Annotated in this window: 107 protein-coding genes, 1 tRNA gene and 1 riboswitch (1 of these 109 running past the window's edge); of the genes, 47 read left to right on the plus strand and 61 right to left on the minus strand. The window is 63.8% G+C overall.

The window, feature by feature from the left end; all coding sequences use genetic code 11:
• Positions 1-297: the 5' portion of a universal stress protein gene (locus tag GC1_RS17935; RefSeq protein WP_019296687.1), read on the minus strand. It extends 111 nt beyond the left edge of the window; 297 of the gene's 408 nt are visible here — the first part of the coding sequence; its start codon is at positions 295-297; its stop codon lies off the left edge, out of view.
• Between the two features lie 170 nt (positions 298-467).
• Here GC1_RS17935 and GC1_RS17940 point away from each other — a divergent pair, with 170 nt between their 5' ends.
• A complete protein-coding gene (locus tag GC1_RS17940; RefSeq protein WP_019296688.1) occupies positions 468-1,010 on the plus strand; it encodes a hypothetical protein in 543 nt (180 codons plus the stop codon).
• A 36-nt stretch (positions 1,011-1,046) separates the two neighbouring features.
• Here the strand turns inward: GC1_RS17940 and GC1_RS17945 are convergent, their stop codons facing one another.
• Entirely contained in the window at positions 1,047-1,370 is a 324-nt protein-coding gene (locus GC1_RS17945) for an antibiotic biosynthesis monooxygenase family protein (RefSeq protein WP_019296689.1), read from the minus strand.
• 153 nt (positions 1,371-1,523) lie between these two features.
• Between GC1_RS17945 and GC1_RS17950 the strand changes: the two genes are divergently transcribed.
• Together GC1_RS17950 and GC1_RS17955 are read left to right on the plus strand one after the other, a co-directional pair.
• A complete protein-coding gene (locus tag GC1_RS17950) occupies positions 1,524-2,183 on the plus strand; it encodes a hypothetical protein (RefSeq protein WP_019296690.1) in 660 nt (219 codons plus the stop codon).
• A gap of 27 nt (positions 2,184-2,210) precedes the next feature.
• On the plus strand, positions 2,211-2,696 hold the full coding sequence (locus GC1_RS17955) for a HugZ family pyridoxamine 5'-phosphate oxidase (protein ID WP_019296691.1): 486 nt from the start codon (positions 2,211-2,213) through the stop codon (positions 2,694-2,696).
• Between the two features lie 2 nt (positions 2,697-2,698).
• Here GC1_RS17955 and GC1_RS17960 read toward each other — a convergent pair whose 3' ends face one another.
• The 3 genes from GC1_RS17960 to GC1_RS17970 all read right to left on the minus strand — a co-directional run bounded on the left by GC1_RS17960 (position 2,699) and on the right by GC1_RS17970 (position 7,304).
• Positions 2,699-4,984 (minus strand): hypothetical protein, encoded by a 2,286-nt coding sequence (locus tag GC1_RS17960; RefSeq protein ID WP_019296692.1) that lies wholly within the window; start codon positions 4,982-4,984, stop codon positions 2,699-2,701.
• Positions 4,985-5,081: 97 nt separating this feature from the next.
• Positions 5,082-5,483 (minus strand): DUF4864 domain-containing protein, encoded by a 402-nt coding sequence (locus tag GC1_RS17965; protein ID WP_019296693.1) that lies wholly within the window; start codon positions 5,481-5,483, stop codon positions 5,082-5,084.
• 177 nt (positions 5,484-5,660) lie between these two features.
• The gene (locus GC1_RS17970) at positions 5,661-7,304 is read right to left on the minus strand and encodes a lysine--tRNA ligase (protein ID WP_019296694.1); all 1,644 of its coding nucleotides are present in this window, start codon (positions 7,302-7,304) and stop codon (positions 5,661-5,663) included.
• Positions 7,305-7,556: 252 nt separating this feature from the next.
• On the opposite strand from GC1_RS17970, the gene GC1_RS17975 reads away from it, so the two are divergent.
• Both GC1_RS17975 and GC1_RS17980 read left to right on the plus strand, forming a co-directional pair.
• Positions 7,557-7,979, plus strand: a complete 423-nt coding sequence (locus tag GC1_RS17975) for a tellurite resistance TerB family protein (RefSeq protein ID WP_029204852.1) — start codon at positions 7,557-7,559, stop codon at positions 7,977-7,979.
• Between the two features lie 122 nt (positions 7,980-8,101).
• On the plus strand, positions 8,102-8,509 hold the full coding sequence (locus tag GC1_RS17980; RefSeq protein WP_082020155.1) for a DUF2513 domain-containing protein: 408 nt from the start codon (positions 8,102-8,104) through the stop codon (positions 8,507-8,509).
• Between the two features lie 54 nt (positions 8,510-8,563).
• Here GC1_RS17980 and GC1_RS17985 read toward each other — a convergent pair whose 3' ends face one another.
• Positions 8,564-9,475, minus strand: coding sequence for a PLP-dependent cysteine synthase family protein (locus tag GC1_RS17985; RefSeq protein WP_019296697.1), 912 nt, complete (start codon positions 9,473-9,475; stop codon positions 8,564-8,566).
• Positions 9,476-9,592: 117 nt separating this feature from the next.
• Between GC1_RS17985 and GC1_RS17990 the strand changes: the two genes are divergently transcribed.
• Positions 9,593-9,967, plus strand: a complete 375-nt coding sequence (locus GC1_RS17990; protein ID WP_019296698.1) for a winged helix-turn-helix transcriptional regulator — start codon at positions 9,593-9,595, stop codon at positions 9,965-9,967.
• Here the strand turns inward: GC1_RS17990 and GC1_RS17995 are convergent.
• Together GC1_RS17995 and dacB are read right to left on the minus strand one after the other, a co-directional pair.
• Complete coding sequence (locus tag GC1_RS17995; protein WP_019296699.1) at positions 9,964-10,683, minus strand: GNAT family N-acetyltransferase; 720 nt, start codon at positions 10,681-10,683, stop codon at positions 9,964-9,966. The genes GC1_RS17990 and GC1_RS17995 overlap by 4 nt on opposite strands.
• Before the next feature lie 109 nt (positions 10,684-10,792).
• Positions 10,793-12,280 (minus strand): D-alanyl-D-alanine carboxypeptidase/D-alanyl-D-alanine endopeptidase, encoded by a 1,488-nt coding sequence (gene dacB, locus GC1_RS18000; protein WP_029204854.1) that lies wholly within the window; start codon positions 12,278-12,280, stop codon positions 10,793-10,795.
• A 132-nt stretch (positions 12,281-12,412) separates the two neighbouring features.
• Between dacB and GC1_RS18005 the strand changes: the two genes are divergently transcribed.
• The gene (locus GC1_RS18005) at positions 12,413-13,219 is read left to right on the plus strand and encodes a DMT family transporter (RefSeq protein WP_193386826.1); all 807 of its coding nucleotides are present in this window, start codon (positions 12,413-12,415) and stop codon (positions 13,217-13,219) included.
• Here the strand turns inward: GC1_RS18005 and GC1_RS18010 are convergent.
• From GC1_RS18010 to GC1_RS18020, 3 genes are all read right to left on the minus strand, one after another.
• Positions 13,199-13,813 carry a nicotinate-nucleotide adenylyltransferase gene (locus GC1_RS18010; protein ID WP_036762151.1) on the minus strand — a complete coding sequence of 205 codons (615 nt, stop codon included), beginning with the start codon at positions 13,811-13,813 and terminating at the stop codon, positions 13,199-13,201. The genes GC1_RS18005 and GC1_RS18010 overlap by 21 nt on opposite strands.
• Positions 13,814-14,019: 206 nt before the next feature.
• Positions 14,020-14,550: a YcnI family copper-binding membrane protein gene (locus tag GC1_RS18015; RefSeq protein ID WP_029204856.1), complete on the minus strand. Its 531-nt coding sequence runs from the start codon at positions 14,548-14,550 to the stop codon at positions 14,020-14,022.
• Positions 14,551-14,605: 55 nt separating this feature from the next.
• Complete coding sequence (locus tag GC1_RS18020; RefSeq protein WP_019296704.1) at positions 14,606-14,944, minus strand: hypothetical protein; 339 nt, start codon at positions 14,942-14,944, stop codon at positions 14,606-14,608.
• Between the two features lie 227 nt (positions 14,945-15,171).
• Here GC1_RS18020 and GC1_RS18025 point away from each other — a divergent pair, with 227 nt between their 5' ends.
• The 6 genes from GC1_RS18025 (at position 15,172) to GC1_RS18045 (ending at position 19,844) form a co-directional block, all read left to right on the plus strand.
• A complete protein-coding gene (locus GC1_RS18025) occupies positions 15,172-15,705 on the plus strand; it encodes a DUF2059 domain-containing protein (protein WP_162183421.1) in 534 nt (177 codons plus the stop codon).
• A gap of 219 nt (positions 15,706-15,924) precedes the next feature.
• Complete coding sequence (ettA, locus tag GC1_RS18030) at positions 15,925-17,580, plus strand: energy-dependent translational throttle protein EttA (protein WP_019296706.1); 1,656 nt, start codon at positions 15,925-15,927, stop codon at positions 17,578-17,580.
• A 370-nt stretch (positions 17,581-17,950) separates the two neighbouring features.
• Positions 17,951-18,442 carry a hypothetical protein gene (locus tag GC1_RS22535; protein ID WP_193748119.1) on the plus strand — a complete coding sequence of 164 codons (492 nt, stop codon included), beginning with the start codon at positions 17,951-17,953 and terminating at the stop codon, positions 18,440-18,442.
• Positions 18,443-18,715: 273 nt separating this feature from the next.
• Positions 18,716-19,090 carry an eCIS core domain-containing protein gene (locus GC1_RS18035; protein WP_019296707.1) on the plus strand — a complete coding sequence of 125 codons (375 nt, stop codon included), beginning with the start codon at positions 18,716-18,718 and terminating at the stop codon, positions 19,088-19,090.
• 136 nt (positions 19,091-19,226) lie between these two features.
• A complete protein-coding gene (locus GC1_RS18040; protein WP_019296708.1) occupies positions 19,227-19,445 on the plus strand; it encodes a hypothetical protein in 219 nt (72 codons plus the stop codon).
• Between the two features lie 156 nt (positions 19,446-19,601).
• Positions 19,602-19,844 (plus strand): hypothetical protein, encoded by a 243-nt coding sequence (locus GC1_RS18045; RefSeq protein WP_019296709.1) that lies wholly within the window; start codon positions 19,602-19,604, stop codon positions 19,842-19,844.
• A gap of 48 nt (positions 19,845-19,892) precedes the next feature.
• Here the strand turns inward: GC1_RS18045 and GC1_RS18050 are convergent, their stop codons facing one another.
• A complete protein-coding gene (locus tag GC1_RS18050) occupies positions 19,893-20,318 on the minus strand; it encodes a thioredoxin domain-containing protein (protein WP_019296710.1) in 426 nt (141 codons plus the stop codon).
• A 164-nt stretch (positions 20,319-20,482) separates the two neighbouring features.
• Here GC1_RS18050 and GC1_RS18055 point away from each other — a divergent pair, with 164 nt between their 5' ends.
• Together GC1_RS18055 and GC1_RS18060 are read left to right on the plus strand one after the other, a co-directional pair.
• Positions 20,483-21,055, plus strand: a complete 573-nt coding sequence (locus GC1_RS18055) for a L,D-transpeptidase (protein WP_019296711.1) — start codon at positions 20,483-20,485, stop codon at positions 21,053-21,055.
• Positions 21,056-21,285: 230 nt separating this feature from the next.
• On the plus strand, positions 21,286-21,495 hold the full coding sequence (locus GC1_RS18060) for a cold-shock protein (protein ID WP_008557431.1): 210 nt from the start codon (positions 21,286-21,288) through the stop codon (positions 21,493-21,495).
• A 52-nt stretch (positions 21,496-21,547) separates the two neighbouring features.
• Here GC1_RS18060 and GC1_RS18065 read toward each other — a convergent pair whose 3' ends face one another.
• Positions 21,548-22,189: an arylesterase gene (locus tag GC1_RS18065; RefSeq protein ID WP_029204857.1), complete on the minus strand. Its 642-nt coding sequence runs from the start codon at positions 22,187-22,189 to the stop codon at positions 21,548-21,550.
• A 48-nt stretch (positions 22,190-22,237) separates the two neighbouring features.
• Between GC1_RS18065 and GC1_RS18070 the strand changes: the two genes are divergently transcribed.
• Together GC1_RS18070 and GC1_RS18075 are read left to right on the plus strand one after the other, a co-directional pair.
• The gene (locus GC1_RS18070; RefSeq protein WP_039137926.1) at positions 22,238-22,945 is read left to right on the plus strand and encodes an ABC transporter ATP-binding protein; all 708 of its coding nucleotides are present in this window, start codon (positions 22,238-22,240) and stop codon (positions 22,943-22,945) included.
• Positions 22,942-25,467: an ABC transporter permease gene (locus tag GC1_RS18075; RefSeq protein ID WP_019297741.1), complete on the plus strand. Its 2,526-nt coding sequence runs from the start codon at positions 22,942-22,944 to the stop codon at positions 25,465-25,467. Before GC1_RS18070 ends, GC1_RS18075 begins: the two co-directional genes overlap by 4 nt.
• Before the next feature lie 24 nt (positions 25,468-25,491).
• Here the strand turns inward: GC1_RS18075 and GC1_RS18080 are convergent, their stop codons facing one another.
• A complete protein-coding gene (locus GC1_RS18080) occupies positions 25,492-25,941 on the minus strand; it encodes an RrF2 family transcriptional regulator (RefSeq protein WP_019297740.1) in 450 nt (149 codons plus the stop codon).
• A gap of 100 nt (positions 25,942-26,041) precedes the next feature.
• On the opposite strand from GC1_RS18080, the gene GC1_RS18085 reads away from it, so the two are divergent.
• Both GC1_RS18085 and GC1_RS18090 read left to right on the plus strand, forming a co-directional pair.
• Complete coding sequence (locus tag GC1_RS18085) at positions 26,042-26,614, plus strand: gamma-glutamylcyclotransferase family protein (RefSeq protein ID WP_029204977.1); 573 nt, start codon at positions 26,042-26,044, stop codon at positions 26,612-26,614.
• Positions 26,611-27,804: a DUF2254 domain-containing protein gene (locus tag GC1_RS18090; protein ID WP_019297738.1), complete on the plus strand. Its 1,194-nt coding sequence runs from the start codon at positions 26,611-26,613 to the stop codon at positions 27,802-27,804. Before GC1_RS18085 ends, GC1_RS18090 begins: the two co-directional genes overlap by 4 nt.
• A gap of 81 nt (positions 27,805-27,885) precedes the next feature.
• Here the strand turns inward: GC1_RS18090 and gltX are convergent, their stop codons facing one another.
• The 4 genes from gltX to GC1_RS18110 form a co-directional block, all read right to left on the minus strand.
• The gene (gene gltX, locus GC1_RS18095) at positions 27,886-29,211 is read right to left on the minus strand and encodes a glutamate--tRNA ligase (protein WP_019297737.1); all 1,326 of its coding nucleotides are present in this window, start codon (positions 29,209-29,211) and stop codon (positions 27,886-27,888) included.
• Between the two features lie 121 nt (positions 29,212-29,332).
• Complete coding sequence (locus GC1_RS18100) at positions 29,333-29,761, minus strand: DUF1801 domain-containing protein (protein ID WP_019297736.1); 429 nt, start codon at positions 29,759-29,761, stop codon at positions 29,333-29,335.
• A 75-nt stretch (positions 29,762-29,836) separates the two neighbouring features.
• Positions 29,837-31,168: an NAD(P)/FAD-dependent oxidoreductase gene (locus tag GC1_RS18105; RefSeq protein ID WP_029204976.1), complete on the minus strand. Its 1,332-nt coding sequence runs from the start codon at positions 31,166-31,168 to the stop codon at positions 29,837-29,839.
• A 179-nt stretch (positions 31,169-31,347) separates the two neighbouring features.
• Positions 31,348-33,006 (minus strand): NAD+ synthase, encoded by a 1,659-nt coding sequence (locus GC1_RS18110; RefSeq protein WP_019297734.1) that lies wholly within the window; start codon positions 33,004-33,006, stop codon positions 31,348-31,350.
• A 182-nt stretch (positions 33,007-33,188) separates the two neighbouring features.
• On the opposite strand from GC1_RS18110, the gene GC1_RS18115 reads away from it, so the two are divergent.
• The gene (locus GC1_RS18115) at positions 33,189-34,625 is read left to right on the plus strand and encodes an MORN repeat-containing protein (RefSeq protein WP_019297733.1); all 1,437 of its coding nucleotides are present in this window, start codon (positions 33,189-33,191) and stop codon (positions 34,623-34,625) included.
• 57 nt (positions 34,626-34,682) lie between these two features.
• Here GC1_RS18115 and GC1_RS18120 read toward each other — a convergent pair whose 3' ends face one another.
• On the minus strand, positions 34,683-35,348 hold the full coding sequence (locus tag GC1_RS18120; RefSeq protein WP_019297732.1) for a pyridoxamine 5'-phosphate oxidase family protein: 666 nt from the start codon (positions 35,346-35,348) through the stop codon (positions 34,683-34,685).
• Positions 35,349-35,443: 95 nt separating this feature from the next.
• On the opposite strand from GC1_RS18120, the gene pdxR reads away from it, so the two are divergent.
• Positions 35,444-36,820, plus strand: coding sequence for a MocR-like pyridoxine biosynthesis transcription factor PdxR (pdxR, locus tag GC1_RS18125; protein WP_019297731.1), 1,377 nt, complete (start codon positions 35,444-35,446; stop codon positions 36,818-36,820).
• Positions 36,821-36,894: 74 nt separating this feature from the next.
• Here pdxR and GC1_RS18130 read toward each other — a convergent pair whose 3' ends face one another.
• Both GC1_RS18130 and GC1_RS18135 read right to left on the minus strand, forming a co-directional pair.
• A complete protein-coding gene (locus GC1_RS18130) occupies positions 36,895-38,439 on the minus strand; it encodes an alanine/glycine:cation symporter family protein (protein WP_019297730.1) in 1,545 nt (514 codons plus the stop codon).
• Between the two features lie 21 nt (positions 38,440-38,460).
• A complete protein-coding gene (locus GC1_RS18135; RefSeq protein ID WP_019297729.1) occupies positions 38,461-38,895 on the minus strand; it encodes a universal stress protein in 435 nt (144 codons plus the stop codon).
• A 502-nt stretch (positions 38,896-39,397) separates the two neighbouring features.
• On the opposite strand from GC1_RS18135, the gene GC1_RS18140 reads away from it, so the two are divergent.
• The gene (locus GC1_RS18140) at positions 39,398-40,984 is read left to right on the plus strand and encodes a 2-isopropylmalate synthase (RefSeq protein ID WP_019297728.1); all 1,587 of its coding nucleotides are present in this window, start codon (positions 39,398-39,400) and stop codon (positions 40,982-40,984) included.
• Between the two features lie 57 nt (positions 40,985-41,041).
• On the opposite strand, the gene GC1_RS18145 is transcribed toward GC1_RS18140, so the two are convergent.
• The 3 genes from GC1_RS18145 to GC1_RS18155 form a co-directional block, all read right to left on the minus strand.
• Positions 41,042-42,784: an adenylate/guanylate cyclase domain-containing protein gene (locus tag GC1_RS18145; RefSeq protein WP_019297727.1), complete on the minus strand. Its 1,743-nt coding sequence runs from the start codon at positions 42,782-42,784 to the stop codon at positions 41,042-41,044.
• 65 nt (positions 42,785-42,849) lie between these two features.
• The gene (locus tag GC1_RS18150; protein WP_019297726.1) at positions 42,850-43,572 is read right to left on the minus strand and encodes an SDR family NAD(P)-dependent oxidoreductase; all 723 of its coding nucleotides are present in this window, start codon (positions 43,570-43,572) and stop codon (positions 42,850-42,852) included.
• A complete protein-coding gene (locus tag GC1_RS18155; RefSeq protein ID WP_019297725.1) occupies positions 43,562-43,885 on the minus strand; it encodes a darcynin family protein in 324 nt (107 codons plus the stop codon). Before GC1_RS18155 ends, GC1_RS18150 begins: the two co-directional genes overlap by 11 nt.
• A gap of 91 nt (positions 43,886-43,976) precedes the next feature.
• On the opposite strand from GC1_RS18155, the gene GC1_RS18160 reads away from it, so the two are divergent.
• Positions 43,977-44,609 carry a TetR/AcrR family transcriptional regulator gene (locus GC1_RS18160; protein ID WP_162183422.1) on the plus strand — a complete coding sequence of 211 codons (633 nt, stop codon included), beginning with the start codon at positions 43,977-43,979 and terminating at the stop codon, positions 44,607-44,609.
• Here the strand turns inward: GC1_RS18160 and GC1_RS18165 are convergent.
• The gene (locus GC1_RS18165) at positions 44,546-45,340 is read right to left on the minus strand and encodes a 23S rRNA (adenine(2030)-N(6))-methyltransferase RlmJ (protein WP_019297723.1); all 795 of its coding nucleotides are present in this window, start codon (positions 45,338-45,340) and stop codon (positions 44,546-44,548) included. The two genes, GC1_RS18160 and GC1_RS18165, sit on opposite strands and share 64 nt — an antisense overlap.
• A 132-nt stretch (positions 45,341-45,472) precedes the next feature.
• Here GC1_RS18165 and GC1_RS18170 point away from each other — a divergent pair, with 132 nt between their 5' ends.
• The 7 genes from GC1_RS18170 (at position 45,473) to GC1_RS18200 (ending at position 53,115) form a co-directional block, all read left to right on the plus strand.
• Positions 45,473-46,258: a hypothetical protein gene (locus tag GC1_RS18170; protein WP_019297722.1), complete on the plus strand. Its 786-nt coding sequence runs from the start codon at positions 45,473-45,475 to the stop codon at positions 46,256-46,258.
• Positions 46,259-46,489: 231 nt separating this feature from the next.
• Complete coding sequence (locus GC1_RS18175; RefSeq protein WP_019297721.1) at positions 46,490-47,536, plus strand: rod shape-determining protein; 1,047 nt, start codon at positions 46,490-46,492, stop codon at positions 47,534-47,536.
• A gap of 64 nt (positions 47,537-47,600) precedes the next feature.
• On the plus strand, positions 47,601-48,542 hold the full coding sequence (gene mreC / locus GC1_RS18180) for a rod shape-determining protein MreC (protein WP_019297720.1): 942 nt from the start codon (positions 47,601-47,603) through the stop codon (positions 48,540-48,542).
• Entirely contained in the window at positions 48,535-49,071 is a 537-nt protein-coding gene (locus tag GC1_RS18185) for a hypothetical protein (RefSeq protein WP_019297719.1), read from the plus strand. Before mreC ends, GC1_RS18185 begins: the two co-directional genes overlap by 8 nt.
• A complete protein-coding gene (mrdA, locus tag GC1_RS18190) occupies positions 49,071-51,017 on the plus strand; it encodes a penicillin-binding protein 2 (protein ID WP_019297718.1) in 1,947 nt (648 codons plus the stop codon). Before GC1_RS18185 ends, mrdA begins: the two co-directional genes overlap by 1 nt.
• Entirely contained in the window at positions 51,014-52,165 is a 1,152-nt protein-coding gene (gene rodA / locus GC1_RS18195) for a rod shape-determining protein RodA (protein WP_019297717.1), read from the plus strand. The genes mrdA and rodA overlap by 4 nt, the downstream gene beginning before the upstream one ends.
• A gap of 17 nt (positions 52,166-52,182) precedes the next feature.
• Positions 52,183-53,115: a 2-hydroxyacid dehydrogenase gene (locus GC1_RS18200; protein WP_039498764.1), complete on the plus strand. Its 933-nt coding sequence runs from the start codon at positions 52,183-52,185 to the stop codon at positions 53,113-53,115.
• 83 nt (positions 53,116-53,198) lie between these two features.
• Here the strand turns inward: GC1_RS18200 and GC1_RS18205 are convergent, their stop codons facing one another.
• The 7 genes from GC1_RS18205 to GC1_RS18235 all read right to left on the minus strand — a co-directional run bounded on the left by GC1_RS18205 (position 53,199) and on the right by GC1_RS18235 (position 60,168).
• Positions 53,199-55,214, minus strand: coding sequence for a M3 family metallopeptidase (locus tag GC1_RS18205; protein WP_019297715.1), 2,016 nt, complete (start codon positions 55,212-55,214; stop codon positions 53,199-53,201).
• 81 nt (positions 55,215-55,295) lie between these two features.
• Positions 55,296-55,646, minus strand: coding sequence for a hypothetical protein (locus GC1_RS18210; RefSeq protein ID WP_019297714.1), 351 nt, complete (start codon positions 55,644-55,646; stop codon positions 55,296-55,298).
• A gap of 9 nt (positions 55,647-55,655) precedes the next feature.
• Positions 55,656-56,705 carry a HesA/MoeB/ThiF family protein gene (locus tag GC1_RS18215; protein WP_019297713.1) on the minus strand — a complete coding sequence of 350 codons (1,050 nt, stop codon included), beginning with the start codon at positions 56,703-56,705 and terminating at the stop codon, positions 55,656-55,658.
• On the minus strand, positions 56,705-57,160 hold the full coding sequence (gene dut / locus GC1_RS18220) for a dUTP diphosphatase (protein ID WP_019297712.1): 456 nt from the start codon (positions 57,158-57,160) through the stop codon (positions 56,705-56,707). The genes GC1_RS18215 and dut overlap by 1 nt, the downstream gene beginning before the upstream one ends.
• A 39-nt stretch (positions 57,161-57,199) precedes the next feature.
• Complete coding sequence (coaBC, locus tag GC1_RS18225) at positions 57,200-58,396, minus strand: bifunctional phosphopantothenoylcysteine decarboxylase/phosphopantothenate--cysteine ligase CoaBC (RefSeq protein ID WP_019297711.1); 1,197 nt, start codon at positions 58,394-58,396, stop codon at positions 57,200-57,202.
• A 60-nt stretch (positions 58,397-58,456) separates the two neighbouring features.
• Complete coding sequence (locus tag GC1_RS18230) at positions 58,457-59,266, minus strand: ChaN family lipoprotein (protein WP_019297710.1); 810 nt, start codon at positions 59,264-59,266, stop codon at positions 58,457-58,459.
• Between the two features lie 23 nt (positions 59,267-59,289).
• Positions 59,290-60,168, minus strand: coding sequence for an RNA polymerase factor sigma-32 (locus GC1_RS18235; protein WP_029204974.1), 879 nt, complete (start codon positions 60,166-60,168; stop codon positions 59,290-59,292).
• Between the two features lie 273 nt (positions 60,169-60,441).
• On the opposite strand from GC1_RS18235, the gene cobU reads away from it, so the two are divergent.
• The 4 genes from cobU (at position 60,442) to GC1_RS18255 (ending at position 63,898) form a co-directional block, all read left to right on the plus strand.
• Positions 60,442-60,960: a bifunctional adenosylcobinamide kinase/adenosylcobinamide-phosphate guanylyltransferase gene (gene cobU, locus GC1_RS18240; protein WP_019297708.1), complete on the plus strand. Its 519-nt coding sequence runs from the start codon at positions 60,442-60,444 to the stop codon at positions 60,958-60,960.
• A complete protein-coding gene (locus GC1_RS18245) occupies positions 60,957-61,538 on the plus strand; it encodes a histidine phosphatase family protein (RefSeq protein WP_019297707.1) in 582 nt (193 codons plus the stop codon). Before cobU ends, GC1_RS18245 begins: the two co-directional genes overlap by 4 nt.
• A 58-nt stretch (positions 61,539-61,596) precedes the next feature.
• Positions 61,597-62,280, plus strand: a complete 684-nt coding sequence (locus GC1_RS18250) for a glutathione S-transferase (protein ID WP_019297706.1) — start codon at positions 61,597-61,599, stop codon at positions 62,278-62,280.
• 115 nt (positions 62,281-62,395) lie between these two features.
• Positions 62,396-63,898, plus strand: a complete 1,503-nt coding sequence (locus GC1_RS18255; RefSeq protein WP_019297705.1) for a YifB family Mg chelatase-like AAA ATPase — start codon at positions 62,396-62,398, stop codon at positions 63,896-63,898.
• Between the two features lie 19 nt (positions 63,899-63,917).
• On the opposite strand, the gene gshB is transcribed toward GC1_RS18255, so the two are convergent.
• The 3 genes from gshB to rsmI all read right to left on the minus strand — a co-directional run bounded on the left by gshB (position 63,918) and on the right by rsmI (position 66,157).
• Complete coding sequence (gene gshB / locus GC1_RS18260; RefSeq protein ID WP_019297704.1) at positions 63,918-64,850, minus strand: glutathione synthase; 933 nt, start codon at positions 64,848-64,850, stop codon at positions 63,918-63,920.
• A 71-nt stretch (positions 64,851-64,921) separates the two neighbouring features.
• Positions 64,922-65,296, minus strand: a complete 375-nt coding sequence (locus GC1_RS18265) for a YraN family protein (protein ID WP_019297703.1) — start codon at positions 65,294-65,296, stop codon at positions 64,922-64,924.
• 3 nt (positions 65,297-65,299) lie between these two features.
• Entirely contained in the window at positions 65,300-66,157 is an 858-nt protein-coding gene (rsmI, locus tag GC1_RS18270) for a 16S rRNA (cytidine(1402)-2'-O)-methyltransferase (RefSeq protein WP_019297702.1), read from the minus strand.
• An 87-nt stretch (positions 66,158-66,244) separates the two neighbouring features.
• On the opposite strand from rsmI, the gene GC1_RS18275 reads away from it, so the two are divergent.
• The 5 genes from GC1_RS18275 to GC1_RS18295 all read left to right on the plus strand — a co-directional run bounded on the left by GC1_RS18275 (position 66,245) and on the right by GC1_RS18295 (position 72,628).
• A complete protein-coding gene (locus tag GC1_RS18275; RefSeq protein WP_019297701.1) occupies positions 66,245-67,411 on the plus strand; it encodes a penicillin-binding protein activator in 1,167 nt (388 codons plus the stop codon).
• A gap of 58 nt (positions 67,412-67,469) precedes the next feature.
• Positions 67,470-70,211 carry a [protein-PII] uridylyltransferase gene (locus GC1_RS18280; protein WP_193386828.1) on the plus strand — a complete coding sequence of 914 codons (2,742 nt, stop codon included), beginning with the start codon at positions 67,470-67,472 and terminating at the stop codon, positions 70,209-70,211.
• A complete protein-coding gene (gene murJ, locus GC1_RS18285) occupies positions 70,208-71,758 on the plus strand; it encodes a murein biosynthesis integral membrane protein MurJ (protein ID WP_019297699.1) in 1,551 nt (516 codons plus the stop codon). The genes GC1_RS18280 and murJ overlap by 4 nt, the downstream gene beginning before the upstream one ends.
• Entirely contained in the window at positions 71,755-72,342 is a 588-nt protein-coding gene (locus GC1_RS18290; protein ID WP_019297698.1) for a Crp/Fnr family transcriptional regulator, read from the plus strand. The genes murJ and GC1_RS18290 overlap by 4 nt, the downstream gene beginning before the upstream one ends.
• An 88-nt stretch (positions 72,343-72,430) precedes the next feature.
• Positions 72,431-72,628, plus strand: coding sequence for a YgaP family membrane protein (locus tag GC1_RS18295; protein ID WP_019297697.1), 198 nt, complete (start codon positions 72,431-72,433; stop codon positions 72,626-72,628).
• Between the two features lie 117 nt (positions 72,629-72,745).
• On the opposite strand, the gene GC1_RS18300 is transcribed toward GC1_RS18295, so the two are convergent.
• Complete coding sequence (locus tag GC1_RS18300) at positions 72,746-73,432, minus strand: rhomboid family intramembrane serine protease (RefSeq protein WP_019297696.1); 687 nt, start codon at positions 73,430-73,432, stop codon at positions 72,746-72,748.
• 99 nt (positions 73,433-73,531) lie between these two features.
• Between GC1_RS18300 and trpS the strand changes: the two genes are divergently transcribed.
• Positions 73,532-74,560 (plus strand): tryptophan--tRNA ligase, encoded by a 1,029-nt coding sequence (trpS, locus tag GC1_RS18305; RefSeq protein WP_019297695.1) that lies wholly within the window; start codon positions 73,532-73,534, stop codon positions 74,558-74,560.
• A 151-nt stretch (positions 74,561-74,711) separates the two neighbouring features.
• Entirely contained in the window at positions 74,712-76,793 is a 2,082-nt protein-coding gene (locus tag GC1_RS18310; RefSeq protein ID WP_019297694.1) for an OmpA family protein, read from the plus strand.
• A gap of 70 nt (positions 76,794-76,863) precedes the next feature.
• On the opposite strand, the gene GC1_RS18315 is transcribed toward GC1_RS18310, so the two are convergent.
• From GC1_RS18315 to paaG, 5 genes are all read right to left on the minus strand, one after another.
• Positions 76,864-77,073 (minus strand): hypothetical protein, encoded by a 210-nt coding sequence (locus GC1_RS18315; protein WP_019297693.1) that lies wholly within the window; start codon positions 77,071-77,073, stop codon positions 76,864-76,866.
• 62 nt (positions 77,074-77,135) lie between these two features.
• The gene (locus GC1_RS18320) at positions 77,136-77,732 is read right to left on the minus strand and encodes a TetR/AcrR family transcriptional regulator (RefSeq protein WP_019297692.1); all 597 of its coding nucleotides are present in this window, start codon (positions 77,730-77,732) and stop codon (positions 77,136-77,138) included.
• Between the two features lie 16 nt (positions 77,733-77,748).
• Positions 77,749-79,059, minus strand: coding sequence for a phenylacetate--CoA ligase PaaK (gene paaK / locus GC1_RS18325; protein WP_019297691.1), 1,311 nt, complete (start codon positions 79,057-79,059; stop codon positions 77,749-77,751).
• Positions 79,060-79,074: 15 nt separating this feature from the next.
• Positions 79,075-79,500, minus strand: a complete 426-nt coding sequence (gene paaI, locus GC1_RS18330; RefSeq protein ID WP_019297690.1) for a hydroxyphenylacetyl-CoA thioesterase PaaI — start codon at positions 79,498-79,500, stop codon at positions 79,075-79,077.
• 2 nt (positions 79,501-79,502) lie between these two features.
• Entirely contained in the window at positions 79,503-80,288 is a 786-nt protein-coding gene (gene paaG, locus GC1_RS18335) for a 2-(1,2-epoxy-1,2-dihydrophenyl)acetyl-CoA isomerase PaaG (RefSeq protein ID WP_019297689.1), read from the minus strand.
• Positions 80,289-80,415: 127 nt separating this feature from the next.
• Here paaG and paaZ point away from each other — a divergent pair, with 127 nt between their 5' ends.
• From paaZ to GC1_RS18350, 3 genes are all read left to right on the plus strand, one after another.
• The gene (paaZ, locus tag GC1_RS18340; protein ID WP_029204972.1) at positions 80,416-82,446 is read left to right on the plus strand and encodes a phenylacetic acid degradation bifunctional protein PaaZ; all 2,031 of its coding nucleotides are present in this window, start codon (positions 80,416-80,418) and stop codon (positions 82,444-82,446) included.
• Between the two features lie 84 nt (positions 82,447-82,530).
• A complete protein-coding gene (locus GC1_RS18345; RefSeq protein ID WP_036762498.1) occupies positions 82,531-83,331 on the plus strand; it encodes a PaaX family transcriptional regulator C-terminal domain-containing protein in 801 nt (266 codons plus the stop codon).
• Positions 83,332-83,523: 192 nt separating this feature from the next.
• Positions 83,524-83,600, plus strand: a tRNA-Met gene (locus GC1_RS18350).
• A gap of 194 nt (positions 83,601-83,794) precedes the next feature.
• Here GC1_RS18350 and rtcR read toward each other — a convergent pair.
• On the minus strand, positions 83,795-85,375 hold the full coding sequence (gene rtcR, locus GC1_RS18355; protein WP_019297686.1) for an RNA repair transcriptional activator RtcR: 1,581 nt from the start codon (positions 85,373-85,375) through the stop codon (positions 83,795-83,797).
• 175 nt (positions 85,376-85,550) lie between these two features.
• On the opposite strand from rtcR, the gene GC1_RS18360 reads away from it, so the two are divergent.
• Positions 85,551-87,107: an RNA-binding protein gene (locus GC1_RS18360; protein ID WP_019297685.1), complete on the plus strand. Its 1,557-nt coding sequence runs from the start codon at positions 85,551-85,553 to the stop codon at positions 87,105-87,107.
• A 532-nt stretch (positions 87,108-87,639) separates the two neighbouring features.
• The gene (locus tag GC1_RS18370; protein ID WP_019297684.1) at positions 87,640-89,055 is read left to right on the plus strand and encodes an RtcB family protein; all 1,416 of its coding nucleotides are present in this window, start codon (positions 87,640-87,642) and stop codon (positions 89,053-89,055) included.
• A gap of 50 nt (positions 89,056-89,105) precedes the next feature.
• On the opposite strand, the gene GC1_RS18375 is transcribed toward GC1_RS18370, so the two are convergent.
• From GC1_RS18375 to GC1_RS18385, 3 genes are all read right to left on the minus strand, one after another.
• Positions 89,106-90,089 (minus strand): GlxA family transcriptional regulator, encoded by a 984-nt coding sequence (locus GC1_RS18375; protein WP_019297683.1) that lies wholly within the window; start codon positions 90,087-90,089, stop codon positions 89,106-89,108.
• A 22-nt stretch (positions 90,090-90,111) separates the two neighbouring features.
• A complete protein-coding gene (locus tag GC1_RS18380) occupies positions 90,112-92,586 on the minus strand; it encodes a GcvT family protein (RefSeq protein WP_019297682.1) in 2,475 nt (824 codons plus the stop codon).
• Between the two features lie 154 nt (positions 92,587-92,740).
• On the minus strand, positions 92,741-94,261 hold the full coding sequence (locus GC1_RS18385; RefSeq protein WP_019297681.1) for a trimethylamine methyltransferase family protein: 1,521 nt from the start codon (positions 94,259-94,261) through the stop codon (positions 92,741-92,743).
• A 93-nt stretch (positions 94,262-94,354) separates the two neighbouring features.
• Here GC1_RS18385 and GC1_RS18390 point away from each other — a divergent pair, with 93 nt between their 5' ends.
• Positions 94,355-95,269, plus strand: a complete 915-nt coding sequence (locus GC1_RS18390; protein ID WP_019297680.1) for a LysR substrate-binding domain-containing protein — start codon at positions 94,355-94,357, stop codon at positions 95,267-95,269.
• 1 nt (position 95,270) lies between these two features.
• On the opposite strand, the gene GC1_RS18395 is transcribed toward GC1_RS18390, so the two are convergent.
• The 16 genes from GC1_RS18395 to GC1_RS18470 all read right to left on the minus strand — a co-directional run bounded on the left by GC1_RS18395 (position 95,271) and on the right by GC1_RS18470 (position 112,169).
• Positions 95,271-96,131, minus strand: a complete 861-nt coding sequence (locus tag GC1_RS18395) for a metal ABC transporter permease (RefSeq protein ID WP_029204970.1) — start codon at positions 96,129-96,131, stop codon at positions 95,271-95,273.
• Positions 96,131-97,009, minus strand: coding sequence for a metal ABC transporter permease (locus tag GC1_RS18400; protein WP_019297678.1), 879 nt, complete (start codon positions 97,007-97,009; stop codon positions 96,131-96,133). The genes GC1_RS18395 and GC1_RS18400 overlap by 1 nt, the downstream gene beginning before the upstream one ends.
• Entirely contained in the window at positions 97,009-97,926 is a 918-nt protein-coding gene (locus GC1_RS18405) for a manganese/iron ABC transporter ATP-binding protein (protein WP_019297677.1), read from the minus strand. The genes GC1_RS18400 and GC1_RS18405 overlap by 1 nt, the downstream gene beginning before the upstream one ends.
• 95 nt (positions 97,927-98,021) lie before the next feature.
• On the minus strand, positions 98,022-98,924 hold the full coding sequence (locus GC1_RS18410) for a metal ABC transporter substrate-binding protein (RefSeq protein WP_019297676.1): 903 nt from the start codon (positions 98,922-98,924) through the stop codon (positions 98,022-98,024).
• 109 nt (positions 98,925-99,033) lie between these two features.
• Positions 99,034-100,584, minus strand: a complete 1,551-nt coding sequence (locus tag GC1_RS18415) for an alkaline phosphatase family protein (RefSeq protein WP_019297675.1) — start codon at positions 100,582-100,584, stop codon at positions 99,034-99,036.
• A 143-nt stretch (positions 100,585-100,727) separates the two neighbouring features.
• Positions 100,728-101,483, minus strand: a complete 756-nt coding sequence (locus tag GC1_RS18420; RefSeq protein ID WP_019297674.1) for a maleate cis-trans isomerase family protein — start codon at positions 101,481-101,483, stop codon at positions 100,728-100,730.
• A 13-nt stretch (positions 101,484-101,496) separates the two neighbouring features.
• Complete coding sequence (locus GC1_RS18425) at positions 101,497-102,663, minus strand: M24 family metallopeptidase (RefSeq protein WP_029204969.1); 1,167 nt, start codon at positions 102,661-102,663, stop codon at positions 101,497-101,499.
• A 133-nt stretch (positions 102,664-102,796) separates the two neighbouring features.
• On the minus strand, positions 102,797-103,942 hold the full coding sequence (locus GC1_RS18430; RefSeq protein ID WP_029204968.1) for an amidohydrolase: 1,146 nt from the start codon (positions 103,940-103,942) through the stop codon (positions 102,797-102,799).
• A gap of 167 nt (positions 103,943-104,109) precedes the next feature.
• Positions 104,110-104,643 (minus strand): hypothetical protein, encoded by a 534-nt coding sequence (locus tag GC1_RS18435; protein WP_019297671.1) that lies wholly within the window; start codon positions 104,641-104,643, stop codon positions 104,110-104,112.
• A 97-nt stretch (positions 104,644-104,740) separates the two neighbouring features.
• Positions 104,741-105,364, minus strand: coding sequence for a (d)CMP kinase (locus GC1_RS18440; RefSeq protein ID WP_019297670.1), 624 nt, complete (start codon positions 105,362-105,364; stop codon positions 104,741-104,743).
• Positions 105,361-106,707 carry a 3-phosphoshikimate 1-carboxyvinyltransferase gene (gene aroA / locus GC1_RS18445; RefSeq protein ID WP_019297669.1) on the minus strand — a complete coding sequence of 449 codons (1,347 nt, stop codon included), beginning with the start codon at positions 106,705-106,707 and terminating at the stop codon, positions 105,361-105,363. Before aroA ends, GC1_RS18440 begins: the two co-directional genes overlap by 4 nt.
• An 86-nt stretch (positions 106,708-106,793) precedes the next feature.
• Positions 106,794-107,570, minus strand: a complete 777-nt coding sequence (gene trmB, locus GC1_RS18450; RefSeq protein ID WP_019297668.1) for a tRNA (guanine(46)-N(7))-methyltransferase TrmB — start codon at positions 107,568-107,570, stop codon at positions 106,794-106,796.
• Between the two features lie 79 nt (positions 107,571-107,649).
• Positions 107,650-108,306, minus strand: a complete 657-nt coding sequence (locus GC1_RS18455) for a hypothetical protein (RefSeq protein ID WP_019297667.1) — start codon at positions 108,304-108,306, stop codon at positions 107,650-107,652.
• Between the two features lie 169 nt (positions 108,307-108,475).
• Positions 108,476-109,657 carry a methionine adenosyltransferase gene (gene metK, locus GC1_RS18460; protein WP_019297666.1) on the minus strand — a complete coding sequence of 394 codons (1,182 nt, stop codon included), beginning with the start codon at positions 109,655-109,657 and terminating at the stop codon, positions 108,476-108,478.
• A gap of 6 nt (positions 109,658-109,663) precedes the next feature.
• A riboswitch (SAM-SAH riboswitch) is annotated at positions 109,664-109,712 on the minus strand.
• Positions 109,713-109,773: 61 nt separating this feature from the next.
• The gene (gene lnt / locus GC1_RS18465; RefSeq protein WP_019297665.1) at positions 109,774-111,273 is read right to left on the minus strand and encodes an apolipoprotein N-acyltransferase; all 1,500 of its coding nucleotides are present in this window, start codon (positions 111,271-111,273) and stop codon (positions 109,774-109,776) included.
• A complete protein-coding gene (locus GC1_RS18470) occupies positions 111,270-112,169 on the minus strand; it encodes a hemolysin family protein (RefSeq protein ID WP_019297664.1) in 900 nt (299 codons plus the stop codon). Before GC1_RS18470 ends, lnt begins: the two co-directional genes overlap by 4 nt.
• Positions 112,170-112,186 lie beyond the last annotated feature (17 nt).

The following is a 112,186-nucleotide window of genomic DNA, read 5'->3' on the forward strand; positions in this document are numbered from 1 at the left end:
AGGCTGGTTCTGCTCTGCATAGTCCAGGATGGTGCGGCCGGAGTGGCCCTCCACCAGCACGCCTTCGGCATCGGGCAGGGTCTTGGCCAGCCCGTCCAGTTCCGCCTGCAGCGCGGTGCGGGTGTCCTCCATGAAATCCGCCGGGATGTAGGAAATCGCATAGGCCGGCACCTGTTCGATCACGTGCAGCAGCGTCACCTTGGCCCCCGGCGCCGACAGCAGCCGCGCCACCTTGAGCGGCCCGGTCACGTCGCGCTCCGGGTCAAATGAGATCGGCACCAGAATATTGTGATACATGTCTGTTCTCCCTTCTTTGCCAGTCTACACCCTTTTTCCGCCCGGCGCGTTGACCATGATCATCCGCGGCGTGCAGAGCGCAGGCTTGTCCGCAACGCCCCAGACCGCATAAGGTTCCAGTCATGGGCCCGCCCGGCGGTGCGCTGAGATAGTCTTTGAAAGGGACCCTGATGATCTTGAAATCCCTCTCCACCGGTTGTCTGGCCGTGGCCCTGGCCCTGCCCGCAGGCGCCAGCCCGTCAGTACCGCAGGGCAGCTACACCATCGCGATGTCGGACAGCGTCACCGCCAAGGCGGTCAAGGTGCTGACCAGCGGCAACGGCACCTGCCGCCAGTTGCCCTCCGCCTATCAGATCGACTGCTACCGGCAGTTCTACCGCCGCGCCGCAGCGGAGCTGAGCCGCTACCCGGACTACAAGGACGGACGCAAGGCGCTGAAGATGGTGGAGAGCACCCTGAACGCGGCGCTGAAGCAGTACCGGGACAGATCGGCGGCGCCTTTGCGCAGCGGCGGCCAGACGTTCAAGGCGATCAAGCCGGAGGGTTTGAGCCCGGCGGCCGAAGCCTTCCGGCGCGCCCGGGCTGATGCGGTGACCATCCTGCTGCGTTCCCAGGGGCCGATCAAGGTGCACTACGAGCGCATCGCCGCGGTGGTGGATTCGGCCAAGGTCATCATCCGCTCCGGGCTGATGACCCTGCGCCGGTTTATCTAGGGTCAGGCAGCCCGCCGCCTGACCCGGGCCGGGGCCTCAGGCCCCGAACACTTCGGCGACGTCATACATCACCGGCTCGAAGCTGCGGCACAGCTCGTTGATCTTGCGGTTGCGCTCGCGCATCTCCGGGCTGCGCAGCATCGCCATGAAATCCTCGCGGCGGCGCCATTGCGAGTAGTTGGCGATCCGGGTCTGCGCATCGTTCACATGCAGGCCGGCCGCAATGAAGCCCGGCTGCTTGGAAATGAAGTCGGCATAGGCGTCCTCAAGCGCCTCCAGCAGGTCCTGGCATGTCCCCGGCGTCATCTCGAATGTGGTGATAACGGTCTGGATGTCCGCGGTTTTTGCTATTTTCGGCATTGGCTCCTCCGTTGACTTGGGTCCAGCCTACGCCCGATCACGCGGAAAGCGCACGACATTTTTTACGGAACACCCCAGGGCGGCGACCATTGCGGTTAATACAACCTTAACCATAACACCAAACCCTTGAGGAACTCGTGATGAGGCCCAGGGATGAGAACTGCCTATGCCGCCTGTCTTGCCGTGCTGCTGGCCCCGCCGGCGGCTGGCGGCGCTTGGCTGGAGGTGCCGGGCAAAGGGTTCGCTTCGGCCAGTGCCACTTACCGCGAGACCAGCCGCGGCGCGCAGCAGGAACTGAGCTATTACGGCGCCTACGGGATCACGCCGAAGCTGACGCTGGGGGTGGACCTGAACCAGACCGGCGATCTGTCCGGCCACGCGCTGGTCTTTGCCCGGCTGCCGCTGCGCGAGGGGGAGCGCTACCGCTTGGCGGCAGAGGCGGCCTTTGGCGGCAACCATTATCGCGGCCAGTGGCAAATGATGCAGAAGACCACCCTGTCTTACGGGCGCGGGTTCCAAACCGGCAAAACCAGCGGCTGGCTGGCCGTTGATGCCGCCTATGAGCTGCGCAACAGCGGATTGGATGCAATCTGGAAGCTGGACGCCACCCTGGGCCTGAACCGCCCTGGCAAACCTGCACCGATGCTGCAGATTGAGACCTACAAGCCGGAAGGCGCCCAGTTTTCCTATACGCTGACGCCATCGCTGCGCTATCCGCTGCCTGCCGGGCGCGAGCTGATCCTGGGGTTGGAGCACCGCAGCGCGGGCGGCGGCAGTCTTGGCCTGAAGCTGGGGCTGTGGCAGAAATTCTGAACCCTTTCCCAGGACAGAAAGCGCGATATGGCCGATGTGATCCGCCCCACCGATAATGAAGCCCGCGCACTGGCGCGCGGCCTGATGGAAACCGCCCGCTTTGCTGCGCTTGGCGTGCTGCTGGAGGGTGGCCAGCCGCTGGTGACGCGGGTGGCCTTCGGGCTGGACCCGGACGGATGCCCGGTCAGCCTGGTCTCGGACCTGGCGCAGCACACAGGGGCGCTGCGCCAGCACCCGGCCTGTTCGCTGCTGGTGGGGGAGCCGGGCGCCAAGGGGGATGCGCTGACCCATCCGCGCCTCAGCCTGCTGGCAGAGGCGGCGTTTGTGCCGCGCAGCGATCCCGCGCATGAGGTGCTGGCGGAAGCCTATCTGCACCATCAGCCCAAGGCCAAGCTTTACCTGCAGTTTGCCGATTTCAGCTTTGTCCGCTTTCGTGTCACGGCGGCGCATCTGAACGGCGGCTTCGGCAAGGCCTTCCGCCTTGCCGCTGCTGATCTGCTGCCCGGCCGCTGACATCAGCTGTCCATCCGCATCAGCACCTGCACCTCGCCCTTGACCGCCTCCTGCCAGCGCAGGCGGATTTCGTCGTTGTTCGATCCCTGCAGCACGTCGGCATAGGGCGCGAGGTAACGGATGCTGTTGCCGCTGGTGCGCAGCGCCCCCTGCGCCACCACGCTGTCGACAAAGCGCGCATAGCCCCGGAACGGCAGCTCCCCGTCTGAATCCACGGTCCAAGAGGAGGACGCCGAGGACTGGTCATGCAGCACCCGCAGCGGATTGGCGGAATGAGCGGTGACATTGTGGTACATGTTGCCGGTGACCACCACGTTCTTGGACCGGCTGAAGTCGAGATCGGCAAAGCTGGTGTCGACCCGTTCCGCCCGGTCGATGCTGCCATTGGTGGAACGGAACTTGTTGCCGGTGATCGAGACGCCGTTGAGGAAGTTGCCGCTGCCGTAGGGTTTCACCACGATGTAGCTGAACCAGGGCGCGACATCGCCGGACAGGAACACATTGGCGTTGATCGACAGCGCGCTGAAGGAGAAGCCGCCGGTGTAGTCCGGGGTTGGGTCGCGTTCGTTGGTCCATTCGATGAAGCAGTTGTCGACATAGTTGTCGGACACGGTGGAGGTGCAGTTGTTGGAGGTCAGCACCAGCCCCGCGGTGCGCACCCCGTTCGGCACGCTATCGCCCTGAAAGAAATGGTTGCCGGTCACCGTGTTGTTGCTGCCGCCCAGGATCGCGAAGTGGCGGAAGCGGGTGGCACGGTTGCTGCGCAGCTTGGCGTCGTTGTTGTTGACGTTGAGCCCGATACTGACCCGCTGCGACACATCCAACGGGTCCTCGTCCGACAGGAACTGGCAGTTGTCGACCAGGATGCCCTGGCAGCCGGTGCCGATGGAAGTGATGCCGCGGTCCTTGGGGCGGGAGATGAAGCAGCTGTCGATCGAGGTGACGGATCCGGCGGGCGACAGCCGCAGGGCGCTGCAGCGGCCGTTGCACTGGAACTCGATATCCTGCAGCCCGAACTTGCTGAGCGAGCTGAAGCCGCTGAAATCCACCAGGTACTTGAAGTCGCGGAAGGTGAAATTCTGGGTCCCCTCAGCATCATAAAGCGCCCCGCTGAGGGTCAGCTCGCCGGCCCCGGTGTTCTTGGATTTCACATAGATCTCGCGGCCCACACCCGCGCCCTCAACCAGCGATCCGACGGCGATGTTGGCGATATTGGACACATTGGTCAGCTTCTTGGAATCCGACGCGCTGTAGGTCGCCTGCGAGGTCACAACATCCGTGTCCCAGGCGGAACTGCTGGCGGCCTCCAGCTGGCCGTTGCGGATGACGCGGCGGGTTGCATAGGAGGATTTGTTCGGCACCGCCGCCGCCATGTCGATGGGGCCGGTGACGGTGATCTTGCGGCCCATCAGGTCGAGCGATTCATGGTCGGAGTTGTTGATTAGAGCCTGAAATGCCTTCTTGAAGCCCAGCTCCTCATCCCCGAAGGCGGCGGCATAGGCCGGGAAGTTGTAGTTCTTGGTCAGCAGAAGCATGGCACTGGCCGGCATCTCAACCGTGCCTTCGAACACCGCTTGGTGGTTCAGCGACACCGTGCTGCCAAGGTAGTATTCGCCCGCAGGCACCAGGATACGGCGGCCGTCTGCGGCGGCATCTGCGGCCTCGAACGCAGCCGCGCAGTCAAAGCTGCCGTTGCCGATGGCGCCGTAATCGGTCACGTCCACCACGTTCAGCATATCGCGCAGGAAGGCGCTGGTGATGTCGGTGATCTCGATATCATCAATCCGCACCACGCCGCCGTTGGCGCCGGTGAGGTCGAGGCCGAAGTGCCCGTAAGCCGCATTGCGGCCCCACGGCATATCCACGCCGCCGCGGCTGCCGCTGCCGACGATGCCGGTCACCTCCACCACCTCGCCATAAGTGCTGAGCGCGACCTGCGGAGCGGTTTCTGAAACGCCGCTGATGTGGCTGCCATTGCTTTGCGCCGCCCAGCCGGCCACGCGGACCGAGGGCAGCGCGCCGCTGACGGCTTTGATTCTCACTTTGATCTGCAGATAGCAGCCCGGCTCCAGAGGTGTCTGGCCCATGAAGCGCAGCTTCTGGGTGTTTTCGGTCTTCTGCATTTCCAGGCAGCCGCCGAAATCGCCGTCCGCCGCCACAAAAACCGCATTGGCGGCGCCGTCATAGGTGTCAGAGCCGGGGGTGCCGTCGCCGCTGGACCAGACATTCAGACCTTCCGCAAAGGCGGGGGGCATCAGCTGCAGACCTTCGGTGATTGCCTTGTTCATGGAAGCTTCCTTTCCTGCTGCGCATGTCGCGTTCGGGGAAAAGGAAGTACAGAAAGGGCGTTAAATTCCGCCAAGCGGTGCGTACGCTGCCCTGGGTTCAGACGCTGTCAGCCTGCCCTTTCAGCAGGTGTACCGCATTGATTTTCCATCCGCTTTCCAGATTAACCATTTGGTAATCCAAGAGGTGCACGGCGCCGCTTTGATCGGTGATCATCACCCGCTGCCACAGGCTGCCGGCCACCTCGCGCAGATCCAGATAGCGCACCTCAGCCGGGCGCCAGACCATCGGATAGCCCTGCTGCACCATCTCGCCAAACCGCTCTGGCGTGCCGAAAATCCGCCGGATATTCGGGGAGGCGTAGGTGAACGCCGTCTCTGCATCATTGTTCAGGAAGGCCGCAAACTGAGAGCCGATCACCGATGTGACCGGCTCTTTCTGAGCTATTGCCGGAAAGGACAGAAGAAAAAAACTTACCCCCGCAAACAGAACACTGCGCATCTGTCCCTCCCGGTCCGTTCCCTTAAGTTAGACCAGAGTGACGCAGCGTCAAAACATTTTTTGCGATTTGGTAATTTTCTTGCGCAGGGGAAGGCCGCAGGCGCGCTGTGCGCCGCATCGCTGAAACGAAAAGGGCGCGGAAAACCGCGCCCTGTCTCATTGTCCCTGAATGCAGGCTCAGGCCAGTTCGCCTGCCAGCGCCTTTTCGATCAGGGCGATGGTATCCTCGACGCCGTAAAGCGCGATGAAACCGCCGAAACGCGGGCCCTGGGACGCACCCAGCAGCACCTCGTAGATCGCCGAGAACCAGGCGCGCAGCGGTTCGAACCCGTGGATCTTGCCGATGGCAAAGACCACCGATTGCAGGAATTCCTCATCCGCGAAGTTGGCCTCGGGCAGCGGGTCGTCGTTGCCTGCGATCTCGTTCTTCTTGGCAATCGCAGCCAGTGCGGCCTCCGGTGATTTCAGCGCGTCTGCCAGATCGCTGAGTGCTGCGCGCTCCTGATCGGTGGGCAGGCGGAATTCCTTCGCGGGTTTCACGAAGTCATTGAAATAGGCGACCGCAAAGCCCGCCGCCTGATCCATGCCCGGATGGGTGTCCGGGGTGGCGTTGGGGGCGTATTTGTTGATGAAGCCCCACATGGTTTCCTTGTCCTCGGCGCTGGAGGCGGAGGCCAGGTTCAGCAGCATCGAGAACGGCACCACCATGTCGGACTGCGGAACGTCGCCGCCGTGGATATGCCACACCGGGTTGTTCAGCTGCGCCTTCAGGTCCTGTGTGTGGTAGGCGCGCAGCTGCTGGTGGTATTCGTCCACCGCCTTGGGGATCACGTCGAAATGCATCCGCTTGGCGGTCTTGGGCTTCTGGTACATGAAATACGCCAGGCTTTCGGTCGAGGCATAGGTCAGCCATTCGTCGATCGAGATGCCGTTGCCGGAGGATTTGGAGATCTTCTGGCCGTTGGCATCGAGGAACAGCTCATAGGTGAAATGCTCCGGCGCGCGCTGGCCCAGCACCCGGCAGATGCCGTCGTAGATCGGCGTGTTGGTGGAATGGTCCTTGCCGTACATCTCGAAATCGACTTCCAGCGCGGCCCAGCGGGCGCCGAAGTCCGGCTTCCACTGCAGTTTCACGTTGCCGCCAGTCACCGGCAGGGTCCATTCCTTGCCGTCCTCGTCGTCGAAAGTGATGGTGTAGGTCTCGGCGCAGACCTTCTTCATCGGCACGTAAAGAACGCGGCCGGTGTCCGGGTGGATCGGCAGGAAGATCGAATAGGTCTGGCGGCGCTCCTCACGCAGGGACTTCAGCATGATCGCCATGATGTCGTCGTACTTCTCGACGGCGCGCTTCAGGATCTCGTCGAACTGGCCGGAGCCATAGAATTCGGTGGCCGAATAGAACTCATATTCGAACCCGAAGGTATCGAGGAAGCGGCGCAGCATGGCGTTGTTGTGGTGGCCAAAGCTCTCATGCGTGCCGAACGGGTCCGGCACCGAGGTGAGCGGCTTTTGCAGGTGCTCTGCCAGCGCCTCCTGGTTGGGGACGTTGCCCGGCACCTTGCGCATGCCATCGAGGTCATCGGAAAAGCAGATCAGCTTGGCCGGGATATCCGAGATGGTCTCAAACGCCTTCTTGATCATGGTGGTGCGGGCGACCTCGCCGAAGGTGCCGATATGCGGCAGGCCTGACGGGCCATAGCCGGTTTCGAACAGCACATAGCCCTTTTCCGGCGCGCCCTTGGCATAACGTTTGAGAACCCGGCGGGCTTCTTCAAACGGCCAGGCTTTGCTCTTCAGAGCTTCTTCGCGCACATCAGACATTTGTGTTCTCCATCGGCGGCAGTTCTGTCAGCTATCGGGGTGCCGCGTGATCATCCCGGATGCCCCATGCATCCGGCCCTTCCCTCTATTGTGCCTGTGCAGCATGAGTCAATAATGGCAGCCCTGCCGGTGCGGGGATTTGCGGGCCGCAGCCGCGCAAAAATTGCCGCAGCGCGCGGTCTGCCGTTGAACCCGGCTGCGGGCATACCTATCCTGATTGCATCGCAATATTTCCAGACAAGGAATTCGTCCATGACAGAGCAAACCCCGCACCCGATGTCCCCGCAGGACTGCCTGGTGGCGCTGATGGTGGCGGTATCTGCCTCGGACGAGAACATCCGCACCGCCGAACTGGTCAAGATCCAGTCGGCAGTGAACATGCTGCCGGTGTTTGCCGACTATGACATCGACCGGGTGGCCCGCATTTCCCGCACCGTGTTCGACCTGTTTGAGCAGGAGGACGGGCTGGAGGCGCTGTTCGGCCTGATCCGCGGCGACCTGCCGGAGCGGCTGTTTGAAACGGCTTACGCGCTGTCCTGCGATGTGGCGGCAGCCGACGGGGTGCTGGGCGAGACCGAATTGGAGTTCCTGGCAGAGGTCCGCTACGAGCTGAACATCGACCGGCTGCACGCCGCCGCAATCGAGCGCGGCGCACGGGCGCGGCACATGGTCTGACGCCAGAAGTTGACGCAGCTTCCCTTGCTGCCCGCGCATGGCGGGGTTGCACAACGCAGACTTGCAGAAAATTTGACCGACTCCCATTTCGCGCTAGTTCGACGCGTGTTGGGAATCGGTTCATGGTCAGGTGGCAAAGAGACATAGGTGAAATCCGCAGGCTTCTGCTTGAGATTGAGGGCGGCAGAGAGGCGTTCTGCGCCCTGCCGCGCTCTTCTGCCGAAGCAATGATGCTGCCCGCGGAGGAGTGCCTGCCCGACGCCGAGGCCCGCAAGCTGTCCTATCACCTGAGCCTCTTGGAAAGCGCCGGGCTGGCGCAGTTCAGCCGGCTGTCGAACGGCAACTGGCATGTGCGCGGCCTGACCTGGAGCGGCCATGAACTGCTGGACAATATCCGCCGCGAGGACATCTGGACCGCGGTCCAGGCGCTCCACCGGCAGATGGGCGGCTTCAGCATGGAGATCCTCAGCGATCTGGCCAGGGACATGATGCGCCGTGAGGCCGGCGTGCTGGAAACTTCCGGCACCTGAGCAGTGCTTCCGGGGACCCGGCCGGCGCTCACCCCGCGCCGGCCGTACTTTTTTTCACCGGTACAGAGCAGAGTTCAGGTAGCGCAGGCCGGTGTCGATCACCACGGTGACCACCCGCTTGCCTGGCCCCAGTTCGCGCGCCCGCTGCAGCGCCGCCCAGATATTGGCGCCGGAGGTGATACCGCCCAGCAAGCCTTCCTGCTGCGCCAGCATGCGAGCCGCGGCAAAGGCGTCCTCGTCCCGGACCGGCACCACGTCGTCGATCAGGTCGCGGCGCAGGATCTTGGGCTGGAAGGACAGCCCGATCCCCTCCAGCTGATGGGTGCCGCTGGTGTCGCCGCCCGACAGGTTGCGCACGTAGTACGGCTCGATGGCGATGATGCGGGTTTCGGGGTTCACCTCCTTCAGCACCTCGGCATTGCCGGAGATGCAGCCGCCGCCGCCGGTTGCCATCACGAATTCATCCACCGCCCCGTCCAGCTGCGACAGGATCTCCCGCGCCATACCGTGATAGCCGCGCTTGTTGTCCATGTTGTTGACCTGATCGGTCCAGAAGACGCCGGGTTCCGCCGCCAGTTCCCTGGCCCGTGCGATGGTGCGGTCGATCACGCCGGCGGTCAGGATGCCGCCCTCGGCGTGGATGATCTCCACCTTGGCGCCATAGGCGCGCATGGTCTGCAGCTTTTCCTCCGAGAACGCATTGGAAGAGACGAAATGCGCCTGGTAGCCGCGGGTGGCGCAGACCATCGCCAGCGAGCTGCCGGTGCTGCCGCCGGTGTATTCCACCACCCTGCCGCCGGGTTCCAGATCGCCGCGCCGCTCCGCCCCTTCGATCATCGACAGCGCCATCCGGTCCTTCATGCTGCCGGTCGGGTTGGCGCCCTCCCATTTCACCCAGACCTCGGCCATGTCCGGGGTGGTCAGATGCTTCAATTGAACAAGCGGCGTGTTTCCGATGGCGTTCATGCGGCGGGTCTCCCTTGCTGCGCGACTCACTTTCAAAATTAAAGTGACTATGTGCCAGTGGCTTTCATTTTTAAAGTCTCTTAGTGTGAGAGGGCTAATACCCTCAGGAGACGCGCCGTGACCCAACCGCAGACCAAGTACCGCTCGCGCTGTTCGATTGCCCGCACGCTGGATGTGCTGGGGGACAAGTGGACGCTCTTGGTGGTGCGCGACCTGATGTGGCACGGCAAGCATACGTTTCAGGAGCTCCAGGCAAGCGAGGAGCATATCGCCGCCAACCTGCTGTCAGAGCGGCTGAAGCGGCTGATGGCGCTGGGGCTGGTGGCGCGGGAGGCCTATCAGGACCGGCCGGTGCGCTACCGCTATGCGCTGACGGAGGAGGGCCGTAGCCTGGAGGCGCTGCTGCTGCAGATCATGGGCTGGGGCCACGCGCATCTGGGCGGCGGATTGTATGACCCGCAAACCGGGCGGACAGTGGCGGAAGCGGATTAACCCCTGTGGGCCTCAATCAGCCTTTTTAGGCTCTGTTTCTGCTGCCCCTCAGCGTCGAAATTGCCAGGGTCGAGCCATTCAGCATAGGCCGCCTCCAGCCGCGGCCATTCGCTGTCCAGCACCGCATACCAGGCGGTGTCGCGGTTGCGGCCCTTGTAGACGACGGCCTGGCGGAACAGCCCCTCGTAAGTAAAGCCCAGCCGTTCCGCTGCCCGGCAGGAGGCAGCGTTCAGGGCGTCGCATTTCCATTCATAGCGGCGGTAGCCCAGGTCATTGAACACCCGCGCCATCATCAGGAACATCGCCTCCGTCGCGGCGGGGGTGCGCTGCAAGGCGGGCGCATAGGTGATGCCGCCAACCTCAATCACGCCATGCTCGGGCTTGATCCGCATGTAGCTGGCCACACCTTCAGCCCGGCCGCTGGCGGTGTTGACGATGGCGAAATAGGGCTGCGCGTCGACGCCGCTGGCACCCTGGATCCAGGCGCGCAGTTCGGTTTCGGTGCCAAACGGCCCCCAGGGGATATAGGTCCAGATCGCGCCGCTGGGGTCCTGGCTGAAGGCGGCAAACAGATCCGCTGTGTGGCGCGCGGCGTCCAGCGGCTCCACCCGGCAATAGCGGCCTGCCATACCGTCGTGGCCGGGCAGGCGCGCGCCCTGCCAGTCCGGCAGCGCAGCACCGATGGGCTGTCCGTGGTCATTGATACGCTCGGTCATGGTCTGGTCCTTTGCACTCCGGGCAGGCAGATGCCGCCCGCCGGTCTGCCCGCAAACTGGCCCAGCGCAAACGTCCAGAAAGTGAAAACTTTCCCAGACCAGTCAGGCCCTAACTGCCGTAAACCGCGCCCCAGCGTTCGATCAGCTGCTGCTGCAGCTGCTTGGCGCGGCGGTTCCAGCTGCGCCCGCCCTGGGGGCGTTCGCGCTGCGCCCGCGTCAGGCGGTTGCGGGTGTTCTGATCCGCGGTAAAGATGGCAAAGGCCAGCACGGTGCCGTCCGCCGCGGTCATGAAGCCGCCGAGGCCGGAGACAAAGTTCAGGGTGCCGGTCTTGGCGGCAACCTTGATCGGGTGGCCCTTGATGGTGCGGCCCTTGGCGTCGCGCATCTGGAACGGTTTCAGCAGCGGTTTCAGCTGGCCCGCCCTGTAGGCGGCCACCAGCGCGCCGGTCAGATCCGCCGGTGTCATCCGCGAGTCCCCGCCCAGGCCGGAGTGATCCACCAGCCGGCTGCCGGACATGCCGTATTTGCCCGCGGCCCAGCGGCTCATCTCTGCAGCCGACGCCTTGAGCGAGGCCGGGCGGCCCGCGCGGGCGGCGGTGGCGGACATGCCGATCATCTCTGCCATCAGGTTGTTGGAGTATTTCAGCATTGCCTTCAGCAGCACATCCAGCGGCGGGCTGTGGTGCTGGGCCAGCAGGGTGGCAGACGGCAGCGCGCGGGTCTCCTTGGGCTTGGAGAGTTTTATGCCGTTGGCGCGTGCCAGGGTGCGGAACACGTCCCCCGCATAAGCCGCCGGGTTGCGTACCGGCAGCCAGCGGGAGCCGCCCTTGCCCAGCGCCTTGGAGGCGACGGTCCAGTGGTCCACCCCGCCCTTCTCCGCATAGGTATAAACCGGCACCGCGCGGGACTGGATCGCCATCCGGGCAGTGGCCACCTCGGGGCGGTATTTCTCAGTACGGGCGTCCATGGTGATCGCCCAGCTGCCGCCCGCGGCGCGTTTCCACTCGAAATGCACCCGGTTGAAGTTCAGCGAGATACCGGACACCGCAGGGGAATAGCCGACATGATCGGGCTGGTCCGGGTCGATGGTTTTGACCGACGGCAGCGCGCCGTCCCAGACCAGGAACTTGCCGCGCACCTCGCGCACGCCGGCGGTCTTCAGCGATTTTGCCAGCAGCGCCAGATGGTCGGTGTTCAAGAGCGGGTCGCCGCCGCCCGCCAGGATCAAATCGCCCTTTACCACGCCGCCGGACACGCCGCCGGTGGCGAGGATGCGGGTCTCAAACCGGTGGTCCGCGCCCAGCACATCCAGCGCATAAAGCGCGGTCAGCGCCTTGGCGACGCTGGCGGGCGGCAGGGCCTGAGAGCCGCCGGAGGATTCCAGCAGCTTGCCGGTCTTCACATCCGCCACTGCACAGACCGCCTCGCCGCGCAGCCCCGCGCGTTCGATCAGCGCCTTGAGGCCATCGGCACCCGCGGCCAGAGAGCTCACCTTGCGGGCAACAGGCCGCAAGGAAACCGCCGGCGCATTGGCCAGCGCAGAGGAGCCCGCCAATGCGGCAAGCCCGGAAAGGAGGAATGTCCGGCGTGAAGTCATCTTGTTCATTTTTAGGGTCAGGAGCGGCTCTACTTCAATCCCCGATCCGCAGCTTTGCGCCGCAAGGTCCGGGCTTTTTCACACGGGCAAGTCCTGCTACCGCTGGCAGCCATGTTTCAGGCAGTACTCCTCATGTTCGCGGCCATGTCAATGATCCCCGCAGGCGACCTGTGCGGGAAACTGCTGACCGGCGCCGGGCTGGCGACGCCCGCCTTTGTCGCCTGGTCCCGCTTTGCCATCGGCACCGCGCTGATCCTGCCCTTTGTGCCGCGCCGGGCGTTCTCCCTGCTGGGCGACTGGCGGCTGTGGCTGCGGGCCGGGCTGCTGACCGGCGGTATCTTCTCCATCCAGCTGGCGCTGCAGACGGAACCGCTGGCCAATGTCTTTGCCGCCTTCTTCATCGGGCCGGTGGTCAGCTATGTGCTGTCGGTGCTGCTGCTGCGCGAGCAGGCAACCGGCCTGCGCAGCCTGCTGATGGCGCTGGGGTTCCTGGGCGTGCTGATGGTGGTGCGGCCGGGGTTCGGCGGCTCCGTCAATCTGCTCTGGGCGGTGCTGGCGGGCTGTTTCTACGGCGGCTTCCTGACCAGCTCGCGCTGGCTGGCGCATGTCGGCACACCGCTGGAGCTGAGCCTGACGCAGCTGTTGCTGTCGGCCCTGCTGATGCTGCCGCTGGGCCTCGCCAGCCTGCCGGAGTTCACCCCGTCCACCGCCGCGCTGACGGTGGGGAGTGCGGCGTTCTCGATGCTGGGCAACCTCCTGCTGCTGTTTGCCTATGGCCGGGTGCAGGCGGTAAAACTGGCGCCGATGGTCTATTTCCAGCTGGCCGCCGCGGTCGGCCTTGGCTGGGCGGTGTTCAGCCAGCTGCCGGACGCCTGGACCTGGGCAGGGCTGACGGTGGTGCTGTCGGCCGGGCTGGCCTCAGCCGCCCTCCGTCGCTGACCAGCCGCCGCGGGCGCGGATTTCGGTCGAGCTGGCCTCCACCATCGGCAGGTTCACGAAACACCAGGCCGGGCTGTCGGCCTGCGCCAGCAGGCGGCTTTCGCTGCCTTTCAGCATCGCGTGGCGGTAGATCCGCGCGGCGGGTGAAAACCGGGCTGAGATCCGGTCGCCGGGCCGCGCCAGCACCCCCACCGGCACCGTGTCGAGGATCTGCTGCCAGTCTTTCCAGCGGTGGAAATGGGTCAGGTTGTCGGCCCCCATCAGCCAGACAAAGCGCACGCCGGGATGGCGGCGGCGCAGGTGGCGCAGGGTCTGGGCGGTGTAGCGGGTGCCAAGGTCCGCCTCGATGCCGCTGATATGGATGCGGGGATGCTGCACCAGCGCCTCTGCCGCTGCGATCCGCCGCTGCAGGGGCGCAGGCTGGCGGGTCTTCAGCGGGTTGCCGGGCGACACCAGCCAGAACAGGTGGTCGAGCCCGAAGCGTTTCAGCGCCGCATGGGAAATCGCCGCATGGCCGCGGTGCGGCGGGTCAAAGGACCCCCCCAAGAGCCCGACGCTTTGGCCCGGGCGGATATGCGGCAGCTTGCAAACCATGAAGGCCTTGATGCGCATAGTTTTTGGGAGAGATCAATTGCCGCCTGTGGGCGGCAGTGCAGAACAGCGGAAGTACGGCAGCACCTGTCCGCCCTGCAGATGGTGCAGCCGCCATGAGACGGGGCAGCTGCACCGCGAAACGCCAAGGGGCCAGAGCCGCCAGCCCCTGCCGGTGTTCCGCAAACCGGTGTTCCGGCGGGGCCGCGTCAGTGGGTATGCGCGGCGGGCGCGGTCAGATGCAGACCCGGTGCCGGATGCGCCAGGTCATGCGGGTCCTGGCCTGCCGCCGGGATTTCGCTCCAGCTGTTTTCGCCGCTGGCGCATTCCTGCACAGTGGGGAAGAACAGCATCTTCTCCGGCTCCAGCGACCCGTCCAGCTTGGCGCGGAAGGTGAACTCATCGTAGAAGTCATCCTGCAGCTCGCCGGTCCAGATGATTTCCTTGACGCCGGAGGTGAGCGTCTTGCCGTAGTAGTCGTAACTGTTTGCGTAATCGCCAGTCACAGTCTCCAGCGTCCAGCCCGCCTTGGGCATCGGCTTCACCGAAATCACACCCTCTGGGATGGTTATCCGCAATTTCAGGGTGGCCTCGCCGCTGCAGCCGTGGCCAATCCGCATCACGCCCTTGTAGAAGCTGCCGGTTGCGGCCTCCTGCTGTTCCAGGGTGGCATGGGCCTGAGCCGCGGTTCCAAAGGCAGCCGCCAGCAGCGCCGCCGAAGCGATTTTCATGAGTGTCATCAGTCTTGTCCGTTTGTTCACATGTCAGACGTGCCGGGGGTCCCGGCGGTGGCTGTCATGTGAAGGCTGGCGGCGCCCGGGCCTGGTAAATGGACACAACGCCCAGTGCCGCGATCCAGCCGCCGCGCGCGGCAGTTGCCGTGCGGCGGTATAGGCAGGAATGCACAGGTGCCTTGGCCTGGGGCAGCACCGCCCCCGCCGCCAGGGTGCAATTCGGGCAGCCTTGGCGGTCTTCGCCGCCGCCAAAGCCGCAGATATCCGAGGCGGCAAAACCAAAGGCCGCAAACCCCGGATCCGCCGCAACCGGCCGCGCCGCATGCACCCCCGCCAGCAGCGCAAAACAGAGCGCCGCCGCCAGCGCCAGCCCCGTCCTGTATCTGTGCCACTGCGTCATGGGGACCTGCCCTTCGGGTGCCTTGTTCCTGGCCCCTGTCTAGGGCACGGGCGCGGGACATTTGTTGCGCTTGATCAATGTGCTGGAGAGATATTCAGCACCACCAGCCCGCAACAAACGATGGCATCTCACCCCATCAAAAAAGTGCCTGCTCGCTTGTTGACCTCGCCTTCAGGTGTTGCTGTAACACGGAATATACCGCCTCGCTTTTTTATTGGAGACCTCCATTGCTCAAACTTCGAAACATTGCCGCGTCCATTGTTTTCAGCACTCTCTTTACCGGTTCCGCCATGGCAGGTGTGAACGAAGATCTGGAGTTTATTGTCACTGAAACGGTGACGGCTGAACTGTTCGAAGCTGCCTTGCAATCCCAAAGGCAACTCATTCTGAGTGCCATGAACAACGACCTTCAAGAAAAAGGAATCCGGGTCAGCGATCTGGATTCCTTCATGGACATTATCATGGAAGAGTTTGTTGCGAGCTTCACAGAAGAAATGCAGAAGCGCACCAAGGATATCTATCTGGACCTTTTCACTAAGAGCGAAATTCAAGGCATCGCAGCATTTTACCAAACAGCGCCAGGACAGGCTCTCATCCAAAAAACGCCCGCGCTGATGACCCGCGGAGCCGACATGGGCCGGGAGGTCGGCAGATCCTCTGTCTCCAAGCTGATGCCGCGTGTTACGCGCCGGATGGAAGAAGAAGGCATCATCATCGACAGCCCCTCCGTCACCGACAAGCTTCTGAACGCTTTTAACTAGAAGACCTGACGCTGGGCAGCTTTGCGTAGCCAGCGAGCCATTGCCGGCCCGCGCCACCAGCCCGGCGCGGGCCGGGAATGGCACCCCCCGGTGCACAGAGGGTGCACAGCCGGTGCACGCTTGGCACCCCCTCGCGCAGGCCTGCTTCCCGCATTGCCCCGCCGCCGCCCATCCGCTATCACTCCCGCCAGCGAATTTCCCCCTTAACGGAGCGAGCACATGGCCTCCTACCAGTACGTCTACCACATGCAGGGTGTCTCCAAGACCTACCCGGGTGGCAAGAAATGCTTTGAAAACATCCACCTCTCCTTCCTGCCCGGCGTGAAGATCGGTGTGGTCGGCGTCAACGGCGCCGGTAAGTCCACGCTGATGAAGATCATGGCCGGCCTCGACAAGGATTTCACCGGCGAGGCCTGGGCCGCGGAAGGCGCCAAGGTCGGCTACCTGCCGCAGGAGCCGCAGCTGGATGAGAGCCTGAGCGTGCGCGAAAACGTCATGCTGGGCGTGCAGGCCAAGAAGGACATCCTGGACCGCTACAACGAGCTGGCGATGAACTACTCGGACGAGACCGCCGAGGAGATGGCCAAGCTGCAGGATGAGATCGACGCCCAGAACCTGTGGGACCTGGACAGCCAGGTCGACGTATCCATGGAGGCGCTCCGCTGCCCGCCGGATGACGCCAAGATCGCCGACCTGTCGGGCGGTGAGCGCCGCCGCGTCGCGCTGTGCAAGCTGCTCTTGGAAGCGCCTGACATGCTGCTCCTCGACGAACCGACCAACCACCTGGACGCCGAGACCATCGCCTGGCTGCAGCAGCACCTCATTGACTACAAGGGCACCATCCTCTGCGTCACCCACGACCGTTACTTCCTGGATGACATCACCGGCTGGATCCTGGAACTCGACCGCGGCCGCGGCATCCCTTACGAGGGCAACTACTCCGCCTGGCTGGAGCAGAAGGCCAAGCGCCTGGAGCAGGAAGCCCGCGAGGACAAGGCCAAGCAGAAGACGCTGGAGCGCGAGCTGGAATGGATGCGCCAGGGCCAGAAAGCCCGCCAGGCGAAATCCAAGGCCCGTATTGCTGCCTATAACGAGATGGCGTCGCAGTCCGAGCGCGAGAAAGTCGGCCGTGCCCAGATCGTCATTCCGAACGGCCCGCGCCTCGGCTCCAAGGTGATCGAGGTCAATGGCCTCGCCAAGCACTACGGCGACAAGCAGCTGATCGAAGGCCTCGACTTCTCGCTGCCGCCGGGCGGCATCGTCGGCGTGATCGGCCCCAACGGCGCCGGTAAGTCGACCCTGTTCAAGATGCTGACCGGCCAGGAGCAGCCCGATGTGGGCTCGGTGGAATACGGCGACACCGTGAAACTCAGCTATGTCGACCAGTCGCGCGATGACCTGAACGACAACGACACCGTGTGGGAGGCGATCTCCGGCGGTGCCGAGATCATCGAGCTGGGCGACGCGCAGGTAAACTCCCGCGCCTATTGCTCCTCCTTCAACTTCAAGGGCGGCGACCAGCAGAAGAAACTGTCGCTGCTGTCGGGCGGTGAGCGCAACCGCGTGCACATGGCGCGTCTGCTGAAAGAGGGCGGCAACGTGCTGCTGCTCGACGAACCGACCAATGACCTGGACGTGGAGACCCTGCGGGCGCTGGAAGACGCGCTGGTCGATTTCGCCGGCTGCGCGGTGGTGATCTCCCACGACCGTTTCTTCCTCGACCGGATCTGCACGCATATCCTGGCGTTCGAGGGCGACGCCCATGTGGAGTGGTTCGAGGGCAACTTCGAGGACTACGAGGAAGACAAGAAGCGCCGCCTGGGTCCCGACGCGCTGGAGCCCAAGCGGTTGAAGCACAAGAAGTTTGTGCGGTAAGTCATATCGTTAGAACGCGTAGCATTTTAGTTACGCGTTCTAACTCCGGCATAACTTACTATATGCTCTGGATAGGTAGCCCCACAGCCCGCAACTGTTGCGCAGGTTTTCTGAGTGACAGTGGCATTACATCTATCTACGATAGGACTCACCGATTGAAGGTGCACACAAAATGCTCAAGCAAAAAGGCCAAACCTTTTACCGAGTGGTAAAACGTTCAGCCAAGACTGGGAAATTCATAACACAGAAGCAAAGCGGAGCGTCGGGACGCGACGTAGTCACTGTTAGCCGTGACACTTACAAAAAGGGCGTAAGAGCCGCTTCTAAGCTGATCAAAGAAAAAGTATAATTTCAAACTAGGAATTTTCCATTGAACCCAATGTTCAATCTTCTCGCTGGAGAAGACAATGAAAATATAGAAGGACTTGTGGCTTACGCCCTTTACAAACGTCACAAGCGACAGTGGGCAAACAAAATTCGCGCAGAGCAGGACCGCGAGCCTACGCCTGCAGAAGAAGCTGGATTCGCGACAAGTATTTCCACTGATGACCAGTGCGAACGTTACCGAAAAGACGCGCAGGATATTTTGATTGGATTTGCCAACTCTTTCGTAGAAGATCAAAGACCGTTCATTGCGAAAGAGGCTGTTGCTGGAGAATTGATCGAAGCAGCTCAAACAGTCAAAAACTCAGGATCATTCTGGAGTCTGCTAAAAGTTGGTGTTGTATCAACAATTGTAACCTCAGCGCTTTTGGCACTCTTGGCCTTCGGCACACAATTTTTTGGTATCGATCTAGTAGACGCTTTGAAGGGTGGATCTACAGGGAGCACTCCACCAGAACTCCCGACTAAAACAGACTAACACAAGGCCCGCGCCTGACCGGGAAAAGGTCAGGCGCGGGCCGTAACACTGTGGGACACGTCCCAAATGAGCTCCGCCCGTCCACGCCTCACGGCTCCGCCGGTTCGAACCTGAAATGATCCCCCAGAACATTTCCAAGACGGTTCTCACTCCCCCGGACTGTTTGCCCCTGCGGGAACCGGCGTGAGCTTCGCCTTTCCCCCGCTCTGCGCTACCCTCACCTCAGGCGCCCGGCGCGCCCTGTATTGGTTGAAGCGTTGAAAAGGATCCCCCATGCCCCTGAAACCGGAAGACGTGAAGGCACAGGTCGAGGCGCTGGGTGGCAAGAAGGCCAAGCGCAAAAAGCTGAAGACGGAGCCGGAAGGCACCAAGGGCAAGAAGCTGCCCGGCGATGTGCGCAAAGCTCTGGAGGCGCATTTCTCCAAGGCGAAGCTTGCCAAGGTGCAGGTGCACGTGGGCGGCAACGCCAAGGATGTCTGCAAGGAGCTGAAGGCCAAGGCCTTCACCTATGGCAACGACATTTACTTCATGAAGCCGGGCGACGCCAAGAACCCGCAACTGCTGGTGCATGAGCTGGCGCATGTGCTGGAGCAGGGCAAGGGCCGGATGCCCAAGGCCAAGGACGGGGTGGCGCTGACCTCGAAATGACGCGCGGGCCGGTTATTTGCACAGGAATGCTGCTGCCGCCGCAATCTTAACCTTTTTACAACACAGTTGGCCGGATGATAGGGAGAGAAGCAGCGGGGCGCTCGGGTCCGCGCTGCGCGGTTTTGTTGGAGACGTCATGGCCTGGGCAGGTGTCATTCTGGGTATGGTTGCGGGCCTGTGTGCCGCGGTTGCGGGTTATGCCGCTGCCGGGCTGCCGCTGTGGGTCTGCATTGTGATCTATCCGGCAGCGGGCTCTGCAACTGCGCTGCTGGCAACCGCCCTGATGTACTGGCGCAGCACAGCGGGCGGGCCTGGCGGCAGGCTGCCCCCATCCGGCCATCTGGCCGCCGCCTGAGGCAGGCGGCAGGGCGCCGGACTGAGGTTCGGACAACACCACCTTTGACATAGCCGGTTCCGCAGGAATCGCGTGCAAGTGTCATGTGCGCAGTTGCCTGATGGCAGGCTGCGCCCTAGTTTGCTGTTGGATGGGGATTATTGGGGGAAGGGCTGCATGGCCTGGATCAGCGCGTTATTCGGCGCAGTGGGCGGCCTGGTGCTGGCCGTTGCTGCCAGCATGATCGGCGGCTGGCCGGTTTGGCTGGTGCTGCTTCTGTATCCCGTTGCGGCTGTTGTGCTGATGCTGGGAATGCTTGCGTTCCAGCTGTGGCGCAGCGGCAGCGGGGAGCACAGCGCCGGCGCCAGGAGGGGCAGCGGCCCCAAGGCTGGCTGCAGCCCGGGGCTGGACCCGTTCTGAACCTGATCTTTCCGCTGCAGCAAACCTGCCGCCGCAAGGCCCGCGGTATCAGCCGCGCAGCCAGCTGATGATCTGGCCTGACCGCAACGCGCCGGCCTGGCGTTTCTTTTCCTTGCCGCGCTCAAAGGCAATCAGCGCCGGGATGCCGCGGATGCGGTAGCGGGCGCCGGTGGACTGGTGGTCCTGGGTGTTGAGCTTGACCAGCCGGGCGCGGCCAGCCAGGGCCTTGGCGGCCTTGGCATATTCCGGCGCCATCATCCGGCAGGGGCCGCACCAGGGCGCCCAGAAATCCGCCACCAGCAGCACGTCGTCGTTCTGCACCGCCTTTTGCAGCGTGGCCGGATCCACGTCCAAGGGCTTGGACGGCATCAGCGCCGCGCCGCAGCTGCCGCATTTCGGGCCGCTGCCGAGTTTCTCTTCCGGCACCCGGTTCAACTGGGCGCAGGCGAGGCAGGTGAGGGTCTTGGCGCCCATGACGGCTCCTTTGGCTGTTTGCCCCGGTATAGCCGCGGCACCCGCGCGTGCAACAGCCTGCATCCTGTGCAACAGTTTGCATAACATCCGCCAAAACCCGTTGACCGCCTGCCGCCGCCGCCGGAAGATGAAGGGAGATACAGTTGACGTTCGGAGGTTTGGCCATGTTTTCACGCCGGAAAATTCTGACCACGGGCACCGCAGCCGCAACGGCGGCACTGCTGCCGCTGCCCGCGCTGGCCCGCAAGAAGGAGCCCGCGCCCTTTGACCCCACACCGCAGGAGGTGCGCATCCGCAAGGATTTTGCCCCCGGCCAGATCCTGGTGCTGCCGCGCTCCTACTACCTCTATTTCGTGACCGACAAGCGCAAGGCGATGCGGTATGGCGTCGGCGTTGGCAAGGCGGGACTGGAGTTCACCGGCAAGGCGGTGATCGAACGCAAGAAGGAATGGCCGACCTGGCGCCCCACCGACGAGATGATCGAGCGCGACCCGCGGGCTTATGCCAAGTTCATCGACAACGAGTACATCCAGCCGGGCGGGCCGGACAATCCGCTGGGGGCGCGGGCGCTGTATCTGTTCCAGAACGGCATCGACACCTATTTCCGCATTCATGGCACCAACCAGCCGCAGACCATTGGCCATTCGGTGTCAAACGGCTGCATCCGGATGATGAACGAGCATGTCATGGACCTGTACGCGCGGGTGCCGCTGGGCACGGTGGTGACTGTGCTATAGCCGCACAACTGACGGATCATTGGGCGCTCAGCCGCCGGAATCTGCCCCGGAACCCCGCGTCACCGCGCATTTTTCTTGCGCAAAAGGGGATTCGTACTCAATTCTGTCACGGCGATGTTACGCGGATGCCATCACTGTCCCCATTACGGCACGGTGATGATCATCCGAAAACCTTGCCGGACTGCCGCATAAGCGGGCAGAGAACTGAGACGACTTAGGAGTACACGACGATGGCCACTGGCACCGTCAAATGGTTCAACACCACCAAAGGCTACGGCTTTATTGCACCCGAAGATGGCGGCAAGGACATTTTTGTCCATATTTCCGCAGTTGAGCGTTCCGGCCTGACCGGCCTGGCGGACAATCAGAAAGTGACCTATGAGCTGCGCGCAGGCCGCGACGGCCGCGAATCCGCAGTGGATATCGCGCTGGTCTCCTGATCCTCTGATCTGCACCGAGAGTTTCAAACAGCCCTGATGGCCGGGGCTGTTTTCAATGGCCTATGGCAGCTACCAGCTGCAGGGCAGCCGGGCCGATAGCGGCCGCATTCAACGCAACGCCGCGGGCGTTGGGGTGTATGCCGTCGTCCTGCATGAAGCCTTGTGCAGCGGCGGGATCATTGCCCGCTTCAGCGGCGATGCCGGCAAAGGCATCCGGGTGCAGCACCGCGTCGTACTCTGCCGCGAGCTCTGGATAGATCGCATCGAAATCCTGCTTGTACTCCGGGCCGTAGTTGCGCGGCGCCTTCATGCCGATCAGCAGGACCGCGATCCCCTTGTCCTGCGCAGTTTGCAGGATCTGGCCGAGATTGCCGCGCGCCTCCTGCGGGTCCAGCCCGCGCAGCATGTCGTTGCCGCCCAGAAGCACGATCAGCCCGTCGGGGTTGTCTGACAGGGTCCATTCGGCGCGCTCTGCCCCGCCCGCGGTGGTGTCGCCGGAAACGCCTGCGTTTTGCAGCGTGACCTCGGCACCGTTCTCAATCATCCAGCGTTCCAATTGCGGCACCAGCCCCTGACCCTGCGGCAGCCCGTAGCCCTGCACCAGGCTGTCGCCGAGCGCGGTGATCCGCAGCGGCTCTGCCCAGGCAGCACCGGTAAAAAGCAGCAAACTCAGCAGTGCCAATGTCTTGCGCATGGCGGCAAACACTCCATATCGGTTAGGTGCATCCAACAGGCAGGCCCGATGACCGATCAAAACAGCCCCGTTCTGCATCTTTTAGATGCGAGTTTGACCCTGAATAGCAATACCGGCCCGGTAGAGATTTTGCACGGCATCTCGCTGGACGTGCGGCAGGGGGAGACGCTGGGGCTGGTGGGGCCGTCGGGTTCGGGCAAGTCATCGCTGCTGATGCTGATGGGCGGGCTGGAGCAGGCGACCGGCGGAACTGTAAATGCCCTGGGCCAGGACCTGACCGCGATGGACGAGGACGCGCTGGCCCGGTTCCGGCGCAACAACATGGGCGTGGTGTTCCAGAGCTTTCATCTGATCCCCACCATGACGGCGCTGGAAAACGTGGCGACGCCTTTGGAGCTGGCGGGCGTCAAGGATGCCTTCCCCCGCGCGCAGGCCGAATTGGAAGCCGTGGGCCTTGGCCATCGGGCAGGCCACTTCCCGGCGCAGATGTCGGGCGGCGAGCAGCAGCGGGTGGCGCTGGCGCGCGCCTTGGCACCGCGGCCTGCGATCCTCTTGGCGGATGAGCCGACCGGCAATCTGGATGAGGCCAATGGCGCCGCTGTGATGGACCTCTTGTTCGGTTTGCGCGACCGCTATGGCGCGACACTGGTGATGGTCACCCACGCGCCGGAGCTGGCATCACGTTGCGACCGGGTGGTGCGGCTGCGCGACGGACGGGTGGATGACGCCGCGGCATCGCGCGAGGCGGCGGAATGAATGCTGCGGCGTTCCGCCTTGCCTGGCGCTTTGCCCTGCGGGAGTTGCGCGGCGGCCTGAAAGGGTTTCGCATCTTCCTGGCTTGCCTGGCGCTGGGGGTCGGGGTTATTGCCGCAATTGGCTCCATCCGTGCCTCTATCGAAACAGGGCTGGAGCGCGAGGGCGCAACCATCCTGGGCGGCGATGCGGAGCTGAATTTCACCTACCGGTTTGCCACTGAAGAAGAGCGCGCCTGGCTGGAACGCACCGCGCGGCGCCATTCCGAGATTGCCGAGTTCCGCTCCATGGCGACAGTGGGCGAGGAGCGCGGGCTGACCCAGGTGAAGGCGGTGGATGGGTTGTATCCCCTGAAAGGCGATATGCAGCTGGCGCCTGAGATGCCGCTGGAAGAGGCGCTGACGGGCGCGGACGGGTTGCCCGGCGGCGTGATGGACCGGGTGCTGGCGGACCGTTTGGGGCTGCAGCCGGGGGATACCTTCCGGCTTGGAACACAGGATTTCCGGCTGATGGCGATGATCGCGCTGGAGCCGGATGCCGCGGCCTCAGGCTTTGAACTTGGGCCGCGCACGATGGTGCGGACGGCGGATCTTGGTGACTCCGGCCTGCTGGAACCCGGCACCATTTTTGACACCAAGTACCGGATGGAACTGCCCGCGGGCAGCAATCTGAATGCCCTGCAGGCCGAAGCCGAGGGACTGTTTGAAAGCACCGGCATGCGCTGGCGCGATGCACGGAACGGCGCGCCGGGGATCACTTCCTTTGTCGAGCGGCTGGGCGGATTCCTGGTGCTGGTCGGCCTGTCCGGCCTGGCAGTGGGCGGCGTCGGCGTGTCCGCTGCCGTGCGCGCCTACCTGGCGACCAAGACCGCAACCATCGCAACCTTGCGCACGCTGGGGGCGGAGCGGCAGACAATTTTTCTGACCTACTTCCTGCAGATCGGCGCGCTGACATTGGTGGGCGTGGGCATCGGCCTGGTACTGGGCGGGCTTGGCCCGGTCCTGCTGGGGCCGCTGATCGCGGCGCAGCTGCCGTTCCCGGCGGTGTTTTCGCTCTATCCCTCGGCGCTGGCGGAGGCTGCGATTTACGGAGTGCTAACCGCTTTCATCTTTGCCCTTTGGCCACTGGCGCGGGCGGAACGCATCCGTGCGGCCTCGCTGTTCCGGGATGCCTTTGCCAGCCGCACACGGCTGCCCGCGCCGCGCTATCTGCTGGCAACCGGGGTGGCGCTGGCGGCGCTGGTGGGGCTGGCGGCGTGGTTCAGCGGCTCGGCGCAGCTGACGCTGTGGACCGCAGGCGGGCTGATGGGGGCGCTGATGGTTCTGCTGGTTGCAGCGCTAGGGATCGGGTTTATGGCCCGCCGCGGTACCGGGGCGTCGCGCGGGCGCCCTGCCCTGCGGTGGGCGCTCTCGTCCATTGGCAGTGCCCGCGATGGCGCTGTGCCTGCGGTTCTAGCGCTGGGGCTGGGCCTGACGGTGCTGGCTGCCATCGGCCAGATCGACGGCAACATGCGCCGCGCCATTGCGGGCAACCTGCCGGACGTGGCGCCGAGCTATTTCTTTGTCGATATCCAGCGCAGCCAGATGCCCGCGTTCCTGGAGCGGGTGGAGAACGATCCCTCCGTCACCCGGGTGGAAAACGCGCCGATGCTGCGCGGGGTGCTGACCCGGATCAACGGGCAGCCCGCGACGGAGGTTGCGGGCGATCACTGGGTGGTGCGCGGCGACCGTGGCATCACCTATGCCGCCGCTCAGCCGGAGGCGACTGAGGTCACGGCGGGCAAATGGTGGCCGGAGGATTATTCCGGTGATCCGCAGATCAGCTTTGCCGCCGAGGAGGCGGAGGAACTGGGCCTTAAGCTGGGGGACACGCTGACGCTGAACATCCTGGGCCGCGACATCACCGGCACAATCACCAGTTTCCGCAACGTGGATTTCTCTACCGCGGGGATGGGGTTTGTGATGGTCCTGAACGAGGCTGCTCTGGCCGGTGCGCCGCACAGTTTCATCGCCACCGTCTATGCAGAGGAGCAGGCCGAGGCTGCGATCCTGCGCGATCTGGCGCGGGAGATGCCGAATATCACCGCAATCCGGATGCGCGATGCCATCGACCGGGTGTCAGACATCCTGCGCCAGCTGGCGGCGGCCACCGCGTATGGCGCGGCGGCGACGCTGCTGACCGGGTTCCTGGTGCTGCTGGGCACCGCGGCTGCGGGGGAGCCTGCGCGGCGCTATGAGGCAGCGCTGCTGAAAACCCTGGGCGCGCCGCGCAAGCAGATCCTGGCAAGCTTTGCGCTGCGCTCTGCCCTGCTGGGCGCGGCGGCGGGCATGGTTGCGCTGGCGGCGGGCATTGCCGGGGCCTGGGCGATCAACGCCTATGTGTTCGAGACCAGCTATGCGGTGATCTGGCCCAATGCGCTGATGGTGATTTCCGGCGGGGTGCTGACAACGCTGCTGGCCGGGCTTGCCTTTGCGCTGCGACCGCTTGCGGCCAAGCCGGCCCGCATCCTGCGAGCCCGCGAGTAAGAAGCAGAACTGCGGCGGCCTGCCTTAGCGGGCGCCGCAGGACACCGGTTGCAGGATCCGCATCAGGTCGTGGTTGTCGCAAACCAGAGATTCCAGCGAGATATCGTCCAGCGAGGTGTAGAAAGCCTGGGCTGCATCCGCCAGCGCCACCTTGAGGCGGCAGGCCGAGGCCAGCGGGCAGGTGTTGTCCGCATCTGCAAAGCATTCCACCATCGGCAGGTTGCCTTCCACATCGCGGAACACATCGCCGATTCGGATCTCTGCGGCGTTCTTACCCAGGTTCATACCGCCGTTGCGGCCGCGCTGGGTGGCAAGATAGCCCAGCTGGCTCAGCTGGTTGATCACCTGCGCCAGGTGGTTTTCCGAGATATTACAGCACTCTGCAATCTCGGCCTTGGTCACCAGGCGGTCTTCATGCGCGGCGCAGTACATCAGCAGCCGCACGGCAATGTTGGTCCTTTTGGTAATGCGCATGGGGTGCTCCCGAAGCTAGATTGCATAGCTTATTGCACAAGCCGCCAAAAAGCGGTTTGACATACATCAATAAGCGGAAATGCGGCGGAAGGGTGCGCAGATGACGGCTCCTTACTTCTTTGGCTACGGCAGCCTGGTGAATACGGCGACACACAGCTACGGCGGTGCCCAGCCTGCCCGCCTGAAGGGCTGGCGGCGGGCCTGGGTTCACACCTCCCTGCGCGAGGTGGCATTTCTGTCGGCGGTGCCCTGCGAGAACAGTGAAATCGACGGGTTGATTGCCGAGGTGCCGGGTGCCGACTGGGCGGCGCTGGACGAACGGGAGTTTGCCTATGAGCGGCTGCCGGCCTCGGACCGCGTGCAGCACGGGCTGGCGGGCGCGCCGGAAATCTCTGTCTATGCGGTCGCTGCCGACAAGCAGAACGGCGTCAGCGAGCAGCACCCGATCCTGCTGAGCTATCTGGATGTGGTGCTGCAGGGCTACCTGCGGGTATTTGGTGATGACGGCCTGAAGGGCTTCGTGGACACCACCGACGGCTGGGATGCGCCAATTCTGGATGACCGTGCAGCACCGCGGTATCCGCGCCATCAGAGCATCGCCGCAGCAGAGCGCAAAATCTTTGACGATCTGATCGACAGCACCGGCGCCCGCCGCATAGTCTGGAAGGCATGATCGAAAAGCTATTATTGCACCTGGGCCGGATTGCGCGGCAGCTCTGGTTCAGGGTTGTTCTTATTTCCATAATCTCCGTGCTGGCGCTGCTGCTGGCGCCGCTGGCGAAACCCTGGCTGCCGGACAACCTGAGCGGAGATTTCGGGCGCGAGGCAGTGCTGCCGGTTCTGACGATCCTGGCGTCTGGCATGCTGGCGGTCACCACGTTCTCGCTGAACGTCATGGTCAGCGCGTATCGCACAGCCGCGTCAATGGCGACGCCGCGGGTCTACCGGCTGCTGCTGGAGGACACTGTCACCCACCGGGTGCTGGCGACCTTTGTCAGCGGCTTCATCTATTCGCTGAGCGCGGTGATCCTGTTCCGGGCCGGCTATTTCACCCCGGAAGGCGCGCTGGTGGTGTTTGGCCTGACCGTCATCGTGGTGGTGCTGATCGTCGGCGCCATCCTGCGCTGGATCGACCATTTGTCGAGCCTGGGCAGCATGGACCACACTCTGCGGCTGATCGAGAGCCGCACCCGCGCCAGCCTGAAGGCGCGGATGGACAAGCCCTGCCTCGGCGGCCTGTGCGCGCGGGAAGAGGCCAAGCCCGAGGACGCCGTTGATATCCCCGCTGCTAAAAGCGGCTTTGTCCGCTATGCGGGACTGTCGCGGCTGAATGAGCTGGCAGAGGAGGCCGGCACCCAGATCACCTTGGCGCGGGCGCCAGGGGAATACATCCTGCGCGGCCAGCCGGTGGCCTGGGCCACGGCGGGGGACAATGATTTCTGCAAGGCGGCCTCTGCGGCGATCGACATCGGCGATGTGCGCAGTTTCGACCAGGACCCGTCCTTTGGCCTCACGCTGCTGGCGGAGACCGCGCAGCGGGCGCTGTCGCCCGGTGTCAACGACCCCGGCACCGCGGTGGAGGTGATGGGGCGGCTGGAGCGGCTGCTGTGGGAGAATATGCCGGCGGATGAGACCAGCGGGACACGCGAAGCGACCTATGCGAATGTGAGCATCCCGCCGGTCACAGCCAAGCATCTGCTGCACTGCGCCTTTCCGCCGATTGCCCGCTGCGGCAGCGACTCGCCTTCGGTGATGCGCTGGATGGAGAAATCACTTGATGCGCTTGGCGGCCATCCGAACCCGGACATGGCAGAGGCGGCCAAGGAGATGTGCCGGGAGGTAAAGGACGGCCGCTGGGGTTGAACCGCCCGCACCCAGCCCTTCTGGACAGAAAAAGGCGGCGCCATCAGGCACCGCCCTTTTTACACCAGTATGTCTCAGGTGTCAGCCGCGGGCGCGCACGGTTTCCATCAGCGCCAGCAGGGCGGACATGTCGGGACCGCGCTCCATGCCGGTGACGGCTTTGCGCAGCGGCATGAACAGGCCCTTGCCCTTGCGGCCAGTCGCCTCTTTCACCGCGGCGGTCCACTTGCCCCAGCTTTCGCTGTCGTAGGGGCCTTCGGGCAGCAGGGCCATCGCTTCGGTGATGAAATCCTTGTCTTCATCCGCAACCAGCGGCTCGGCACCGTCGCGGCACAGCTCCCACCAGCCCGCGAGATCCTGGAGCGTGGTGATGTTTTCCTTGGCCATGTCCCAGAAGGCGGCCTGTTTCTCCGCCGGAACGCCCAGTGCGTCCACGTGGCTTTGCACGGCTTCCAGCGGCAGCGACTGCAGGTGGCGGGCGGTCAGCGGATAGAGATCCTCGACATCGAACTTGGTCGGCGCGGCACCAAAGCGGTTGATGTCGAAGCCCTCGATCAGCTCTGCCAGTTCCGAGCGCAGTTCAACCGGGTCGGAGGAACCCAGGCGCGCCATCAGGCTGAGGAGCGCCATCGGCTGCACGCCGGCCTCGCGCAGGTCGCGCAGCGCCAGGGTGCCCAGACGCTTGGACAGCGCCTCGCCCTGCGGGCCGGTCAGCAGCGAGTGGTGGGCGAAGGAGGGGACAGAACCGCCCAGCGCCTCGATGATCTGGATCTGGGTGGCGGTGTTGGTGACGTGGTCGGAGCCGCGCACCACATGGGTCACACCCATCTCGGTGTCGTCGACCACCGAGGCAAGCGTGTAAAGGAACTGGCCGTCGCCGCGGATCAGCACCGGGTCGGAGACCGAGGCCGCGTCGATGGAGATGTCGCCCAGGATGCCGTCGGTCCACTCAATGCGCTGATGGTCCAGCTTGAAGCGCCAGACGCCGTCGCCGCGCTCAGCCCGCAGGGCAGCTTTCTCGTCGTCGGACAGGTTCAGCGCGGCGCGGTCATAGACCGGCGGCTTGCCCATGTTCAGCTGCTTCTTGCGTTTCAGGTCCAGTTCAGTCGGGGTCTCAAACGCCTCGTAGAAGCGGCCGATCTCCCGCAGCTTGTCGGCGGCCGCCACATAGCGGTCAAGGCGCTCGGACTGGCGTTCGACCTTGTCCCAGGTCAGGCCCAGCCATTCCAGGTCCTGCTTGATTGCATCGACGTATTCTTCCTTAGACCGCTCCGGGTCGGTGTCGTCGATGCGCAGAATGAAAGTGCCGCCGGCCTTGCGGGCGATCAGATAGTTCATCAGCGCGGTGCGCAGGTTGCCGACGTGGATATAGCCGGTCGGCGACGGGGCAAAACGGGTGGTGGTCATCACGAGTCTCCTGTTGCCCTGCCCCTTGTCACATGGGCCGCGGTTTGTCCAGTTTCGCGAGGGTTAACGCGCCTTTGGCGCGGGCCTGCGGCGCGAGTATTTTTGGAAAGATGAAGCGAGGTTATTCAGGCTGCACAGGCCAGATTGCATTGAGGTCTTTGATGCCCGCGCGGATCAGCTCAGCCAGCACGTTCAGATCAATGTCGGCGAGCTTGTTCACATAAAGGCAGCTTTTGCCGAGGCGGTGCTTGCCCAATCGGGCCAGGATGGCACTGTAGTCCTGGTAGCCCGGCATGATGTAGATCGAATGGCGCGCCCGGCGCGGGGTAAATCCGGTGGCCAGGAACTCGCCTTCGCGGCCCGTTGCGTAGCGGTAGTGGTATCTGCCGTAACCGACGATAGACGGTCCCCACATCTGCGGCTGATAGCCTGTCGCCTTGCGGAACAGACGGTCCAGTTCCTGCGCCTCGACCAATTTGCGCTCCGGCTCCACCGCTTGCAGAAACTCTATGACGCTTGCGCCCGTCAGGGCTGTCTTGTTCCGGCTCATCCGCCAGCCCTCCTGCTGAGATGATAGCACAACGGGAGCAGTCTGGAAGTGCCGGGCGTTTGGCTGGCGGAGGGATCAGTAGCCAGTTTGAGGGCCGTAGCCGCCGCCGTCGGTGAAGCGCGACAGGCGGAAGGCGTGCGGGTCCACCACCGGGATGCTGCCGGTCACCAGATCAGCGGCCAGCCGTCCGGCAGCGGGGCCGATACCAAAACCGTGGCCGGAAAAGCCGGTGGCAATGAACAGCCCCGGCAAGCTGTCGACCTGCGAGAGGACCGGGATTGCATCCGGTGTCACATCCATCAGCCCGGCCCAGCTTTGCACCACATCGGCGCCCTGCAGCACCGGGAATGCTCTTTGCGCTGCGGCCCAGCCGCTGCGGAGTGCTTTCTGAGAGGGTGCCGGATCTAGAACGCGGCACTGTTCAAAAGGGCTAATGTCCTGCGGATCCCATCGGTGCGCCTGGGCAGCTTCCTCGGCCCAGCGGCCGGAGACACGGAATTGCAGGGCCCGCCATTCCTGGCGCAGGCTGGGCAGGTATTTCCAGCCAAGGCGGAAACTGTCAGGAACGATGTCCACCACATTTTCCATCGCATCAGAGACCGTGTAGCCACCGTCTGCCCGCTTGCGCAGGCCGAGATTGCCGCTGCGCACCGCTGTTTCCGGACCTCCCGGCACCGGCGAGGTGCGCAGAACCGAGTTCAGCACCTTGAGCTGCGGCAGGTCCACGCCCGCATTGCCCAGGAACAGCCGCGACCAAGCGCCGCCTGCGGTGACAACGGCGGAACAGGCCACCCGGCCGCGTTCGGTCATCACCCCGCTGATGCGGCCCGCAGAAGTTTCAACACTGCGCACGGCGCAATCGGTCATTACTTTCGCCCCGGCAGCACGGGCGGCGGAGGCGATTGCGTGGGTTGCCAGCTGCGGTTCGGCGCGGCCGTCCATGGGCGTGTGCAGCGCTGCCTGCGCCTTGGTCTGGTGTCCTGGCATCAGCTGGGCCAGCTGTTGGCCGCGGACCATGCGCGCGCCCTGGTCCCAGCTGTCGAGGTTGCGCAGCCAGCGCTCCAGCTGCGCCTCGCGCTTGGCGGTCTCAGCCGTGTAGAGGATACCGGATCGGGTGAAGCCGGTCTCATGCCCGGTGCGTTCTGCCAATCCGTCCCACAGGCGCAAAGCCTCTGCCATCAGAGGGATTTCCCGCGGGTCGCGGCAAGCGATACGCACCCACCCCCAGTTGCGCGAGCTTTGCTCCCCTGCGATCTGGCCCTTTTCGCAGAGCAGCACCGAGTGGCCGCGTTCGGCCAGCTCCAGCGCGGTGCTGGCACCAATGATGCCGCCGCCGATCACCACGGCGTCAACGGCCTTGGGCAAGGCCAGATCGGATTGGAAATGAGGCAGCTTCGGTCCGGGCATGCGGGCATCTATGCCCGCAGCATTACCGCCGGTCCAGCGTGCATGCGACACAGGTTGCGCCGCATTCGGCCATTGTGATTTTTCCGCCGCATATCAGAACGTTACCGGCAACGAAAAACCCTAAACCGCGACTAAAGAGACGCGGATTAACCTGCGGAGTCAACGGGTTAGCGCGGCCTTCAAGAGGGGTCGCGCCAGCGGTTCACAATCGGATAGCGGCGGTCCAGCCAGAACGCGCGCCGGGTCAGGCGGGCACCGGGAGCCGATTGGAAGCGCTTGTATTCGCTGATATAAATCAGATGCTCCACCCGCTTGGCTGTATCCCGGTCATAGCCCGCCGCAACACAATCTGCAATTGAGCCATCCTGATCCACCAGAATATCAAGGATTGCATCCAGCACCGGGTAGTCCGGCAGGCTGTCGCTGTCCTTCTGGTCTTCGCGCAGCTCGGCACTGGGCGGCTTGTCGATCACATTGGGGCGGATCACCTCGCCAGCCGGGCCCCTCATCCAGGGACGGTGGTTGGCGTTGCGCCAGCGGCAGGTTTCGAACACGCGGGTCTTGTACAGATCCTTGATCGGGTTGTAGCCGCCGTTCATGTCGCCGTAGATGGTGGCATAGCCGACTGCGACCTCCGACTTGTTGCCGGTGGTCAGCAGCATTTCGCCAAACTTGTTGGACATCGCCATCAGCAGCAGGCCGCGCAGACGGGACTGGATGTTCTCCTCTGTCAGGCCGGGCTCCATGCCCTCGAACAGAGGCGCCAGGGTGTTGGTGATGGCGGCCCGGCCTTCGGAGATCGGCACGTAGTCGTAGCGGACGCCCAGTGCCTTGGCGACGGCCTCTGCATCGTCGAGGGAGTCCCGGCTGGTGTATTCCGACGGCAGCATCACACAGCGGACATTTTCGGCGCCAAGCGCGTCCACCGCGATGGCCGCAACGATTGCGGAGTCGACGCCGCCGGACAGGCCCAGCAGAGCCTTATTAAAGCCGGTTTTGCCCATGTAGTCGCGCAAGGACTCCACCATCACCCGGTAGTCCTGCTCCCATGCGTCGGGCAGATGCGCCTTTTCGCCCTCGACCGCGCGCCAGCCGTCCTCGGTGCGCTCCAGGTCGAGATGGGCATAGGCCTCATCAAACACCGGCATCTGCAGCGCCAGCGCACCGCCCGGGTTCAGCACGAAAGAGCCGCCGTCAAAGACCTGATCGTCCTGGCCGCCAACCATGTTGAGGTAGATCACCGGCAGATGGGTTTCGACGGAGCGCGCCACCATGTGGTTGAAGCGCACCTCCATCTTGTCGCGGAAATAGGGCGAGCCGTTGGGGATCAGCAGGAACTCTGCGCCGGTCTCAGCCAGGGTTTCCGCGACATCCTCGTGCCAGCCGTCCTCGCAAATGGGGGAGCCGATGCGGGTATTGCCAACGGCATAGGGACCGCCCAGCGGGCCGGCATCAAAAATCCGCACCTCGTCAAACACGGTTTCATTGGGCAGGTGGTGCTTGAGGCTGCGCGAGGCGATCTTGCCGTCTTTCAGGACAAGGTAGGCATTATAGAGTTTAGCGCCCTCGACCCAGGGGCTGCCGATAGCCAGCGCGGGGCCGTCTGCGCAATCCGCGGCCAGTTTCTCTACCTCGGCGATGGCGGCGGTGTGGAAGGCCGGCTTCATCACCAGGTCCTGGGTGTTATAGCCGGTGATGAACATTTCCGGCAGCGCCACCAGATCCGCGCCGGCCTTACGGCCCTCCTCCCAGGCGGCACGGGCCTTGGCGGCGTTGCCTGCCAGGTCGCCGACGGTGGGGTTCAGCTGCGCCAGTGTCACGCGGAAACGGTCTGCCATGCTGCTTGGGCCCTTTGTGAAATACCTCTCCCAGCCATTTATCAGATTGACGGCCAAGGAAAAGGGCAAGGGGGGCAGGCCAGGGAAAAGACATTGCGGCCCGTGTTGCGGTAGCTTAGTTTCCGGGCGAGCAACCCAATATGGCAGCAGCACCGTAATCCCTGGGCAGGCAGAGGTTTTCAATGACCCGTTTCGGCACCGCATTCGCGCTTTCCACCATCCTGGCACTGGCCGCCCCCGCGCTGGCGCAGGAAGGCGAGGTCATCACCACCCAGGACGAGATCGGCGGCGTCTACGAAGGCACGTTCAAAGGCGGGCTGCAGCATGGCACCGGCACCTACAAGCTGCCCAATGGCTATGAGTACACCGGCGAATGGGTCGAAGGTGAAGTGCGCGGCCAGGGCGTGGCGCGTTTCCCGGACGGTTCGGTCTATGAAGGCGAATTCGCGCAAGGCAAGCCGCACGGGTTGGGCAAGCTGACCCGCGCCGACGGCAGCACCTATGAAGGTGGCTGGCAGGACGGGCAGATCCATGGTGACGGCACCTCTGTCTATGCCAGCGGCGTGCGCTATCAGGGCAGCTTTGCCGATGGCAAGCGGCACGGCAAGGGCGTGATGACGTCGCCTGACGGCTATACCTATGACGGTGACTGGGTGGAGGGCCGCCAGCAGGGCCTGGCGAAGATCACCTATGCTGAAGGCACCGTTTACGAGGGGTCGGTGACCGACGGACAGTTGCAGGGCCAGGGCAAGCTGGAGACCTCCGACGGGCTGATTTATGAGGGCGAGTGGCAGGCCAGCCAGATGCATGGCACCGGCAAGCTGATGCAGGCCAATGGCGATATCTACGAGGGCGAACTGCAGAAGGGCCGCCGCCATGGCACTGGCAAGCAGACCTATGCCAATGGTGACGTCTATGCTGGCGATTTCCACGATGACCTGCGTCATGGCACTGGCTCCTTCACCGAAAAGGACGGCTACACCTATGAAGGCGCATGGGTGAAAGGCCAGATCGAGGGCAAGGGCAAAGCGGTCTACCCAGACGGCTCGGTCTACGAAGGCGATTTCCGCGATGATCTGGCGGAGGGCAAGGGCAAGATTACCTATCCTGACGGCTCCACCTACGAGGGCGACTGGGTGGCCGGGGTGATTGAGGGCGAAGGCACCGCCACCTACCCCAGCGGCATCACCTATACCGGCGGCTTCAAGAACGCCAAGAACCACGGCCAGGGGGTGATGACCTATGCCGACGGCTACCGCTACGAGGGCGGCTGGCAGGACGGGCAGCGCCATGGCGAGGCAACGGTGACCTATGCGGACGGCTCGGTCTATACCGGCGCATTTGCCAGCAGCCAGCGCCACGGGCAGGGCAAGATCGTGATGCCCGACGGCTTCACCTATGAGGGCGAATGGCAGGAAGGCAAGATCTACGGCCAGGGCGTGGCGACCTATGCCAATGGCGATGTGTACGAAGGCAGTTTCGTCAATGGCAAGCGGCAGGGGCCGGGCACGATGAAATACGCCAGCGGCCAGCAGGCGGACGGCACCTGGGAAAACGGTGCACTGGTCAGCCAGGGGTCCGGGGACACGGGCCAGACCGAAGCAGGGCAGACCGAGTAAGCCGAAAGGAACTTCAGACTGTAAAATGGCGCGCCGGGATGGCGCGCCTTTTTTGTTTCAGCCGATGCGGATGCTGCTCAGGTGGTCGGGCATTGCGACGCCCTCCAGGTTGGCCGGGTCCGGCTGCGGCGGCTTCAATTCCATTGCCATCGGCACCACGCCGGCCCAGATTGGCAGTGCGTAATCCTCTTCATCGTCCTTGGGCGGGCCGGAGCGGATCTTGGCCGCGCCTTCCTCGATCGGCATCCGCAGCAGCGCTGTTGCCTTCAGTTCCTGCGCGGTCATCGGGCGCAGGGTCTCCCAGCGGCCGGGGAAGATGTGATCCACCATCGTCTTGAGACTGGCGGCCTTGGCGTCCTCGTCCGTGACTTGCTCTGCCACCCCGAACAGCATCGCAGAGCGGAAGTTGACAGAGTGGTGAAAGGCGGAACGCGCCAGCACGTAGCCATCCATGCAAGTGACGGTCAGGCAGACCTCCGAACCCGCCATTGCCCGGATCGCCCGGCTGGCGGCGGAGCCGTGCCAGTAGACGTGATCGCCCTCACGCCATTGCAGGGTCGGCAGCACCGAAGTTGAGCCGCCGATCTGATATCCTATGTGGGCCAGCGGCATGGCGTCGAGCACCTGATACAGGCTGTCGCGGTCATAGAGCCCGCGTTCATGGGCGCGGCGCAGGCGGCTGCGGTCTGTTTTCAGGGCGGCTTCTTGTTCGGGCTGGCGCATCGGCTGACCTCATATTTCTTGTTGTGTCCCGTGACAGCTACGCGCAAACTGGATTGAATTTAACCTCCACTTTCTGACAAAAAGAGCAGTCCAGCATGATTGACCTCTCCGGCATGATTTCTGACAGCAAAACCGGACCGCTGTACCAGCAGATTGTCGCCGCGCTGCGCCGCCGGATCAGCGAGGGCAGCCTGGGTCTTGGCACCAGGCTGCCGTCCTCGCGGGCACTGGCGCAGGATCTGGGGGTTGCGCGTTCCACCGTAATGACCGCTTATGACCAATTGGTGGCCGAGGGCTTTGCCGAAACACGCCAGGGTTCCGGGATATTTGTCTGCGACGTAGCGCCGATTCGGCCGCCTGAGGCGGCGGCGCAGCCGGCCGCAGCAGTTCCGCCGCCTGTACCCGGCCTGCTTCTGCCCGGTGCGCCAGATCCTGACGTGTTTCCTACCCGCCCCTGGGCGCGCTGTGTTTCACGTGTGGCAAGAGTGGCACCGCTGAGCCTGAGCTATCAGGAGGATGCCTTTGGCGACCCGGAGCTGCGCCGGGAAATCGCCGCCTATGCGGCGCGCTGGCGGGGCATCGAATGCAGCGCGGAACAGGTGCTGGTCACCAGCGGTGCGCGCGAGGCGCTGGAACTGGCAATGGAGTTTCTGGTGGAGGGCGAGGACATCGCGCTGGAGGCTCCTGGCTTCACACCGACGCGGCGGTTTGCGCAGGCCCGCGGCTGGCGGGTGCACCGGCTGCGGGCTGGTACGCGCGGGGCCGAGGTGCCGCAGCAGATGGCCAAGGTCACGCTGCTGACCCCCTCGCATCAGTTCCCGCTGGGCGGCACCCTGCCGGTGCCGCAGCGGCAGGCCTTCCTGCAGGCGGCCAAGGCGCGCGACGGCTGGATCATCGAGGATGATTTTGACAGCGAATTCCGCTATGGCGGCCAGCCGGTGCCTGCGATGGCCGCGCTCGATGGGGAGGGGCGCTGCATTTATGTGGGCACCTTCTCCAAGACATTTTCCCATGCGCTGCGGCTGGGCTATGCGATCCTGCCGTCGGCGCTGGTGCCGCAGTTCAGGGCGCAGTTCATCCACCCGAGCGCAGGCGCTGCCATCACCGCACAGCGGCCGCTGGCGGAGTTCATGGCGTCAGGCCAGTACGACCGCCACATCCGCCGCGCCCGCAGGCTTTATGCAGAGCGCTATGCAGCGGCGGCGGAGGCGCTGGCAGAATGGCCGGAGTCACTGGGATACTTTCACCGCCACAATGCCGGGATGCAGATCGCTTTTCATCTGAAGGAGTCGCAAAACGACACGGAGATTTGCCGCCGCACGGCTGAGGCAGGATATGGCGTCCGGCCGCTGTCGCCGCATGATCCGGAATGCGCAGCTCAGGGTTTGCTGATCGGGTTCTGCCAGTCGCCAGCTGATGACCTGCCCGGCCAGGTCGCCGGCTTGCGCCGGATCGTGGAAGGCAGGCGCTAACATCGAGTAAAAAAAAGCCTCCCCGGATGGCCGGGGAGGCTTGCCTCATTCAGCGTTGATCAGGCCGGAGCCGATCAGCTGTACTTCTTGATCTCACCCGACTTCAGGCGCGCCATGTAGCTGTTCAGCTCTTTCTTGACGATCGGCATCAGGAAGTAGAGCGCGATGATGTTGACAACCGCCATGGCAAAGATTGCCGCGTCGGAGAAGTCGATCACCGGGCCGAGGTTTGCGGCTGCGCCGATCACCACGAAGATGCAGAAGATCACCTTGAACACCAGTTCGGTGGTCTGGCCTTCGCCGAACAGGAAGGTCCAGGCCTTGAGGCCATAGTAGGACCAGCTGATCATGGTGGAGAAGGCAAACAGGATCACTGCCAGCGCCAGCACGTACTGGAACCAGCCGAAGGCCGACGAGAAGGCTGCCGAGGTCAGCGCCACGCCCTTGTTGCCGTCCACGGTCTGGATGGTGCTTGCACCTTCATCCAGCAGGTAGAGGCCGGTGTTCGGATCCTGGATCAGCTGACCGGTGATGATGATTACCAGCGCGGTCATGGTGCAGATCACCACGGTGTCGATGAAGGGTTCCAGAAGCGACACGAAGCCTTCGGTGATCGGCTCCTTGGTTTTCACCGCGGAGTGGGCGATCGCTGCAGAGCCAACGCCTGCCTCGTTCGAGAAGGCCGCGCGCTTGAAGCCCTGGATCAGCGCGCCAACCATACCGCCGGCAACACCCGCACCGGTGAAGGCGCCTTCGAAGATCTGGCCGAATGCCCAGCCGATCTTGTCCGCGTTCATCGCCAGAATGACCAGCGCGGCTGCAACATACATTACACCCATGAACGGCACGACCTTTTCGGTGACGCGGGCAATGGATTTCAGGCCGCCAACGATCACGGCAAACACCACAGCAGCGAACACGACGCCGGTGATCCAGCCCGGGTAGTCGCCCACGACGCCGGAGATTTGCGCGTGCGCCTGGTTGGCCTGGAACATGTTGCCGCCACCAAAGGCGCCGAGGATGCAGAACACCGAGAACAGCACTGCCAGGAACTTGCCCATCGGCAGGCCGCGTTCGGCAAAGCCCTTGGTCATGTAGTACATCGGGCCGCCGGAGACGTGGCCGTCTTCGAACTCATTGCGGTATTTCACGCCCAGGGTGCATTCGGTGAACTTCGACGCCATGCCCATCAGGCCGGCCAGGATCATCCAGAAGGTTGCACCGGGGCCGCCGATGCCGACTGCCACCGCAACGCCGGCGATATTGCCGAGGCCGACGGTACCCGACAGCGCGGTTGCCAGCGCCTGGAAGTGGCTGACCTCACCCGCGTCGTTGGGGTCGGAGTAGTCGCCTTTGACCAGCGAAATCGAGTGTGGGAAGGCACGGAACTGGATCAGGCCGAAGTACAGTGTGAACACGGTGGCCGCGACCACCAGCCAGGCCACGATCCAGGGGAAGCTGGTGCCGGGGAACGGGCTGAAGATCAGGTTGACGAACCAGCCGGTGGAGCTGGCAAACAGCTCATTGACGCGCTCATCGACGGATTGTGCCATCGCCGGGGCGGTTGCCGCCAGCAGCAGCGGCGCAGACAGGGCTGCCGCCTTGATTGATTTCCTCATGACTGTCCTCTGAGTTTATCTTTAGGGAACGATGGTGACCGGAACCGGAGCCGCCTGGGCAAGGCTGCCCGCGACAGAGCCGAACAGCCGCGACGACAGTGCCGAATGGCCAGTGCGGCCAATGATCAGGTGGTTGGCGCCACTCTTCTTGATCACGTCGATCAGGGTTTCCGCGATATGGCCGTATTTCAGCTCAGTCGAGACGGTGACACCGTCGTCTTCGAGGCTCTTGCGCACCGGTGCCAGCAGGGCGTCCTCTGCGCGCTTCAGTTCTTCCTCGCGGCGCTTGTGGCGCTGCTCGATCTCCTCCGGGGTGAGGAAAGAATAGGGCGACCATTCCAGCACATGCGCGATCACCAGCTCTGCCCCTTGCGCTTTGGCAAGGCTGACGGCAAAAGCAAGCGCCGATTTGGCGGCCTCGCTGTCGTCATATCCAAGGACAATTTTATTCGACACTTTTTCCTCCTATCGATGGCGCATTCCTCTACGGGAGCGCCGGATCCGGGGTGTCAACGCCGGAAAACCTGCCGACGCAAGACCCATTGCCGTTCCCGCCTCAAAAAAAGGCGCAGTGCGGACAAACTGCCGCATTGAAACTGCGGCAGGTCCTTACTTATATTATATCCCTTTTTCAATATTGTCTTGCACTTACCGCATACAGCGGCATACGGCGGTGTCAAAACGGTGCCGTGCCGCAACGGCAACTCAGGCAATCACGGCGGACAGAATCCCCCTTTCCATTCGCCGCCGCCTCTGTATAAATCCCTGCCATGACCATTTGCGCAGATATCACTATTGCAGCCACCGCCGCCCGCGGTGCCGCTCTGCGCGCCCTACTGATCCTAGCCCGCCTCTGAGCGTGCCCTTCCGGCGCGCCCGCTCAGAGGATTGCCGCACGCGCGCCATAGAAGGCTTATGATGCCCCTAAGGGCTTAGGACAGAGACAAGAGATACCATCATGACAAACGCATCCCCGATTTCCGGTGACAAATCCCGTGTATTGATTTTCGATACCACCCTGCGCGACGGCGAGCAGAGCCCCGGCGCCACCATGACCCATGACGAGAAGCTGGAGATCGCCGAGCTTCTGGACGAGATGGGCGTGGACATCATCGAGGCCGGCTTCCCGATTGCTTCCGAAGGCGACTTTGCTGCCGTGTCAGAGATTGCCGAGCGCTCGAAAAATTCGATGATCTGCGGGCTCGCACGCGCCAATTTCAAGGATATCGACCGCTGCGCGGAAGCGGTGCGCAAGGCTGCGCAGCCGCGCATTCACACCTTCATCGGCACCTCGCCGCTGCACCGCGCCATCCCGAACCTGACGATGGATGAGATGGCGGACAAGATCCACGAGACCGTGACGCACGCCCGCAATCTGGTCGACAACGTGCAGTGGTCGCCGATGGATGCGACCCGGACCGAGTGGGACTACCTGTGCCGGGTGATCGAGATCGCCATCAAGGCGGGTGCGACCACCATCAACATCCCCGACACCGTCGGCTATACCGCACCTGCGGAAAGCGCCGACCTGATCAAGCGCCTGATTGAAACCGTGCCGGGCGCCGACGAGGTGGTCTTTGCCACCCATTGCCACAACGACCTCGGCATGGCGACCGCCAACGCGCTGGCAGCGGTGGCAGGCGGTGCGCGCCAGATCGAATGCACCATCAACGGCCTTGGCGAACGCGCAGGCAACACCGCGCTGGAAGAGGTGGTGATGGCGCTGAAGACGCGCAATGACATCATGCCCTGGTCCACCGGCATCGACACCACCAAGATCATGCATGTCTCGCGCCGGGTTTCGACCGTGTCCGGCTTTGTGGTGCAGCCGAACAAGGCGATCGTCGGCAAGAATGCCTTTGCCCATGAAAGCGGCATCCACCAGGACGGGATGCTGAAGAACCGCGAGAACTTCGAGATCATGCGGCCCGAGGACATCGGCCTTTCGGGCACTTCGCTGCCCCTGGGCAAGCATTCCGGCCGTGCCGCACTGCGCGACAAGCTGGAGCATCTTGGCTATGACGTGGGCGACAACCAGCTGAAGGATGTCTTTGTCCGCTTCAAGGAGCTGGCCGACCGCAAGAAAGAAGTGTTCGACGACGACCTCATCGCGCTGATGCGCATCGGCACCGACGCGGAGAACGACCACCTCAAGATTGTGTCGATGAAGGTGGTCTGCGGCACCGGCGGCCCGGCGGAATCCACCGTCGAGATGGAGATCGACGGCAAGGACGTGACCGAAACCGCCGAGGGAGACGGCCCGGTGGATGCGACCTTCAAGGCGATCCGCATGATCTATCCGAACACCGCCCGCCTGCAGCTCTACCAGGTGCATGCGGTCACCGAGGGCACCGACGCGCAGGCAACCGTCTCCGTGCGGCTGGAAGAGGACGGCAATATTGCCACCGGCGAAAGCGCCAACACCGACACGGTTGTGGCCTCGGCCAAGGCCTATGTGAACGCGCTGAACCGCCTGATCGTGCGCCGCGGCCGGGTCGGCGAAGGTGCCGACACCAAGGAGATTTCCTACAAGGATCTCGCCTGAGCCAGGCTCAATTGAAAGAGAAAGGGCGCCCGTTGCGGCGCCCTTTTTCGTTACAACTTACTCCAGCCCGGCCTTGCGCAGCCCTTCAGTGAAATGTTCTTTGTCTTCGCTGCGGCCGTAGTGCAGCCCGGCCAGCAAAGCCTCTGCCGTGGCGTCCGGCTGCATCACCCGGATTTGCGCCACGCAGTCCTGCGCCTGCTGCACATCGCCCAGCCAGCTGTGGCAGGCGGCAACCAAGGCAGTCTGCACCGCATCCATTGATGGCAGGCGTTTGAAATCTGTCAGCGCCCGCTCATACAGGCGCGCGGTGAAATGCGCCTTGCCCAGATGGCTCCAGAAGCGGACCGGAAAATGCGGGTTGAGGCGCATCGCCTTCTCGATCCATTCCGCGCCCTCCTCCGGCCTGCCTTGCCAGGTCAAAAGCTCGCCCATCTGCACCACAACCAGATCATAGTTGGGATTGAGCGCCAGGGCGCGTTCCTGATGGTACTGCGCCTGATCGAGGTTCTCTTGCAGGATGGACACCGCCGCCATCAGCCGGTGCACATCCGCATCATTGTCATCCATCGAGGCGGCTTTCTGGATCGACTCCAGCGCCAGTTGCAGCATCCCCTCAACATCATCGCACCAGCCATACCCCCAGGCCTGGCCGCGGATGCAACCGCGCCAGGCGTGGGCATGGGCAAACTCCGGGTCCAGCTCCGCCGCGCGGTCGATCAGCTTCATCGCCTCTGCATTGTCTTCAGCCGTGCTGCGGTGATGCAGCACCTTGGCCGCCAGCACGCATTCATAAGCCGCCAGGCTGGCGGGTTTCTTGCGCGAGACCTCATCCTGCTGCGCCGCTTCGATCCGGCCCGGCAGGGTGGCGACAATCGCCGATGTCACCTCGTCCTGAATCTCAAAGATATCATCCAGGGTCCGGTCGTATTTCTCTGCCCAGATGTGGGAATCATTGCAGCTGTCGATCAGCTGCACCGTGATCCGGACACGGTTGCCGCCTTTACGCACGCTGCCTTCGACGATGTAGCGGGCGCCAAGCTTCTCTGCCACTTCGCGGATGTTCACTGCCTGCCCCTTGTAGACAAATGTCGAGTTGCGGGAGATCACGAACAGCTCGTGGCGGCGGCTGAGCTCGGTCAGGATGTCCTCCGTCAGGCCGTCGGCAAAGAACTCCTGCTCCGGATCGCCGCTCATATTGGCAAAGGGCAGCACCGCGATGGAGGGTTTGACCACGGCAACCGGTTCAGCCGCACTGCTGTCCTGTTCCGGCGCGTCGGCGGCGTCTCCTTCCAAGAGCAGCCGGTAGACCCGCACCGGCTCTGCGATATTCTTGAGCTGTTGCGGCCCCAGGTCCTCAAACTGCAAGTCATCCATGCGACGGACCTGATCGAAAACCGCGGCCGAGATGCAGACGTCGCCGGTGCCGGCAAATTGCTCCAGCCGGGCCGCCACGTTGACGCCGCCGCCGTAGATATCGCCCTCGTCAAAGATGATATCGCCAAGGTTCACACCAATCCGGAACTGGATACGTTTGTCGGGCGCCACATCGGCGTTGCGGCGGCGCATCCTGTCCTGCACCTCAGCGGCGCAGGCCACTGCGTCGCAGACGCTGGGAAACTCGACCAGCATCCCGTCGCCGGTGGTCTTGATGATGGAGCCGCGGTTTTTGGAGATCGCAGGGTCAATGAGTTCGATCCGGTGGGTACGAAGACGGGCCAGCGTGCCCTGCTCGTCCACGTCCATCAGGCGGCTGTAGCCAACCATATCCGCCGCCAGCACGGCGGCCAGCCTGCGTTCCATGTAGCGCCCTCCCTGCCGGAAAGCGTAGCGGGAAAGCGCTGGATTTCAAAGCTGTTTGCAAACCCTCAGCCGCGCAGGATGCGGGCTGCCAGCGCCGGTGAGAGGCGGTGGATCAGCCGCAACAGCTTCATTTGACCCACCCAGATTTCGATTTTGCCCGCCGCGGCCCCGTTCAGCAAAGCGGCGGCGGCGGTGTTGGGGCTGATCTTGCCGCGGCCGCGTCCGTCGGTCATCTGCGTCGCCGCCAGCGCCATCACGCAGTCGGTGATTTGGACCCGCAGGCCGGCATCCTCAGCCTGATAGCGCAGGGCGCGGGTGAAGCTGCGCAGGCCGGCCTTGGAGGCGCAGTAGACCGGCGCCAGCGGTTTCGGGGCCAAGGCAAGGCCGGAGGTCACATTGACTAGGAAACTGCCCGGGGATTGAGCCAGAACCGGAAGCAGCCCGGCGGCAAGATGCATAGGGGCTGTCAGGTTCACCGCCAGTTCCTGGACGATGTCCTGGGGATCTGCCGTGCCTTTGGCAAAATCAGCGGTAATCTGAATGCCCGCGTTGTTGATCACCCCGTCCAGCCGCTGCAGCTGCAGCCCGGCAATCAGCGCAGTGCGCGCGCTGCCGTCCGTCAGGTCGCAGGCCAGCCGCTCAATACCCTCTGGCAGATCATCCAGCGCTTCGCTGCTGCAGGCCAGCGCCAGAACCTCTGCCCCCTCTGCAGCCAGCTGCAATGCCAGCGCCCGCCCGATCCCGCGGGAGGCACCGGTAACCAGGATGCGCTTGCCATCAAACCGCATGGGTGGCCTCAAAGCTGCGGAAGCCATTTTCATAGGCTGGAATGATCCCGGTTACCGTGAAGTAGCCCTCGGCGATCAGGGCAGTGTCCCGCAGCTGCTCGATGGCAAAATAGTAGGCCTCGGGCGTTTCCGCCTCGATCATCGCAACATCGCTGCAGTCCGCATGAAACGCCTCGGCATCAAAATGGCGCAGCGACAGCCCGTTTCGGGTGAAGGGCTCCAGCCCGGTTGCCGCCAGGCGCCCCCGCTCCTGCCGATTCAGGCGCAGCCAACTGGGGGAAGCGTGCAGCAGCAGGAATATGGTCATTTTCATCGGGGAACCTCCGGGATGTTGCCTTTGCCGCCAAGAATGTGAAGAATTGCTCACATTCTCAACTCGCGTTCCCGACAGGAAGTCACCCGCAATGCACAGCCCAAGAAAACAAGCCCGCCAGGCCCGTTCCCGTGCCACGCAGGAGGCAATTGTGGAGGCGGCGGCTCGCATTCTGGAAAACGCGGGGCGGGAGGGATTGACCACCAATGCGATAGCCGAGTGGGCCGGCGTCAGCATCGGGTCGCTGTATCAGTATTTTCCCAACAAGGAGGCGGTGCTGGCCGCGGTGCTGCGCAGCAAGCGGGCAGAGCTGCTGGGCTGGATGCGGGACGCCGCAAAGCGCTGCCAGAATGCGCCGCCGGAGGTTGCCTTGCGGGAACTACTGGCCGCCGGGATGCGGCACCAGTTTGAACGTCCCCGGCTGGCGATGGAGGCAGAATATGCTGAACAGCACTTGCAGCTGGCACCGGAAACCGCAGCATTGGCGCAAGAGATGGCTCAGATCGTACTGGACACCATCCGCCGGTTTTCCCCCGCCGCCGGACCGCAGGAGGCACGCGACGTGGTGGCCATTGCCAAGGGCATGATCAACTCTGCCGCTTTTGCCGGTGAGGCTGGCGGTGCCGCGCTGGTCCAGCGGGTGGAATGCGCGATCCGGGGTTACTTGCGCGAAACCGCGTCAAACAGCGCCGAAATCCGCGCGGCTTCCTCTGCCGCTCCATAGGGCGCGTTGACCACGAACATGCCGCTGCCGACCATCCGGTGTCCTTCGCGCACCGGCGGAAAGGACACCTCGTGGCGCAGCGCATCTGGCAGCCCTTGGCTTTCCAGCGCCTTCAGCATCTGCTTGTGGCTGCCGTCCCGCAGGATCGGATACCAGAGCGCGATAGCGCCGACGTTCCACTTCTTGTGCAACTGGCCGATGATGCCGGGGATGCGGGCATAGTCGGATTTGATCTCGTAGCTCGGGTCGATCAGCAACAACCCGCGGCGCGGGGTTGGCGGCGCCAGCGACATGGCCAGCTCAAACCCGTCCTGCTGATGCACCTTGGCCTTCCAAGGTTTCAGCGCAGCGCGCAGAGCGGTGTTTTCCTGCGGGTGCAGCTCGGCAAAATGCAGCGAGTCGCCCGGGCGCAGCAGCGAGGCCGCAATCAGCGGCGAGCCGGGGTAAGCGGCCGCGCCATGCGCCTTGCGGGTCTCCGACAGCGCGCGGTGCAGTGGATGGTCCGCCGCCAGCCCCTGCTCTGCCAGCACCCTGGTGATGCCCTGTTCTGCCTCGCCTGTCTTCACGGCCTCGGGCGCGTCCAGCTGATAGAGACCCCGGCCCGCGTGGGTCTCGATATAGCTGACCGGTTTGTCCTTGCGGGTGAGATAGGCCAGCATCCAGGCAAGCAGCGCGTGCTTCTGGACATCGGCCAGGTTTCCGGCGTGGTAGGTGTGCTGATATGAGAGCATGCGCCCCCTCTAGCCGCTATTTCCGAAGGGCGGAAGAGGCGGCGTACGCCCGGTAAACGGAATCTCAACCCCGCTGCGGCAGACTGCATCCCGACGAGATACCGCAGAATGCAGGTTCCCATGCCCCTCAGAATGAGCGCCCTTGCCCTGATCGTGACATTTCTGGCCCTGCTGCTGTGCAGCGCGGCCGCCGTCAGCGCGCAAGGCTATTCGCTGGTTGGCAATAATTTCTTCCTGCAAAAGGCCTCTGCCCCGATGCCCGGACCGGCACCTGCCCCTGCAGTCCAAGGCCCGGCACCGCAGGCCATTGCAAGCCTGCTGCCCGACACCCTGCCGGGCGCCGATCAGGGACGCGGGGCGGTATCGCTCAACCCCGGTGCGGCAAGCCTGTTCCGCGGCCGCAGCGGCGGCGGGCTGTTCGCCCCCATCCTCAAAGCGCCACCCAGCGTCAAGCGGCTGCTGGACCTGATTGCCAGCGCCGAAGCCGGCAAGGCGCAGTATGATGCGGTGCAGTACGGGGCCACCCGCAAGCCGCCGAAAAAACCCACAGGCATGACAATTGCCGAGATCAACGCCTGGATCGACGCCACCCCGGGACAGCCCCATGCCATCGGGCGCTATCAGTTCATCCCCGCAACGCTGCGGCGGCTGGTCAAACATCAGGGTGTGAAACCGCAGGCCCGCTTTACACCTGAGCTTCAGGATCAGCTGGCACATCAGCTGATCGAGGAAGCTGGCTATAGCGCTTTCCTGGCCGCGGAAATGCCGCGCAAGACCTTCATGCTGAACCTGGCCAAGATCTGGGCCGGGCTACCGGTCTCCAGCGGGAAATCCTATTACGAGGGTTATGCCGGCAACAGCGCCAGCCTGACCTGGGCGCATTTCAAGGCGGAGATGCAGCGGATTTTCCCGGCCTGAGCGTTGAAACTCAGGCCACTGAGGCTGCCCCTCCGGGCGCGTCTCCCCGGCCCTGCCGGAACAGCGCGTGAACGCGGCAGGCTGACGCCGCTGGATACTGGGCGGAAAGGCGCTGTTTCACCATAATACGCCCTTTCGCGGCCCTGCCGTGCCGCTTATAAGGTTTGGGAAGGCGGCTCCTGCGGGGAGTCGCCCAAGGAATATTGGCAGCACTCACAGGATCCCTTCTATATGGCGCTTTTCGGAAACTTGGGCGGTCTGTTCTCCTCGGACATGGCCATCGACCTCGGCACAGCCAACACTCTGGTCTATGTCAAGGGCCGCGGGGTGATCCTGTCCGAGCCTTCCGTGGTTGCCTATCACGTGAAGGACGGCGTCAAGAAAGTGCTGGCCGTGGGCGAAGACGCCAAGCTGATGCTGGGCCGCACACCTGGCTCGATCGAGGCGATCCGGCCGATGCGCGAAGGCGTGATTGCCGACTTCGACACCGCCGAGGAGATGATCAAGCACTTCATCCGCAAGGTGCACAAGCGCTCGACCTTCTCCAAGCCCAAGATCATCGTTTGCGTACCCCATGGCGCCACCCCGGTTGAAAAACGCGCGATCCGCCAGTCGGTGCTGTCCGCAGGCGCCCGCCGGGCCGGGCTGATTGCCGAGCCGATTGCCGCTGCCATCGGGGCCGGCATGCCGATCACCGACCCGACCGGCAACATGGTAGTCGACATCGGCGGCGGCACCACCGAGGTGGCGGTTCTGTCGCTGGGCGACATCGTTTATGCACGTTCCGTCCGCGTCGGCGGCGACCGCATGGACGAGGCGATCATCAGTTACCTGCGCCGTCAGCAGAACCTTCTGGTCGGCGAATCCACCGCTGAGCGCATCAAGACCTCCATCGGCACCGCCCGGATGCCCGACGACGGCCGCGGCCAGTCGATGCAGATCCGCGGCCGCGACCTGCTGAACGGGGTCCCGAAGGAGATCGAGATTTCCCAGGCCCAGGTGGCCGAAGCGCTGGCTGAGCCTGTGCAGCAGATTTGCGAGGCGGTGATGACCGCGCTGGAAACCACCCCGCCGGACCTTGCCGCCGACATCGTTGATCGCGGCGTCATGCTGACCGGCGGCGGTGCACTGCTGGGCGATCTGGATCTTGCCTTGCGCGAGCAGACCGGCCTGGCCGTCTCCATCGCGGACGAGAGCCTGAACTGTGTGGCGCTCGGCACCGGCAAGGCGCTGGAATTCGAAAAGCAGCTGGCGCACGCCATCGACTACGACAGCTAACGCCGCAGCCTGCCGGAATCGCACCAGCTGACAGGCCGGTTTCCGGGTAGCTGGAAGGAGAGACGTGGCCAAGGACAAGTCACAGCGCGACGATTACGCAACCCCGCTGCGGCGTCTGCTGACAGCGGTACTGTGCTTGTGCCTGGCAGTCATCTTCATCGTCTGGCGGATTGACAGCCCGCGGGTGGAACGCTTCCGCGCGCAGGTGGTCGACACCGTCGTGCCCAGCATGGACTGGGCGATGGTGCCGGTCACCGCAACCATCAATCTGATCCGCGATTTCCAAAGCTACCAGCGGCTGGCCGAACAGAACCGCGAGCTGCGCAGCGAGCTGCGGCAGATGCGGGCCTGGAAAGAGGCGGCATTGCAGCTGGAACAGGAAAACGCGCGGCTTCTGGACCTCAACAACGTGCGGCTGGATCCGCAGCTCACATACATCACCGGAGTGGTGATGGCCGACAGCGGCTCCCCGTTCCGGCAGTCGGTGCTGCTGAATGTGGGCAACCGCGACGGGGTGCATGACGGCTGGGCCGCGATGGACGGGATCGGGCTGGTGGGCCGGATCTCCGGCACCGGGCGTAACACCGCGCGGGTGATCCTGCTGACCGATGCCGCCAGCGCCGTGCCGGCCACAATCCAGCCCTCTGGCCAGACCGCGCTGGTCACCGGCGACAACAGCGCCGCGCCGGTGCTGAGCTTTTTGGAAAACGCCGACCAAGTGCGTCCCGGCGACCGGGTGATTTCCTCCGGCGACGGCTCTGTCTTTCCGGCGGGCCTGCTGATCGGCCAGGTCGCCAAGGACCGCTCCGGCCGGATGCGCGTGCGCCTGTCCGCAGACTATGGCCGGCTGGAGTTCCTGCGTGTGCTGCGCCACCACGGCACGCAAGTGATCCAGGACCCCGGCGGGCTGGTTGGCGCTGCCCCCGGCGACCCGCAGCCGCAGCCGCGGCCGGAAACCCTGGGGGAGGACAGCGCCGAAAGCACGGCTGAGGCGGGCAATGGCTAACACCTCGCCCGCCCGGATCTGGACGATGCGCGCAGCCTTTCCGGCGCTGGCGCTCTTGATCATGTTTTTCCACTTGCTGCCGCTGGAAACCGAACCGCGGTTCTGGTCACCCCCGGATCTGCTGCTGGCACTGGCCATGGCCTGGAGCCTGCGCCGCCCGGATTATGTGCCTGCGCTTTCCATCGGGCTGGTGATGCTGCTGGCGGATCTGCTGTTCCACCGCCCGCCTGGGCTGCTGGCACTGCTGACGGTGCTGGGCTGCGGCTTTCTCAAAGGCCGCGCGGCACCCCACCGCGAGAGCACTTTTGCCAGCGAGTGGCTGGCCGTTGCCCTGGTGCTGACCGGGATTGCGACGCTGAACCGGCTGATCCTGACTCTGTTCGGAGTGGAACAGGCGCAGCTGAGCCTGACGGTTATACAGGTTGTGATGACTATCGCCGCCTATCCGCTGGCGGTTTGGGCCAGCCAGTCTATTCTGGGGGTGCGCAAACTGTCCCCATCTGAAGCCGAAACCCTGGTGAACCGCTGATGAAACGCAACCCCAAGGATCTGGATGCCGCACACGGCAAGATGACCCGGCGGGCGCTGTTCCTAGGCGGGCTGCAGCTGGCCTTTGCCGGCGGGCTGGCGGCGCGGATGCGCTATCTGCAGGTGGATCAGGCCGATGAGTTCCGCCTGCTAGCCGAGGAAAATCGGATCAACATCCGTCTGCTGCCGCCGGCCCGCGGCCAGATCTTTGACCGCAACGGTCTGATCATCGCGCAGAACTCGCCCTCCTACAGGATCACCGTGGTGCCAGAGGATGCCGGCGACGTGGAGGCGGTGATTGCCAAGCTCTCCAGCCTGGTGCCGCTGGACCCGGAAGACCTGGAGCGTGCCCGCACCGAAATGCGCCGCTCGCCGCCGTTCTTGCCAATCACCCTGGCGGACCAGATCGGCTGGGAAGATATTTCCAAAGTTGCAGTGAACGCCCCTGCCCTGCCTGGTGTCACGCCGGAGGTGGGCCTGACCCGGGTCTACCCGCAGCTTGGCGACTTCGCTCATGTCATCGGTTACGTCGGGCCGGTCTCCGATTATGACCTGAGCAAAATGGAAGACCCGGAGCCGGTCCTGATGATCCCGCGCTTCCAGATCGGCAAGGTCGGCTTCGAGGCCAAGCGCGAGGATGTGCTGCGCGGTAAGGCCGGTGCCAAGCGGGTGGAGGTCAATGCCACCGGCCGGGTGATGCGCGAGCTGGACCGGCGCGAGGGGATTTCCGGCGCCGACATGCAGCTGACCATCGACGCGGAGCTGCAGAATTACGTACAGGCGCGTCTGGGCCGGGAAAGCGCAGCTGCGGTGGTGATCGACTGCGAGGATGGCGACATCCGTGCGATCTGCTCCTCGCCCAGTTTCGACCCTAACCTGTTCGTGCGCGGCATCTCGGTCGCCGATTACCGGATGCTGACTGAGGACAACTACCGCCCCCTGTCCAACAAGACGGTGCAGGGCACCTACCCGCCCGGCTCCACCTTCAAGATGATCACGGCGCTTGCGGCGCTGGAAAACGGCGTCGTCGGGCCGGAGGAAACCGTCTGGTGCCCCGGCCACCTGAAAGTTGCCGGCCGCCGCTTCCACTGCTGGAAACGGGCCGGCCACGGGCATGTGGACCTGAATACCTCGCTGAAGCGGTCCTGCGATGTCTATTACTACGACGTGGCGATTAAAACCGGCATCGACAAGATTTCCGAAATGGCCAATCTGTTCGGCCTGGGTATCAAGCACGATCTGCCGATGTCGGCGGTCGCCCAAGGCATCACACCGACCAAGGAGTGGAAATCCAGCTCCTACGGCAAGGACTGGCTGATCGGGGATACGGCAAACGCTTCGATCGGGCAGGGCTACATGCTGGCCTCGCCCCTGCAACTGGCTGTCATGTCCGCGCGGATTGCCACCGGCCGCAGCGTAACGCCGCGGCTGCTGAAGTCTCTGGACGGTGTAGAGCAGCCCAGCGGCGCGGGCGAGCCGCTGCCGGTCAGCGAAAACAGCCTGCGTATGGTGCGCCGCGGCATGTATTCGGTCAGCAACGACCGCCGCGGCACCGCCTACCGCTCGCGCATTGCCCCCAAGGAGATGGAGATGGCCGGCAAGACCGGCACCAGCCAAGTCCGCAACATCACCGCCGCCGAACGTGCCGCCGGTGTGATCCGCAATGAGGACCTGCCGTGGGAACGGCGTGACCACGCGCTGTTTGTCTGCTTTGCACCTTATGACAAGCCGAAATATGCGGTTGCCGTGGTTGTTGAACATGGCGGTGGCGGCTCCAAGGCGGCGGCACCGGTGGCGCGCGACGTGATGCTGCAGGCGCTTTACAACGGCACGCCGCCGCTGGAGGCCTACCCCAAGGCCGACCGAAGCCGCATCAAGGCGCAGCAGGAACGGCTGGAACGCGAACGCGTCAAGCGCCCGCTGGGCAGCAGGAGCAGCCGGGCATGAGCTATCTTGAGTATCACGCCAAATCGACCCCCACCGGCCTGCGCAAAGTTCTGCATCTGAACTGGGGCCTGACGCTGCTCCTGATCACCGTGTCCAGCGTCGGCTTCCTGATGCTCTATTCGGTGGCAGGCGGATCGTTCAGCCCGTGGGTGGAACCGCAGGTCAAGCGCTTTGCCCTTGGCCTGAGCGTGATGTTTGTGGTGGCGATGATCCCGATCTGGTTCTGGCGCAATATCTCAGTGTTGGCCTACCTGGGGTCGCTGGCATTGCTGGTCGCGGTGGAGCTGTTCGGAACCGTCGGAATGGGCGCGCAGCGCTGGATCGACATCGGCTTCATGCGGCTGCAGCCATCGGAGGTGACCAAGATCGCCCTGGTGATGCTGCTGGCCGCCTATTACGACTGGCTGCCTGCCGAGAAGACTTCTCGCCCCTTGTGGGTGCTTCTGCCGGTGATACTGATCCTGGTGCCGACGGCACTGGTTCTGAAGCAGCCGGACCTTGGCACCTCGATCCTGCTGATGGCCGCGGGCGGCGGCGTGATGTTCCTGGCGGGCGTGCATTGGGCCTATTTCGTGGCGGTGATTGCGGCTGGCGTGGGGCTGGTCAGCGCGGTTTTCCAAAGCCGCGGCACTGAGTGGCAGCTGCTGAAGGACTACCAGTTCCGCCGCATCGACACCTTCCTCGATCCCTCGCAGGACCCATTGGGCGCGGGCTATCACATCACCCAGTCCAAGATTGCACTGGGGTCCGGGGGCTGGTCCGGGCGTGGCTTCATGCAAGGCACCCAGTCGCGGCTGAACTTCCTGCCGGAAAAGCACACCGACTTCATCTTCACCACCCTGGCGGAGGAATTCGGCTTCATCGGCGGCGTAACCCTTCTGTCCATTTACATGCTGATCATCGTGTTCTGCATCGCCTCCGCCATCGCCGCCAAGGACCGGTTCTCTTCGCTGGTGATCATGGGAATCGCCATCACCTTCTTCCTGTTCTTTGCGGTGAACATGTCGATGGTGATGGGGCTGGCACCGGTGGTCGGGGTGCCGCTGCCGATGGTCTCTTACGGCGGCTCGGCGATGCTGGTTCTGCTGGGTGCCTTCGGCATCGTGCAAAGCGCCCATATCCACCGCCCGCGCCAGGCGTCACGTTAGATATTCAGGGAGTTTCCATGACCGCCAATATCCTGTTTGCAGGCCACCCCGACGCCTGGCCCGCCTATGAGCCGCTTTTGAAGGCAGAGCTTGCCCGGCTTGGCGTGGATTCCGATCTGCGCAATGAATTTGCGCCGGAGGAGGTGGATTACATTGTCTACGCCCCCAGCGGGCCGGTCAGCGATTTCACCCCCTTCACCCGCCTGAAAGCGGTGCTGAGCCTGTGGGCAGGTGTCGAGAAAATTGTGCCTGTTGTGCCCGCCGAACTGCCGCTCACCCGGATGGTGGACAGCGGGCTGGAGCAGGGCATGACCGAATGGGTTGTTGGCCACACCCTGCGCTACCACCTGGGCATGGACGCGCATATCCTTGGTCAGAACGGGCACTGGGAGCCCAAGGCCCCGCCGCTGGCGAAGGACCGCAGCGTGACTGTGCTAGGCCTTGGTGCGCTGGGAACTGCCTCGGCCAAAGCCTTGGCCGTACTCGGGTTCCAGGTTTCCGGCTGGAGCCGGAGCCAAAAGGATATCGCGGGCATCACCTGCCACTCCGGCGCAGAGGGGCTGAAGGCGGCACTGGCGCAGGCGGAAATTGTCATTCTGTTGCTGCCGGACACACCCGCCACAGAGAATACCCTGAACGCCGAAACTCTGGCGCTGCTGCCCAAGGGGGCCAGGATCCTCAACCCGGGCCGCGGGCCGCTGATTGATGACGATGCACTGCTGGCGGCACTGGACAGCGGCCAGGTCGGCCATGACACGCTGGACGTTTTCCGCGTCGAGCCGCTGCCGCCGGAACACCCTTATTGGGCGCATCCCAATGTGACGGTGACCCCGCATATCGCCTCGGAAACCCGCGAAAGCACCGCGGCGGAGGTGATCGCCGAAAACATCCGCCGCACCGAGGCGGGGGAACCGCTGCTGCATCTGGTCGACCGCAGCCTCGGCTACTGAACGCAAAAGAGCGGGCCAGCACCCGCTCTTTCATCCTTCCTGAAATACTCCCGCCGGAGGCAGCGCCTGTCAGGGCGCGTCGCTTACTCTGCGGCCAGACCGCGGCCTTTCAGCAGCGCCTCGACGCCCGGCAGCCGCCCGCGGAACGCGGTGTATAGCTCAGCCGGATCAACAGACCCGCCGGTGGAAAGGATATGCGCCTCCAGCGCCTTGGCACGTTCTGCATCAAAGGCCCCGCCTGCCTCCTCAAAAGCGGCAAAGGCGTCGGCGTCCATCACTTCCGACCACATGTAGCTGTAGTAGCCCGAGGAATAGCCGTCGCCGGAAAACACATGGGCAAAATGCGGCGTAGCGTGGCGCATGATGATCGCCCGCGGCATGCCGATTTCCTCCAGCACCTCGGCCTGCTTGACCATCGGGTCGGAGGGTGCCGCCCCGTCGTGGAAGGCAAGGTCGACCAGCGCGGAGGCGACGTACTCTACCGTCTGAAAGCCCATGTCGAAATTGGCCGCCCCCAGCACTTTCTCCAGCATCTGCTGCGGCATCGGTTCGCCGGTTTCCGCGTGGGTGGCAAACTCCTGCAGCACCTCCGGCACTTCCAGCCAGTGTTCATAAAGCTGGCTGGGCAGTTCGACAAAGTCACGTGCCACCGAAGTCCCGGAGATGCTCTCGTAAGTCACATTAGACAGCATCTGGTGCAGCGCGTGGCCGAACTCATGGAACAGGGTGCGGGCGTCGTCCCAGGACAAGAGTGCCGGGTCGCCCTTGGCGAAATTGCAAACGTTGATCACCACAGGTGCCTGAACATCAGGGAACTTGGCCTGCTGGCGCATGGCGGAGCACCAGGCTCCCGAGCGTTTGGAACCGCGCGCGAAATAGTCGCCGATGAACACCGCCACATGGCTCCCGTTCCGGGTCACCTCCCAGGCGCGGCAATCCGGATGGTAAAGCGGCACATCCAGCGGCGCGAACTTCAGTCCGAACAGTCTATTGGCGCAGGCAAAAGACGCCTCGATCAGCCGGTCCAGCTGCAGGTAAGGCTTCAGCGCAGCCTCATCCAGGTCATGCTCGGCCTTGCGGCGTTTCTCCGCGTAGTAGCGCCAATCCCAGGGTTCCAGATCGCCGTTTACGCCATCCGCCTGCATCATTTCAGTCAGGATCTGCGCGTCCTGATCGGCGCGCGACTTGGCCGCCTCCCAGACCTCCATCAGCAGCCCGCGCACTGCTTCCGGCGTCTTGGCCATTTCGGTTTCCAGCTTATAGGCTGCGAAGTTTTCGTAGCCCAACAGCTGCGCGCGTTCTTCCCGCAGCTGCAGGATTTCCGCTGCGATGGCGCGGTTGTCGGTCTCGCCGCCATTGGCGCCGCGGGCGGCCCAGGCGTTGAAGGCTTTTTCGCGCAAGTCGCGGCGCGGCGAAAATTGCAGGAACGGTGTGATAAGCGAACGGGACAGGGTGACCACCGGGCCGCCCTTGCCCTTTTCCTCGCCAGCCGCACGGGCCGCCTTGACCACGAAATCCGGCAAGCCTTCCAAATCCTCTTCGGACAGTTCCATGAACCACTCGCGCTCATCCGCCAGCAGGTTCTGGGTGAACTGAGTGCCCAGGGTGGCCAGCCGCCCCTTGATCTCCTGCATCCGCGTATCGGCGTCACCTTCCAGCGCCGCGCCGCCGCGGACAAAGCCGCGATGGGTCAGCATCAGCACGCGCTGCTGTTCATCGGTCAGGTCCAGCTGCTCGCGCTGGTCCCACACTGCCTTAATGCGCGCATAAAGCGCCTTGTTGGCGGTGATGGCCGAGAAATGCGCGGCAAGTTTCGGAGAGAACGCCCGCTGCAGTTCTTCCCGCTTGGGGTTGCTGTCGGCGCCGGCCACGGTGAAGAACACGCCCAGCACCTGCTCCAGCTCGCGGCAGGGTGTCTCCAGCGCCTCGATCACATTGGCAAAGCCGGGCGGCTCGGAATTGCTTGCGATGGCGTCGATCTGTGCCTTATGCGCCGCTAGCGCCTGTTCCAGCGCAGGGGCGAAATCATCATCGGAAATGCTGTTGAACGGGGCGATTTCAAACGGCGTGTCCCAGCGGGACAGAAGCGGATTGGACATATGAAAGGTCTCCTTTGCAGGTGACGCTATCGGCAAAGACAGGAGGCTGCAATTGGCCTTTCCCGGCGCAGGTCCGCTGTCTCAGCCGCCTGCGCCCTCGCCCTCCGTCAGTTCTGCTGGAATGATGCGGATGGGCACATCCGCCACATTGGCTGCCCGCGCGATGCGCCACTCAAAGCGTCCCATTTTGCCATCGGTGTCGATCAGCACCACCACCGGCTCCTTGCCGGTAATCTCTGCCGCAAACAGCGCCTGCTGGATACTGTCGAGACTGCTGCGTTTATCCAGCCCGAACTCGATGACGCGGTTCTCGTTCTCGCAATCGGTGCGGATCGAGGCGCCGCCGCCGGGATAAGTGAAATCATGCACCCGTTCCGGCTGGCCGCCGAACAGGGCACCGCAAAGGAGCGCGATGTAGTAGGCTTCGTTCACTGGCGGCGTTCAGCTTTCCGCTTTGCCGCTGCAGGCCGGGCAGCCCGCCCGCCGGGACAGGCGGATCTTGCGGGTTTCGCCATACAGCCCGTCATAGATCAGCATCTCGCCGCGCAGCACCGCCCCGGCGCCGGTGATCTGCTTGACCGCCTCCACCGCCATCATCGATCCGACCACGCCGGGCAGCGGACCGATCACCCCGGCCTCGGAGCAGCTGGGCGCAAGACCGGCTGCGGGGGCCTCAGGAAAGATGCACTGGTAACACGGGCCGTCTTCGGCCGGGTGAAACACACTCAGCTGGCCCTCCCACTGCGAAAGCGCGCCGGAGATCAGCGGCTTGCCCAGCGCCACCGCGGTGCGGTTGGCCAGATAGCGGGTTTCGAAATTGTCAGTGCCGTCGAGGATCAGATCATATTCGGCAAATAGCTCTGCTGCGACCTCCTCTGTCAGACGGCGGTTGTACGGGCGCACCTCCACGTAGGGGTTCTGCGCCTGCATCGCGGCCTGGGCCGAGAACACCTTGGGTTTGCCGATGTCCGCGTCCTGGTGGATTACCTGGCGCTGCAGGTTGGCGTTGTCGACCACGTCGTCGTCAATCACCCCGATTGTGCCCACGCCGGCAGCGGCCAGGTATTGCAGCGCAGGCGCGCCAAGCCCGCCGGCACCGATCACCAGCACCTTGGCCTTCTTCAGCTTCTTCTGCCCCGGCCCGCCCAGTTCCCGCAGAACGATGTGGCGGGCATATCGGTCAAGCTCGCTTTCGGTGAAGGTGCTGGCGGGCTGGTTCATCTTTACTTCCTGAGGCTGGGCGCGGTTTTTCAAGGCCGCCACGATACGCGCATAGAACCCCGCCACAAGGGCAAAGCCGCCGAGCAACAGCCAGGATGCCGCAGAGCCGCCAGTGCCTTCGCGCAGGGGATGCCCGTCCGGCAGGGTCAGCTGCACTGCCAGCACGGCGGTGAACAGCACCGCCAGCAGCGTGATACGCAGATTGCGCGGCAGGCCAAGGAAGCGGCCGCCCCACCAGATCAGCACAGCAAGAATGAGAATGCGCAGCATCAGCCGCGCCCGGTGGAGCCGAAGCCGCCGTCGCCCCGCTCAGTTCCTGTAAGCGCGTCCGCAACCTCGAACCGCGCTTGCAGAACCGGCGCCACCACCATCTGCGCAATACGTTCGCCGTGGTGAACCTCAAAGGGCTTCTGACCGGCATTCATCAGGATCACCCCCAAGGGCCCGCGGTAATCGCTGTCGATGGTGCCGGGCGTATTGGGCAGGGTGATGCCATGCTTCAGCGCCAGCCCGGAGCGGGGACGGACCTGCACCTCATAGCCTGCCGGGATCTCGATCCGCAGGCCGGTCGGCACCAGCGCCCGCTCGCCCGGCTGCAGCACCAGACAGCCGCGGTCCGGCAGGTTGGCGCGCACGTCGGCACCGGCAGCACCGGCAGTTTCATACGACGGCAGCGGCACATCCCGGTCTGCCCCCTCATCGTGGATCACACGGATAGTCACCATCACAGCGCCCCTGCTTCATCTTTCCAAAAATACTCAAAATCACCCGGCCAGCGCCGCCGCGATCCGTTCTGCCAGCTTGCGGGCCACTTCATCCTTGCCCATGCGCGGCCATTCTTCAGCCCCGTCATCTGAAATCAGGATCACCGCGTTTTCACTGCCGCCCATGATGCCGGTTGCGGGGGAGACGTCATTGGCCACGATCCAGTCGCAGCCCTTGCGCTTGCGTTTGGCGGTTGCGTTCTCGATAACGTCGTTGGTTTCCGCCGCAAATCCGACCACCAGCCCGGGGCGGCCTTGCTTCATCTGCGAGACGGTTTTTAGAATGTCGGGGTTTTCAGCGAACTCCAGCACCGGCAAACCATCATTGGATTTCTTCAGCTTCCGGTCAGAGGCGCTGGCCACCCGCCAGTCCGCCACCGCGGCGGCAAAGACACCAGCGTCGGCGGGCAGTGCCTGCTGCACGGCGGCTTCCATCTCACGGGCGCTTTCCACCGGCACCACTTGCACGCCCTCGGGCGGGCGCACCTCTGCGGGGCCCGTGACAAACACGACCTCCGCCCCCAAGTCGCGCAGAGCACGGGCCACCGCTGCCCCCTGCGCCCCGGAGGAGCGGTTGGCGATATAGCGCACCGGGTCGATCGGCTCATGCGTCGGTCCGGAGGTCACCAGGATGCGCTTCCCCTTCAGCGGTCCATCCGCAAGCTTGGCGGCAATAGCGGCCAGGATTTCCTCCGGCTCCGCCATCCGGCCGGGGCCGAATTCACCGCAGGCCATACTGCCCTCATTGGGGCCAACAAAGGACACGCCATCCTCTTTCAGGGTTTCAAGGTTGCGCTGCGTGGCCGGATGCTCCCACATGCGGACGTTCATCGCAGGCGCCAGCAGCACCGGCGTGTCGGTCGCCAGAAGCAGAGTCGAGGCAAGGTCATTGGCAAAACCTTGCGCCATCTTCGCCATCAGATCGGCGGTGGCCGGCGCCACAACTAGCAAATCGGCGCTGCGCGACAGTTGGATATGGCCCATCTCAGCTTCTGCCGTCAGGTCGAACAGCTCCTGATGCACCGCAGTCCCGGCCAAGGCCGAAACCGAAAGCGGCGTCACGAACTCCGCGCCCGCCTTGGTCAGCACCGGCGTCACCCGGGCGCCATGATCCTGCAGGCGCCGGATCAGCTCCAGCGACTTATAGGCCGCAATGCCGCCGCCGATGATCAATAGAATATGTTTGCCAGCCAGCATTTGCGCATCCTCGCCCGGTTTCCCGCGACCTTACTGCGGCGCGGCAAAAGTGTGAAGCTGTCAGCCGTCCTCGCGGAACGCAAGGCAGGGATCGGGGCGTTCGACCGCAGGGGCATCCAGTATCAAGTCAAATTGCCCGCCGATTTGCCCGTCCTCAGACTGGCCCAGGCTGCGGATAACGGCCTCCGGGCGGGCCTTTGCCAGATAGACCGCCAGCCCCCTGTCCATGCGGGCATGGCCGTTGCCGGTGATGACAGCAACCGGGCCTCCAGTCTCTGCCAGAGCCTTGTCTGCAGCCGCCGCAAGCGCAGCATCGCGCAAGCGCTGGAAGCCCACCAGCACCGGCAGCATTTCTTCTGGCATGGCGTTGCAGTGATTGATCTGCTGATCCGTCTCCCGCGCTGCCTGTTCCGCTTCCGGCAGCGGCTGGTCCAATCCGAAACGCGCGGAAGCGTCAGCACCGAAATAGTCCGCTATCCCGTCACTCATGACTGCAGGGGCGTTTTCCCTCGGCACCAATGCGCCATACTGGCGTGCACCCTTGGCTGCCGCAAAGACCGGGGCATACAGGCCGAACTCCGGCCAGCCACTTGCCGCCCAGTTCAGCGCTTTGGCCGTTTGCTCTGCATCACCGAGACCTCCGGTTTCCAGCCTTTCAGCCTGTTCCGCGGTGATCATCTCCCAGACCACGGCCTTAGGCTCCAGAACAGCCAGCAGCTCAGCTTGCCGCTGGTGGTGCACAGGATTGTCGTGCACCTCGCCCAGGATCACGACATCCGCCCCCCTTAGCACTTCAACTGCGCCGGCAAGCTCTTCTGCGCGGGCACCCATCACGCCAAGCGCCGCCAGAACGGCGGCGCTTGCAATCATTTTCAGGCCAGTTAAGCGCTTTCTCATGAAAGCAGTTTGTGCACCTCGCGCGATTGGCCTTCAAGGCATTTGCGCATTTTCTGGAACGCGCCGGCCTCCAGCTGGCGCACCCGCTCCTTGGACAGGCCAAGCTCTGTGCCCAGGCTTTCCAGCGTGCGGGGCTGTTCGCGCAGCTTGCGTTCGGTGATGATGAACCGCTCACGCTCATTCAGTGCCTGCAGCGCAGAGACCAGCCATTTGCGCAGCTGACGGCGGTCATGCCGCTCCTGCACCAGTTCCTCGGCCTGCGAGGTTTCATCCTCCAGCGCATCAATCCATTCGCGCCCCTCATCCTCCGCCGACTGGATCGCGTTGAGCGAGAAGTCGGCGCCGGACAGGCGGCCTTCCATCATCTCGACATCGCGCAGCGGCACCCCGATTTCTGTTGCGATTTTCTGGTGCAGTTGATGCCGGTCCAGCCGCACGCCCGACACACGTGCCTCGCGTTCGAACTGCGCCTGCACCCGGCGCATGTTGAAGAACAGCGATTTCTGCGACGAGGTGGAGCCGGTGCGCACCATCGACCAGTTACGCATCACATAATCCTGGATCGACGCCTTGATCCACCAGACCGCATAGGTCGAGAACCGCACTCCGCGGTCCGGGTCGAATTTGTCCGCTGCTTTCATCAGACCCAGGCCTGCTTCCTGAATCAGGTCGTTCATCGGCGCCCCGTACCGCTTGAACTTGGCCGCCATGGAAATTGCCAGGCGCATATAGGCGTTGATAAGCCGGTGCAGCGATTGCACGTCGCGGTCATCCCGCCAGGCATATGCCAGGCGCCGCTCGGTCTCTGCATCCAGCAGTTCCGCCTTCATTGCCTGTCTCGGCAATGGGTTTTCAAGTGTTTGATCAAGTGCCATTGTGATTTCCCCCCGGAAACTAATTAACAAACTGCCGCCTGGGGGCGTGCATGGAACAATCGGGGGCCCGGTTTTAGGCCGGCAGCAACAGCGCACTGGATGCGACTCTCGGCTCATCCAAAGGCCAAAACGGAAAAGTTAAATTGTATTTTGGCCCCTGCGCAGACTTTCCCGGCCTAAATAAGTGGAACCCCGGGACGCTGCGGTCTCTTGTCTTCACCGGGCCCTGCAGTTACCCACAGGAACGGCTTCGGACTCATAGGTTAGCAAAAAATGCCGTTAAATGTAACTTTTATTCTGGGGGGCGCTGCCTCAGGCAAATCGGCATTTGCCGAACAGCTGTGCGCAAACACCGGAAAAGACAAAGTTTACTGGGCAACTGCACAAATTTTTGACACTGAAATGCGCGAAAAAGTGTCCCGACACCTCGAACAAAGAGGTTCCGGCTGGGCGACTATTGAAGAACCGGAAACAGCCGCGCAGGTCCTGGATCCCCTCAACAGCCGCCAGGTTTGCCTGATGGATTGCGCGACCATGTGGCTGACAAACCATTTGCTGGCAGAGCACGACCTGAACGCGGCAACCGAAGAATTGCTGGCCGCCATCAGCCGCTGCCAGGCCGATCTGGTAATTGTCTCCAATGAAACCGGGCTGGGCATCGTGCCGGAAAACAATCTGGCGCGCCGCTTCCGCGAAGCCCAGGGAAGGCTCAATATTGCTCTGGCGGCACGGGCGGATACCGTTGTTCAGGTCACGGCCGGGCTGCCCCTGGTGCTGAAAGGGGCGCTGTGATCACCCGCCTGTTTCTGGTGCGGCATGGTCCGACTCACGCGAAGTGCATGGTCGGCTGGTCCGACCTGCCCGCCGACTTGTCCGATTCGGCAGCGCTGAAGCGCCTGTCAGCGTATCTGCCTGCGGATGCTCTGGTGGTGTCCTCCGATCTTTCCCGAGCGGTTGAGACAGCCTCCGCCATCCAGGGCAGCCGGGAACGCCTGCCCCACGCCGAGGCCCTGCGCGAAATCCATTTCGGCGCCTGGGAACTGCGCACCTGGGCCGAAGTGGACGCCGAAGACCCTGAGCGCATCCGCGCTTATTGGGAAACCCCGGGCGACGTCACCCCGCCCGGCGGTGAAAGCTGGCACCAGGTCTGCAACCGGGTGAACGCGGCGATTGACGCACTGATCGGCGTACACCGGGGCCGCGACCTGATCGTGGTCGGCCATTTCGGCCAGATCCTGACCCAAATCCAGCGGGCGGAAATGCTGACGGCGGAGGAGGCCTTTGCCCACCGGATCGACAACCTGTCGGTCAGCGAAGTCTCCCTCGGGCCAGATGGCTGGAAGGCCGGAAGTATCAATCACCTGCCGTGACGGGCACCATCACAAACATTCCATTTTGAAATGTGCGGACCCGCGCTAGCCTCCTGCCATGGCTTATGAAATCTATATTGGCGACCGCATGTATTCCAGCTGGTCATTGCGCGGCTGGCTCATGCTCGAGAAATTCTCCCTGCTCCATACAGTGCATATGGTGGGGCTTTATTCCGGAACCATGGCGCAGGAAATGGCGCATCTGGCGCCGGCGCGGCTGGTGCCCGCGCTGCACACGCCGGAGGGCATGGTGGTTGGCGAAAGCCTGGCCATTGCCGAAACCCTGGCCGAACGCCACCCGGACGCCGGGCTGTGGCCGTCCGATCCTGCACAGCGGGCCACAGCGCGCTGGCTGGCAGCGGAAATGGTTGGCGGCTTCTCGGCCTTGCGCGGCGAATGCCCGATGCAGCTGGCCCATATCTATGAAGGCTTCGAGGTGTCGCGCAGCGTAAAAGCCGACCTGGACCGGATCGAGGCGCTGTTTGCCCATGCCCGCAAGGTTTCCGGCCACAGCAGCGGTTATCTGTTCGGAGACTATTCTCTGGCAGATGTTTTCTACACCCCGGTTGCAGCCCGGATCGTGGGATATGGCCTGCCGGTTTCCGCGGAAACCCGCACCTATTGCAAACTGCTGCTGTCAGACCCGGCAGTCCTGCGCTGGCAGGAACAGGCGCATGAGGTCAGCTATGACCCGGAACCCTATGCGATGGACCTGCCAAAGCGGCCCTGGTCGCTGGACTGAGCCCGCGGCCTGCGCGAATTCTTCGTGAATTCGCGGCTGCCCGGCGAACACGTTAACCAATCGGAAACCACGATTGCCAAGCATCTCTCCCTGACCTTTCAGGAGGCGGGGAGAGATGACAGCACGGTCCTACACGGTGGCTTTTCAGGGCGTCGAGGCCCGCCAGGTCGAGGTGCAATGCGCCGTCGCCCCCGGATTGCCTGCTTTCTCGGTAGTTGGCCTGCCGGACAAGGCGGTCCAGGAAGCGCGCGAAAGGGTGAGGGCAGCCTTTGCGGCGATGTCCATCGCCCTGCCCTCGCGCCGGATCACCATAAATCTGTCGCCCGCGGATCTGCCCAAAGAAGGCAGCCATTTCGACCTGCCGATTGCGCTCGCCTTGCTGGCCGCTATCGGCATCGTCCCGGCGGAAAAGGCTGAGGAAACCATTGCCCTTGGCGAGCTGTCTTTGGACGGCCAGTTGATGCCCGTGGTTGGCGCCCTGCCCGCAGCTGTGACCGCGGCAGAGGAAGGCCGGATGCTGCTCTGCCCGAAACATTCCGGGCCGGAAGCCGCCTGGGTCGATGCCGCGCAGGTGATCGGGGCCGCCACGCTGACGGAGGTGGTGCAGCACTTCACCGGCCAGCGGCGCATCGAGCCTGCCGTGCCGGGCGAGGCCGTCCTCGGGCTGGGCGGCAAGGACCTGCGCGATGTGAAAGGCCAGGAGACCGCCAAACGCGCGCTGGAAATCGCCGCCGCCGGGCGCCATCATGTGCTGATGGTTGGCCCGCCGGGTTCGGGTAAGTCGATGCTGGCGGCACGGCTGCCCTCGATCCTGCCGCCGCTGTCCCCAGCCGAGGCGCTGGAAACCTCGATGATCCACTCCCTATGCGGGCTGATCGACGAGGGCGGCATCAGCCGCGCCCGCCCTTTCCGCGAACCGCACCACACCGCCTCCATGGCCGCAATCGCCGGCGGCGGGCGGCGGGCGCAACCGGGCGAGATCAGCCTGGCCCACAACGGCGTGCTGTTCCTGGACGAGCTGCCGGAGTTCGGCCGCCCGGTGCTGGAAACCCTGCGCCAGCCGCTGGAAACCGGCGAAGTGATGGTGGCGCGCGCCAATGCCCATGTGAAATACCCCAGCCGCTTCATGCTGGTGGCCGCCGCCAACCCCTGCAAATGCGGCTATCTGGCCGATGCCAACCGCGCCTGCTCCCAAGCCCCCATTTGCGGGGCGAACTACCTGGGCCGGATTTCAGGGCCGCTGCTGGACCGTTTCGACCTGCATCTGGACGTGCCGCCGGTGGATGTGGCCGACCTGGAGCTGCCGCCCAGCGCCGAAGGTTCTGCCGAGGTTGCGCAGCGCGTGGCAATTGCGCGGGAAGCGCAGACCGCCCGGTTTCAGGACCACCCCGGCCTGCGCCAGAACGCCGACGCCGAGGGCGCGGTCCTGGAAGAAATTGCCGCCCCTGACGCCGAAAGCCGCGATCTGCTGGTCCGGGCAGCCGAACGTTTCGGCCTCAGTGCGCGCGGCTACCACAGGGTGCTGCGGGTCGCGCGTACGATTGCGGATCTGGCCTGCGAAGAAGCGGTGCAGCGCCCTCATTTTGCTGAGGCGCTGAGCTTCCGGCTGCCGGGATGACCCGGAGCCGGAGCAGACGTCAGACCTTCGCTTCGATCGCCCGCCAGACCTTCTCAGCGATATTCACGCCGTCGAACCGCTCCAGCTCCTGAATCCCGGTGGGTGAGGTCACGTTGATCTCGGTCAGGTAGTCGCCAATAACGTCAATACCGACAAAAATCTGGCCCTTTTCGCGCAGCAGCGGGCCGATGGCGGCGCAGATCTCAAGGTCTCGCTCGCTCAGGCCGATCTTCTCAGGCCGGCCGCCCACATGCATGTTCGACCGGGTCTCTCCCGCTGCCGGCACCCGGTTGATGGCTCCCACCGGCTCGCCATCAACCAGGATCACCCGCTTGTCGCCATTGCTGACATCCGGCAGGAATTTCTGCACGATCAGAGGCTCGCGGCTGAAGCCGGTGAACAGCTCATGCAGGGAGGTGAGGTTGCGGTCGTTTGCATCCAGCCGGAACACACCCGCGCCGCCGTTGCCATAGAGCGGCTTCAGGATCACATCGCCATGCTTTTCCTTGAACGCCTTGATGGTCTGCAGGTCGCGGGCGATGGTTGTGGGCGGAGTCAGCTCCGGGAAGTTCAGCACCAGCAGCTTTTCCGGATAGTTGCGCACCCAGAACGGATCGTTCACCACCAGCGCTTTGCCTTTCAGCATGTCCAGCAGGTGGGTCGAGGTGATGTAGTGCATGTCAAACGGCGGGTCCTGGCGCAGCCAGACCACGTCGAATTCCGCTAAATCAACTTCGCGTCCGGGCCCCAGAACCGCCGGGGCGCCCTCCACCCGCTGCACGGTCATGTCGTGGCCGCGGGCGGTGATGCGGCCTTCCTGGTAGGCCAGCTGGTCGGGGCCGTAATAAAACAGCTCATGGCCGCGCGCCTGCGCTTCCTCGGCCAGGCGGAAGCTGCTGTCGGCGTTGATGTTCACGCCCATGACCGGGTCCATCTGGAAGGCGATTTTCATGGCAGTATCCCTCGTAAGCTGCCCGAATACATGGCCCACAGAACGCCAGGGTTCAATGGGGCAGCTGCGGATCAGTCAAAGCCGATGGCGTTTTCGATAATCTCCACCGCGCCCGTGCCATCCACCAGCGCCGCGTCGAAACGGACCGGCGTCAGCTGGCCTAGCGGTTCGTTTTCCAGATACTGTCCGGCACTGGCATAGATGCGTTCCGCCTGCCGCGGTGTGATCCGCAGCGCCGCGCCGGCGCAGGTTGCGCTGTGTTTCACCTCGACAAACACCAGCCCGTCCGGACCGCGCAGGATCAGGTCAATCTCGCCTCCAGCCCCGCGCCAGCGGCGCTCGGCCACGGAGTAGCCGCGGTTTTCATAGTGGCGCGCGACGATCTCCTCCGCCGCTTCACCGGCCAGATGCGCGCGGGCGCCGCGGTGCTGGCGGGCACGGCTCACGGCTCAGCTGTCCTTCGCCATCTTCAACGCCATCTGGTAAACCTTTCGCCGGGGCAGCCCGTGCATCTCGGCGACGATTCCTGCGGCATCCTTGACCGAATTGCCCTGCAATGCGGCCTGCAGGTCGCTTTCAAGGTCGCCCTCGCTGACCTCAACCTCCTGCGCGCGGTCAACCAGCAGCACGATCTCGCCCTTGACCGGCGTCTCCTCCAGCCCGGCAGCCAATTCCGTCAGCGGTGCACGTCGCACCTCCTCAAATTTCTTGGTCAGCTCACGGCACAGCGCGGCAGGTCGGTCGCCCAGCACCGCCGCCATATCGGCAACCGAAGCGGCAACCCGCTTGGGCGATTCATAGAAAATCAGCGTGCCGGGGATTTCCCGCAACTCCTCCAGCCGCTTGAGCCGGGCGCCGGAGGCATTGGGCAGGAAGCCTGCAAAGAAGAACGCATCCGTCGGCAGCCCGGCAAGCGTCAGCGCCGTCGCTGCCGCCGAGGCGCCGGGGGCGCAGGTGACCGTATGGCCTGCCTCCGCCGCCGCGCGGCTGAGGTCAAACCCGGGATCGGCAATCAGCGGCATCCCGGCCTCAGACGCATAGGCGACCGACTTCCCTTCGCCAATCGCCTCCAGCAATTTTGCCCGCGCACCGGTGCCGCTGTGGTCATGGTAAGCAATGATCCGCCGCCCGCCCAAAGGCACCCCGTGAATCTCCATCAGCTTGCGCAGCGAGCGTGTATCCTCAGCCGCAAGCACATCGGCCGAAGCCAGCACATCCAGCGCCCGCAGGGTAATGTCGCGGGCGGTGCCAATCGGCGTGGCAACAAAGTAAAGCCCGGGGGACAATATGACATTCTGGTGATTCAACGCTGGACCCGCCTTTTTGGTCGTTTATGATCCGCCCTTAAACCCACGCGGCGCATTGCGCCGGGAGAACGGAGTTTCAAGTCCATTATGTTTGCTGTTTTCAAACGCGCCCGCAAGGCGGCTCTGACTGCCGCCGCCGCCCTTTCCGCCATTGCCCTTTCCGCCTGTGACCCGATTGCCGTCGGCACCGGCCCGACCATCAACACCTCTAAACCCGTTCCGGTGGCGCTGCTGGTGCCGCGCGGTTCTGCCCAGCAAGGCGACAGCGTGCTGGCAAAAAGCCTGGAAAACGCCGCCCGCATGGCGATTGCGGACCTGGATGGGGTGCAAATCGACCTGCGGGTTTATGATACCGCGGGCAGCCCCGAGGTGGCCTCCGGCGCGGCGCAGCAGGCGCTGAAGGACGGGGCCCGCGTGATCCTTGGCCCGGTTTATGCCGAAGCCGCCAATGCCGCAGGCATTGCAGCCCGCCAGCGTGGCGTGAACGTGCTCGCCTTCTCCAACAACACGGCAATTGCAGGCGGCAACGTCTTCATCCTGGGGCCGACCTTTGACAACACGGCCCAGCGGCTGACCAGCTTCGCCGCCCGCAACGGCAAGCGCAACATTCTGGTCGTTGGCGGCAATGATGCCGCAGGCACCGCCGGGCGCAGCGCGATCCAGCGCGCCGCAGGCAACAGCGGCGTGAACATCGCCGGCAGCGTCGGCTACGAGCTGTCGCAGCAGGGAGTGATCAATGCCATTCCGACTATCCGGTCCCAATCGGCCGGCGCAGATGCCGTCTTCCTGACCTCCACCACCGCAGGCGCGCTGCCGCTGCTGGCGCAATTGCTGCCTGAGGCCGGTGTTGACCCGGCAGAAAAACAGTACATCGGTCTGACCCGCTGGGATATTCCGCCGCAAACCCTGGCCCTGCCCGGTGTTCAGGGCGGCTGGTTCGCGCTGCCGGACCAGGGAAAGGTTCAGCAGTTCAGCGCCCGCTACCAGGCCACTTACGGCGCCTCGCCGCATTCGATCGGCAGCCTGGCCTATGACGGCATCGCCGCCATCGGCGCCCTGGTTGCGGCCGGCAAATCCGACGCGCTGACCGCGGGTGCCCTGACCCAGGGCGCGGGCTTCCAGGGCGCAGGCGGCATCTTCCGGCTGCGGCCCGACGGCACCAACGAACGCGGGCTGGCAGTGGCCACCATTCAGGAACAGAAGGTCGTGATCATTGACCCAGCCCCAAGCAGCTTCGCAGGCGCAGGCTTCTAAAGCCCCCGCCGCTCAGTCGCAGCCCGCGGGCACAGGCCTGCCGGAACCGCTGGGTCCGCTGATCTGCGGACCCGCGGACATCTTTGATGCCATCGGCATCCGGGCGCAGATCAAGGCGCTGGCAGAGGACACTGCACCCGCGGCCCTGCGCGGGGAAACAGTGAAAATCCTGAAGGCCGCAAACAAGGCTGGCCGCGCGGTCATTGCCGAAGCCTTCGCGGACAAACCCTTTGCCGCGCGCGAACTCACCCGTTCCTACACTTTCCTGACCGACGGGCTGGTGACCACAGCGCTCTATGTGGCCAGCGAGCTGCTGCATCCGCTGGCGACCCCGACCCGGGGCGAACGGATCGCCGTGATGGCGGTTGGCGGCTACGGCCGGGGGGAAATGGCGCCGGCCTCTGATGTCGATCTGCTGTTTCTAACTCCCTACAAGATCACCGCCTGGGCGGAGAGCGTGATTGAATCCATGCTCTACATCCTGTGGGATCTGCGGCTCAAAGTTGGCCACGCCAGCCGCACCATCAAGGACTGCATCCGCCTGGGCGGCGAGGATTACACCATTCGCACTGCGATGCTGGAACACCGGCTTCTGGCCGGCCATGCGCCGCTGGCTAAAGAGCTGGACAAGCGCCTGAAAAAGGAGCTGTTCTCCCAGGATGCACCGGAGTTTGTCGAGGCAAAGCTGGCCGAACGCGACGCCCGCCATCTGAAGCAGGGCCAGCGCTACATGGTTGAGCCCAACGTGAAAGAGGGCAAGGGCGGCCTGCGCGACCTGCAGTCGCTGTTCTGGATTGCCAAATACCTCTACCAGGTTAAGGATGCCGAAGATCTAGTGCCGCTGGGCCTGTTCCGCCCGGAGGAGATGGAATTGTTCGCCAAGGCGGCAACCTTCCTGTGGGCGGTGCGGTCACACCTGCATCTGGCAACGGGGCGCGCCACCGAACAGCTGACCTTTGACCTGCAGGTCGAGGTGGCCAGCCGCATGGGTTACGAGGACAAGGCGGGCCGCCGCGGCGTCGAAGTTTTCATGCAAGAGTATTTCCGCCACGCCACCCGCGTCGGCGACCTGACCCGCATCTTCCTGACCAAGCTGGAGGCCAGCCAGCAAAAGAACGCACCGCTCCTGGAGCGGATTTTCCGCCGCCGCCCGCGTATCAAGCCCGGCTACAAGGTGGTGAACAACCGGCTGGACGTGATCGACCCCAAGGCCTTCCTCGAAGACCGGCTCAACCTCTTGCGGCTGTTCGAGGAAGCCCTGCGCACCGGCATGCTGATCCACCCGGACGCGATGCGGCTGGTGACCGCCAACCTGCACCTGATCGACGACGGCATGCGCAACGACAAGGAAGCGCGGAAGCTCTTCCTGGACCTGCTGCTGAAACACGGCAATTCCGAACGCGCGCTCAGGCGGATGAACGAACTGGGGGTGCTGTCAGCATTCCTGCCGGAATTCGAACCCATCGTGGCGATGATGCAATTCAACATGTATCACTCCTACACGGTGGATGAGCACACCATTCAGGTGATCGCCAACTTTGCCGCCATTGAACGCGGCGAATTGGAAGACGAGCTGCCGCTGTCGTCGGAAATCCTGCGCAAGGGTCTCAACCGCAAGGTGCTGATGGTGGCGATGCTGCTGCACGACATCGGCAAGGGGCGTGAGCAGGACCATTCGATCCTGGGCGCGCAGATCGCCCGCAAGGTCGCACCGCGGCTAGGATTGAAGCCTTCGGAATGCGAAACCGTGGAATGGCTGGTGCGCTATCACCTTCTAATGTCCGACATGGCGCAGAAGCGCGACATCGCCGACCCGCGCACGGTGCGCGATTTCGCCAAGGCAGTGCAGACAGTGAAACGGCTCGACCTGCTGCTGTTGCTGACCGTCTGCGATATCCGCGGCGTCGGTCCGGACACCTGGAACAACTGGAAGGCGGCGCTGCTGCGCGCGCTCTACGGCCAGACCCGCGCGGCGCTGGAGGGCGGCATGGAGGCCCTGAACCGCGAACACCGCGGCGTCTCCGCCAAGAAGGCCCTGCGCGAGGCGCTGCCGGACTGGTCCAAGGCCGATCTCAAGACCGAAACCGCCCGCCACTATCCGCCATACTGGCACGGGCTTCATGTGACCGCCCATGTGGATTTTGCCGAGATGCTGCGCGATTACACCGCCAAGGGCGACCCGGGCGAGGTGATGATCCGGCTCTACCCGGATGAGGACCGCGATGCCACCCGCGCCTGTTTCGTGATGGAGGACCACCCTGGCATCTTCGCCCGCATCGCCGGCGCCCTGGCGCTGGTCGGGGCCAATGTGGTTGATGCGCGCTCCTACACCACCAAGGACGGCTATGTGACCGATGCCTTTTGGATTCAGGACAGCGAAGGCCACCCCTTCGATCCGATCCGCCTGCACCGGCTCAAGCAGATGATCGAAAAGACCCTGAAGGGCGAGGTGATCACCCGCGATGCCCTGAAATCCCGCGACAAGATCAAGAAGCGCGAACGCGCCTTCAAGGTGCCGACCCATATCACTTTCGATAACGAAGGCTCGGAAATCTACACCATCATCGAGGTCGATACCCGTGACCGGCCCGGCCTGCTCTATGACCTCGCCCGCACCCTGGCCTCCGCCAATGTCTATATTGCCAATGCGGTGATTGCGACCTATGGCGAGCAGGTGGTGGATGCCTTCTATGTCAAGGACATGTTCGGCTTGAAATACTACGCGGACTCCAAGCAGCGGACGCTGGAAAAGAAACTGCGCGCGGCGATTGCCGAGGGTGCAAAACGGGCGGATACATGAAACCGATCAAATTGCTGTCGGGCTTCCTGACCGTTGGGTTCTGGACGCTGGCAAGCCGTGTGCTGGGCTTTGCCCGCGAAATCCTGATTGCCGCCTTCATCGGTCCGGGGCCGGTGCTGGACGCTTTCATCGTCGCTTTCCGCCTGCCCAACCTGTTCCGCCGCTTCTTCGCCGAGGGTGCTTTCAACGCAGCCTTTGTGCCGGCATTTTCGAAACGCTACGAGGCGGATGAGAACGCAACCGCCTTTGCCCAGCAAGCCTTCAACCTCCTGGCGGCAGCGGTGCTGGCACTGGTCGGTCTTGGCATGGTGTTCATGCCGGGACTGGTCTGGCTGACGGCAGGCGGCTTCGTGGGCGATGCACGGTTCGATATGGCCGTGGGATACGGCTACATCGTCTTTCCCTACATCCTGTTTATGTCTTTGGCGGCACTGTTTTCTGGCGTGCTGAACGCCACCGGACGGTTTGCGGCTGCCGCCGCTGCGCCGGTGCTGCTCAATATCTTTGCCTGCTCTGCGATGGCAGCCGGGGCGGTCCTGGGCGGCGATGTGATTGTCTGGCTGGTCTGGACAATCCCGGTTGCCGGCGTGGCCCAGCTGGCACTCGTCTGGGCCGCGGCTGAAAAGGCCGGCATCCCTCTGCGCCCCGGCCTGCCGCGCTGGAATGCTGATATGCGTGCCCTGGTGCGTGTGGCGGTTCCGGCCGCGCTGGCCATGGGAGTCACTCAGATCAACCTGGTTGTCGGGCAGTATGTGGCCTCGGACATTGAAAAGGCCGCCAGCTGGCTGTTCATTGCCGACCGCCTGTATCAGCTGCCGTTGGGGGTCGTGGGCATCGCCGTCGGCATCGTTCTGCTGCCAGCCCTGTCCCGCCGCCTGCGCGCCGGTGACAGCGCCGGGTCCCAGGACGCCCTGTCCCGCGCCGGAGAGTTTTCACTGCTGCTGGCAGTTCCTTCGGCTGTTGCCTTCATGACCGTGCCAGTTCCGCTGGTCTCCGTTCTGTATGAGCGGGGTGCAACCGGCCCCGAAGACGTCGCGGCGATTGCCGTGGCCGTCGCCATCTATGGCGCTGGCCTGCCGGCCTTCATGCTGCAAAAGGTGCTGCAGCCGCTCTATTTCGCACGCGAGGACACCAGAACCCCGTTCCGCTACGCGCTGGTGGCGATGGCCGTGAACGCCGCTCTGGCCTTTGGCCTGAAACCGGTGCTGGGCTGGATCGCGCCTGCCATTGCCGCCTCTGCCGCCGGCTGGGTGATGGTGGCATTGCTGGCGCTCGGCGCCCGCGGCATGGGAGACGAAGCCCGTTTCGACGCCCGCTTCCGCCACCGCGCCTGGCGTATTCTTGCGGCCTCGGCAGCGATGGGCGCGGTGCTCTATGCCGTGGCCGCCTCCGCCGGCTGGCTGTTCACGCTGGACTACTGGCGCTACCTGTCGCTGCTGGGCCTGGTTGTCCTGGGCGGCGCGGTCTACTTCGCCACGGGTCAGGCCATCGGCGCCTTCCGCCTGTCGGAGTTCCGCAGCGCCCTCAGCCGGCGGAAACAGGCATGAGCCGCCTCTCCTGCGCCGCCGGCACCGTGCTGTTCCGCCCCGGGCAAGACTGCCCGGGCTTTGTCCGCCTCACCTCCGGCCGCATCAAGGTCACCCTGACGGCCGCCAACGGGCGTGAAGTCGTGCTGTACCGCGTAGGCCCCGGTGATGTCTGCCTGCAGACTTTTGCCTGCCTCACCGACGGCCGCAGCTATGCCGCGGAGGGCGTGGCCGAGACCGCACTGGAGGGTGAGGTGATCCCGCATGCCGCTTTCCGTCTGGCGATGTCGGAGGACGGAGTGTTCCGCAGCGATGTTCTGACAGCCGTTGCCCGCCGCTTTGCCGATTACGAACAGCTGGTGGAGGACGTCGCGCTCACCGGATTTGACGCACGGCTTGCCCGCGCGCTTCTGCGTCTGGCACAGACAGGCGACGATATCCGCATCACCCATGACGCGCTGGCGGCCGAAACCGCCTCCGGCCGTGCCTTTGTCAGCCGCCGGCTGCGCGAGTTTGCCCGCCTCGGCCTGGTGGAAACACAGCGCGGCCACCTGCGGGTCCTGGACCGCACCGGGCTGGAGCGGGTGGCTCAGGATGAAACTTGAGCTTTGGTGACACTGTCACCGACAGCCAGTGCCGCCGCGGTCTAAAATAGGCTCAGAATTTCCAACCTGAGTTCGAAAGGACCACGCAATGCCCCGTAACGAAGGCACCCTCGACCGCGCCCTGCGCATCATTCTTGGCCTGATCCTGCTGTCGCTGGTGTTCATCGGCCCGCAAACCCTGTGGGGCCTTATTGGCCTGGTGCCGCTGGCGACCGGCCTGATGGGTTACTGCCCGCTCTATCAGATGATCGGCCTCAGCACCTGCCCGCTGAAAAAGCAGGGCTGACCTTTCCGGCAAACCCCGGATCAGGTGCGGCTTGTCCGCCGCGCGTCAGCGCGGCCCGGCCCAAGGGCTGGCGATGCCCCGGCAGGGGCGTCACCAGCGGGCGGGAGCAACCCGGCTTCAATCGTGGCGGATGCGGTTCCTGATCCTCGCCCAGCCGCCCGGCGCCAGGAAAAACGACAGGCCAAAGCCGGTGGCAAAACCTGCCAGATCCGCCACCCAGTCCTTCTGGCCGCCAAAAAGCAAACCAAACAGCAGCTGCGCCCCCATCAGAAAGGCGATCAGCGAAAACGCCCGACTCTGCTGCGCCCCGACCGACGCCAGCGAGCGCCACAGCAGAAACGTGAACGCCCCGATCAGCCCGTAAACCGCCGGAAACCCGCCCACCAGCGGTACCGGTGAGCTGACCAGCAGCGCATAGCCCAGCGCGCCGCCGGCACCGGACAGCAGGAAGATGATAACCATCGCCAGATCGCCCATCACCTCACCCACCATCTTGCCCATCGCCAGCACAAAAACGCAGACGAACAGCGCGTGGGTAAAGGCGCCATGCACGAAAATATAGGACAGGAACCGCATCAGATGCTCCGGCACCCAGCGCCCGCTTTCCTGCATCCACCAGAAGATATCGCTGGAAAACGCATAGGACTGCACCGCCTCCAGCCGCCAGCCGATCGCCTCCGGGCCGCCGATGATGCCGCGCGCACCCAGCGAAAACACCGCCTCGATGCCGATGACGATCAGCACCAGCGCCACCACGGCGGCGGGCAGCGGGTTGACGGGGGCATTATGGGGCTGGCTGCTCATTCTGGCTCCTTGCGGCACGGATTTCCCCGCGCCTGTTGACCTATCCTGGCCCCATGGGTAAGCGACGATGGTGCATAATTCCAGACGGGAGTTTCCGCGATGAGCGAAACCAGCTTCACCCCGCGCGTGTTTTCGGGGATCCAGCCTTCGGGCAACCTGCACTTGGGGAATTACCTCGGTGCATTGAAGCGCTTCGTCGACTGGCAGGCCAAGGACGTTGAGACCATTTACTGCATGGTCGACCTGCATGCGATCACCGTCTGGCAGGATCCTGCGGATCTCAAGAAATCCACCCGCGAGCTCTGCGCCGGTTTCATCGCCGCGGGCATCGACCCCGAGGATTCGATCCTGATCAACCAGTCCCAGGTGCCCGAGCACGCGCAGCTGGCCTGGGTGTTCAACTGCGTCGCCCGCATGGGCTGGATGCAGCGGATGACCCAGTGGAAAGACAAGGCGGGCAAGAACCAGCAGAACGCCTCGCTGGGCCTGTTTGCCTACCCGGCCCTGATGGCCGCCGACATCCTGGTCTACCACGCCACCCATGTGCCGGTGGGCGAGGACCAGAAGCAGCACCTGGAGCTGACCCGCGACATCGCGATCAAGTTCAACCACGACTACGGCGTCAACTTCTTCCCGGAGACAGAGCCGGTGATCGAAGGCGCGGCCACCCGCGTCATGTCCCTGCGTGACGGCTCCAAGAAGATGTCGAAATCCGATCCCTCGGATGCCAGCCGCATCAACCTGACCGATGATACCGACGCCATCGCCAAGAAAATCCGCAAGGCCAAAACCGACCCCGAGGCGCTGCCCTCTGAAGTCAAAGGCCTGGAAGACCGCCCCGAGGCCCGCAACCTTGTGAACATCTACGCGGCCCTGAACGAGCAGACCGTGGAGCAGGTTCTGGCTGATGTGGGCGGCCGCCAATTCTCGGAATTCAAACCGATGCTGGCGGATCTTGCGGTTTCCAAGCTGGCGCCGATCTCCACTGAGATGGCACGGCTGATGCAGCAGCAGGACGAGATCGACAAGATCCTGGCCCGCGGCGCCGAACGCGCCCGCGCGATCACCGCACCGATCCTGCGCCAGACTTATGACATCATCGGCATGGTGCCTCCGCCGGCGATCTAACGCCCACCACGGCATCCGCCAGCGGAAAACAGCCTGATCCAAGCCGCCCCAGCCCGGGGCGGCTTTTCTTTTTGCCCCGCGATGCGCAACTAACCCGGTGTTTATCCGTTATCCTTGTGCGGCCATGTGCCGGAACAAGAAAGGAACCGTAATGAAACCGGGAATTTTCAAATCATCCACGGCGCTGGCAGTGATGATCTCGCTGGCGGCCCCGCTGCCCGCCCTGTCGCAGAACCAGGGCGGCAAGCAGATTGACCTCCGCCAGATGTCCGCTGCAGAAATCGGCGATCTGGTGGACCGCTGCCGCAAGCGGGCCGAACGGCGGCAGAAGAAGCTGGAAGCCGGTGAAGAAATCGAACAAAAGAACGGCAAGGTCGCAAGTTTCTGTCAGGCCTATGGCGAAGGCGCATTTGACCCCGCCCTGCCCGCAGACCTCCAATCCGCCAGTGTTCTGGCAGGCATCGGTGCTGCGGAGACAGAGGTCACAGCGACGGCGGAACAGGGAGCCGGGGCGCAGGCAGAAGCTGTAGCGGAAGCCCAGAGCGAAACCGGCAGCGAAGATCAGCCCCAGGCTGAAGCTGCAGCGGAAACCGCCGGGCAGCAGGACGCGCAGGAACAGCCAGCAGAGGCTGAAGCGCAAGTAGAGGCCGAAGCTCAGGCTGAAGCCGAAGCGCAGGCACTGGCAGAGGCTTTGGCACAAGAAGAAGCTGAAGCGCAGGCTGCAGCTGAGCAACAAGCGCAAGCCGAGGCCGAAGCTCAAGCTGCAGCAGAAGCACAAGCCGCGGCTGAAGCTCAGGCGGAAGCAGCTGCGCAGGCTGCGGCAGAAGACCAGGCGGCCGCTGCAGAACAAGCTGCAACAGAACAGGCTCAAGCAGAAGCGGCGGCACAGGCCGCAGCTGAGGAACAAGCCCAAGCAGAGGCTCAGGCTGAAGCCGAAGCACAGGCAGAGGCAGAGGTTCAAACTGCCCCCCAGGCTGATAGCAGCGGCGAGGCATCCGCAGGCGCCAGCGCCAGCGCCAGCGCCGAGGAAATCGCTGCGGACCTTGCCCAGTCACAAGGCGAAACGACTGAAGAAACTGACAATCCTGAACTGGTTGAACAGGACAGTCAGGCCCAGGCTGATGCCCTGGCCGAGGAAACCAGCGAACCTGCTGCCGCCGCCGCGGCAGCCGCAGACGGCGCTGCTGCCGAAGGTGAGGCAGAAGTGACCGAAGAAGTGGTCACCGAAGAGACCGCGCGCAGCTCTGACGAGGAATTCGAAACCGGCGTCAATGAAAACGCCCAGGCGGAAGCCCAAGCACCTGCCCCGCAGACCAATGCCGCCACTGAGGAGGACAGCGGCCTGTCGACCCGCGAGCGCAACGCCCTGCTTGGCCTAGGCGCGCTGGCGATCGGCACCTTGCTCAACAACGGCGGCAAGGTCGTGTCCAACTCCGGCGACCGCGCCATCGTCGAACAGGACGGCCAGTACCGCGTCCTGAAAGACGATGACGCGCTGCTGCGCCAGCCGGGCTCCAACGTGACCACCTACCGCTTCCAGGACGGCTCCACCCGCACCGTGGTGGTGCGCGAGAACGGGGTTGAAGTGGAAACCATCCGCTCCGCCGAAGGCCGGGTGCTGCGCCGCACCAAACTGCTGCCGGACGGGCGCAGCGTGGTGCTGTTCGACGACACCCAAAAGGCCGAGCGCGTGGTGGTCAACGAGCTGCCGCAGGTGCAGGACAACCGCCGCGCCTTCTCCAGCACCGGCGCGGTATCGGCAGAGGACCTGGCCGCGGCGCTGGCCGCACAGGAAGCCAAGACGGTGGACCGCCGCTTCTCGCTGGCGCAGATCCGCAACATCGACGCGGTGCGCCGCCTGACGCCGGTGATCAACGTGGATTCGGTCAACTTCGACACCGGCTCCTCGGTGATCCGCCCGCAAGAGGCTGAAGAACTGGCAACGTTGGGCAACGCGCTGCGCGAGCTGATCGACCGCAACCCGGGCGAGGTGTTCCTGATCGAGGGCCATACCGACGCCGTGGGCGCCGCGACCTATAACCTGGCCCTGTCGGACCGGCGCGCCGAAACCGTGGCGCTGGCGCTGACGGAGTATTTCGGCGTGGCACCGGAAAACATGGTGGTGCAGGGCTACGGCGAGAGCGACCTGGCGGTCAGCACCCTGGCAGCCGAACGCGCCAACCGCCGCGTCGCGGTGCGCCGCATCACCCAGCTGCTGGGCAACCCGGGCTGACAGGCCTGAAACCAGCCATATCTGAAAAGAAACAACACCCGGCGGGCACGAACTGCCGGGTGTTTCACTGTTACTCTGCCGGTGTCTTCTTCCGCGACAGCAGCCCGTATTTCAGCGCAAACCCCTTCCAGCTGAACCGGCGCCTGCCGCTGGCCGCCTTCGGCTTCCCTGCCGTACGGTCGAACTCATACATATCGATGGCCCGCTCGGCGCAGCCGCAGGCCTCGCCCAGTCCAACCTTCTTGAAATAGAAATTCTCGAAGTTCTCAGGTTTCTGCATGGCACCCTCCGGTATCCGGACAGGCTAGCGCAGAAACAACCAAACACCAAACCGCGCCGCTGTCAGAGCCCCTTGACCCCGCTCAGCGTCAGGTCTGCGACCAGCCCCGCATAATCCTCGCGCGCCTTTGATCCGGCGCCGGAATTCCACATGTAATACCAGTTCAGCATGCCAAAGACGGACATCGTGGCGCCGCGCAGCTTGGCCGCGTCACCGTTGAAAATCTCCGGTGCCACATCCTTTAGCGCATCGCTCATGAACTGAACCATCTCGCGCTGGTAGCCGCGCAGATGCTTCTGCTGCACCTCCGGCAGCGCCCCCATCGCGCCCAGCTGCACCTGATGCTCATGGTCGGCGCCCTGATAGGCCAGCATGATTTCCGACACGATGCGGCGCAGCCGGTCCTCGGCACCAAGCCCCGCCAGATCCACCCCGCAGACCCGGTCGCGCAGCTCGCAAAGGTAGGTATCAAGGAGGCCGTAGAGCACGGCATCCTTGCTGTCGTAATAGTGGTAGATGTTCGCCTTGGAGATCCCGCACTCGCGCGCCAGCTGGGTCATTGAGGCCCGGTCGTAGCCGGACTCGGCAAACACCTTGGCTGCCGACTTCAGGATCTGCGCGCGTTTCTCATCGTGGTCTTTTGCGATCGTGCGGGCCAAGGCTCACTCTCCCGGGTCAGGTCTTGCTGCGGTTGTCGACGACGCGCTTGGCCTTGCCCTGGCTGCGCTCGACGGACCCTGGGTCGCCTACAATGATCTCGGTTGAAACGCCAACCATATCCTTGATCCGCTTGGTCAGCATCCGCGCCGCTGCGGTTTTGCTCAACTCGTCAGTGGCATCCGGATTGGCCTCCACAAACACCCGCATCGCGTCCATGCGGCCGGATTTGTACAGCTCGATCTGATAGTAAGGCGCGAGGCCCCCGGTCGCCAGCAGCTGCTCCTCCACCTGGCTGGGGAAGACGTTGACACCGCGCAGGATGATCATGTCGTCGCTGCGGCCGGTGATCTTCTCCATCCGCCGCATCGAGCGCGCGGTGCCCGGCAGCAGGCGTGTCAGGTCGCGGGTGCGGTAGCGGACCATCGGCAGGCCTTCCTTGGTCAGCGTGGTGAACACCAGCTCGCCCAGCTCCCCGTCCGGCAGCACTTCGCCGGTCTGCGGGTCGATGATCTCCGGCAGGAAGTGGTCCTCCCAGATCACCGGGCCGTCCTTGGTCTCAACGCATTCGTTGGCGACACCCGGCCCCATAATCTCGGACAGGCCGTAGATATCGACCGCATGCATGTCAAAGGCGTCTTCAACTTCCTTGCGCATCGCGTCGGTCCAGGGTTCGGCGCCAAAGACGCCCACCTTCAGCGAGCACTCGCGCGGGTCCATGCCGACCTTGTGGTACTGCTCCAGGATGTTGAGCATGTAGGACGGCGTCACCATGATACCGTCGGGTTTGAAGTCGGTGATCAGGCCAACCTGCTTCTCGGTCTGGCCGCCCGACATCGGAACGACAGTCGCCCCCAGCCGTTCGATCCCGTAGTGCGCGCCGAGGCCGCCGGTGAACAGACCATAGCCATAGGCGTTATGCACCATGTCGCCCTTGCGCAGGCCAGATGCCCGCAGGGACCGCGCCACCAGATCCGCCCAGTTCGAAATATCATTGGCAGTGTAACCCACCACCGTCGGCTTGCCGGTGGTGCCGGAGGACGCGTGCAGACGGATGATTTCACTGCGCGGCACCGCAAACAGGCCAAAGGGGTAATTGTCCCGCAGGTCATTCTTGTAGGTGAAGGGGAACTTGGCCAGATCCTTCAACTCCTGCAGGTCGTTCGGATGCACACCTGCCTCGTCGAACCGCTGCTTGTACATCGGCACGTTGTCATAGGCGTGGCGCAGCGACCACTTCAGCCGCTCCAGCTGCAGGCTGCGGATTTCGTCGATCGAGGCAATCTCGATCGGGTCCAGTTCACCCTTCTTGGGGCTCAGGTCTTCCATGGCGTCCTCCACACCTTATTCTTCAAACAACTGGCCTTTGACCGCCCGGGAGAATCCCCGGAACTCGGCAATCTGCTGGCCGTCCTGGTTGGTCACTGTCACGTCGTAAATACCGCTGCGCCCGGTCAGGGAAATCTCGCGGGCCGTGGCAATCAGCTTGTCGCCCAGCCGTCCCGGCGCGGTGAAACTGATCACATTGTGCTGCGCCACGGTGGCCTGATTGCGGCTGTTGCAGGCAAAGGCAAAGGCGCTGTCGGCCAGCATGAAGGTCACACCGCCATGGCAGATGCCATGCCCGTTGCAGTGGTGCTGGGCGATGGTCAGCTCCAGCGTGGCCTCACCCTCGTCCACATGGGTGATCTCCATCCCCGCCCATTTGGACGCGTGGTCGTCCGCCCACATAGCGGCGGCGGATTTCTGGGCGCGTTCTTTCGGGGTCATGGTCACTTGCCCTTGAACGCGGGGGCGCGCTTTTCCAGAAAGCTGGCCACGCCCTCGGCGTAGTCCGCGCTTTCGCCGCAGGTCTTCATCGCGTCCGCCTCGATCTCCAGCTGGTCGGACAGCGTGTTGACCGCCGCGGCTTGGATGCACTGTTTGGTCAGCCCCAGACCCAGCGTCGGGCCGTTGGCGAATCTCTCAGCCATCGCACGCGCCTCTGCCATCAGTTCGTCATCCGGCAGCGCCTTCCAGATCAGGCCCCAGTCCTCGGCCTTCTTCGCGGGCAGCGGCTCTGCGGTCAGCGCCAGCCCCTTGGCGCGGGCCTCACCCAGAAGCCGCGGCAGATGCCAGCTGCCGCCGGTGTCCGGGATCAGGCCAACCTTGGAAAACGACTGGATGAACTTGGCGCTTTCCGACGCCAGCACCATGTCGCAGGCCAGCGCCAGATTGGCACCCGCCCCTGCGGCCACACCGTTCACCGCGCAGATCACCGGGAAGTTCAATTCGCGGATCAGCCGCACCAGCGGCGCGTAGAATTTGCGCACCGTCTGGCTCAGGTCCGGCGGCCCGTCCATCTTGCGCGGGTCGCGGTCGCCCAGATCCTGGCCGGCGCAAAAGCCGCGCCCGGCGCCGGTCAGCAGCACCGCGCGGGCGCCGCCGTCGCGGGCGGCCTCCAGCGCGGCGCGCAAGGCGTTGTGCATCTCCTCGTTGAAACTGTTCAGCCGGTCCGGGCGGTTCAGGGTGATCTCCACCCAGGTGCCGTGGTCCTCAACCAGAATCGTATCGCTCATCGCTCCCTCACCCTGTCAGCGGTGCATTTGACAAACTTCTTGCATAAACCGACCGGACGGTCAATATATCTCAGCATCGGATTCCAGCCAGCCGGCCCCGCGCCGGCCTGATGAAAAGGACGACATGATGAGCCTTCTAGAGATTTCCAGCTTTGCAGCGGGTCAATGGGTCGCACCGGGCGCAGGTGCCCGCAACATCGCCAGCGCCATCACCGGCGAGGTGATCGCCAGCGCCGGCAACGACGCGCTCGACGTGCAAGCAATGCTCGACTACGCCCGCACCGTTGGCGGCGTCAACTTGCGGAAGTTGACCTTCCACGACCGCGCCCGGATGCTGAAGGCGCTGGCAAGCCACCTGAACCAGCACAAGCAGGCGCTTTATGATCTGTCGTTCAACACCGGCGCCACCCAGTCCGACCACATGATCGACATCGACGGCGGCATCGGCACCATGTTTGTCTTTGCCTCCAAGGGCCGCCGCGAAATGCCGGATGCCCATGTCTACCTTGACGGCGATGTGGAACAGCTCTCCCGCAACGGCACCTTCCTGGGCCAGCACATCTGCACCCCACTTCGCGGCGTTGCGGTGCACATCAACGCCTTCAACTTCCCGGTCTGGGGCATGCTGGAAAAACTCGCCCCCACCCTGCTGGCAGGCGTACCGGCCATCGTGAAACCGGCCACCAACAGCTGCTATGTGACCGAACTGGCAGTGAAACTGATGCTGGAGTCAGGCATCCTGCCCGAGGGCGCGCTGCAGCTGGTCTCCGGCGGCCTCGGCGACATGCTGGATCATCTGAACATGCAGGACGTGGTCAGCTTCACCGGCTCCGCCAGCACCGCGCTGAAACTGCGCGCCAACCCGGTGATCCTGGAAAACTCGGTCCGTTTCGTTGCCGAACAGGACAGCCTCAACGCCTCGATCCTCGGCCCCGACGCGCAGCCCGGCACGCCGGAGTTTGACCTGTTCGTCAAGGAAGTCAGCCGCGAGATGACCACCAAGGCGGGCCAGAAATGCACCGCCATCCGCCGCATCATCGCACCGCAGGCACAGGTGGACGCAGTGATCGAGGCACTGTCCGCCCGCCTGTCTAAAACCCAGATCGGCGACCCGCGCCTGGAAACCACCCGCATGGGCGCGCTGGTCTCGGGCAGCCAGAAACGCGACGTGCTGGAGAAGGCCGCGATCATCGGTCAGGAAGCAGAGCGCGTCTTTGGCGACCCGGAAAACTTCTCCGTCGATGGCGCCGACGCCGAAAAAGGCGCCTTTGTGCCGCCGATGCTGTTCCACTGCGCCGATCCGGACAACGCACAGCGCGTGCACGATACCGAGGCCTTCGGCCCCGTCTCCACCATCATGGGCTACCGCGACCTGGGCCACGCCATTGATCTGGCCAACCGCGGCCAGGGCTCGCTGGTGGCCTCGGTCATCACCCATGACCCCGCCACCGCCCGCGAAGTCGCCATCGGTGCCGGCGCCTACCACGGCCGCCTCTACTTCAACAACCGCGACTCGATGAAGGAATCGACCGGCCACGGCTCCCCCTTGCCCCACATGGTGCATGGCGGCCCGGGCCGCGCCGGCGGCGGCGAGGAGATGGGCGGCGTGCGCGGCGTCAAACACTACATGCAGCGCACCGCCATCCAGGGCTCGCCCGACATCCTGTCCGCGATTGGCGAGAAATGGGTCCCCGGCGGCACCGAGATCGAAGGCCCGGCACACCCCTTCACCCGCAAGTTCGGCGAGCTGTCCATCGGCGAGACCCTGCACACCGCCCCGCGCACCGTCACGCTGGAGGATATCGAGACCTTCGCCCATTTCACCGGCGACACCTTCTATGCCCACATGGACGACGAAGCGGCCAAACGGAACCCGTTCTTCCCGGGCCGTGTCGCCCATGGCTACCTGCTCCTGTCCTTTGCCGCGGGCATGTTCGTGCAGCCGGACGAGGGCCCGGTTCTGGCCAACACCGGCCTCGACAACCTGCGCTTCATGAAACCGATTTCGGCGGGCGAAAGCATCAAGGTCCGCCTCACGGTCAAAAAGAAGACGCCCCGCAACGAGGAATACGGCGAGGTGCGCTGGCACGTCACCCTCACCAACCAGGACGGCGAGATCGCGGCAGAGTATGAACTGCTGACCATGAACGCCTTCTGAGCTTGTGCAAAAGTGGTAGGCAGCGGTAACGCTGCCGCACGCCCGGACTGGTCTAACCAGTCCGGGCGAACTATGTTTATCCCCATGAACGAACAGCATAACCCCTGGTTTGACGCCGCCGTCCAACAGCTGAACGACCCGCAGAACCAGCGGGTCTGGTCGGTCATCGTGTCGCTGTTCGGCGATCTGGCGCAGGACAAGGGCGCCCAGATCAGCGGCGGTGCGCTCACCCGCATCATCACCCCGATGGGGATCAAGCCCGAGGCGATCCGGGTAGCCTTGCACCGGCTGCGCAAGGACGGCTGGATCGAAAGCGAGCGCGCAGGCCGCGCCTCGGTGCATTACCTGACGGAATACGGCCGCAACCAATCCGCAGCCGTCACCCCGCGGATCTATGAACGCAACGCCGCAGCCCCGGGTGAATGGCACCTGCTGATCGCCGAGGACGGTGCCGGCCAGGCCACCTTGGATGAGGTGCTGCTGCTGCCCAGCTATGTGGCCGTGAACCGCACAACCGCCCTGGGCCGCGGCCCGATGCCGCGAAGCCTGGATGACCTGCTTGCAGCCGGCGTCAGCTCCATCGCGGTGCCGGACTGGCTCAAGACACGCCTGTTTCCGGATCACCTGTGCGATGCCTGCGCAGCCCTGCAGCAGGACCTGCAAAAAATCTCTTCGCCGCCCACGGGCCTGACACCTGCGCAGACCGGCACCCTGAGAACTCTGATTGTGCACCGCTGGCGCCGCGTGGTGCTGCGCCACCCGGACCTGCCGCCGGGCTTCCACCCTGCGGACTGGACCGGTGAATCCTGCCGCGGACTGGTGTTTTCCCTGCTGGACCAGCTGCCGCGGCCGGATCTGACGGCCCTCGACGGCCTGTCCGAATAACCAAGCCGCCACTGACCCGCCCGCGCCGCGACAGCGTCAGTGACCGGCCGCAACCAGGCAAGTGAACTTGTAAGCAGTTGAATTTTCTATGCTAATGCAAGAGGTCATAAAAATCTCGGAAGAATCCGGGATTCTTCCGCTTTTCTGCTTGACCCGGCTGGCGGCATTCCGTAAATCGCCTCCACACAGAGCGGCGGAGTAGCTCAGTTGGTTAGAGCAGCGGAATCATAATCCGCGTGTCGGGGGTTCAAGTCCCTCCTCCGCTACCATCCTTCCCCATATATTCGGATCAGCTGGAAACATCGGCACCCAAGCGGCCTTTGATTTCAACCTGCTTGCAACCGGCCCCGAAAACCCCGTTCGTGAATGCGGTCCAGTCCAGGCGATTACCGGATCACGGCGCAGAGCGTCTTCCACGGCGCCGGGCTGCCGCTGTTTCGCCGTTTGGCTTGCACTCCGAAATTCAACCCGTCCCGGGCGCACTTAAGGACTCCCAGTCCAGGCCAAATTTGTGCAGGTACTTCCGCAGCCGGTCGGCGTCATTCTGGGTCTTTCGCTTGCGCCGCGATGCTGAAAACAGGGTGCGCCCAGCCGCGCTCAGGCTTGTCGATGCCCGGCAAACACGCACAACTTTGGCCAGTTGAACCATGTCAAACGGATCAATGTCCGCTGCAGCTGCGCCCAAAACCTGCTCTACCAGCCGCACATCGGTATCGGAACTGGAAGCCTGCCAGTCCGTTTGCAGCCTGAGCATTTCGCCCTCGACCATCGCGCGGGTGATCCTGCCGCGGGGCGCCAGGGTGCACAGGCGCCGGACCGACCCGCTGAAATCGCGGAAATTCGCCGGCCAAAGCGTCGCCGGATCCTGGGCGAAGCGAAGGAATTTTTCCCGTGCATCCGCGTTGAAACCGACCTGCGTTCCCAGTGCCCGCTCTGACCGCACAAGTTCAAAAGCCAGATTGGCCTCGATGTCCTCCCGGCGAGCGCGCAGCGGCGGCAGGCTGAAGCGCCACATGCTCAGCCGCGCCAGCAGATCAGACCGGAACTTCCCGGCGGCAGAAAGGCTGCGCAAGTCACGGCTGGCACCCGCGATCACCTGAAAGCGGCTTGAGACCTCGTGGTCTGACCCCAGCGGGTAATAGCGCCCGGTTTCCAGGGCATGCAGCAGGATGGCCTGCATGCTGAGATTCAATTCATCCACCTCATCCAGGAACAGCAACCCGCCATCTGCCTCGCGCAGCAGCCCGCTGCGCTCAGACCCGGCCTGGCCCAGGTAGCTGCGGCGCTGGCCAAACAGCGTTGCAACCGCGTCAGGTCCGTTCAGGGTCGCGCAATTGACATGCACCAGCCGTCCTTTCACCCGGCGGCGGTCCAGCTTCAGGTTATAGATGCGCTCTGCCAGTTCGCTCTTGCCGGTGCCGGTTTCACCCAGCAGCAGAATCGGCTCATCGGAACTGCCCGCCACCAGTTCAACCTGGTCAATCAGGGCGTTATAGGCCGGGTTCCGGGTCTCGATCCCGCCCTTCAGCTGATCGCTGTATTCCCGTGACAGCTGGTCGAACCGCTGCTGCAGGGCGTTGTAGCGGCTGAGATCCAGATCGATGATGTCGAACTTTGCCGCGGTGTCCTCCGGACCTGGCGGGCCGGTCTGAACAAGCCTTGCCGGCACATGGCGGCTTTCCGTCAGCAGGAACCAGCAGATCTGCGCCACATGGGTGCCGGTGGTCAGATGCACATGATATTTTTCGCGGTCCTCGTCAAACCCGTATCCCCGGGCGAAATCAAACAGCTTGCCGTAGACCTCCTGAAAATCCCAGGGGTCGTTCAGGTTCAGCTCCTGCAGCAGCACCTCCGTGCCCGGCGACGCGTCCTCGACCTCGCGCTTCACCTGATGGGCAAGGCGGTTGAACTTGATGTCAAACAGCAGTTCCAGCCGGTCCACGCGGAAGCTGCCGTGTTCAACCAGGCTCAGCGTCGGGCGCCAGCGCCGTTTCTTGCCCATGTCGAGCTGCGTTCCAAGAAAGCCGATGACGACATTCCGCATTCACTTATCCATTCAGATAAATCCTTATATTTACAGATAGTATGACCGGAGACTTATTTCCGCAACAATCCAATTATCCATTCATTATCAGCACACTACGTGGATTTCCCAATTTTCTCGATCGCCACCTCCACGCATGGCAAAACAATTCCACAAACAGAGAAGGACGAGGAAAATGGCAAACAAATCCGTGTTTGCATCGCTGAAGGGCCGGCTGCAGCCGAAAGTGGACGCTAAAAACGCCGCAGGCGCACCGGCCTACGCCCACACTGACGAACAGGCGCTGGCGCAGGCGGCCATGACCGGCACCTTCGGCGGCCTGTTCTACCAAAACGCCCAGGCGGAGCTGGAGTTTACCCTCGCCGCGGCCGAAGCCGTTCCGGCAGAGTTCCTGGCCCGGACCGCTGTCTATGCCCGCACCCAAGGGCACATGAAGGACATGCCGGCGGTGCTGCTGGCGGTACTGGCGCGCCGCAACCCGGTGCTGTTCCGCGCGGTCTTTGGCCGTGTCGTGGACAACGGCAAGATGCTGCGCAGCTTCGTGCAGGTCGTCCGCTCCGGCCAGACGGGGCGCAAGTCGCTGGGCTCCGCGCCCAAGGCGATGGTCCAGGACTGGCTGAACACAGCGTCCGAGCGGGCGCTGCTGCAGGCCAATATCGGCAACAACCCGTCGCTGGCGGATGTGATCCGGATGGTGCACCCGAAACCGGCAACCCCGGAGCGGGAGGCGCTGTTCGCCTGGATCGTCGGGCGGCCGTGCAATGCGGCACGGCTGCCGCAGGTGGTGCAGGACTGGATGGTGTTCAAGGAAACCGGCCAGGGGCCGGTGCCGGATGTGCCGTTCCAGATGCTGACCCAGCTGCCGCTGACACCGCAGCACTGGGCGCAGATCGCCCGCCAGGGCTCGTGGCAGATGGTCCGGCAGAACCTGAACACCTTCCACCGCCACGGTGTGTTCGAGGTGCGCAAGAACGCGGACCGCGTTGCGGCCCTGCTGCGCGCACCCAAGGCAATCGCCAGGGCACGGGTGCTCCCGTACCAGCTGATGGCGGCGGCGCAGAACGTTGTGCCGGATATGCCGCCTCAGATCGTGGATGCGCTGCATGACGCGATGGAGATTGCGGTCTCCAATGTGCCCCAGGTGGCGGGCCAGGTTGTGGTGTGCCCGGATGTGTCCGGCTCGATGACCTGGCCGGTAACGGGCCACCGCCCGGGGGCGGCTTCGGTGGTGCGCCACGTGGACGTGGCCGCCCTGGTTGCCGCGGCCTTTGCCCGGGTGAACCGCGGCTGCCAGGTGCTGCCGTTCGATCTGGAAGTGCGCGATGTGCGGCTTCAGGCGCGCGATACGGTGCTGACCAATGCCGAGCGGCTCGCCGCACTGGCAGGCGGCGGGACCAACTGTTCGGCGCCGCTGAAATGGCTGAACAGCCGCGGCCGGGCGCCGGATCTGGTGGTCTTTGTCTCCGACAACCAGTCGTGGGCAGATGCCCGCGGCGGACGTCAGGGCACAGCGATGATGCAGGAATGGGAGCTGATCAAGCTTCGCAATCCCAAGGCCAAACTGGCCTGCATCGACATCGCGCCCTACGGCACCACCCAGGCGCAGACACGCAGGGATGTGCTGAACATCGGCGGCTTCTCGGATGCGGTATTCGGCCAGATCGCCGATTTCGCCGCAGGCCGGACCGGCCCGGACCATTGGGTTGGCGAGATCGCAAGGATCGCATTGTAACAAACCGGTCAGGCGGATCGCCTGCCTGACCGGGCCTGAAACTGGAATGAAAGGATACCCCTGGCGAATGCCGGCGGAACTACAGAGCTGATAACTCCCTTGTCGCGGGTTCGAATCCCGCCGCGCCAGCCAATCAAGTGATGGCGCGTAGCTCAGTCTGGTAGAGCAGGAATGTTTCGCCCCGGCCGTGCTTTGCACGCAAACACGGCCACCTTGTCGCCAGGGACCAAATAAAATGCAGGAGGAATGCCTGTGGGACTACATCTGGTGCTGCCTGTTCGATTCAGGCTCGCCCTTCGGGGTTAGAATGTCCCGCACCCCTTTGTCCTCCTGACCCGAATTGAAAGGAAAGCCCCGGCGAATGCCGAAGGAACTACAAGGCACTTCACCTCCGGAACGGCCGAGCGGGTTCAACTCCCCTCCTTGCCGGCGCCCAGACGGAAAACGCATCTGCCCATTCAGATGCGGGGCGGGCCTCCGGGTTGTTTCTTCCCCCTTGTCGCCGGGGCCATTGTCAGAGTGAGATAACGGTATGACCAATGACGCGACCTTCGACCCTGTCACCGGGGCGCATCTGAAGGACTGGGGCCACCGCCCCGGCAAACAGTTCCCGGCCCTGCTGGACAAGGCCAACGCACTGCGGGCCGAAGGCTTTGGCCTGGTCCGCATCCGCCAGGAACTGGAAGGCGAGATCCCGCCGCAGCCGGCCACCCTGAGCCTGCGCGCCCGCGGCGAGGTGCCGTTTGAGGAAAACATCACCGCGGCGCACCCGGACGAGGAAACCAACGTGACCCAAGTCCGTGCGACCATGACAGAGCTGATGCGCACCCCGACGATCGACGCCGGCGCCATCATGCCGGACGCCTGCCCGGCCGGCCCGGTGGGGACAATCCCGGTCGGCGGCATTGCCGCTGCGCGGAACGCCATCCATCCTGGGATGCATTCGGCGGACATCTGCTGTTCCGTTATGATCACCGATCTGGGCAACGCAGACCCCAAGGCAGTGCTGGACGCCGCCCAGTCGGTCACCCATTTCGGCCCCGGCGGGCGGCCGCAGGGCAAGCGGTTCACCACCTCGCTCAAGCTGCTGGATGCGTTCCGGGCAAACCCGTTTCTGGACAACCCCAAGTCGCTGCGCATGGCGCAGGAGCACATGGGAACCCAGGGCGACGGCAACCACTTCCTGTTTGTGGGCCGCTCGCGCAAGACCGGCCGCACCGCGATTGTGACCCATCACGGCTCGCGCGGGCCGGGGGCCGTGCTCTACAAGAACGGCATGGCTGTGGCGGAGCGCTTCCGCAAAGAGCTGTCACCGGAAACCGCCAAGCAGAACGCCTGGATCCCTGCGGACACGCAGGAGGGCCGCGACTACTGGGAAGCGCTGCAACTGATCCGCAAATGGACCAAGGCCAACCATAACGCCATTCATCAGGCGACGGTGGAGGCCGCCCGGACAGGCGACGTCGGCGACCGCTACTGGAACGAACACAACTTTGTCTTCAAGCGCGGTGACCTCTACTACCACGGCAAGGGTGCGACCCCTGCCTGGGGGGATTACGCCGCTGATGCCACCGGCCTCACGCTGATTCCGCTGAACATGTCGGAACCGGTGCTGGTGGCCCGCGGCAAGGATGCGGCCCGCGGCCTGGGCTTCAGCCCGCATGGCGCGGGGCGGAATTTTTCCCGCTCCGAGCACAAGCGCCGGATGGGGTCCGTGACGCCGGAACAGATGCTGCAGGCCGAGACCGAAGGCCTGGACATCCGCTTTCATGCCGGCGGGGTTGACGCCTCGGAGCTGCCGTCGAGCTACAAGAAGGCGCAGAGCGTTGTCGATCAGATCAAATCCTACGATCTGGCCGAAATTGAGGACTACATCGACCCTTACGGCTGCATCATGGCCGGCGATGTGCCGCCGTTCTGGAAGAACCGGAAGAAAGGCCGGCGATAGGCCCTAATCCCGACAGGCACCGCCCTGGCCGCTGGCCTAGGGCGGACGCCTCAGAACGGCCGCTCCTGATGCGGTGATTTACCAAAGTAACGACGGTAGACCTTGGCGAAATGGGTCTGGCTGTTAAAGCCCGCCGCCAGCGCCACGTCGATTATCCGCATGTTGGTCTGCAGCAGCAGGCTGCGCGCATAGTCCAGCCGCAGCTTGGTGTAGTAGACCTTGGGCGTGGTCTGCAGATACTTGGAAAACAGCCGCTCCAACTGACGTACCGACAGGCCGACCAGATCAGCAATGCCGCCGGGGGTTAGCGGCTCTTCCAGGTTGCTGCGCATCAGCCCCAGCGCCGCGGCCAGTTTTTCGTGCCGAACGCCTGCGCGCCCGAATTCGGAAACCGTCTGGTCCTGACTGCCCTTGCGGGCCGAGGAACAAACCATCAGATCCGCCGCCGCGGTCGCCGCATCAGCCCCGTGATGATCCGAAATCAGGTTCAGCATCATGTCGACCGTGGCTGTGCCGCCGGCGCAGGTGATCAGTTTGCCGTCGATGGTGAAAAGCGAGTTTTTCACTTCCACGTCCGGGTGCATCTCAGCCAGCGTCGCGCGCTGCGCCCAATGGGCTGAGGCCTGACGCCCAGCCAGCAGACCGGCCCGTGCCAGCGCCATGATGCCTCCGCCCAGCGCCGCCATGGGCAGCCCCTTCCGCTGCGCCTTCCGAAGCCAGCCCAGCACCTTCAGCGAGATCCCCGGCTCCACCCCCTGGCCGCCGCAGACAAACACCATGCTGCCGCGCGCCAATTCCGGCAGGCCGCCATCGACGGCCACACCCAGCCCGTTCGGGGCGGTGACCGCCTGCCCGTCCTCGCTGACCACGCGCCAGTCATAGCGCGCAGTCCCGCCATGTGTATTCGCAGCCTCCAGCGCCGCCACCGCGCTGGACAGATCCAGCGGCGAAAAGGTCGGCAGCAGCAGGAAGATGCAGCGGCAGGCCGGCACGGCCTCAGCCGCTTCGGGGAGCGTCCGCATGGGTTTGGTCATGGCTTCCGCTCCCCTGCCTTGATCAGGCGCGCATGTTGGCGCCGTTGGCGTCATAGATCGGCGCGCCCAGAACCTCGGCGTCATACATCTCGCCCAGGATCTCCACCTGCAGCCCGGTGCCGGCCGCGGCGTGTTCAGCCGAAACATAGCCCATCGCCATCGACGTCTTTGCGTGATGCGCATAGCCGCCGGAGGAGATGTAGCCAACGGCCTCGCCGTCCTTCAGGATCGCTTCGTCGTTGGAGACATCAATGCCATCCACGTCGATGGTCATGGTGACCAGCTTGCGGCTCGGACCGGCCTCGCGGGCCTTCAGCGCGGCCTCCTTGCCGACGAAATCCTTCTTCCAGTTGATGAAGACATCCATGCCGCTCTCCGCCGCATCGAAATCCGGGCGGAAGTCCAGCGTCCACACACCCCAGCCCTTTTCCAGCCGCATCGACATCAGCGCCCGCGCCCCGTACCAGCGGTAGCCCAGATCGGCGCCCGCCTCCTCGATCGCCTCCGCCAGGCGCAGCAGATACTGCGGCTTGCAGTAGATCTCGTATCCCAGCTCACCCGAGAAGCTGATCCGGTTCAGGATCACCGGCACGCCGCCCACGAAGGTCTGGCGCAGGTCGCGGAACTTGAACGCCTCGCCCGATACATCCTCGCGGGTGATCCGCTGCAGCAGTTCCCGTGACTTCGGCCCCGACAGGGCAATCCCGTGCCAGTCGTCGGAGACGTTCTGGTACGACACATCCGCGGGCAGGTCCTTCTCGAACCAGCGGCGGTGCGCCTCCTGCATCGCGCCGGAGCCAAACAGCATGAAGTGATCCTCCCCCAGGCAGGCCACGGTCAGATCGCCATAAAGCTTGCCCTTCGGCGTCAGCATCGGGGTGAGCGTCAGGCGCCCCGGTTTCGGCACATAACCGGCCAGCACCCGGTCCAGATAGGCGCGCGCGCCCGCGCCCTTGAACTCATGCTTGGCAAAGTTGGCAACCTCGATGCCGCCCACAGCCTCGCGCACCGCCTTGACCTCGCGCGCCACATAATCGTGGCTGCGGTTGCGCTCAAACGTCGGCTCTTCATGGGCGTCCTCCGGCCCGTCGGCAAACCACAGCGCGTTCTCCAGGCCAAAGCCCTGGCCCATCCGCGCGCCCTTGGCAACCAGCCGGTCATAGAGAGCAGTCGTTTTCTGCATCCGCCCCTTCGGCAGGGTCTCGTTCGGGAAAGTCATTACAAACCGGCGCTCATAGTTCTCGGTCGACTTCACAGTGCCCCAGTCGGGGGTCGCAAACTCGCCGAACCGCGCCACATCCATCGCCCAGACGTCGATGGACGGCTCACCGTCGATCATCCACTCCGCCATGGTCAGGCCCACACCGCCGCCCTGGCAGAAGCCCGCCATGACGCCGACGGCGCACCAGTAGTTCTTCATGCCCGGAACCGGGCCGATCATCGGGTTGCCGTCGGGGCCGAAGGTGAAGGGCCCGTTGATCATGTCCTTGATGCCCGCTTCCCCGATGGCCGGGATGCGCTCAAACGACATCTCCAGACGGTCGGCAATCCGGTCCAGATCGGGCTGCAGCAGTTCATGGCCGAAATCCCAGGGCGTGCCGCCCACCTTCCAGGGCGTGCCTTTCGGCTCATAGGTGCCCAGCAGCATCCCCTGCCGCTCCTGGCGGAAATAGATGTTGGCCTCATAGTCGATGCCGGCCGGCAGGCGGGTCGGGTGGTTGGCGACCGCGTCGATCTTGTCGGTGATCAGGTAATGGTGCTCCATCGGCTGCACCGGCAGGTTGATGCCCTGCATGTGGCCGACTTCCCGCGCCCACAATCCGCCGCAGTTCACAATATGCTCCGCGTTGATCACCCCGCGCGGGGTTACCACATCCCAGCTGCCGTCCGGACGCTGGGTGGTGCCAGTCACCGGCGTATGGGTGAAATACTGCGCGCCATGCACGCGGGCGGATTTGGCAAAGGCATAGGTCGCGCCCGACGGGTCCAGATCGCCGTCCTGATCATCCCACAGCGCCGCGTGGTAATGCTTCGGATCAATCAGCGGGTGGCGTTCCGCCACTTCCTTGGGGCTGATGAATTCCTGGTTCAGCCCCATGTAACGTGCCTTGGAGCGTTCCCGCTTCAGATAGTCATACCAGGTCTTGTTCGACGCCAGATAAAACCCGCCGGTGATGTGCAGGCCGACACTGTGGCCCGAGGTCTCTTCGATCTCCTTGTACAGGTCGATGGTATAGGACTGCAGGCGCGAGATATTGGGGTCTGAAGAGATCGTATGAATCTGCCCCGCCGCGTGCCAGGACGAGCCGGAGGTCAGTTCGTCGCGCTCCAGCAGCACCACATCCTTCCAGCCGAATTTGGCCAAGTGGAACAGGATCGAGCAGCCAACAACACCGCCGCCGATGATCACCGCCTTGGCGTGGCTCGGCAGCTTCTTGTCGCCGGTGCTCTCCTCTTTGTGGATGTTGAGCGTCGATTGGGCAAAATTGTCTGACATGGGTTGTTGTCCTCAGGTCCGGGGCAAAGCGCGGGATTTGCGGCAAGTGGCACCCAGGGGGTGCACAAGTGGTGTACGGGGGGTGCACAGGGGGTGCCGGGGCATTCCGGCACATCCTGCATCAGCTGAACTTATGCGTGAAGAAAGTGTTAACTCAGTACCACGCATCCGGGATCTCCTCCTTGCGGCGGGCAACATAGGCGGCCAGTTCCTCCTTGACCGCCTCATCCATCGGCGGCGCCTGATATTCATCCAGCATCTGGTTCCAGCGTTCATAAGCGCGCTGGCGCATGTCCTTGGAACCACCCTCTTCCCAGCTCTCGACATTCTCGCTGTCGCTCAGTTTCGGCTCATAAAACGCGGTCTGATAGTTGCGCATGGTGTGGCCTGACCCCAGGAAATGCCCGCCCGGCGCCACTTCGGCGTAGGCATCGCGCGCCATCGCCTCATCGCTGGTATCCAGCCCCTGGCTCAGCACCTTCTGGTAGGAGCCCAGCCGGTCCGCATCCATAATCAGCTTCTCGAACCCGGTGCACAGACCGCCTTCCAGCCAGCCCGCCGAATGCAGCACAAAATTGGCGCCTGCCAGCATGGTGGAATGCATCGAGTCGGCACTTTCATAGGCCGCCTGCGCATCCTCGATCTTGGACGCGGTCAGCGATCCTCCGCAGCGCAAGGGCAACCCGGCCCGGCGGGCCAGCTGGCCGATGGCGTAGTTGGAAATCACCGGCTCCGGCATCCCGAATGTCGGTGCACCGGACTTCAGCGACATCGACGACAGGAAGTTGCCCAGCACAAACGGCGCACCGGGACGGACGATCTGGGCAAAGGCGCAGCACATCATCGCCTCAGCCATCGCCTGCGCAACCGAGGCGGCGGTAGAGACCGGCCCCATGGCACCCGAGAGGATAAAGGGAACAACCACAATTCCCTGATTCCGCCCGCAATAGACTCTGATTGCCTCTGTCACCACCTTGTCCACCAGAAGCGGCGAATTGGTGTTCACATTGCCCATGATCACGCAGTTGTTGTCCATGACGTCCTTGCCAAAGACGATCTCGGCCATGTCGACACTGTCCTGCGCCCGGGACATCTCGGTGATGGCGCCCAGATGCGGTTTGTCGCTCAGCGTCATATGAGCAAACAGCATGTCGAAATGGCGCTTGGAGACCGGCACATCACAGGGCTCGCAGATCACAAACCCGCCGTGATGCAGGTTCGGATGCATATAGGTAAGCTTCACCAGCTTCTCGAACGCGGCCATGTCGCCATAACGCCGCCCGCCTTCCAGATCCCGCACAAACGGCGCACCATAGATCGGGGCAAACACCTGGTTGTTGCCACCGATGGTGACAGAGCGCGCCGGGTTGCGGGCCAGCTGCGTGAACTCCCGCGGCGCCTTGGCACACAGGGAACGGATCCACTGCGCATCAGCCCGGATTGTATCACCGTCGATCTTGGCCCCGGCCTCTTTCCAGATCCGCAGCGCCTCCGGGTCGTCGCGGAAGGCGATGCCGACCTCCTCGAAAATCCAGTCGACCTGAGCTTCCAGCTTGACCAGCTTTTCCTCGTCCAGCGCGTCAAAGAACGGCAGCGAACGCTGAATCCAGGGCGAAGCCGGAGCGCCGGCGGGGGCAGTGTTTCTGTCACGGGATGCGCGGGCGCGTCGGGCCATGGGGCTCTCCATCTTCAGGCGTTGCGGAACAATAAGACCCGGCGCAGATGTTGTGACGGTTGAAAATTCTGATGATTTGGATAACACACAGTTATGCAAGAACTCTGGAAACTCCTCACCAGCCCCCGCCACCTGATCGTCTTCGAGGCCGCCGCCAGGCATGGCTCTTTCACGCGGGCGTCGGAGGAATTGAACGTGCAGCAGCCTGCCGTCAGTGCGGCGGTCAAGCAGCTGGAAGCGTCGTTGGGCGTTATTTTATTCCGCCGCGGGCACCGGAAGGTGGAGCTGACCGGGGCGGGGATGCGGCTTTACACCGATGTCTCCAAAGCGCTGGAGGACATCCTGTCCTCCGCCAAGGCGGTGCGGCAGTTCGGGCGCAATGACCATGTGACGCTCAATTGCTCCTCCGCTTTTGCATACTACTGGGTGATGCCAAGACTGGCCCAGCTGCATGAGGCGTACCCTGATATCGACCTGCGTTTGCAAAGCTCCGACCGGGAGCCGGACATCAATACCGAAGGCATCTCGCTGGCGGTGCGGCGCGGGGACGGCACTTGGCCGGATTGCCATTCAGCCCTGATCGCACCTGAGGTGATCTTTCCGGTGGCCAGTCCGCTGGTGATGGCCTCGGCCGTCAACCTGGCAACAGTGCCGAACCTGCTGCATGAGCGGCTGATCCATCTGGAGGAACCGATCCGGGAGCGCCCTAGATGGCAGCAATGGTTTTCCCATTTCGGGGTCACAGGCCAACTGCCCGCCGCGGGGCTGCGCCTCAACGATTATGCGCTGGTGCTTCAGGCGGCGATTGCCGGCGAAGGTTTTGCATTCGGCTGGCAGCATGTGACCGAACCGCTGATCAAACAGGGGCTTCTGGCGGCACGCAAGGAGTGGTCCTGGACCACCGGGTCAGGGTTCTATCTGGTGTGGTCCAAGACGCAGGACTTGGTTCCTAACGCAGAACTGGTGCGGCAGTGGCTCCTGGATATGGCAAAACCCGGAACCGCGTGACTCACGCGGCTCCCGTGGCTTCCCTGGCCCGCTGCTTCGAGGTCTTGCGGGTCAGGTAAAGGCGGCGCACAAAGGCCAGCACAAACAGCGCGCTCAGGATCAGCACGATGGTCGGCGCAGGCGCGCTGTCGAGGAAGAAGCTGGCATAGGTGCCCGCCAGCATCGAGATCATGCAGACCAGAACCGAAACCCACAGCATGGTGCTGAACTTGCGCACCACCAGGAAGGCAATGGCACCGGGTGCAATCAGCAGGCCGATGGCCAGGATCAGACCAGCAGCCGACAGCGTCGCCACGATGGTCAGCGACAGGGCTGCCAGCAGCCCGTAGTGCAGCACCGTGACCGGCAGACCGGAGGCCTGCGCCTGTGCCGGATCGAAACTGTGCAACAGCAGGTCTTTCCATTTCAGGACCAGCGCGGCACCAACCACCAGAGAGATGATGCCAGCTGTCCAAAGCTCATCCGGTTCCACCCCCAGCATATTGCCGAACAGGATGTGGTCGAGGTGTGCATTGGTTTCAACCGAGACATAGAGCACGATGCCCAGCCCGAACATGCCGGAAAACACCACCCCCATCACGGTGTCCTGCTTGACCCGGCTGTTGCCGGACAGAAACCCCGTAGCGACAGCGCAGAGCATACCGGCCGCAAAGGCTCCGATAATCAGCGGCAAACCAACGATATAGGCCAGCACGATCCCCGGCAGCACCGCGTGGCTGACCGCATCGCCCATCAGCGCCCAGCCCTTCATCACCAGGAAACAGGACAGGAGCGCGGTGGGGACCGAGACGATCAGAGAGATCAGAAAGGCGTTCTGCATGAACGCGAACTGGAACGGCATCAGCAGCGTATCGAGGTCCATCATGCAGCCCCCCCTTGTGCCGCCGGGCCGCGTTTCAGCGCCTCGCGCGCCTTGCGCTTGGCCGCCAGCAGCCCGTGTTTCGGGGCGAAGACAAAGACCACAAGGAAGATCACGGTTTGCAGCGTCACGATGATGCCGCCGGTGGCCCCGTCCAAAAAGTAGCTGGCATAGGCGCCGAAGAAGCTGGTGAGGGCACCGATAAGCACCGAGACCAGGATCAGCCGCGGGAAGCGGTCGCACAGCAGGTAGGCGGTCGCGCCCGGCGTCACCACCATGGCGATCACCAGGAACGCGCCGACGGTCTGCATTGCCGCCACCACGGAGGCCGATAGCAGCACGAAGAACACCGCCTTGAGCAGGCCGGGGCGCAGGCCGATGGTGCGGGCGTGGTTTTCGTCAAAGAAGGTGACCATCAGATCCTTCCACTTGGCCAGCAGCACCGCCAGCGAGACAAAGCCGATGATCGCCAGCTGCAGTGTATCCTCCGGCGTGATCGCCAGGATGTTGCCCATGGTAATGGTCTGCACAGAGACAGACATCGGGCTGATTGAGACGATGAACAGGCCAAGCCCGAAAAAGGATGTGAAGATCAGGCCGATGATCACATCCACCTTGAGCCCGGAGCGTTCCGACAGGAACAGCATCGCACCGGCAGCCAGACCGCCCGCGATGAAAGCGCCCAGCGCAAAGGGCAGGCCGAGGATGTAAGCACCAGCCACGCCGGGGACCACCGAGTGCGAGAGCGCATCGCCAATCAGCGACCAGCCCTTGAGCATCAGATAGGCCGACAGGAAGGCGCAGACGCCGCCAACCAACGCGGAAACCCACATTGCATTGGTCATATAGCCATAAGTGAACGGCTCCAGCAGGTATTCCATCACTGCTGCCCTCCGCCCTCGCCGCTGCCTTCGCTGGTCTGGGTTTTTTCGCCGTATTGGACAAAGGGGCGTTCGTCGTCAGTCAAGATGGTCACCTGGCGGGTGTCACCATCGTCATGCAGCGCTTCGCCGCCCAGGGTGAAATGGCGCAGCACGCCGCCGAAGGCGTGTTCCAGGTTTTCGCGGGTAAAGGTGGTCTCGGTCGGGCCATACCCAAGCACAGTCCCTTTCACCAGCACGGTTCGGTCGCAGAACTCCGGCACGCTGCCGAGGTTGTGTGTGGAAACCAGCATCACCCTGCCCTCGTCGCGCAACTCGCGCAAGAGGGCGATGATCTGCTCCTCGGTCTTCACATCAACGCCGGTGAAGGGTTCGTCCAGCAGGATCACCTGCCCGTCCTGCGCCAGCGCCCGCGCCAGGAACACCCGCTTGCGCTGGCCGCCGGACAGCTCGCCGATCTGGCGGTGGCGGAAGTCTTGCATATTGACCCGGCGCAGCGCCTGATCAACCGCCTCGTGATCGGCCGCCTTGGGGCGGCGCAGGAAACCCATGTGGCCGTAGCGGCCCATCATCACCACATCCTCGACCAGCACTGGGAAAGCCCAATCGACCTCCTCCGACTGCGGGACATAGGCGACCAGATTCTTGCGCAGCGCGTCTTTGACCGTCATGCCAAGGATGCGGATCTCGCCCTGCGCGGCCGGAACAAACCCCATGATTGCCTTGAACAGGGTCGATTTACCGGCGCCGTTCACGCCGACCAGTGCCGTCACCGTGCCGCGGGGAATGGCAAAGCTGGCATCCCACAGCGCGGTATGGCCGTTGCGGTAGGTGACCGTGACATTCTTTGCGGCAATCCCGCCATCCACAGGCGCGGCGCTTGTATTCATGATGTGGGTCTCGCTGGCATCAAGCATGGGCTGTCCTGCTGAGTTACACACAGAAATTGTGTTTTGTGAAATGAAACGCCCCGCAACATCAGCTGCGGGGCGTCCGGGTTTGAAATGCGGTCTTAGTTGGTAACCTCTGTCAAACCGCGAGCAACGGTTTCCGACGTGACCTTAAGCAGGTCCAGATAGGTGGGCACCGGGCCGTCCGCCTCGCTGAGCGAGTCGACATAGAGTTCTCCGCCATAAGCCACGCCGGTTTCGCGGGCGACCTGTTCAGCCGGAGCAGTGTTCACGGTGCTTTCGCAGAACACCACCGGGATGTCATTGGCGCGCACGCCGTCGATCACCGAACGCACCTGCTGCGGGGTGCCGACCTGATCGGCGTTCATCGGCCACAGGTACAGCTCCTTCATGCCGAAATCACGGGCCAGGTAGCTGAAGGCGCCTTCGCAGGTCACCAGCCAGCGCTTGTCCTCGGGGATTTCCGCGATGGAACGGCGCAGCGGCTCGATGGTGGCACGCAACTTATCTTTGTATTCACCTGCGTTCTTGACATAGACAGCGGCGTTTTCCGGATCGTGTTCGGCAAAGGCCTCGACGATGTTGTCGATGTAAATCAGCGCGTTATCCAGGCCCATCCAGGCGTGCGGGTTGGGCTTTCCCTCATAGGAGCCGGCCGCGATCGGGATCGGGTCGATGCCGTCGGTCAGGGTGACGGAGGGCACATCATCGAGGTTCGACAGGAACTGCTCGAACCACAGCTCCAGGTTCATGCCGTTCCACAGGATCAGGTCAGCGTCGGACGCCCGGACAATGTCGCGCGGGGTCGGCTCGTAGCCGTGGATCTCAGCCCCGGGTTTGGTGACCGAGACGACTTCAGCCGCGTCACCCGCCACATTGGCGGCCATGTCGGCCAGAACGGTGAAGGTGGTGACCACCTTCATCTTGTCGTCTGCCATTGCCGCGCTGGCAGCAACGGCTGCAACGGCGGCAGCGGATACGGTCTTCAGCAACTTCGGAAACATCCGATTCTCCCTTTGAAGGCACAATTGACGTACTGTTATTGCAAATCATTCTCAACTGTCAATGAAATTGAGAATGATTTGCAAAAGCGAGACACTCTTGCCTGACGGCTTACTGTGGATACCGGAGCCTGCTGCGGGGGCCGTCACCCGTGATGGCTGTCAGCGACAGCGTATGATCCATATTTTTCATCCGGTGCCGCAGCATGAGCCGGGTCAGCCGGTTAAGGTCACCTGCATACGCCGCCTGCCCGGCCACATTCTCCAGCTCCCCGCGCCCTTGGCTGTCAAACAGCATCGGCGGCAGGTCGGCGGCGAACTCGACCAGCGTGAACCGCTCATCCCGCAGGATTCCCAGGCAGGAGTCGCTGGCGGTGGTGCCGAGCTCCTGCTGCCACAGGGTCGGCTCAAGCGGGTCCGAGAAATCCAGCTCCGAGAAGGAATACTGCCGCCAATCCTGTGGCGCCTCCCCGCGCAACAGCGGCAGCAGCGACCGTCCGTCCATGGAGTTCGGCACCTCCTGCCCTACCCATTCCAGGATGGTTGGCGTCACGTCGACTGACTCGGTAATGTGATTGAGGCTGGCTCCTGCGTGCTCCTCGTTACCCGGCATCCGGATGATCAGTGGCGTGTGATAGGCGGCGTCATAGACGGTCATCTTGCCCCAGGAGTGCCGGTCGCCCAGCATCTCGCCATGATCAGCAGTCAGCACCACCATGGTGTTGCCGTACTGCCCGCTGTCCTTCAGGAACCGGATCACCCGCCCGACATGGTGATCCACTTCTGTTGCCAGGCCCAGATAAACCGCGCGAAGGGTTTGGATGTTCTCATCCGTCGGCTCCAGGTCCGGAAAGCCCTCGACAAAACTGGCGGCAGTGCTTTTCCGGAGCAACGGGCCAAAGAAGGGGTGCTGCGCGCTTTCCTCTTCCGGCTCTGCCAGCCGCTGCGGCAAGGGCAGGCTGGCCGGGTCGTACATGCTGTTATAGGGCGCCGGCGCCACCAATGGCGGATGCGGTCGGATGTAGGTCAGATGCGCAAACCAGCTGTCCTTGCCGTGGGCCGGCATCGTATTCAGGAATGAGTTTGTGAGGAATGCAGTATCGCTGTCCTCTGCCGCATAAAGCGCCGGATCATTCAGCCTGGGCGCGCCGCCCTCGGGTGAGACCGGTTTGTAGACATCCCAGTAGTCCTCGAACTCATAGCCGCGGCTCATCAGATGCGACTGCCACGGGTAGGACATCTCCAGCCGCATCTCGGTCACTTCATGGAAGCCGTTCATCGGGAATTCGTAGGTCCGAAGCGCCGGATCGTTGGCGTCAAAGGCGCGGGGGTCCTGCGAGGTGTCGGTATAGCCGAACAGCATCGGCAGGTAGCCAGCCTTGCGCATCTCGGTGGCGATGTTCGGCGTGTCGTGGCGCAGGGGCGTGCCATTGCGGACCGAGCGGTGGTTCATGGCGTACTGCCCGGTCAGGATCGATGCGCGCGACGGCCCGCAAGGGTTGGTTACCGAAAAATGCCGGTTGAAGGATACCGCCTCCTGCATAAAGGCGCGGATGTTCGGCAGGTCTACATGCTCCGCCAGCGCGCCCGACAGGCAGTCCGCGCGCAGCTGGTCAATGATGATGAACAGGACATTCCGGTTTTCGGGGCGTGCGGCAGGCATCCGGGCTTCCTCGCTGGAACAAGTCAGGTTTCCGGAGACAATCTGTGGCAGTCTGCGCCTGGATTACAAGCGCAGACTGTGCCGATCCCGTGGGGCAGCCTGCCGCAGGTTGCCAGCTGGCAATTCCCGGACAATTTTAGCGGTCAGTCCGCAAGCGGCAGAGTAAACAGCTTACCGAACTGCGGTTGCGGATCTGTTACGCCCGCAAGCCGCAGCATGTGCCATCCCAGCGCCTGGTTGCTGGAGATCACCGGCACCCCTGTCTGCGCCTCGATTGCGGGAATGATCCGCAGGCAGCGCAGGTTGGTGCAAGAGATCACGATGGCATCGCAGTCTCCCTGATTGGCGACTTGCTTTGCCGCCTCTGCAATGGCCGACTCAGAGATCCGGGCCACCACCCGGTCATCCATCTGCTCAAACGAGCCGAAGCCTGCAATCTCAAACCCCGCCGCTTCCAGCTTGGCGCGCATCTGCGCCGAAACCTCTGGCAGGTAGGGTGTCACAAATCCAAACCTGGCAGCGCCCAGCGCCTTGCCCGCCGCAATGATGGCGGCTAGCGGGTCGGTCACCTTGGCGTTTGGCAGAACAGTCTGCACCGCCTCGGCCACCTTGGCGGAGCCGATCACGGTCGAAGCCGAAGTGCAGCCATAGCCGATGACATCGAAGCCTGGAGCAGAGGGAAACAGCCGGGCCGAGGCCGGCAGGTCCGCCTGCATCTGCGCCAGTGTTTCAGGGCGCACCTCAGGCACCATCGGGATGCGGCTGTGATAGAGCGCGACGCCTGGCTGTGCCATCATCCGGGAGAATTCCGGTTCCAGCGTCTCGTCGGTTTCGAGCACAATTACACCCAGAGTAGCGCGGGTGCCGATGCCTTGGTCCGTTTCATAAGCGAGCTTCATGACTTTAGCTTCCTCAGATCACCGGCAGTTCCGGGGCGGCGCGCTCTGTCAGCAGCTCTGCGCCACTGGCCCGCACCACGATGTTTTCTTCGTGCACCATGATGCGGCCTGCGCCATAGCCCAGCGAGGGCTCCAGCGTCAGCACCATGTTTTCCTCAAGCACCGTCTCGTCAAAGGCCGCGTGCGAGGGCCATTCGGTCAGCTGCATGCCCAGCCCGTGGCCAAGCCGCCCAACGTCACCCCCCTGATCGTCCATTTCCGCAATCACCGACTGCATCGCCTGGAACAGGTCACGGCAGGTGGCACCGGGTTTGGCGGCGGCAATGCCGGCCTCTGTCGCGCGCCACAGCACATCATGGGCGCGGCGCGACAGGTCGTCGGCACGGCCTATGGCAAAGTTGCGGTCGAAGTCGCAGAAGTACCCGTCCCAGGTCGATCCGGTGTCCAGCATCACGATGTCGCCCGCCTGCAGCGGCCGCCCGGTCGGCGGCGAGATCACGTCGCTGTAACCGCCCTGATCTGCTCCGCCAACCAGATAGGGCACGTCGTCTGCCCCCTGCGCCAGCGCCTCGCGCCGGAAGGCGCGGAACAAATCCTCAAACGGCAGGCCCTCATGGGCAATCTGCGGCACCTGCGCAAAGGTGCGCGAGCCAATGCCGCAGATGTGGCGCAGCTTTTCGATCTCGGCGGCGGATTTCACCATCCGCAGGCCACGCACCAGCGGGGTGGCATCGGCCACCTTCAGCCCCGGTAACCCCGCCATCAGGCGTTCGTAATCGCCGAGCGGCATTCTGAGCGAAGTCTCGTGCCCTTTCATCAGGCCGATAGAACCGCCGCGTCCGGCAATGGGCGACAGCAGTTCGGTCAGCAGGCTGATGCCGTCATCCTGCGGTGCAGGTGCGCTCCAGGTGCGGATGTCCTTGATCCAGGTGCGGCGCATCAGGTCGGCGCCGATCTCCGGAATGATGGCAATGGGTTTGCCTGCAGGCGGTACAAACAGGAACCAGGGCCGGGTCGGGCTTTGCCAGAACAGCGTGTGGAAGCCGCTGAAATAGCGCACCTCCGGCTCGGTCAGCAGCAGCAGCCCGTCCAGCCCCTGCGCCGCCATCAGCGCCTGGGCCTTTTCCGTGCGGGCGGCAAATTCAGACTCCGGAAAACCGCGAGCGGGAGCCTTGGACATGGTCATTTCCTTTCATGATCGCGGCAATGGCCGCCGGGCTGGAGACTGTTCCGGAACCAGGCGGCTGTGCTGGGGCGCCTTTGGGCCGCCCCATGGTTATTCTCATCTGCGGCAGCAGGCTCGTCAAACGAGGTCAGCCGTTTACGGAAGGCAGCCGGTCACGCACCAGCTGCACCCAGTATTCCGCGCCGATGGGCAGCAAAGCATCGTTGAAATCATAATCCGCCGAATGCAGCGGCTGGCCGTGCGGCCCCTCTTCTCCGTTGCCCAAAAGCAGGAAGCAGCCCGGCACGGCGGCTGTGAAATGGGCAAAATCCTCGGAGAAGCTCATCGGCGGGCGGTTGCGGATCACCTCGCAGCCTGCGGCTTCACCTGCGCGGCAGGCGGCCTCAGCAGGTTCTGCCGCGTTGATGGTCTCGACAAATTCGGTGTTGAAGCTCACCTCTGCTTCCACCCCGTGAGTGGCGGCGACACCGGCGGCGATCTGGCGCATGAAGCGCTCCACCGCCTCGCGGTCTTCGGGTACCCGGGCGCGCACGTCGCCCTTGAGCACCGCATGGCCCGGCAGCACGTTGCGCTGGCCGTCGGTCAGGAATTCGGTCACTGACACCACCGCGCCGGAGCCAGGTGCCAGCTTGCGCGCCACGATGGTTTGGAGCGCCAGCACCATTTCGGCGCCGACCGTGATAGCATCCACCCCCGCCTGCGGCATCGAGGCATGACCGCCCTGACCTTTGATCGAGATTTCAAACAAGCTTTCGCTGTTGCAGATCTGGCCGGGACGGGTCGAGACCTGCCCCACCGGGGCGCCGGGCAGATTGTGGATGGCATAGACCTCTTCGATCGGAAACTGCTCCAGCACACCTTCGCCAATCATTGCCTGAGCGCCCAGGCCGTGTTCCTCGTTGGGCTGGAAAATGAACACAACGGTGCCGTCAAATCCCTGCTCTTGCGTCAGCCGTTCAGCAGCACCCAACAGCATCGTCATATGGCCGTCATGGCCGCAGGCGTGCATCTTGCCTGGCGTTTCCGAGACATAGTCGTGTGCGGAGGTTTCAGTGATCGGCAGCGCATCCATATCGGCGCGCAGCCCGATGGCGCGGTTGCCGGTACCTGCGCGCAACAGACCAACAACGCCTGCGCCCACATGCACTTCCAAACCGAGGCTGCGCAATTGCTCCGCCACCTTTGCCTTGGTGCGGTCCTCCTGAAAGCCAAGCTCCGGGTGCCGGTGGAAGTCCCGGCGCATTACGGTCAGTCGGTCTTGAAAGCTTGCCATCTGCACTCTCCAAGCTGTGTGCGGCGAAAATATGCGTCTGCACACGACTTGATGCATATTAATGCAGCTCTCAGGTGACGAAATTCATTCCCGTTCCGCCATTTCGCGGCGAAAAACGTATCCGGGACATCAGGGAAACCGCCAACCGGAGGAATCCCTTCAACGCATCAGATCTCCTCCCCCTTCTCCAGCAATTCCTCGATCAGCTGCCGCTGAATACCCGGGCTGTCGCCGCCGCCAAACTGCAACGCCCCGCCGGTGTAAAGCGTTCCATAGGTGCGGGCGATGTTGACCGTCTGTCCCAGCGAGGAAATCAGCTGGTCTTTCTTGAGCGGAGACAGGGGGTGAATGAAAACCGCCCACAGCTGTCCCTTGGCCACTGCATAACGCGCATCCAGCGCTGTGTCGAAGTTGGCCTGCATCATCCGCATCAGTTCCTCTGCCGTCAGCCCATCGGAGGGGCGCAGGGGCACCATCGCGCGCATCCGGTCCGCCGCCGGATCGGTGACCACCAGCATCGGCACGCCGGAAATACTCAGCTGAAACCCGCGCCCGACGGGCTGCGCCTGGTCATCCAGCGCAAATAGTATCCGCCCCAGCCGCTCATAGGTCATTGGCGGTTCCGGCGCGTCCTTCGCTTCCTGCGCAAACGCGGGTGCGGCCAGCACAGATGCCATCAAAATTGCCCGCAGCCAGATCATGCCGTCACCTCCTGATTGATGCGCCTTGCCACAGGCTACTGTGCGCTGGCGCAAGGCACCATGCACAGATCAGTGAGTAACAGCGGATGATGGCTGGTCAGCCGGCAGTTTCGCGGAGGGCGTCAATCACCGTCATCGCCTTGGCCAGGGCTTCCTCGATGCTCAGGTCGCTGGTGTCGATCAGAATGGCATCCGCTGCCGGGCGCAGCGGTGCTTCGGCGCGGTTCATGTCGCGGTCGTCCCGGGCCTTCACGTCGCCCAGCACTTCCTCCAGTGTCGTCACCTTGCCTGCCGCGGCCAGTTCCAGGAAACGGCGCCGGGCGCGTACCTCGGCGCTGGCAGTGACAAAGAACTTTACCTGTGCATAGGGGCAGATCACGGTGCCGATGTCGCGCCCGTCCAGCACTGCGCCGCCCGCGCGGCGGGCAAAGGCGCGCTGGAAGTCGACCAGAGCGGCGCGCACCTCGGCAATCACCGCGACCTTGGACGCCGCCTGCGCAACCTCCGGCCCGCGCAGGTCGTCACGCGCCAGATCCTCAGGTGTCAAGTTCTGCGCGGCTTCCACCGGGGCCGCACCATCCAGCATCTTGGCTCCGACGGCCCGGTACAGAAGACCGGTGTCCAGATGACCAAACCCGTAATGCGCGGCCAGGGCCTTGGACAGCGTGCCCTTGCCCGCAGCAGCAGGGCCGTCGACGGCTATGGTGAAACTTTCGCTCATGTGCGCTCCAGCTTGGCACCCAATCCGCCCATCAGGCTTTCAAAGATCGGGAAGGACGTTGCGATCGGGCTGCCGTCGTCGACGGAAACAGCGTTTTGCGCACCCATGCCCATTACCATGAAGGACATGGCGATCCGGTGGTCGAGGAAGCTTTCGCAGGTGCCGCCGCCCGGCACGCCGTCCGGCCCAAGGCCGGTAACCTCCCACCAGTCATCGCCTTCGTCGACAGTGATACCATTGGCGCGCAGGCCCTTTGCCATCGCGTCGATGCGGTCGCTTTCCTTGACGCGCAGTTCCTTGACGCCCGCCATCATGGTCTTGCCTTCCGCGAAGGAGGCAACCACCGACAGCACCGGGTATTCGTCGATCATCGAGGCGGCGCGCTCCGGCGGCACTTCGATGCCTTTCATGTTAGGCGAGTATTTTGCGCGCAGATCGGCCACCGGCTCGCCGCCCTCCTCGCGCATGTTCTCGAACGTCAGGTCCGCGCCCATGTCCTGCAGGGTGTAATAGAGGCCCGCGCGGGTCGGGTTGAGACCGATGTTTGGCACCAGCACATCAGAGCCGGGGGTGATCAGCGCCGCACAGACAGGGAAAGCGGCGGAGGACGGGTCACGCGGCACAGCAATGACCTGCGGTTTCAGCTCCGGGCGGCCGGTCAGGGTGATGACGCGGCCCTCATCTGTTTCTTCGGTGGTGATCTCTGCGCCGAAACCAGCCAGCATCCGTTCGGTGTGGTCGCGGGTGGCTTCCTTCTCGATCACCACGGTCTTGCCGGGCGCGTTGAGGCCGGCAAAGAGCACCGCCGATTTCACCTGCGCCGATGGTACCGGGACCTCGTAACGCACCGGCATCGGGTCCGCGGCGCCAACGATGGTCATCGGCAGACGGCCGCCGGAGCGGCCAACGGATTGGGTTCCGAACAGCGCCAGAGGGTCGGTCACGCGCGCCATCGGGCGCTTGTTCAAGGACGCGTCGCCGGTGAAAGTCGCGGTGATCGGGGAGGTTGCCATCACCCCCATGATCAGCCGCACCCCGGTGCCGGAGTTGCCGCAGTCGATCACGTTTTCCGGTTCCGCAAAACCGCCGACGCCGACACCGAACACCGACCAGTTGCCGCCGCCGTGGTTCAACACCTCTGCGCCAAAAGCCTGCATCGCCTTGGCGGTGTCCAGCACATCCTCGCCTTCCAGCAGGCCAGAGATCTTGGTTTCGCCCACCGACAGCGCGCCAAGGATCAGCGAGCGGTGCGAGATCGACTTGTCGCCGGGCACCTCTGCCACGCCCTTGAGCGGGTCAGCACGGTGGGAGGTCATCGGGATGGGCGTGCCGTGTCCGGACATGGGGCTTCCTTCGTCTGTCGGTCGTTCGTCTGTGCGTTTGCGCTATCGGTAACGGATTGGGTCTGGCCGGTCCAGCGTAATTGGCCTCAGCCCAGGCGGCGGAAGGTCAGGTAATGCGGGGTCCGCCCCTCTCGCAGGGCCTTCTGCTCGTACCGCGTGGAGATCCAGTCATCCCACGGCTTGCGCCAGTCGGTTGGGCCTTCGGCCAGCCATTCGAAACCTGCCTTTGGCACTTCCTCCAGGGTCTGGCGCACATAGTCCGGGATATCGGTTGCCACCCGGAAGATCGCGCCCGGCTTCAGGCAGCGGGCCAGCGGCTCCAGATGCTCCTGCGTCACAAAGCGGCGGCGGTGGTGGCGCGCCTTGGGCCAGGGGTCAGGATAGAGCAGGAAGGCGCGGGAGACCGATGCCTTCGGCAGAACATCCATCAGATCGCGGGCGTCGCCCGGATGCACGGCGATGTTATCCGCGCCCGCGTTGCGGATCTTGCCCAACAGCATCGCCACACCATTGATGAAGGGCTCCGCGCCGATGATGCCCGCATCCGGGTTGCCGACCGCCTGATGCACCAGATGCTCACCGCCGCCAAAGCCGACCTCCAGCCAGACGTCCTTGCCGCCGAACAGCGCCTCAAGGTTCAGTGGTTTGCGGTCCGGGTTTTCGTCCCAGCCAACCGCTCCGGGGCTAAGGCTGGCCAGGTCCTCGTCAAGGTAGCGCTTTTGGCTGTCCTTCAGCGTCTTGCCCTTAAAACGGCCATAGAAATTGCGCCAGGGCGCGCCGCTGGCGTGTTTATCGGCAGCGTTTTCAACTGCGGGCCGGGTTTCCTTGGACTGGTCGTCGCGGGGCTTCTGGTCGCCGGACATGCGTCTGGGCTCCTGTTCGAGGCGTCTTTTGAAAGGCTGGCCGCCCCTGTGCCGCAAGCAGGCCCGCGGGTCAAGCCATCTAGGGCTGCTCACCCGGCTTCAATTCGCGCAGCACCCCTGCCGCGATCAGCCGCAGGCGGCTGGGGTACCATTCCCCGTCCGGATCCGTGCGCAGCGTTTCGATGGCAAAACCCGGATCGACCCCGCGTGCCACCATATAGCTCAGGTGCTCGTAAACTTCGCTCTGGGTGTCCTCGTAGATCCAGGAACCGAACTCAAACGGTGTTGCCCAGCGGCGGCGCTTGCGTTCGCTTCGGTAGTATTTGTGCACGGCCTCGGAGGGCCAGTTGCGCTGGTGGAAGCCAATGCTGGAGCCGATTGTCATCCGCCGCCGCTCGCCCGCGAGAAACACGTCGACACAGGCGCTGATGCAGGTACCGTCAACCAGTGTGTCCAGCCCGTATTCCAGCACCAGCCCGGCGATTTCCTCTCCGGCATAGACGCTGCCGCCGACGCTGTTGAGCTGCAGCTCAGTAATCTCAGGGCTTTTCTTCAGAATGTTCCGCAGGTGCGAAACGTCCTCTTCGGTGATTTCCGCCAGCTCGCCTGTCACCTCTGTTTCGGTGTCGTAGACCAGCGTCTTGCCTTGCAGGCTGAATTTCTGCGGCAGCACCTCCTTGGCGGCAACGGCGGGCGCCAGAAACAGGCAGATCGTTAGAGGAATTAAGCGCAGCATCGTGGCTCCGGCAGCTGAATGGTCCCTGCGCGGAACTATGGCGCAGGCTGCCGTTTCACTCCACCCCGAACACAAGTGGTGAAGACGAAGCCTAAGGATTCGGGCGAGCGTGCCCGCAAAAGAAAGGAGCGGGCACCGGGACCCGCTCCTTTTTAGGCAATTTCCAGCTTCAGACGGCTCTCTTCAGCGCCTCGGCCAGATCGGTTCGTTCCCAGCTGAACCCCCCGTCTGCTTCCGGCTCGCGGCCAAAGTGACCATAGGCCGCCGTGCGCTGATAGATCGGTTTGTTCAGCCCCAGGTGCGAGCGGATGCCGCGCGGTGTCAGATCCATGACCTGGTCGATCGCCCGTTCGATCGCCGCCGGGTCGACCTCTCCGGTGCCGTGGGTCTCAGCATAGATCGACAGGGGCTTGGACACACCAATCGCATATGACAGCTGGATGGTGCATTTCTCTGCCATGCCCGCGGCTACCACGTTCTTGGCCAGGTAGCGCGCCGCATAAGCCGCAGAGCGGTCCACCTTAGTTGGATCTTTGCCAGAAAACGCACCGCCGCCATGCGGGGCTGCGCCGCCATAAGTGTCGACGATGATCTTGCGGCCGGTCAGACCTGCGTCGCCATCCGGGCCGCCGATCACGAATTTGCCGGTCGGGTTCACATGCCACTGGGTGGCACTGGTCAGCCAGCCCTCGGGCAGGGTTTCGCGGATGTAAGGTTCGACAATGGCGCGGATGTCATTCGAGGTCAGCGATTCATCGAGATGCTGAGTCGACAGCACCAGAGAGCTGATGCCCACCGGCTTGCCGCCTTCATAGACCACCGACAGCTGCGATTTGGCATCCGGACCCAGGGCCGGTTCGGTGCCGTTCTTGCGCACTTCCGCCAGGCGGCGCAGAATCGCGTGGCTGAACTGGATCGGCGCCGGCATCAGCGCGTCGGTCTCATTGGTGGCAAAGCCGAACATGATGCCCTGGTCGCCAGCACCTTCGTCCTTGTCCCCGGAAGCGTCCACGCCCTGCGCGATATGGGCGGATTGTTCGTGCAGCAGGTTAGTCACTTCCACTGTCTCGTGGTGGAACTTGTCCTGCTCGTAGCCGATGTCCTTGATGCAGGCGCGGGCGATTTCGTCAATCCGGCCCATGTAATCGTGCAGCTTGTCCTGATCGGACAGGCCCACCTCGCCCCCGATAACCACACGGTTGGTGGTGGCAAAGGTCTCAGCCGCGACACGCGCTTCGGGCTCCTCCGCCAGGAATGCGTCCAGAACAGCATCGGAAATGCGGTCACAGACCTTGTCCGGGTGGCCTTCGGAAACCGATTCCGAAGTGAAAGTGTAGTTCGTACGGGTCATGAAAAGTGCTCCATTGGTTTAGCCTTGCCACGCCAGGAAGCCGTTGTGACAGGTATCAAGCCGCATTACGCGGCTCATCCGCGCAGGTCAATCTATATTCCGGTAGAGTTAAGCAGCTATGACCGCGGCGCAAGAGCGCGGGAGAAAAAGAATACTCCGCCCGCAATGAACATACACAGCAGGAATACAGGCCAATCACCGGTGCGGCTGTAGAGGGTCGGTGGCAGCGGCATAGGCAGGGCTGCGTCAATGTAGCCAGCCTGGCCCAGCGGCAACTGATCCAGAAGCTGCCCGTCAGGTGCAATCATTGCTGAAACGCCCGTATTGGCAGCCCGGATCATCGGCAGCCCCTGTTCCAGTGCCCGCATTCGCGCCTGCACCAGGTGCTGATAAGGGCCGGAACGGGTGCCGAACCAAGCATCATTGGTGATCTGCACCAGCATGTCGGGACGGGCCGCGGCGGCGTTCACATCCTGCGGGAAAACAGCCTCATAGCAGATCAGCGGCAATGCGCTGCCGATGGGCAATTCCATCAGCCTTACCCCCGGACCGGCGGCATATCCGGCCCCGGCCTGGGAAGCGAAACCGTGGATTCCGAACCGGGCCATGAAGTCGCCAAACGGCACATATTCCCCGAAAGGCACCAGATGCGCTTTGTCGTAGGTTGCGGCTGGCAGACCATCTGCATCCAGCAGCACCGCTGAGTTGTAGTAGGCGCCGCCATCCTCCCGCTGGATGCCCAGCAGAACCGGCACACCGCCGGCGCCTTCTGTGATGACCTGCAGAGTATCTTCGGCATAGTTCAGCAGTTGCGGCACCGCGGTTTCCGGCCAGACGATCAGGTCAGGCCGCGGGTCCTCTGAAGAGAACGCCAGCGCGCGGCGAACAAACTCCCACCTGTGGTCCGGGTGCCATTTCTGATCCTGAGGCGCATTGGGCTGGACGATCCTTACTGTCTTTTCAGACGGCCCAGCCAGGTCCGGCGCAGGCACGGCCAGGACTATAGCTGCAGCCAGAACCGGCGACAGAATGCCGGCAGCAGGACTTTTCCGCAGCAGGGCAAGCGGCAGGAATGCAACCAGCGTCAGCAGCGCCAGCCCCTGCGGCCCGATCCACGGCAGCAGATTTGCAGCAGGTGTATCTATCCAGAACTGGCCGAAGGCGGCCCAGGGAAACCCAGTGAGCAGATAAGCGCGGGCAAATTCCGCAAGCGACCACAGGGCCACCAGCATCACAAGTCGCGCGGCGCCATGGCTGAGACGGGCTGCGAGACCGAACGCCGCGCCCCAGAACAGGGCCAAGCCAGCAGCAAGAAAAACAAGCGCAAAGGGCGCCATCCAGGCGTGACGTTCAGGGTCGATCTGAAACGGCTCAAGGATCCAGGACAGCCCAAAGGCAAAGTAGCCCAGGCCGAACAGCCATCCCGCCAGAGCCGCAGCACGGGCAGAGGCTGCCTGCAGCACCAGCCAGCCAGCCGCAGCCAGCGCAACCGGCAGCCCGATCAGCATGTGCCAGGGTGCCAGCGCCAGCGACAGCAGCGCACCGCTGCCAAGGGCCAGCCCCGCCGGGGCCAGCCGGAGCCGGCGTGCAGCCTGCCGCAGCCCGAGTGACATCATGCAGCGGCGTCCGGCAGCCGCACCCGCAGCCGCTTGATCCGGCGCGGATCAGCATCCATGACTTCGAACTCAGCGCCCTCGGGGTGTTCAATCACCTCGCCGCGCGCAGGTACACGGCCTGACAGCATGAAGACCAGTCCGCCAAGCGTATCGATCTCTTCCTCGTCCACGTCATCGTGGCTGGTCAGCGAATGGCCGGTCTCGGCCTCAAACTCCGGCAACGAGGTGCGGGCCAGTGCGATGTAGCAGCCGGGCTTTTCCTCGAACCAGGTCTGATGTTCGTCGGCGTCGTGCTCATCCTCGATCTCGCCCACAACCTGTTCGATCAGGTCCTCGATGGTGACAAGCCCGTCCACGCCGCCGTATTCGTCGATCACCAGCGCCATGTGGCGGCGTTCGGCCTGCATCTTGGTCAGCAGCACGCCGATCGGCATCGAGGGTGGCACGAACAGCAGCGGGCGCAGCATCTTTGACAAGTCAAATTCAGAGGTGCCGCCGTTAAAACCATGCGTCAGCGAGAAATCCTTGAGGTGAACAAAGCCCAGCGGCGTGTCCAGCGTGCCCTCGTAAACGGGAATGCGGGTAAAGCCGCTTTGCCGGAAAATGCCGACCAGATCATCCTTGGCGACTGTCACAGGCACGGCAGCGATTTCGGCAGAGGGGATAGCAACGTCCTCAACCCGCATCCGGCGCAGGTTGATCATGCCGTGCGGCCCAGCACCCGTTGCAGGCTGTTCGCCGCCGGTGTCCTGTCCGTCCTGCGGATCGGGGCTGAATACGTTGCGCAGCCGCGTCCACAATCCGGTATTTTCAGAGGCCGGCGCTTCCGCCGCCGTGCCATTGATGTCCTGCAGCGCGCCTTGCGCCGCGTTAGAACTGCCTTCTATGTCGCCCATCGGTCCTATCCAAAAAC

This window comes from Leisingera sp. ANG1, from assembly GCF_000203975.2.
In the GTDB taxonomy this organism is placed as follows: Bacteria; Pseudomonadota; Alphaproteobacteria; order Rhodobacterales; family Rhodobacteraceae; genus Leisingera.

Excerpts from the sequence above, each read along its gene's own strand:
- trmB (WP_019297668.1), bottom strand. The coding sequence starts at position 107,570 with ATGTCCGGCGACCAGAAGCCCCGCGACGACCAGTCCAAGGAAACCCGG.
- GC1_RS18155 (WP_019297725.1), bottom strand. The coding sequence starts at position 43,885 with ATGAAAATGACCATATTCCTGCTGCTGCACGCTTCCCCCAGTTGGCTG.
- GC1_RS18165 (WP_019297723.1), bottom strand. The coding sequence starts at position 45,340 with ATGCTCTCATATCAGCACACCTACCACGCCGGAAACCTGGCCGATGTC.
- GC1_RS18120 (WP_019297732.1), bottom strand. The coding sequence starts at position 35,348 with ATGCGCCAGCCCGAACAAGAAGCCGCCCTGAAAACAGACCGCAGCCGC.
- GC1_RS18005 (WP_193386826.1), top strand. The coding sequence starts at position 12,413 with ATGTTCGCGGCCATGTCAATGATCCCCGCAGGCGACCTGTGCGGGAAA.
- GC1_RS18440 (WP_019297670.1), bottom strand. The coding sequence starts at position 105,364 with ATGAGCGAAAGTTTCACCATAGCCGTCGACGGCCCTGCTGCTGCGGGC.
- GC1_RS17940 (WP_019296688.1), top strand. The coding sequence starts at position 468 with ATGATCTTGAAATCCCTCTCCACCGGTTGTCTGGCCGTGGCCCTGGCC.
- dut (WP_019297712.1), bottom strand. The coding sequence starts at position 57,160 with ATGGTGACTATCCGTGTGATCCACGATGAGGGGGCAGACCGGGATGTG.
- GC1_RS18040 (WP_019296708.1), top strand. The coding sequence starts at position 19,227 with ATGGCCTGGGCAGGTGTCATTCTGGGTATGGTTGCGGGCCTGTGTGCC.
- GC1_RS18045 (WP_019296709.1), top strand. The coding sequence starts at position 19,602 with ATGGCCTGGATCAGCGCGTTATTCGGCGCAGTGGGCGGCCTGGTGCTG.
- GC1_RS18055 (WP_019296711.1), top strand. The coding sequence starts at position 20,483 with ATGTTTTCACGCCGGAAAATTCTGACCACGGGCACCGCAGCCGCAACG.
- GC1_RS18130 (WP_019297730.1), bottom strand. The coding sequence starts at position 38,439 with ATGAGGAAATCAATCAAGGCGGCAGCCCTGTCTGCGCCGCTGCTGCTG.
- GC1_RS18375 (WP_019297683.1), bottom strand. The coding sequence starts at position 90,089 with ATGACCAAACCCATGCGGACGCTCCCCGAAGCGGCTGAGGCCGTGCCG.
- GC1_RS18205 (WP_019297715.1), bottom strand. The coding sequence starts at position 55,214 with ATGTCCAATCCGCTTCTGTCCCGCTGGGACACGCCGTTTGAAATCGCC.
- ettA (WP_019296706.1), top strand. The coding sequence starts at position 15,925 with ATGGCCTCCTACCAGTACGTCTACCACATGCAGGGTGTCTCCAAGACC.
- GC1_RS18145 (WP_019297727.1), bottom strand. The coding sequence starts at position 42,784 with ATGGAACGCAGGCTGGCCGCCGTGCTGGCGGCGGATATGGTTGGCTAC.
- GC1_RS18380 (WP_019297682.1), bottom strand. The coding sequence starts at position 92,586 with ATGTCAGACAATTTTGCCCAATCGACGCTCAACATCCACAAAGAGGAG.
- GC1_RS18215 (WP_019297713.1), bottom strand. The coding sequence starts at position 56,705 with ATGCTGCGCATTCTCATTCTTGCTGTGCTGATCTGGTGGGGCGGCCGC.
- GC1_RS18455 (WP_019297667.1), bottom strand. The coding sequence starts at position 108,306 with ATGCTGCGCTTAATTCCTCTAACGATCTGCCTGTTTCTGGCGCCCGCC.
- GC1_RS18035 (WP_019296707.1), top strand. The coding sequence starts at position 18,716 with ATGCCCCTGAAACCGGAAGACGTGAAGGCACAGGTCGAGGCGCTGGGT.
- GC1_RS18430 (WP_029204968.1), bottom strand. The coding sequence starts at position 103,942 with ATGGCAAGCTTTCAAGACCGACTGACCGTAATGCGCCGGGACTTCCAC.
- GC1_RS18200 (WP_039498764.1), top strand. The coding sequence starts at position 52,183 with ATGACCGCCAATATCCTGTTTGCAGGCCACCCCGACGCCTGGCCCGCC.
- GC1_RS18085 (WP_029204977.1), top strand. The coding sequence starts at position 26,042 with ATGACGGCTCCTTACTTCTTTGGCTACGGCAGCCTGGTGAATACGGCG.
- coaBC (WP_019297711.1), bottom strand. The coding sequence starts at position 58,396 with ATGCTGGCTGGCAAACATATTCTATTGATCATCGGCGGCGGCATTGCG.
- GC1_RS18390 (WP_019297680.1), top strand. The coding sequence starts at position 94,355 with ATGCAAGAACTCTGGAAACTCCTCACCAGCCCCCGCCACCTGATCGTC.
- GC1_RS18395 (WP_029204970.1), bottom strand. The coding sequence starts at position 96,131 with ATGGACCTCGATACGCTGCTGATGCCGTTCCAGTTCGCGTTCATGCAG.
- GC1_RS17950 (WP_019296690.1), top strand. The coding sequence starts at position 1,524 with ATGAGAACTGCCTATGCCGCCTGTCTTGCCGTGCTGCTGGCCCCGCCG.
- GC1_RS18425 (WP_029204969.1), bottom strand. The coding sequence starts at position 102,663 with ATGTCCAAGGCTCCCGCTCGCGGTTTTCCGGAGTCTGAATTTGCCGCC.
- GC1_RS18105 (WP_029204976.1), bottom strand. The coding sequence starts at position 31,168 with ATGCCCGGACCGAAGCTGCCTCATTTCCAATCCGATCTGGCCTTGCCC.
- GC1_RS17970 (WP_019296694.1), bottom strand. The coding sequence starts at position 7,304 with ATGTCTGATGTGCGCGAAGAAGCTCTGAAGAGCAAAGCCTGGCCGTTT.
- GC1_RS18415 (WP_019297675.1), bottom strand. The coding sequence starts at position 100,584 with ATGCCTGCCGCACGCCCCGAAAACCGGAATGTCCTGTTCATCATCATT.
- GC1_RS18065 (WP_029204857.1), bottom strand. The coding sequence starts at position 22,189 with ATGCGCAAGACATTGGCACTGCTGAGTTTGCTGCTTTTTACCGGTGCT.
- GC1_RS18290 (WP_019297698.1), top strand. The coding sequence starts at position 71,755 with ATGAGCCGCCTCTCCTGCGCCGCCGGCACCGTGCTGTTCCGCCCCGGG.
- dacB (WP_029204854.1), bottom strand. The coding sequence starts at position 12,280 with ATGACTTCACGCCGGACATTCCTCCTTTCCGGGCTTGCCGCATTGGCG.
- aroA (WP_019297669.1), bottom strand. The coding sequence starts at position 106,707 with ATGTCCGGACACGGCACGCCCATCCCGATGACCTCCCACCGTGCTGAC.
- paaI (WP_019297690.1), bottom strand. The coding sequence starts at position 79,500 with ATGACCCCGAAAGAACGCGCCCAGAAATCCGCCGCCGCTATGTGGGCG.
- GC1_RS17985 (WP_019296697.1), bottom strand. The coding sequence starts at position 9,475 with ATGAACGCCATCGGAAACACGCCGCTTGTTCAATTGAAGCATCTGACC.
- GC1_RS18140 (WP_019297728.1), top strand. The coding sequence starts at position 39,398 with ATGACAAACGCATCCCCGATTTCCGGTGACAAATCCCGTGTATTGATT.
- GC1_RS18235 (WP_029204974.1), bottom strand. The coding sequence starts at position 60,168 with ATGGCACTTGATCAAACACTTGAAAACCCATTGCCGAGACAGGCAATG.
- metK (WP_019297666.1), bottom strand. The coding sequence starts at position 109,657 with ATGACCCGTACGAACTACACTTTCACTTCGGAATCGGTTTCCGAAGGC.
- GC1_RS18255 (WP_019297705.1), top strand. The coding sequence starts at position 62,396 with ATGACAGCACGGTCCTACACGGTGGCTTTTCAGGGCGTCGAGGCCCGC.
- GC1_RS18175 (WP_019297721.1), top strand. The coding sequence starts at position 46,490 with ATGGCGCTTTTCGGAAACTTGGGCGGTCTGTTCTCCTCGGACATGGCC.
- paaG (WP_019297689.1), bottom strand. The coding sequence starts at position 80,288 with ATGAGCGATACGATTCTGGTTGAGGACCACGGCACCTGGGTGGAGATC.
- GC1_RS18015 (WP_029204856.1), bottom strand. The coding sequence starts at position 14,550 with ATGACACTCATGAAAATCGCTTCGGCGGCGCTGCTGGCGGCTGCCTTT.
- GC1_RS18110 (WP_019297734.1), bottom strand. The coding sequence starts at position 33,006 with ATGGCAGACCGTTTCCGCGTGACACTGGCGCAGCTGAACCCCACCGTC.
- cobU (WP_019297708.1), top strand. The coding sequence starts at position 60,442 with ATGCCGTTAAATGTAACTTTTATTCTGGGGGGCGCTGCCTCAGGCAAA.
- GC1_RS17945 (WP_019296689.1), bottom strand. The coding sequence starts at position 1,370 with ATGCCGAAAATAGCAAAAACCGCGGACATCCAGACCGTTATCACCACA.
- rtcR (WP_019297686.1), bottom strand. The coding sequence starts at position 85,375 with ATGCGGAATGTCGTCATCGGCTTTCTTGGAACGCAGCTCGACATGGGC.
- GC1_RS18115 (WP_019297733.1), top strand. The coding sequence starts at position 33,189 with ATGACCCGTTTCGGCACCGCATTCGCGCTTTCCACCATCCTGGCACTG.
- GC1_RS18400 (WP_019297678.1), bottom strand. The coding sequence starts at position 97,009 with ATGGAATACCTGCTGGAGCCGTTCACTTATGGCTATATGACCAATGCA.
- GC1_RS17960 (WP_019296692.1), bottom strand. The coding sequence starts at position 4,984 with ATGAACAAGGCAATCACCGAAGGTCTGCAGCTGATGCCCCCCGCCTTT.
- murJ (WP_019297699.1), top strand. The coding sequence starts at position 70,208 with ATGAAACCGATCAAATTGCTGTCGGGCTTCCTGACCGTTGGGTTCTGG.
- GC1_RS18295 (WP_019297697.1), top strand. The coding sequence starts at position 72,431 with ATGCCCCGTAACGAAGGCACCCTCGACCGCGCCCTGCGCATCATTCTT.
- GC1_RS18075 (WP_019297741.1), top strand. The coding sequence starts at position 22,942 with ATGAATGCTGCGGCGTTCCGCCTTGCCTGGCGCTTTGCCCTGCGGGAG.
- GC1_RS18080 (WP_019297740.1), bottom strand. The coding sequence starts at position 25,941 with ATGCGCATTACCAAAAGGACCAACATTGCCGTGCGGCTGCTGATGTAC.
- GC1_RS18185 (WP_019297719.1), top strand. The coding sequence starts at position 48,535 with ATGGCTAACACCTCGCCCGCCCGGATCTGGACGATGCGCGCAGCCTTT.
- GC1_RS18315 (WP_019297693.1), bottom strand. The coding sequence starts at position 77,073 with ATGCAGAAACCTGAGAACTTCGAGAATTTCTATTTCAAGAAGGTTGGA.
- GC1_RS17980 (WP_082020155.1), top strand. The coding sequence starts at position 8,102 with ATGGTCAGGTGGCAAAGAGACATAGGTGAAATCCGCAGGCTTCTGCTT.
- GC1_RS18170 (WP_019297722.1), top strand. The coding sequence starts at position 45,473 with ATGAGCGCCCTTGCCCTGATCGTGACATTTCTGGCCCTGCTGCTGTGC.
- GC1_RS18470 (WP_019297664.1), bottom strand. The coding sequence starts at position 112,169 with ATGGGCGACATAGAAGGCAGTTCTAACGCGGCGCAAGGCGCGCTGCAG.
- GC1_RS18250 (WP_019297706.1), top strand. The coding sequence starts at position 61,597 with ATGGCTTATGAAATCTATATTGGCGACCGCATGTATTCCAGCTGGTCA.
- lnt (WP_019297665.1), bottom strand. The coding sequence starts at position 111,273 with ATGATGTCACTCGGGCTGCGGCAGGCTGCACGCCGGCTCCGGCTGGCC.
- GC1_RS17955 (WP_019296691.1), top strand. The coding sequence starts at position 2,211 with ATGGCCGATGTGATCCGCCCCACCGATAATGAAGCCCGCGCACTGGCG.
- GC1_RS18070 (WP_039137926.1), top strand. The coding sequence starts at position 22,238 with ATGACCGATCAAAACAGCCCCGTTCTGCATCTTTTAGATGCGAGTTTG.
- GC1_RS17975 (WP_029204852.1), top strand. The coding sequence starts at position 7,557 with ATGACAGAGCAAACCCCGCACCCGATGTCCCCGCAGGACTGCCTGGTG.
- GC1_RS18345 (WP_036762498.1), top strand. The coding sequence starts at position 82,531 with ATGAACGAACAGCATAACCCCTGGTTTGACGCCGCCGTCCAACAGCTG.
- rodA (WP_019297717.1), top strand. The coding sequence starts at position 51,014 with ATGAGCTATCTTGAGTATCACGCCAAATCGACCCCCACCGGCCTGCGC.
- GC1_RS18300 (WP_019297696.1), bottom strand. The coding sequence starts at position 73,432 with ATGAGCAGCCAGCCCCATAATGCCCCCGTCAACCCGCTGCCCGCCGCC.
- GC1_RS18160 (WP_162183422.1), top strand. The coding sequence starts at position 43,977 with ATGCACAGCCCAAGAAAACAAGCCCGCCAGGCCCGTTCCCGTGCCACG.
- GC1_RS17995 (WP_019296699.1), bottom strand. The coding sequence starts at position 10,683 with ATGACCGAGCGTATCAATGACCACGGACAGCCCATCGGTGCTGCGCTG.
- gshB (WP_019297704.1), bottom strand. The coding sequence starts at position 64,850 with ATGAAAATCGCCTTCCAGATGGACCCGGTCATGGGCGTGAACATCAAC.
- GC1_RS18050 (WP_019296710.1), bottom strand. The coding sequence starts at position 20,318 with ATGGGCGCCAAGACCCTCACCTGCCTCGCCTGCGCCCAGTTGAACCGG.
- GC1_RS18435 (WP_019297671.1), bottom strand. The coding sequence starts at position 104,643 with ATGATCTGGCTGCGGGCAATTTTGATGGCATCTGTGCTGGCCGCACCC.
- GC1_RS18370 (WP_019297684.1), top strand. The coding sequence starts at position 87,640 with ATGACCAATGACGCGACCTTCGACCCTGTCACCGGGGCGCATCTGAAG.
- GC1_RS18385 (WP_019297681.1), bottom strand. The coding sequence starts at position 94,261 with ATGGCCCGACGCGCCCGCGCATCCCGTGACAGAAACACTGCCCCCGCC.
- GC1_RS18150 (WP_019297726.1), bottom strand. The coding sequence starts at position 43,572 with ATGCGGTTTGATGGCAAGCGCATCCTGGTTACCGGTGCCTCCCGCGGG.
- mrdA (WP_019297718.1), top strand. The coding sequence starts at position 49,071 with ATGAAACGCAACCCCAAGGATCTGGATGCCGCACACGGCAAGATGACC.
- GC1_RS18420 (WP_019297674.1), bottom strand. The coding sequence starts at position 101,483 with ATGAAGCTCGCTTATGAAACGGACCAAGGCATCGGCACCCGCGCTACT.
- GC1_RS18360 (WP_019297685.1), top strand. The coding sequence starts at position 85,551 with ATGGCAAACAAATCCGTGTTTGCATCGCTGAAGGGCCGGCTGCAGCCG.
- GC1_RS18410 (WP_019297676.1), bottom strand. The coding sequence starts at position 98,924 with ATGTTTCCGAAGTTGCTGAAGACCGTATCCGCTGCCGCCGTTGCAGCC.
- paaZ (WP_029204972.1), top strand. The coding sequence starts at position 80,416 with ATGAGCCTTCTAGAGATTTCCAGCTTTGCAGCGGGTCAATGGGTCGCA.
- GC1_RS18100 (WP_019297736.1), bottom strand. The coding sequence starts at position 29,761 with ATGAGCCGGAACAAGACAGCCCTGACGGGCGCAAGCGTCATAGAGTTT.
- GC1_RS18275 (WP_019297701.1), top strand. The coding sequence starts at position 66,245 with ATGTTTGCTGTTTTCAAACGCGCCCGCAAGGCGGCTCTGACTGCCGCC.
- GC1_RS18230 (WP_019297710.1), bottom strand. The coding sequence starts at position 59,266 with ATGATTGCAAGCGCCGCCGTTCTGGCGGCGCTTGGCGTGATGGGTGCC.
- gltX (WP_019297737.1), bottom strand. The coding sequence starts at position 29,211 with ATGACCACCACCCGTTTTGCCCCGTCGCCGACCGGCTATATCCACGTC.
- GC1_RS18060 (WP_008557431.1), top strand. The coding sequence starts at position 21,286 with ATGGCCACTGGCACCGTCAAATGGTTCAACACCACCAAAGGCTACGGC.
- trpS (WP_019297695.1), top strand. The coding sequence starts at position 73,532 with ATGAGCGAAACCAGCTTCACCCCGCGCGTGTTTTCGGGGATCCAGCCT.
- GC1_RS18310 (WP_019297694.1), top strand. The coding sequence starts at position 74,712 with ATGAAACCGGGAATTTTCAAATCATCCACGGCGCTGGCAGTGATGATC.
- paaK (WP_019297691.1), bottom strand. The coding sequence starts at position 79,059 with ATGGAAGACCTGAGCCCCAAGAAGGGTGAACTGGACCCGATCGAGATT.
- pdxR (WP_019297731.1), top strand. The coding sequence starts at position 35,444 with ATGATTGACCTCTCCGGCATGATTTCTGACAGCAAAACCGGACCGCTG.
- GC1_RS18020 (WP_019296704.1), bottom strand. The coding sequence starts at position 14,944 with ATGACGCAGTGGCACAGATACAGGACGGGGCTGGCGCTGGCGGCGGCG.
- GC1_RS18010 (WP_036762151.1), bottom strand. The coding sequence starts at position 13,813 with ATGGTTTGCAAGCTGCCGCATATCCGCCCGGGCCAAAGCGTCGGGCTC.
- GC1_RS17965 (WP_019296693.1), bottom strand. The coding sequence starts at position 5,483 with ATGCGCAGTGTTCTGTTTGCGGGGGTAAGTTTTTTTCTTCTGTCCTTT.
- GC1_RS18405 (WP_019297677.1), bottom strand. The coding sequence starts at position 97,926 with ATGCTTGATGCCAGCGAGACCCACATCATGAATACAAGCGCCGCGCCT.
- GC1_RS18090 (WP_019297738.1), top strand. The coding sequence starts at position 26,611 with ATGATCGAAAAGCTATTATTGCACCTGGGCCGGATTGCGCGGCAGCTC.